This is a genomic window from Leucobacter sp. UT-8R-CII-1-4 (assembly GCF_030010235.1).
Taxonomy (GTDB): Bacteria; Actinomycetota; Actinomycetes; order Actinomycetales; family Microbacteriaceae; genus Leucobacter.
This window is the reverse complement of the sequence record NZ_JASCRS010000001.1, coordinates 1-113,589: the sequence shown is the minus strand read 5'-3', so window position 1 is coordinate 113,589 and position 113,589 is coordinate 1. Positions and strand designations below refer to the sequence as shown.

General features: G+C 58.7%; 107 protein-coding genes and 2 tRNA genes. 70 read left to right on the top strand and 39 right to left on the bottom strand.

Going from position 1 to position 113,589, the window contains the following annotated elements; genetic code table 11:
* Positions 1–18 precede the first annotated feature (18 nt).
* The 8 genes from QBL02_RS00545 (at position 19) to QBL02_RS00510 (ending at position 7,458) form a co-directional block, all read left to right on the top strand.
* The gene (locus tag QBL02_RS00545; RefSeq protein WP_282724399.1) at positions 19–570 is read left to right on the top strand and encodes a F0F1 ATP synthase subunit B; all 552 of its coding nucleotides are present in this window, start codon (positions 19–21) and stop codon (positions 568–570) included.
* Positions 570–1,346 (top strand): F0F1 ATP synthase subunit delta, encoded by a 777-nt coding sequence (locus QBL02_RS00540; RefSeq protein ID WP_282724398.1) that lies wholly within the window; start codon positions 570–572, stop codon positions 1,344–1,346. Before QBL02_RS00545 ends, QBL02_RS00540 begins: the two co-directional genes overlap by 1 nt.
* A 49-nt stretch (positions 1,347–1,395) precedes the next feature.
* A complete protein-coding gene (gene atpA, locus QBL02_RS00535) occupies positions 1,396–3,021 on the top strand; it encodes a F0F1 ATP synthase subunit alpha (protein WP_282724397.1) in 1,626 nt (541 codons plus the stop codon).
* Positions 3,022–3,100: 79 nt separating this feature from the next.
* Positions 3,101–3,991, top strand: coding sequence for a F0F1 ATP synthase subunit gamma (locus QBL02_RS00530; RefSeq protein WP_282724396.1), 891 nt, complete (start codon positions 3,101–3,103; stop codon positions 3,989–3,991).
* Positions 3,992–4,014: 23 nt separating this feature from the next.
* On the top strand, positions 4,015–5,463 hold the full coding sequence (gene atpD / locus QBL02_RS00525) for a F0F1 ATP synthase subunit beta (RefSeq protein ID WP_282724395.1): 1,449 nt from the start codon (positions 4,015–4,017) through the stop codon (positions 5,461–5,463).
* Between the two features lie 3 nt (positions 5,464–5,466).
* The gene (locus QBL02_RS00520) at positions 5,467–5,727 is read left to right on the top strand and encodes a F0F1 ATP synthase subunit epsilon (RefSeq protein WP_282724394.1); all 261 of its coding nucleotides are present in this window, start codon (positions 5,467–5,469) and stop codon (positions 5,725–5,727) included.
* Positions 5,728–5,769: 42 nt separating this feature from the next.
* Positions 5,770–6,549 (top strand): peroxide stress protein YaaA, encoded by a 780-nt coding sequence (gene yaaA / locus QBL02_RS00515; RefSeq protein ID WP_282724393.1) that lies wholly within the window; start codon positions 5,770–5,772, stop codon positions 6,547–6,549.
* A 90-nt stretch (positions 6,550–6,639) separates the two neighbouring features.
* Entirely contained in the window at positions 6,640–7,458 is an 819-nt protein-coding gene (locus QBL02_RS00510; RefSeq protein ID WP_282724392.1) for a protein phosphatase 2C domain-containing protein, read from the top strand.
* Between the two features lie 71 nt (positions 7,459–7,529).
* Here QBL02_RS00510 and gabT read toward each other — a convergent pair whose 3' ends face one another.
* The gene (gene gabT, locus QBL02_RS00505) at positions 7,530–8,879 is read right to left on the bottom strand and encodes a 4-aminobutyrate--2-oxoglutarate transaminase (protein ID WP_282724391.1); all 1,350 of its coding nucleotides are present in this window, start codon (positions 8,877–8,879) and stop codon (positions 7,530–7,532) included.
* A gap of 94 nt (positions 8,880–8,973) precedes the next feature.
* On the opposite strand from gabT, the gene QBL02_RS00500 reads away from it, so the two are divergent.
* From QBL02_RS00500 to rsmA, 4 genes are read left to right on the top strand one after another with little or no spacing between them, the layout of a single operon-like run.
* Positions 8,974–9,459, top strand: a complete 486-nt coding sequence (locus QBL02_RS00500; protein WP_282724390.1) for an OsmC family protein — start codon at positions 8,974–8,976, stop codon at positions 9,457–9,459.
* Between the two features lie 41 nt (positions 9,460–9,500).
* Complete coding sequence (gene metG, locus QBL02_RS00495) at positions 9,501–11,096, top strand: methionine--tRNA ligase (protein ID WP_282724389.1); 1,596 nt, start codon at positions 9,501–9,503, stop codon at positions 11,094–11,096.
* On the top strand, positions 11,097–12,023 hold the full coding sequence (locus QBL02_RS00490) for a TatD family hydrolase (protein WP_282724388.1): 927 nt from the start codon (positions 11,097–11,099) through the stop codon (positions 12,021–12,023). It begins immediately after the preceding gene.
* Between the two features lie 2 nt (positions 12,024–12,025).
* Positions 12,026–12,907: a 16S rRNA (adenine(1518)-N(6)/adenine(1519)-N(6))-dimethyltransferase RsmA gene (gene rsmA, locus QBL02_RS00485; RefSeq protein ID WP_282724387.1), complete on the top strand. Its 882-nt coding sequence runs from the start codon at positions 12,026–12,028 to the stop codon at positions 12,905–12,907.
* Between the two features lie 3 nt (positions 12,908–12,910).
* Here rsmA and QBL02_RS00480 read toward each other — a convergent pair whose 3' ends face one another.
* On the bottom strand, positions 12,911–14,746 hold the full coding sequence (locus tag QBL02_RS00480; RefSeq protein ID WP_282724386.1) for a lipase family protein: 1,836 nt from the start codon (positions 14,744–14,746) through the stop codon (positions 12,911–12,913).
* Between the two features lie 97 nt (positions 14,747–14,843).
* On the opposite strand from QBL02_RS00480, the gene QBL02_RS00475 reads away from it, so the two are divergent.
* The 5 genes from QBL02_RS00475 to QBL02_RS00455 all read left to right on the top strand — a co-directional run bounded on the left by QBL02_RS00475 (position 14,844) and on the right by QBL02_RS00455 (position 20,031).
* Positions 14,844–15,524, top strand: coding sequence for a DsbA family oxidoreductase (locus QBL02_RS00475; protein WP_282724385.1), 681 nt, complete (start codon positions 14,844–14,846; stop codon positions 15,522–15,524).
* A gap of 36 nt (positions 15,525–15,560) precedes the next feature.
* Complete coding sequence (locus QBL02_RS00470) at positions 15,561–15,698, top strand: hypothetical protein (RefSeq protein WP_282724384.1); 138 nt, start codon at positions 15,561–15,563, stop codon at positions 15,696–15,698.
* A gap of 81 nt (positions 15,699–15,779) precedes the next feature.
* Entirely contained in the window at positions 15,780–17,606 is a 1,827-nt protein-coding gene (locus tag QBL02_RS00465; protein WP_282724383.1) for an ABC-F family ATP-binding cassette domain-containing protein, read from the top strand.
* A 207-nt stretch (positions 17,607–17,813) separates the two neighbouring features.
* Positions 17,814–18,641 (top strand): tyrosine-protein phosphatase, encoded by an 828-nt coding sequence (locus QBL02_RS00460; protein WP_282724382.1) that lies wholly within the window; start codon positions 17,814–17,816, stop codon positions 18,639–18,641.
* A 118-nt stretch (positions 18,642–18,759) separates the two neighbouring features.
* A complete protein-coding gene (locus QBL02_RS00455) occupies positions 18,760–20,031 on the top strand; it encodes a GNAT family N-acetyltransferase (protein WP_282724381.1) in 1,272 nt (423 codons plus the stop codon).
* A 70-nt stretch (positions 20,032–20,101) separates the two neighbouring features.
* Here QBL02_RS00455 and QBL02_RS00450 read toward each other — a convergent pair whose 3' ends face one another.
* Positions 20,102–21,340 carry an alpha-hydroxy acid oxidase gene (locus QBL02_RS00450; protein WP_282724380.1) on the bottom strand — a complete coding sequence of 413 codons (1,239 nt, stop codon included), beginning with the start codon at positions 21,338–21,340 and terminating at the stop codon, positions 20,102–20,104.
* A 100-nt stretch (positions 21,341–21,440) separates the two neighbouring features.
* A complete protein-coding gene (locus tag QBL02_RS00445; RefSeq protein WP_282724379.1) occupies positions 21,441–22,115 on the bottom strand; it encodes a TetR/AcrR family transcriptional regulator in 675 nt (224 codons plus the stop codon).
* A 184-nt stretch (positions 22,116–22,299) separates the two neighbouring features.
* Here QBL02_RS00445 and QBL02_RS00440 point away from each other — a divergent pair, with 184 nt between their 5' ends.
* The 6 genes from QBL02_RS00440 to QBL02_RS00415 all read left to right on the top strand — a co-directional run bounded on the left by QBL02_RS00440 (position 22,300) and on the right by QBL02_RS00415 (position 30,800).
* Positions 22,300–24,054, top strand: coding sequence for an acyl-CoA dehydrogenase (locus tag QBL02_RS00440; protein ID WP_282724378.1), 1,755 nt, complete (start codon positions 22,300–22,302; stop codon positions 24,052–24,054).
* Positions 24,055–24,137: 83 nt separating this feature from the next.
* A complete protein-coding gene (locus QBL02_RS00435; protein ID WP_282724377.1) occupies positions 24,138–25,301 on the top strand; it encodes an acyl-CoA dehydrogenase family protein in 1,164 nt (387 codons plus the stop codon).
* A 147-nt stretch (positions 25,302–25,448) separates the two neighbouring features.
* Positions 25,449–26,225 (top strand): electron transfer flavoprotein subunit beta/FixA family protein, encoded by a 777-nt coding sequence (locus QBL02_RS00430; protein ID WP_282724376.1) that lies wholly within the window; start codon positions 25,449–25,451, stop codon positions 26,223–26,225.
* 29 nt (positions 26,226–26,254) lie between these two features.
* Positions 26,255–27,220 (top strand): electron transfer flavoprotein subunit alpha/FixB family protein, encoded by a 966-nt coding sequence (locus QBL02_RS00425; protein ID WP_282724375.1) that lies wholly within the window; start codon positions 26,255–26,257, stop codon positions 27,218–27,220.
* A 4-nt stretch (positions 27,221–27,224) separates the two neighbouring features.
* Positions 27,225–28,985 carry a cytochrome b/b6 domain-containing protein gene (locus tag QBL02_RS00420; RefSeq protein ID WP_282724374.1) on the top strand — a complete coding sequence of 587 codons (1,761 nt, stop codon included), beginning with the start codon at positions 27,225–27,227 and terminating at the stop codon, positions 28,983–28,985.
* Positions 28,986–29,099: 114 nt separating this feature from the next.
* The gene (locus QBL02_RS00415) at positions 29,100–30,800 is read left to right on the top strand and encodes an amidase (RefSeq protein ID WP_282724373.1); all 1,701 of its coding nucleotides are present in this window, start codon (positions 29,100–29,102) and stop codon (positions 30,798–30,800) included.
* Here QBL02_RS00415 and QBL02_RS00410 read toward each other — a convergent pair.
* Positions 30,797–31,312, bottom strand: coding sequence for a MarR family transcriptional regulator (locus tag QBL02_RS00410; RefSeq protein ID WP_282724369.1), 516 nt, complete (start codon positions 31,310–31,312; stop codon positions 30,797–30,799). The genes QBL02_RS00415 and QBL02_RS00410 overlap by 4 nt on opposite strands.
* Before the next feature lie 132 nt (positions 31,313–31,444).
* On the opposite strand from QBL02_RS00410, the gene QBL02_RS00405 reads away from it, so the two are divergent.
* From QBL02_RS00405 to QBL02_RS00375, 7 genes are all read left to right on the top strand, one after another.
* Positions 31,445–31,516 (top strand) — tRNA-Gln (locus QBL02_RS00405).
* 158 nt (positions 31,517–31,674) lie between these two features.
* A complete protein-coding gene (gene glmU / locus QBL02_RS00400) occupies positions 31,675–33,096 on the top strand; it encodes a bifunctional UDP-N-acetylglucosamine diphosphorylase/glucosamine-1-phosphate N-acetyltransferase GlmU (protein ID WP_282724367.1) in 1,422 nt (473 codons plus the stop codon).
* Between the two features lie 4 nt (positions 33,097–33,100).
* Entirely contained in the window at positions 33,101–34,078 is a 978-nt protein-coding gene (locus QBL02_RS00395; protein ID WP_282724365.1) for a ribose-phosphate diphosphokinase, read from the top strand.
* 78 nt (positions 34,079–34,156) lie between these two features.
* Positions 34,157–35,167 carry a hypothetical protein gene (locus QBL02_RS00390; protein WP_282724363.1) on the top strand — a complete coding sequence of 337 codons (1,011 nt, stop codon included), beginning with the start codon at positions 34,157–34,159 and terminating at the stop codon, positions 35,165–35,167.
* Between the two features lie 183 nt (positions 35,168–35,350).
* Positions 35,351–36,157, top strand: a complete 807-nt coding sequence (locus QBL02_RS00385) for an ABC transporter substrate-binding protein (protein WP_282724362.1) — start codon at positions 35,351–35,353, stop codon at positions 36,155–36,157.
* Positions 36,158–36,224: 67 nt separating this feature from the next.
* Positions 36,225–36,878 carry an amino acid ABC transporter permease gene (locus QBL02_RS00380; protein WP_282724361.1) on the top strand — a complete coding sequence of 218 codons (654 nt, stop codon included), beginning with the start codon at positions 36,225–36,227 and terminating at the stop codon, positions 36,876–36,878.
* A 40-nt stretch (positions 36,879–36,918) separates the two neighbouring features.
* The gene (locus tag QBL02_RS00375; RefSeq protein WP_349238630.1) at positions 36,919–37,746 is read left to right on the top strand and encodes an amino acid ABC transporter ATP-binding protein; all 828 of its coding nucleotides are present in this window, start codon (positions 36,919–36,921) and stop codon (positions 37,744–37,746) included.
* 59 nt (positions 37,747–37,805) lie between these two features.
* Here the strand turns inward: QBL02_RS00375 and QBL02_RS00370 are convergent, their stop codons facing one another.
* A complete protein-coding gene (locus QBL02_RS00370) occupies positions 37,806–38,783 on the bottom strand; it encodes a LysR family transcriptional regulator (protein WP_282724358.1) in 978 nt (325 codons plus the stop codon).
* Positions 38,784–38,854: 71 nt separating this feature from the next.
* Here QBL02_RS00370 and hisD point away from each other — a divergent pair, with 71 nt between their 5' ends.
* The 4 genes from hisD to mfd all read left to right on the top strand — a co-directional run bounded on the left by hisD (position 38,855) and on the right by mfd (position 45,605).
* Positions 38,855–40,171 carry a histidinol dehydrogenase gene (gene hisD, locus QBL02_RS00365; protein ID WP_282724357.1) on the top strand — a complete coding sequence of 439 codons (1,317 nt, stop codon included), beginning with the start codon at positions 38,855–38,857 and terminating at the stop codon, positions 40,169–40,171.
* A gap of 292 nt (positions 40,172–40,463) precedes the next feature.
* Positions 40,464–41,048, top strand: coding sequence for a 50S ribosomal protein L25/general stress protein Ctc (locus QBL02_RS00360; protein WP_282724356.1), 585 nt, complete (start codon positions 40,464–40,466; stop codon positions 41,046–41,048).
* A 226-nt stretch (positions 41,049–41,274) separates the two neighbouring features.
* The gene (gene pth, locus QBL02_RS00355; protein WP_282724355.1) at positions 41,275–41,862 is read left to right on the top strand and encodes an aminoacyl-tRNA hydrolase; all 588 of its coding nucleotides are present in this window, start codon (positions 41,275–41,277) and stop codon (positions 41,860–41,862) included.
* The gene (gene mfd, locus QBL02_RS00350) at positions 41,859–45,605 is read left to right on the top strand and encodes a transcription-repair coupling factor (RefSeq protein WP_282724354.1); all 3,747 of its coding nucleotides are present in this window, start codon (positions 41,859–41,861) and stop codon (positions 45,603–45,605) included. The genes pth and mfd overlap by 4 nt, the downstream gene beginning before the upstream one ends.
* A gap of 129 nt (positions 45,606–45,734) precedes the next feature.
* On the opposite strand, the gene QBL02_RS00345 is transcribed toward mfd, so the two are convergent.
* Positions 45,735–46,226: a hypothetical protein gene (locus QBL02_RS00345; protein ID WP_282724352.1), complete on the bottom strand. Its 492-nt coding sequence runs from the start codon at positions 46,224–46,226 to the stop codon at positions 45,735–45,737.
* A gap of 37 nt (positions 46,227–46,263) precedes the next feature.
* Here QBL02_RS00345 and QBL02_RS00340 point away from each other — a divergent pair, with 37 nt between their 5' ends.
* Positions 46,264–47,010, top strand: a complete 747-nt coding sequence (locus tag QBL02_RS00340; RefSeq protein WP_282724351.1) for a MazG nucleotide pyrophosphohydrolase domain-containing protein — start codon at positions 46,264–46,266, stop codon at positions 47,008–47,010.
* 116 nt (positions 47,011–47,126) lie between these two features.
* On the top strand, positions 47,127–48,431 hold the full coding sequence (gene hisS / locus QBL02_RS00335) for a histidine--tRNA ligase (protein ID WP_282724349.1): 1,305 nt from the start codon (positions 47,127–47,129) through the stop codon (positions 48,429–48,431).
* A 43-nt stretch (positions 48,432–48,474) separates the two neighbouring features.
* On the opposite strand, the gene QBL02_RS00330 is transcribed toward hisS, so the two are convergent.
* The gene (locus tag QBL02_RS00330) at positions 48,475–48,726 is read right to left on the bottom strand and encodes a hypothetical protein (protein ID WP_282724346.1); all 252 of its coding nucleotides are present in this window, start codon (positions 48,724–48,726) and stop codon (positions 48,475–48,477) included.
* Here QBL02_RS00330 and QBL02_RS00325 point away from each other — a divergent pair.
* The 5 genes from QBL02_RS00325 to QBL02_RS00305 all read left to right on the top strand — a co-directional run bounded on the left by QBL02_RS00325 (position 48,725) and on the right by QBL02_RS00305 (position 53,072).
* A complete protein-coding gene (locus QBL02_RS00325) occupies positions 48,725–49,153 on the top strand; it encodes a VOC family protein (RefSeq protein ID WP_282724345.1) in 429 nt (142 codons plus the stop codon). The genes QBL02_RS00330 and QBL02_RS00325 overlap by 2 nt on opposite strands.
* A 120-nt stretch (positions 49,154–49,273) precedes the next feature.
* Positions 49,274–50,554: a phosphopyruvate hydratase gene (gene eno, locus QBL02_RS00320; protein ID WP_282724344.1), complete on the top strand. Its 1,281-nt coding sequence runs from the start codon at positions 49,274–49,276 to the stop codon at positions 50,552–50,554.
* A 37-nt stretch (positions 50,555–50,591) separates the two neighbouring features.
* Entirely contained in the window at positions 50,592–51,050 is a 459-nt protein-coding gene (locus QBL02_RS00315; RefSeq protein WP_282724343.1) for a septum formation initiator family protein, read from the top strand.
* Complete coding sequence (locus QBL02_RS00310; RefSeq protein ID WP_282724342.1) at positions 51,050–51,538, top strand: DUF501 domain-containing protein; 489 nt, start codon at positions 51,050–51,052, stop codon at positions 51,536–51,538. The genes QBL02_RS00315 and QBL02_RS00310 overlap by 1 nt, the downstream gene beginning before the upstream one ends.
* 205 nt (positions 51,539–51,743) lie before the next feature.
* On the top strand, positions 51,744–53,072 hold the full coding sequence (locus QBL02_RS00305) for an FAD-dependent oxidoreductase (protein ID WP_282724340.1): 1,329 nt from the start codon (positions 51,744–51,746) through the stop codon (positions 53,070–53,072).
* Between the two features lie 93 nt (positions 53,073–53,165).
* Here the strand turns inward: QBL02_RS00305 and QBL02_RS00300 are convergent, their stop codons facing one another.
* Positions 53,166–53,660, bottom strand: coding sequence for a MarR family transcriptional regulator (locus QBL02_RS00300; RefSeq protein ID WP_282724339.1), 495 nt, complete (start codon positions 53,658–53,660; stop codon positions 53,166–53,168).
* Positions 53,661–53,671: 11 nt separating this feature from the next.
* Positions 53,672–55,402: an MDR family MFS transporter gene (locus tag QBL02_RS00295; protein ID WP_282724337.1), complete on the bottom strand. Its 1,731-nt coding sequence runs from the start codon at positions 55,400–55,402 to the stop codon at positions 53,672–53,674.
* Between the two features lie 265 nt (positions 55,403–55,667).
* On the opposite strand from QBL02_RS00295, the gene QBL02_RS00290 reads away from it, so the two are divergent.
* Positions 55,668–55,742 (top strand) — tRNA-Gln (locus QBL02_RS00290).
* A gap of 63 nt (positions 55,743–55,805) precedes the next feature.
* Here QBL02_RS00290 and QBL02_RS00285 read toward each other — a convergent pair.
* The 7 genes from QBL02_RS00285 to QBL02_RS00255 all read right to left on the bottom strand — a co-directional run bounded on the left by QBL02_RS00285 (position 55,806) and on the right by QBL02_RS00255 (position 65,095).
* Entirely contained in the window at positions 55,806–56,357 is a 552-nt protein-coding gene (locus QBL02_RS00285; protein ID WP_282724333.1) for a nitroreductase family protein, read from the bottom strand.
* 138 nt (positions 56,358–56,495) lie between these two features.
* Positions 56,496–57,731, bottom strand: coding sequence for an AI-2E family transporter (locus QBL02_RS00280; RefSeq protein ID WP_282724332.1), 1,236 nt, complete (start codon positions 57,729–57,731; stop codon positions 56,496–56,498).
* A gap of 62 nt (positions 57,732–57,793) precedes the next feature.
* Positions 57,794–58,525 (bottom strand): DUF981 family protein, encoded by a 732-nt coding sequence (locus tag QBL02_RS00275; protein ID WP_282724331.1) that lies wholly within the window; start codon positions 58,523–58,525, stop codon positions 57,794–57,796.
* Between the two features lie 140 nt (positions 58,526–58,665).
* Positions 58,666–59,337, bottom strand: coding sequence for a TetR/AcrR family transcriptional regulator (locus tag QBL02_RS00270; protein ID WP_282725252.1), 672 nt, complete (start codon positions 59,335–59,337; stop codon positions 58,666–58,668).
* Between the two features lie 5 nt (positions 59,338–59,342).
* Positions 59,343–61,526 carry a YhgE/Pip domain-containing protein gene (locus QBL02_RS00265; protein ID WP_282724329.1) on the bottom strand — a complete coding sequence of 728 codons (2,184 nt, stop codon included), beginning with the start codon at positions 61,524–61,526 and terminating at the stop codon, positions 59,343–59,345.
* Positions 61,523–64,228, bottom strand: a complete 2,706-nt coding sequence (locus QBL02_RS00260) for a YhgE/Pip domain-containing protein (RefSeq protein WP_282724328.1) — start codon at positions 64,226–64,228, stop codon at positions 61,523–61,525. The genes QBL02_RS00265 and QBL02_RS00260 overlap by 4 nt, the downstream gene beginning before the upstream one ends.
* Before the next feature lie 216 nt (positions 64,229–64,444).
* Positions 64,445–65,095, bottom strand: a complete 651-nt coding sequence (locus tag QBL02_RS00255; protein ID WP_282724327.1) for an XRE family transcriptional regulator — start codon at positions 65,093–65,095, stop codon at positions 64,445–64,447.
* Positions 65,096–65,266: 171 nt separating this feature from the next.
* On the opposite strand from QBL02_RS00255, the gene QBL02_RS00250 reads away from it, so the two are divergent.
* Positions 65,267–66,217 carry an NAD(P)/FAD-dependent oxidoreductase gene (locus QBL02_RS00250; protein WP_282724326.1) on the top strand — a complete coding sequence of 317 codons (951 nt, stop codon included), beginning with the start codon at positions 65,267–65,269 and terminating at the stop codon, positions 66,215–66,217.
* Between the two features lie 106 nt (positions 66,218–66,323).
* Here the strand turns inward: QBL02_RS00250 and QBL02_RS00245 are convergent, their stop codons facing one another.
* Positions 66,324–66,647 carry a thioredoxin family protein gene (locus tag QBL02_RS00245; RefSeq protein ID WP_282724325.1) on the bottom strand — a complete coding sequence of 108 codons (324 nt, stop codon included), beginning with the start codon at positions 66,645–66,647 and terminating at the stop codon, positions 66,324–66,326.
* Positions 66,648–66,762: 115 nt separating this feature from the next.
* Positions 66,763–67,335 carry a TetR/AcrR family transcriptional regulator gene (locus QBL02_RS00240; RefSeq protein WP_282724324.1) on the bottom strand — a complete coding sequence of 191 codons (573 nt, stop codon included), beginning with the start codon at positions 67,333–67,335 and terminating at the stop codon, positions 66,763–66,765.
* Between the two features lie 118 nt (positions 67,336–67,453).
* Between QBL02_RS00240 and QBL02_RS00235 the strand changes: the two genes are divergently transcribed.
* Entirely contained in the window at positions 67,454–68,680 is a 1,227-nt protein-coding gene (locus QBL02_RS00235; protein WP_282724323.1) for an MFS transporter, read from the top strand.
* Positions 68,681–68,704: 24 nt separating this feature from the next.
* Entirely contained in the window at positions 68,705–70,336 is a 1,632-nt protein-coding gene (locus QBL02_RS00230) for a GNAT family N-acetyltransferase (protein ID WP_282724322.1), read from the top strand.
* Between the two features lie 27 nt (positions 70,337–70,363).
* Here QBL02_RS00230 and QBL02_RS00225 read toward each other — a convergent pair whose 3' ends face one another.
* The gene (locus QBL02_RS00225; protein WP_282724321.1) at positions 70,364–70,918 is read right to left on the bottom strand and encodes a CGNR zinc finger domain-containing protein; all 555 of its coding nucleotides are present in this window, start codon (positions 70,916–70,918) and stop codon (positions 70,364–70,366) included.
* 47 nt (positions 70,919–70,965) lie between these two features.
* Here QBL02_RS00225 and QBL02_RS00220 point away from each other — a divergent pair, with 47 nt between their 5' ends.
* On the top strand, positions 70,966–72,519 hold the full coding sequence (locus tag QBL02_RS00220) for an FAD-dependent monooxygenase (protein ID WP_282724320.1): 1,554 nt from the start codon (positions 70,966–70,968) through the stop codon (positions 72,517–72,519).
* On the opposite strand, the gene QBL02_RS00215 is transcribed toward QBL02_RS00220, so the two are convergent.
* Both QBL02_RS00215 and soxR (QBL02_RS00210) read right to left on the bottom strand, forming a co-directional pair.
* Complete coding sequence (locus tag QBL02_RS00215) at positions 72,514–73,185, bottom strand: pentapeptide repeat-containing protein (RefSeq protein ID WP_282724319.1); 672 nt, start codon at positions 73,183–73,185, stop codon at positions 72,514–72,516. The genes QBL02_RS00220 and QBL02_RS00215 overlap by 6 nt on opposite strands.
* A gap of 141 nt (positions 73,186–73,326) precedes the next feature.
* A complete protein-coding gene (soxR, locus tag QBL02_RS00210; protein WP_282724318.1) occupies positions 73,327–73,791 on the bottom strand; it encodes a redox-sensitive transcriptional activator SoxR in 465 nt (154 codons plus the stop codon).
* Between the two features lie 124 nt (positions 73,792–73,915).
* On the opposite strand from soxR (QBL02_RS00210), the gene fdxA reads away from it, so the two are divergent.
* Together fdxA and QBL02_RS00200 are read left to right on the top strand one after the other, a co-directional pair.
* Positions 73,916–74,236: a ferredoxin gene (gene fdxA, locus QBL02_RS00205; RefSeq protein ID WP_282724317.1), complete on the top strand. Its 321-nt coding sequence runs from the start codon at positions 73,916–73,918 to the stop codon at positions 74,234–74,236.
* Positions 74,237–74,276: 40 nt separating this feature from the next.
* Positions 74,277–74,879 (top strand): superoxide dismutase, encoded by a 603-nt coding sequence (locus QBL02_RS00200; RefSeq protein WP_282724316.1) that lies wholly within the window; start codon positions 74,277–74,279, stop codon positions 74,877–74,879.
* Between the two features lie 69 nt (positions 74,880–74,948).
* On the opposite strand, the gene QBL02_RS00195 is transcribed toward QBL02_RS00200, so the two are convergent.
* The 7 genes from QBL02_RS00195 to QBL02_RS00165 form a co-directional block, all read right to left on the bottom strand.
* On the bottom strand, positions 74,949–75,761 hold the full coding sequence (locus tag QBL02_RS00195) for a hypothetical protein (RefSeq protein ID WP_282724315.1): 813 nt from the start codon (positions 75,759–75,761) through the stop codon (positions 74,949–74,951).
* On the bottom strand, positions 75,758–76,666 hold the full coding sequence (locus QBL02_RS00190; RefSeq protein WP_282724314.1) for an ABC transporter ATP-binding protein: 909 nt from the start codon (positions 76,664–76,666) through the stop codon (positions 75,758–75,760). The genes QBL02_RS00195 and QBL02_RS00190 overlap by 4 nt, the downstream gene beginning before the upstream one ends.
* Positions 76,663–76,905: a PLD nuclease N-terminal domain-containing protein gene (locus QBL02_RS00185; RefSeq protein WP_282724313.1), complete on the bottom strand. Its 243-nt coding sequence runs from the start codon at positions 76,903–76,905 to the stop codon at positions 76,663–76,665. Before QBL02_RS00185 ends, QBL02_RS00190 begins: the two co-directional genes overlap by 4 nt.
* On the bottom strand, positions 76,902–77,456 hold the full coding sequence (locus tag QBL02_RS00180) for a helix-turn-helix domain-containing protein (RefSeq protein WP_282724312.1): 555 nt from the start codon (positions 77,454–77,456) through the stop codon (positions 76,902–76,904). The genes QBL02_RS00185 and QBL02_RS00180 overlap by 4 nt, the downstream gene beginning before the upstream one ends.
* 172 nt (positions 77,457–77,628) lie before the next feature.
* Positions 77,629–80,097 (bottom strand): HAD-IC family P-type ATPase, encoded by a 2,469-nt coding sequence (locus QBL02_RS00175; RefSeq protein ID WP_282724311.1) that lies wholly within the window; start codon positions 80,095–80,097, stop codon positions 77,629–77,631.
* Between the two features lie 168 nt (positions 80,098–80,265).
* Entirely contained in the window at positions 80,266–81,867 is a 1,602-nt protein-coding gene (locus tag QBL02_RS00170) for an ABC-F family ATP-binding cassette domain-containing protein (protein WP_282724310.1), read from the bottom strand.
* Positions 81,868–82,187: 320 nt separating this feature from the next.
* Positions 82,188–83,678, bottom strand: coding sequence for an MFS transporter (locus QBL02_RS00165; protein ID WP_282724309.1), 1,491 nt, complete (start codon positions 83,676–83,678; stop codon positions 82,188–82,190).
* Here QBL02_RS00165 and soxR (QBL02_RS00160) point away from each other — a divergent pair.
* Genes soxR (QBL02_RS00160) through QBL02_RS00145 form a run of 4 tightly spaced genes read left to right on the top strand, consistent with a single transcriptional unit; the run spans position 83,677 to position 86,722 of the window.
* Positions 83,677–84,189, top strand: a complete 513-nt coding sequence (gene soxR, locus QBL02_RS00160; RefSeq protein ID WP_282724308.1) for a redox-sensitive transcriptional activator SoxR — start codon at positions 83,677–83,679, stop codon at positions 84,187–84,189. The genes QBL02_RS00165 and soxR (QBL02_RS00160) overlap by 2 nt on opposite strands.
* A gap of 39 nt (positions 84,190–84,228) precedes the next feature.
* Entirely contained in the window at positions 84,229–84,897 is a 669-nt protein-coding gene (locus tag QBL02_RS00155; protein WP_282724306.1) for a FadR/GntR family transcriptional regulator, read from the top strand.
* Entirely contained in the window at positions 84,894–85,700 is an 807-nt protein-coding gene (locus QBL02_RS00150) for an ATP-binding cassette domain-containing protein (RefSeq protein WP_282724305.1), read from the top strand. The genes QBL02_RS00155 and QBL02_RS00150 overlap by 4 nt, the downstream gene beginning before the upstream one ends.
* A 35-nt stretch (positions 85,701–85,735) precedes the next feature.
* A complete protein-coding gene (locus tag QBL02_RS00145) occupies positions 85,736–86,722 on the top strand; it encodes a pseudouridine synthase (protein ID WP_282724304.1) in 987 nt (328 codons plus the stop codon).
* 3 nt (positions 86,723–86,725) lie between these two features.
* Here the strand turns inward: QBL02_RS00145 and QBL02_RS00140 are convergent, their stop codons facing one another.
* The 5 genes from QBL02_RS00140 to QBL02_RS00120 form a co-directional block, all read right to left on the bottom strand.
* Positions 86,726–87,265, bottom strand: a complete 540-nt coding sequence (locus QBL02_RS00140; RefSeq protein ID WP_282724303.1) for a YaeQ family protein — start codon at positions 87,263–87,265, stop codon at positions 86,726–86,728.
* A 65-nt stretch (positions 87,266–87,330) separates the two neighbouring features.
* On the bottom strand, positions 87,331–88,671 hold the full coding sequence (locus QBL02_RS00135) for an LCP family protein (protein ID WP_282724302.1): 1,341 nt from the start codon (positions 88,669–88,671) through the stop codon (positions 87,331–87,333).
* Between the two features lie 148 nt (positions 88,672–88,819).
* Positions 88,820–89,254 carry a hypothetical protein gene (locus QBL02_RS00130; RefSeq protein ID WP_282724301.1) on the bottom strand — a complete coding sequence of 145 codons (435 nt, stop codon included), beginning with the start codon at positions 89,252–89,254 and terminating at the stop codon, positions 88,820–88,822.
* Positions 89,255–89,333: 79 nt separating this feature from the next.
* Positions 89,334–90,284 (bottom strand): DUF4031 domain-containing protein, encoded by a 951-nt coding sequence (locus QBL02_RS00125; protein ID WP_282724299.1) that lies wholly within the window; start codon positions 90,282–90,284, stop codon positions 89,334–89,336.
* A gap of 36 nt (positions 90,285–90,320) precedes the next feature.
* Positions 90,321–90,773, bottom strand: a complete 453-nt coding sequence (locus QBL02_RS00120) for an NAD(P)H-dependent oxidoreductase (RefSeq protein ID WP_282724298.1) — start codon at positions 90,771–90,773, stop codon at positions 90,321–90,323.
* 32 nt (positions 90,774–90,805) lie between these two features.
* On the opposite strand from QBL02_RS00120, the gene QBL02_RS00115 reads away from it, so the two are divergent.
* The 5 genes from QBL02_RS00115 to QBL02_RS00095 all read left to right on the top strand — a co-directional run bounded on the left by QBL02_RS00115 (position 90,806) and on the right by QBL02_RS00095 (position 93,951).
* Entirely contained in the window at positions 90,806–91,708 is a 903-nt protein-coding gene (locus QBL02_RS00115; RefSeq protein ID WP_282724297.1) for an SDR family oxidoreductase, read from the top strand.
* Between the two features lie 18 nt (positions 91,709–91,726).
* Positions 91,727–92,221 carry a hypothetical protein gene (locus QBL02_RS00110; protein WP_282724296.1) on the top strand — a complete coding sequence of 165 codons (495 nt, stop codon included), beginning with the start codon at positions 91,727–91,729 and terminating at the stop codon, positions 92,219–92,221.
* A gap of 91 nt (positions 92,222–92,312) precedes the next feature.
* The gene (locus QBL02_RS00105; RefSeq protein ID WP_282724294.1) at positions 92,313–92,798 is read left to right on the top strand and encodes a flavin reductase family protein; all 486 of its coding nucleotides are present in this window, start codon (positions 92,313–92,315) and stop codon (positions 92,796–92,798) included.
* A 95-nt stretch (positions 92,799–92,893) separates the two neighbouring features.
* Positions 92,894–93,283, top strand: a complete 390-nt coding sequence (locus QBL02_RS00100) for a DUF1304 domain-containing protein (protein WP_282724293.1) — start codon at positions 92,894–92,896, stop codon at positions 93,281–93,283.
* Positions 93,284–93,351: 68 nt separating this feature from the next.
* Positions 93,352–93,951 (top strand): HEAT repeat domain-containing protein, encoded by a 600-nt coding sequence (locus QBL02_RS00095; protein ID WP_282724292.1) that lies wholly within the window; start codon positions 93,352–93,354, stop codon positions 93,949–93,951.
* A gap of 204 nt (positions 93,952–94,155) precedes the next feature.
* Here the strand turns inward: QBL02_RS00095 and QBL02_RS00090 are convergent, their stop codons facing one another.
* Positions 94,156–95,997 carry an FAD-dependent oxidoreductase gene (locus QBL02_RS00090; RefSeq protein ID WP_282724291.1) on the bottom strand — a complete coding sequence of 614 codons (1,842 nt, stop codon included), beginning with the start codon at positions 95,995–95,997 and terminating at the stop codon, positions 94,156–94,158.
* A 24-nt stretch (positions 95,998–96,021) separates the two neighbouring features.
* On the opposite strand from QBL02_RS00090, the gene QBL02_RS00085 reads away from it, so the two are divergent.
* The 4 genes from QBL02_RS00085 (at position 96,022) to QBL02_RS00070 (ending at position 100,588) form a co-directional block, all read left to right on the top strand.
* On the top strand, positions 96,022–97,014 hold the full coding sequence (locus tag QBL02_RS00085; protein ID WP_282724290.1) for a LysR family transcriptional regulator: 993 nt from the start codon (positions 96,022–96,024) through the stop codon (positions 97,012–97,014).
* 37 nt (positions 97,015–97,051) lie between these two features.
* The gene (locus QBL02_RS00080; RefSeq protein ID WP_282724289.1) at positions 97,052–98,404 is read left to right on the top strand and encodes a deoxyribodipyrimidine photo-lyase; all 1,353 of its coding nucleotides are present in this window, start codon (positions 97,052–97,054) and stop codon (positions 98,402–98,404) included.
* A 165-nt stretch (positions 98,405–98,569) separates the two neighbouring features.
* A complete protein-coding gene (locus tag QBL02_RS00075; RefSeq protein ID WP_282724288.1) occupies positions 98,570–99,469 on the top strand; it encodes a TIGR01777 family oxidoreductase in 900 nt (299 codons plus the stop codon).
* 51 nt (positions 99,470–99,520) lie between these two features.
* Positions 99,521–100,588: a DUF998 domain-containing protein gene (locus tag QBL02_RS00070; protein WP_282724287.1), complete on the top strand. Its 1,068-nt coding sequence runs from the start codon at positions 99,521–99,523 to the stop codon at positions 100,586–100,588.
* A 56-nt stretch (positions 100,589–100,644) separates the two neighbouring features.
* Here the strand turns inward: QBL02_RS00070 and QBL02_RS00065 are convergent, their stop codons facing one another.
* The gene (locus QBL02_RS00065; protein WP_282724286.1) at positions 100,645–100,911 is read right to left on the bottom strand and encodes a GlsB/YeaQ/YmgE family stress response membrane protein; all 267 of its coding nucleotides are present in this window, start codon (positions 100,909–100,911) and stop codon (positions 100,645–100,647) included.
* A gap of 199 nt (positions 100,912–101,110) precedes the next feature.
* Here QBL02_RS00065 and QBL02_RS00060 point away from each other — a divergent pair, with 199 nt between their 5' ends.
* Positions 101,111–101,629: a DUF6328 family protein gene (locus QBL02_RS00060; protein ID WP_282724285.1), complete on the top strand. Its 519-nt coding sequence runs from the start codon at positions 101,111–101,113 to the stop codon at positions 101,627–101,629.
* Here QBL02_RS00060 and QBL02_RS00055 read toward each other — a convergent pair.
* The gene (locus QBL02_RS00055; protein WP_282724284.1) at positions 101,611–101,946 is read right to left on the bottom strand and encodes a hypothetical protein; all 336 of its coding nucleotides are present in this window, start codon (positions 101,944–101,946) and stop codon (positions 101,611–101,613) included. The genes QBL02_RS00060 and QBL02_RS00055 overlap by 19 nt on opposite strands.
* A 73-nt stretch (positions 101,947–102,019) precedes the next feature.
* The gene (locus QBL02_RS00050) at positions 102,020–102,439 is read right to left on the bottom strand and encodes an META domain-containing protein (protein WP_282724283.1); all 420 of its coding nucleotides are present in this window, start codon (positions 102,437–102,439) and stop codon (positions 102,020–102,022) included.
* Between the two features lie 203 nt (positions 102,440–102,642).
* Between QBL02_RS00050 and QBL02_RS00045 the strand changes: the two genes are divergently transcribed.
* From QBL02_RS00045 to QBL02_RS00010, 8 genes are all read left to right on the top strand, one after another.
* Complete coding sequence (locus QBL02_RS00045; protein WP_282724282.1) at positions 102,643–103,704, top strand: 3-isopropylmalate dehydrogenase; 1,062 nt, start codon at positions 102,643–102,645, stop codon at positions 103,702–103,704.
* A gap of 53 nt (positions 103,705–103,757) precedes the next feature.
* Positions 103,758–104,861, top strand: coding sequence for a branched-chain amino acid aminotransferase (locus tag QBL02_RS00040; protein ID WP_282724281.1), 1,104 nt, complete (start codon positions 103,758–103,760; stop codon positions 104,859–104,861).
* 12 nt (positions 104,862–104,873) lie between these two features.
* Entirely contained in the window at positions 104,874–105,671 is a 798-nt protein-coding gene (locus QBL02_RS00035; protein ID WP_282724280.1) for a fumarylacetoacetate hydrolase family protein, read from the top strand.
* Between the two features lie 119 nt (positions 105,672–105,790).
* Positions 105,791–107,053, top strand: a complete 1,263-nt coding sequence (rlmN, locus tag QBL02_RS00030) for a 23S rRNA (adenine(2503)-C(2))-methyltransferase RlmN (protein WP_282725251.1) — start codon at positions 105,791–105,793, stop codon at positions 107,051–107,053.
* A 178-nt stretch (positions 107,054–107,231) separates the two neighbouring features.
* On the top strand, positions 107,232–108,182 hold the full coding sequence (locus QBL02_RS00025) for a LysR family transcriptional regulator (protein ID WP_282724278.1): 951 nt from the start codon (positions 107,232–107,234) through the stop codon (positions 108,180–108,182).
* Positions 108,179–109,489: an MFS transporter gene (locus QBL02_RS00020; protein ID WP_282724277.1), complete on the top strand. Its 1,311-nt coding sequence runs from the start codon at positions 108,179–108,181 to the stop codon at positions 109,487–109,489. Before QBL02_RS00025 ends, QBL02_RS00020 begins: the two co-directional genes overlap by 4 nt.
* 46 nt (positions 109,490–109,535) lie before the next feature.
* Complete coding sequence (gene gltX, locus QBL02_RS00015) at positions 109,536–111,062, top strand: glutamate--tRNA ligase (RefSeq protein WP_282724276.1); 1,527 nt, start codon at positions 109,536–109,538, stop codon at positions 111,060–111,062.
* Positions 111,063–111,088: 26 nt separating this feature from the next.
* A complete protein-coding gene (locus tag QBL02_RS00010) occupies positions 111,089–111,811 on the top strand; it encodes a queuosine precursor transporter (RefSeq protein WP_282724274.1) in 723 nt (240 codons plus the stop codon).
* 74 nt (positions 111,812–111,885) lie between these two features.
* Here QBL02_RS00010 and tgt read toward each other — a convergent pair whose 3' ends face one another.
* Entirely contained in the window at positions 111,886–113,181 is a 1,296-nt protein-coding gene (tgt, locus tag QBL02_RS00005) for a tRNA guanosine(34) transglycosylase Tgt (RefSeq protein WP_282724273.1), read from the bottom strand.
* Between the last annotated feature and the right edge of the window lie 408 nt (positions 113,182–113,589).

Genomic DNA, 113,589 nt, shown 5'->3' with positions numbered 1-113,589 from the left:
ACTTGAGAGGAGGCAGCGATGATTAACCCCATCGTTGTCGCTGCTGCGGACGCGGCCGACAAAAACCCGCTGCTCCCAGAGACCTACGACATCGTTTGGTCGGCGGTAGTCTTCGCTATCCTTCTGATCGCGTTCTGGAAGGTCTTCTTGCCTAAGCTGCAGAAGATGCTTGACGAGCGAGCAGCTGCGATCGAAGGAAATATCGCCAAGGCAGACGAAGCTCAGGCTAAGGCCGAGGCTGCTCTGCAGGAGTACACTGCTCAGCTCGCAGGTGCACGCCAGGAAGCTGGCGAGATCCGCGATGCTGCTCGTAACGACGCTACCAAGATCGTTGCGAAGGCAAAGGACGATGCAACTGCAGAAGCAGCTCGTATCGCCCAGACCGCTCAGACCCAGATCGAGGCTGAGCGCCAGAGCGCTGTTGTTTCACTCCGCAAGGAGGTCGGCTCGCTCGCGATCGACCTGGCTTCGGGCGTGGTCGGCGAACAGCTCACAGACGATGCGAAGGCATCGGCTATGGTTGATCGCTTCCTCGCAGAGCTCGAAGCGTCAGAGAAGGCAGCAAACTAATGGGCAGTGCGTCACGCGAGGCGCTGGCAGTAGCTAAAGAAGCGCTCGGCGGCAGGCTCGGTAAGAGCGCTGGTGCCGAGCTGCTCGCTGCATCAGCACAGATCGACTCTTCGTCGGCTCTGCTTGCTGCTCTGGCGGATAGCTCAACCGAGAGCGCAGCTAAGGCACAGCTCGTTGACCGCCTCTTTGCATCAATCTCTGCGGGAGCACGTACCGTGCTCAATGCAGCTGTTGCACAGGCGTGGTCAAACCCAGCTGAGCTCGTGGAAGGCATCGAAGAACTCGGTTTGCGGGCTGAAGCCGCGACCGAGCCAACCCTTGCCGACGAGCTGCTTTCAGCCGCTGCCGCGATCGATAGCAGCCACGAGCTGGAACTGGTGCTTGGCAGCAAGCTCGGTGACACTCAGGCCAAGGTGCAGCTCGTAGAGCGCCTCTTCAAGGGCAAGCTCTCGGCAGCAGCTACTGGCGTGGTTCGTCATCTCGTTGCAAACCCACGCGGGCGTCGCGTTAGCGCTGCACTCCGTGAGAGCGCACGAGTGGCAGCCGATCAGGGTGGCACTGAACTCGCAACTGTAACCGTGGCTTCGCCTCTGAACGAGGCGCAGCAGGGCCGTATCTCGACCCTGCTCGAGAAGAACGCCGGGCGACCGGTGCGCGTGACCACTGTCGTCGACCCTTCACTGGTCGGCGGTGTTCGCATCCAAATCGGTGACGACGTGATCGACGGCAGCGTCCGCTCACGTCTCGACGATCTTCGCCTGCAGCTCGCAGGTTAGCGACTTTAGGCCCGGGGCGCTGCCTCGGACGAGAACAAGAGAGAACGAAATGGCAGAACTCACCATCAGCCCCGATGAGATTCGCGATGCGCTGAAGGACTTCGCGGCCTCTTACGAGCCCAAGAAGGCGGAGAAGACTGAGGTCGGCACTGTTGTCGACGCAGCAGACGGCATTGCGCACGTTGCTGGTCTTCCCGGCGTTATGGCAAACGAGCTCGTCCGCTTTGCTGACGGCACCCTGGGCCTCGCTCAGAACCTTGAAGAGAACGAGATCGGCGTCGTTGTGCTCGGTGAGTTCACCGGCATCGAAGAGGGCCAGCAGGTCACCCGCACTGGCGAGGTCCTGTCGGTTCCAGTGGGCGAGGGCTACCTCGGCCGCGTCGTTGATCCACTCGGCAACCCAATCGATGGTCTTGGCGAAATCACTGGCGTAGAGGGCCGTCGTGCACTCGAGCTCCAGGCGCCTGGCGTTATGCAGCGTAAGTCGGTTCACGAGCCGCTGCAGACCGGCATGAAGGCTATCGACGCGATGATCCCAGTTGGCCGTGGCCAGCGTCAGCTCATCATTGGCGACCGCCAGACCGGCAAGACCGCTATCGCGATCGACACCATCATCAACCAGAAGGCAAACTGGGAATCAGGCGACATCAGCAAGCAGGTGCGTTGCATCTACGTTGCTATCGGCCAGAAGGGCTCGACCATCGCTTCGGTGAAGGGTGCGCTCGAAGAGGCTGGAGCAATGGAGTACACCACCATTGTTGCTTCTCCTGCATCTGACCCAGCGGGCTTCAAGTACCTCGCACCGTACACCGGCTCGGCTATCGGCCAGCACTGGATGTACAACAGCAAGCACGTTCTGATCATTTTTGATGATCTGTCGAAGCAGGCTGAGGCTTACCGCGCCGTTTCGCTGCTGCTGCGTCGCCCACCAGGGCGCGAGGCATACCCAGGCGACGTCTTCTACTTGCACTCGCGTCTGCTCGAGCGTTGTGCAAAGCTGAGCGATGAGCTCGGTGCAGGTTCGATGACTGGTCTTCCAATCATTGAGACCAAGGCAAATGACGTCTCGGCATACATCCCGACCAACGTGATTTCGATCACCGACGGCCAGATCTTCCTCCAGTCGGACCTCTTCAACGCTAACCAGCGTCCAGCTGTTGACGTGGGCATCTCGGTGTCACGCGTTGGTGGCGACGCTCAGGTGAAGTCGATCAAGAAGGTCTCGGGTACCTTGAAGCTCGAGCTCGCTCAGTACCGTGCACTTGAGGCATTCGCGATGTTCGCATCGGACCTCGACGCAGCAAGCCGTAAGCAGCTTGAGCGTGGCGCACGCCTCACCGAGCTGCTGAAGCAGCCTCAGTACACTCCGTACCCGGTTGAGGATCAGACCGTATCGATCTGGGCTGGCACCAAGGGCCACCTCGACGAGGTTCCAGTTGAGGACATTCTCCGCTTCGAGCGCGAGTTCCTTGACTACGTAGCCAACAACACGTCGGCTCTCACCACTCTGCGTGAGACCAACGTGCTCGACGACGAGACCGTCGCAACCCTCGAGAAGAGCGTCGCTGACTTCAAGCTGGTATTCCGTACCGCTTCGGGTCAGGCTCTCTCCGAGCAGTTCGCGGCTCTCGACGAGGCCGAGATTCAGCAGGAGCAGCTGGTCGTAAAGAAGTAATTTCGGCGGGGAGGGAGCCCAGCGCTCCCTCCCACTGAAAACTTCTTCACTCAGCTAGCTCAACCGATACAGGAGAGACATGGGAGCGCAACTTCGGGTCTACCGGCAGAAAATTCGTTCTGCCCAGACGACCAAGAAGATCACCCGTGCGATGGAGCTGATCGCAGCGTCTCGCATTCAAAAGGCGAAGGCACGCGTCGAGGCATCGACCCCCTACGCGAATGCGATCACCCGCGCAGTTTCGGCCGTCGCCGTTCACTCGAAGACCGATCACCCGCTGCTCACCGAGGCCGAAAAGGTCGAGCGCGCAGCCGTAGTTATCTTCACCTCAGACCGTGGTCTCGCAGGTGCCTTCAACTCGCAGGTTCTGCGCGAGGCTGAAGAGCTCACCGAGCTGCTGCGCAGCGAGGGCAAGGAGATCTCTTACTACCTCATAGGCCGCAAGGCACAGGGTTACTTCTCGTTCCGCCGCCGCGCTTCAGAGCGCACATGGATGGGCGACACTGAAAACCCAGTGTTCGAAACTGCCAAGGAAGTAAGCGACTCGCTCATCGAAGCATTCGTGCGTCCGGTAGCTGAGGGCGGCGTACAAGAGATTCACCTCGTGTACAACCGCCTGATCAGCATGGTCAGCCAGGTGCCTCAGGTGACTCGTCTGCTGCCACTGCAGATCGTCGAGGGTGTTGCAGACGCCAGCGACCAAGCAGAGGCGCTGTACGAGTTCGAGCCTGAAGCCGAGGTTGTGCTTGACAAGTTGCTTCCCGACTACATTGAGTCACGCATTTTCAATGCGATGCTCGAGTCGGCAGCCGCAAAGCACGCTGCTACGCAGAAGGCGATGAAGTCGGCTAGCGACAACGCTGACGCCCTCATCCGCGACTACACCCGCCTTGCGAACAACGCGCGCCAGGCTGAGATCACCCAGCAGATTTCCGAGATTGTGGGCGGCGCCGACGCGCTGTCCGGCTAATCCCAGTACGAAGAGAGAGAAACATGACCGAAACCGCAGAGGTCACTCAGACGGTCGGGCGTATCGCCCGCGTCACTGGCCCAGTCGTCGACATTGAGTTCCCGCATGACGCGATTCCCGCAGTGTACAACGCACTCGAGACCCGCGTTGACTTTGGCGAGGAGTCAGAGGCATTCACCCTCGTGCTTGAGGTTGCTCAGCACCTCGGTGACAACCTGGTTCGTGCAATTGCCCTGAAGCCTACTGACGGTCTCGTCCGTGGCCAGGAAGTTACCGACACCGGCAACCCAATCATGGTGCCAGTTGGTGACGTCACCAAGGGTAAGGTGTTCGACGTTACTGGTAACGTGCTGAACCTGCCTGACGGCGGCACCTTCGAGGCAACCGAGCGTTGGAGCATCCACCGCACCCCACCAGCCTTCGATCAGCTTGAGTCGAAGACTCAGCTCTTCGAAACCGGCATCAAGGTCATCGACCTCCTGACTCCTTACGTTCAGGGTGGAAAGATTGGTCTGTTCGGTGGTGCTGGTGTTGGCAAGACCGTCCTCATCCAGGAGATGATCCAGCGTGTTGCGCAGGATCACGGTGGTGTGTCGGTGTTCGCCGGTGTTGGTGAGCGTACCCGTGAGGGTAATGACCTGATCCACGAGATGGAAGAAGCAGGCGTCTTCGACAAGACCGCCCTCGTCTTCGGCCAGATGGATGAGCCTCCAGGAACGCGTCTTCGCGTTGCGCTCTCGGCTCTGACCATGGCTGAGTACTTCCGTGACGTGCAGAAGCAGGACGTTCTGCTCTTCATCGACAACATCTTCCGCTTCACCCAGGCTGGTTCAGAGGTTTCGACCCTGCTCGGCCGTATGCCTTCAGCAGTGGGCTACCAGCCAAACCTGGCTGACGAGATGGGTGTGCTCCAGGAGCGCATTACCTCGACCCGCGGTCACTCGATCACCTCGCTGCAGGCGATCTACGTGCCAGCCGATGACTACACCGACCCCGCACCGGCAACCACGTTTGCCCACCTCGACGCGACCACCGAGCTTTCTCGTGAAATCGCTTCGAAGGGTCTGTACCCAGCTGTTGATCCGCTGACCTCGACCTCGCGTATTCTCGACCCACGTTACTTGGGTGCAGATCACTACCGCGTGGCGACCACCGTCAAGCAGATCCTGCAGAAGAACAAGGAACTCCAGGAAATCATCGCCATCCTCGGTGTCGACGAGCTCTCTGAAGAAGACAAGATCACTGTTGCACGCGCACGTCGCATCCAGCAGTTCCTCTCGCAGAACACCTACATGGCGAAGAAGTTCACCGGTGTTGAGGGTTCGACCGTTCCACTCAAGGACACGATCGAGTCATTCGACGCTATCGCCAAGGGCGAGTTCGACCACGTTGCAGAGCAGGCGTTCTTCAACGTCGGCGCGATCAGCGATGTCGAGGAGAACTGGGCCAAGATGCAGAAGGATCTGGCTTAATCCATGGCTCTCAAGGTCAGCGTCGTCTCGGCACACACGGAGATCTGGAGTGGCGAAGCCAACCAGGTCGTCGCGAAGACTGTCGAAGGCGAGATCGGTATTCTCGGCGGTCACGAGCCGCTGCTGGCCCTTTTGGCCAGCGGTGAGGTTCGCGTAACCGCCGCTGACGGTGGGAAGATCGTGGTTGATGCTGAGGACGGGTTCCTCTCGGTCGACCATGACACCGTTACCATCGTTGCAAGTAAGGCTGCGCTCGTCGCGTAGCTCGTAGCTGGTGCGGTTTCGCGCCGCTCCAGCACACTTATCATGCACATTCTGCTGCCGCCCTCGGAAACGAAACGTTCCGGGGGCGGCAGCATTTTTTCTGCGGTGGATCTGGCGCACAATGATGCGCTCGGTGAAACTCGGCAGGACATTCGTGAGGCGCTTGTGGCGCTCTCTACCGACACAGAAGCAGCCGTAAAGGCGCTCAAGCTTGGCGTGAAGAACCGCGACGAATTGCTGCACAATCTTGCCCTGGATTCCAGTGGTGCGATGCCTGCCATCGATCGTTATACCGGCGTGCTCTACGACGCGCTCGACGCGGCAAGCCTCGGTGAGAGTTCGCGCAAATGGCTCGCAGAACATGTCTCGGTGCAATCAGCTCTTTTCGGTTTGGTGCGTGCAGGAGACCTCATTCCCGCCTACCGGTTATCTGGGTCATCTCGCTTGCCGAGCCTTAGCCACCCACTAAAGCGCTCATGGTCGAGCGCGCATCAGGGGATCGACTGGGAATCTTTTGAATGGATTCTTGATCTGCGATCAAAGGACTATGTTGCCCTGGCGCCATTGCCTGCCGGAGCGGGGGCCTGGTTGCATGTTGCGCAGCGTAGCCCAGACGGTGAAGTGCGTGCTCTCAACCACTTCAATAAGGCAGCAAAGGGCGACCTCGTTCGCCGCCTCGCCGAGAGCGATGCTCAGATTTCTGGGCCGCAGGACCTGCTGTCTTGGGCCGCCAGCCAATCACTCGAGGCAAGCTTTTCGGAATCGGATCAGACGATCACACTGGTCACCGAGCTCGGCGCTCCAACGAAGACTGCCGGGTAGTCCGTCGATGACAGATCAATATTTCTATTGCGCTTGGTGTTTCCAGGCATGCAGCACGTTAGTCTTAAACCGTGAATCTAGGGGGTCCTTGTGACTGTGCGTGGTGAGAATGCAGTGCGGCGTCGTGTGCCCACTGGTGTGGGCTCCCACATCGAAGCTGAGCTCTCTTGGCATGGGATGACCGACGTTGGTCTGCGCCGCGAGGTGAACCAGGACAGCTACGTCGCGATCCCTCCGATCTTCGCGGTAGCTGACGGCATGGGCGGTCACGCTGCGGGTGAGATCGCTTCTGAAGCAGTAGTTCGTAGGCTCGCTGAACTCGGTGGACGAGACGCCGTGACTCACGACGATTTTGAGTCGGCTCTCGACGATGCGATCGACGACATCGAACTCAACGTCGGTGAAACCGACCAGGGCACCGGAACCACTGTGACTGGGTTGATCCTCGGTAGCGATATTGATGAGCCAAGCTGGACTGTCTTCAACATTGGTGACTCTCGGGTGTACCAGCTGTACAAAGGCGCATTGAGTCAGCTCACCGTCGACCACTCCGTTGTGCAGCACCTGGTGGATACTGGTCAGATTACCCCTGAAGAAGCCGAAGTACACCCACACGCGAACGTGATTACTCGCGCGGTGGGGCTCGGCGAAGATCCGGTGGCCGACTACGGCAGGCTCGCACTCATCCCAGGGCAGCGCCTTCTGGTGTGCTCGGACGGGCTCACCAAAGAACTCACTGACGTAGGAATCAAGCACTACCTCACTGAATCGAAGACTGCAAAAGACGCAGCAGAGAATCTTGTCTCTGCTTCACTTGGCAACCTGGGGCGGGATAACGTCACCGTACTGGTAATCGATGTGCACGCTGTTGGCGATGCTCGCGACACCGTTGAGGTGCAGACGATCTAGTTTTTGCGTTACTGCAACAAAAGAGGTGTCGCTCCAGTAATTCGGAGCGACACCTCTTCTGTGTTTGCGAATTAGGCTGCTTCGGCAGCGAAAGCCTCATCAAGCACGCGAACCACAAGCGCAATCAACTCGTCGGTGAACTGCAGCGAAGGCAAGAATCGAATTGCATTGCCGTAGGCGCCGGCACTCAGCAGCAGCACGCCCTGCTGCGCTGCGCGGTCGATTACGCGCTGCACGAGCGCGGCATCGTGATCGAGCGTGCCAGGCTTCACGATCTCGATCGCGAGCATTGCGCCGAGGCCACGCACGTCAGCAATCGCCTCGTGCTTGGCGGCGAGGTCGGTAAGCGCCCCCTTGAATACGTCTTCAATGTGCTTGGCGCGGGCGAGCAACTGATCGTTCTCGATCTGGTTGAAGACCGCGACGGCAGCAGCACATGAAACTGGGTTGCCACCGAATGTACCGCCGAGGCCGCCGGGCTGTGAGCTGTCCATGATCTCGGCACGGCCGGTGATCCCAGCTAGCGGCATGCCGCCAGCAATGCCCTTTGCGGTTAGAACGATGTCCGGCTGCACACCAAACTGTTCGATTGCAAACATGGTTCCAGTGCGAGCAAGGCCAGCCTGCACCTCATCCGAGATGAACACAATGCCGTTTGCGCGGCACCACTCAGCAAGCGCTGGGAGGTAGCCGTCTGCTGGCACGATGAAGCCACCCTCGCCCTGCACCGGCTCGACGACGAGGCAAGCAAGATCTTCTGCGCCTGCAGTCTTTTCAAGGTAGGCGATTGTGCGAGCCGCAGCCTCGAGGCCGCTCAGTCCATCACGCAGCGGGTATGAGTTTGGTGCCTTGTAGATGTCGCCGGCGCGGGGGCCGTATCCTGCGGCGTATGGTGCACCCTTGAAGTTCATGCTGCTGGTGAGCATGGTGCGGCCGTGATAGGCATGCTCAAGTACTGCGACGCCTGGGCGGCCTGTGAACTTGCGCGCAATCTTCACGCCGTTCTCGACGGCTTCAGCACCTGAGTTCATCAGCAGAGTTTTTGCCTGGCCCTCACCCGGGAAGTACTTGGCAAGCAGCTCTGCCACCTCAACGTACGACTCGTATGGTGTCATCGTGAACAGGGTGTGCGTGACTCGGCCCATCTGCTCGCGGGCGGCCGCGACAACAGCCTCGTCGGTGTGGCCAATAGTGGTGACACCGATGCCGCCGCAAACATCGACGATGCGGTTGCCATCAACATCAACCAGGATCGAGCCGTGTGCTCGCTCGATATAGAGCGGCATAACGCTGTGCACCCCGGGTGGCACAACAGCCTGTCGCCTGGCGTGCAACTCGCGGCTACGGGGGCCAGGAATCTCTGTCAGAAGAAGTGGTTCCTGGGGGATTTCGGACACGTCAATGTGGCTGTCTGTGCTCATAGGCTAAGCCTAGCCCCGAGCCGCGCACACGCGCACATTGCCGTCACGCCAAGTGAGGCTTTTTGCGATCGACTGAGCTTGTTAGGGTGAGGGTATGAGCGATGCGCACCACTACACAGTAGAAATCGAATGGCTTGGAAACCGGGGGAGCGGCACAAGCGGCTACCGAGAGTACGGGCGAGAACTTGTCGTGCGGGCAGAGGGCAAGGCTCATGAGATCGCGGCTTCGGCTGACAAGACTTTTCACGGGAACGCTGAACGCTGGAATCCTGAAGACATGCTGGTAGCTGCACTGTCGCAGTGCCATATGCTCTCGTACCTGCACATGGCAGTGCGCGCAGGCGTGGTTGTTACGGCGTACACCGATATCGCTGAGGGAACCATGGCGCAGCAGGGCATGGGAGGCCACTTCACCTCAGTTGTGCTTCGTCCGGTGGTGACCGTCGCTGATGAGTCAATGGTCGATGCGGCGCTCGCGGCGCACAAGGACGCCTATGAGAATTGCTTTATTGCAAACTCAGTGAATTTCCCGGTGACGCACGAGCCACGGATCGTGATTGCTTCCTCGCCTGGGGTGTAACAAGGTCACGTGTGTCGGTGCAACCTCGTAGAATGGTAATCATGCCCGAAAGCTCTGAGAACAAGTCGTTCTTCATTACCACCCCGATTTTCTACGTTAACGATGCCCCGCACATCGGCCACGCCTACACCGAGGTGGCCACAGATGTGCTCGCGCGTTGGCACCGCCAATCGGGCGATGACACTTGGTTCCTGACCGGTACCGATGAGCATGGTCAGAAGATCCTGCGTACCGCAACCGCAAATGGTGTTGCACCGAAAGAGTGGGCTGACCGCTTGGTAGAGAGCGCGTGGCGACCACTGCTCAACACCATCAACATCTCAAACGACGACTTCATTCGCACCACTGATGCTCGCCACGAAGAAGGCGTAGCAAAGTTCCTGCAGAAGCTTTATGACGACGGTCACGTTTACGCGGGCGAATTTGAGGCGCTGTACTGCGTGGGCTGCGAAGAGTTCAAGCCGAAGAGTGAAATCGTCGATGGCACCGGCGCCTTCGAAGGTGAAAAAGTTTGCGCGATCCACTCGAAACCGCTCGAACTGCTTCAAGAGAAGAACTACTTCTTCAAGATGAGCGCTTTCCAAGACCGCCTGCTGGCGCTCTACGAAGAGCGTCCAGATTTTGTGCAGCCAGCAAGCGCGCGCAACGAGGTTATTGCCTTTGTGCAGCAGGGGCTTGAAGATCTTTCTATTTCGCGCACCTCATTTGACTGGGGCATTCCGATCCCTTGGGATAGCTCGCATGTCACCTATGTTTGGTTCGATGCGCTGCTCAACTATGTCACCGCAACCGGATACGGCTCAAACGACGAGCAGTTCGCGCGACGTTGGCCAGCCACGCATATCGTTGGCAAAGACATTCTGCGGTTCCACGCAGTGATCTGGCCGGCAATGTTGATGGCTGCCGGTCTGCCAGTGCCTGAGCATGTGTTCGCACACGGCTGGCTGCTTGTTGGCGGCGAAAAAATGTCAAAGTCGAAGCTCACCGGAATCGCGCCAAACGAGATCACCGATACCTTTGGCAGCGACGCGTTCCGCTACTACTTCATGCGCGCAATTAGCTTCGGGCAAGACGGTTCGTTCAGTTGGGAAGACCTCGCCGCTCGATACCAGGCCGAACTTGCAAACGGTTTCGGTAACCTCGCCAGCCGCGTTCTCGCGATGAACGCGAAGTACTTTGGCAGTGTGCAGCCAGCGGCAGCAGAAGAGACTGCTGCAGATCAGGCGATCCGGGAGCTGGCACTTAAGGTGACTTCTGCTGCCGATACCCACATCGAACGCTTCGCAATTCACGAGGCGATCGCTGAGATTTGGCAGCTGGTTGACGCTCTCAACGGCTACATCACCGAGCAGGAGCCTTGGGTGCTCGCCAAGAGCGAAGAGCAGAAGCCGCGCCTTGGCACCGTGCTCGCGACAGCAACTGAGGGTCTGCGTGCCCTCGCCGAGCTGCTGCACCCGGTTGTGCCTGAGGCAACCGCAAAGCTCTGGGCAGCACTGGGCGCTGACGAGGCGATTGGCGCGCTCGATGAGCAGCCATTGCGCGACGCAGGAACCTGGGGCCGTCTGCCCGCTGGCACCCCACAGCAACCGCTCGCTGTGCTGTTCCCGCGTATTGAAACCGACGCAGAGAGCAAATAAATGTCTGCTGATTCACCAGCCGGTGGTCTACGCAAGCGTCCTTCTGCGAGCCAGGAGGGCGCTGCCAAGAGCTCACGGGACTTGACTAGGCCGCCGGTGCCAGAGCCGTTGCCAATTCCGGTCTACGACAACCACACCCATCTTGAGTTTGAAGATGGGCTAGAGGTGCTTGATCCGCTTGATTCGCTTGATCGTGCCGAACAAGTGGGCGTCGCCGGTGTCGTACAGGTAGGCACAGATCTTGAGACCAGCCGCTGGAGCGCCGAAATGGCTGCGAGTGATCCTCGCGTGCTGGCGGCAGTTGCGCTGCACCCGAATGAGGCTCCAAAGCTCTTTGCTCAGGGGCTTCTGACGGCACACCTCTCAGAGATTTCTCGACTGGCCTCACAGCCCAGAGTGCGCGCAGTCGGTGAAACCGGTCTCGACTTTTTCCGTACCGGAGAAGACGGGCGCGATGCCCAGATCGAATCGTTCGAAGCGCACATCGACATTGCCAAGGGCAATGGTCTTGCGCTTCAGATTCACGATCGAGACGCGCACGAGGCCGTTGTTGCCACGCTGAAACGAGTTGGCGCACCCGAACGAACAGTGTTTCACTGCTTTTCGGGTGATGCGGAACTCGCAGAAATCTGCAACGACAATGGATGGTACATGTCGTTCTCTGGCACCTCAACGTTCAAGAACGCGCAGAGCCTTCGCGATGCGCTGGCTGTGGCAAAGCCCGAACTTGTGCTCATCGAAACAGACGCGCCGTTTTTGACGCCCGAACCGTTCCGGGGCAGGCCAAACGCGCCGTATTTGATGCCACATACCGTTCGCCGCATGGCTGAGCACCTGGCAGTACCACTTGATGAATTGTGCGCGCGACTGAATGCAAACACTGAGCGAGTCTATGGTTCGTGGGCGCTGCCTGGTGAGGAGGCATAACCATGGCATTGCTCGGACCAAACGAGGTGCGTGAACTAGCCGAACGCCTCGACGTTACGCCGACGAAAAAACTCGGCCAGAACTTTGTGATCGACCCGAACACGGTGCGCAAGATCGTGCGCCTTGCCGGAGTCGAAGCTGGCGACCGCGTGGTGGAGGTGGGCCCGGGCTTAGGCTCGCTCACTTTTGGGCTCACCGAAGCGGGAGCGCAGGTCACCGCAGTCGAGATTGACCACCGACTTGCTGCTGAGTTGCCAAACACTCTCGCAGTGATGCAGCCTGACGCCGCCGCAGAAGGTCGGCTGCGCGTGGTGCGCTCTGATGCACTTGACGTCACTCTCGGTCAGCTGATGGACCCAGACACCTGGTTGATGCCGCAGGTGCTTGTGGCGAATCTGCCGTATAACGTGTCGGTGCCAATTCTGATGCATCTGCTTGAGCTGTTGCCTGGACTGCGTTCTGGTTTGGTGATGGTGCAGGCCGAGGTAGGTCACCGCATTGCCGCTGGTCCGGGGTCAAAAGAATATGGATCGCCTAGTGCCAAGGCTGCCTGGTACGGCGATTGGCATATCGCAGGCACTGTGAGCCGTAAGATTTTCTGGCCAGTGCCAGGCGTCGACTCGAATCTTGTTGCTTTCAAACGCAGAGAAGAATCACTCGGTACCGAGCCAGAGCGTATTGCCACCTTTGAACTTGTGAACGCTGCCTTCGCCGGTCGACGAAAAATGCTGCGTCAATCGTTGCAGGGCGTTTTGGGTATTCCGACGAGCGCTGAGGCCGCCAGCGAGGCCATTGCGGTAGCGGGCATCGATCCAACGTTGCGAGCAGAACAGCTCGATATTCACCAGTTCTTGGCCATTGCGCGCGCGGTGGTCAAAGACTAGTTCCTACTGTTCGGCCCCGGTACTCTTGGTGCTGGGGTAGCTTTTGCTGCTGCATTGCTTCGCTGCCGGGTCGCCCCGCCAACGGTCAAGTGTCCACTCAACGATTTGCGGGGTGAGTGGTGAATCTGCCGCGACAAGACTCACGTGGCTGAGTCCTTCGAAAGTGCGATAGTCGATCACTTCACCGGCATCGCAGCGTTCATTCACCCATTTCTGCTGCATCGAAGGCAGCACCAGCGGATCAGCGAGCCCCTGCGCAACCAGCACGGGAGCTGGGAACGGGCCCACCGGGGTCTGGTCTTTTAGTTTCTTGCCAAAGTCGCCTGCGAGCATGCTGTCGGGGAAGATCTGGTTCGGCACCTGAGTGCCGCGTAGAATCGCCGCGATTGCATCGCTGCCGTTGAAACAGAGCTGTGAAATGCGCTGCACTGGCCCCTGCGACCCAGGGGTGAGCTGTGCCTCAAGGTTGAGTTCAGGGTAGAGCTGATTCCAGGTGTAGGCGATGTAAGCCGAGACGGTTTTGCCGGCAGCATTGTTTTTGTCTGCGTCAGCTAGGCCGTAAAGGTCAGCGGCTGGGGCGAACGCAGCGGTGCCGAGAATCGTGAGTTCTGGCGCGTAGTCAGCGGAGCGTTGTGCTGTCCAGAGTGAGCCTTGACCGCCTTGAGAGTGCCCCCAAATGACGGTCGCGCTGCTGATGGAGAGTTCTTCGAACTGTCGGGCGGCACGTGACGCGTCGAGCACGTTGCGGGCTTCTGCTTCGCCGACGAGGTAGGCAGCGGTGCCGGTCGTTCCCATACCGCTGTAGTCCGAGGTGACGGCGACCCAACCGTGCTCAGTCACCATCTGCTGCATGGCCGTGCCCGCACCGTCGGCGAATGGTGTGGCGCTGAGCGAAGGCGCACAGCCATCGATCACCCCGGTGGTGCCGTGCGAGACCGTCAGCAACGGCAGCTCTTGACCATCACGATTGGCAGGGGCGAGGATCGTGCCGCTCGAAACTCCAGCCGAACCATCTGGCAGGGTCGTCGTGTACAGCATCTTCCATGCCTGCGCTCCGCTTGGTACGCCCGTGCTGAGCGGTTCCGTGCGAATGAGTTGTCCGGGAGAGGTTGGGAGTTGATCCGGCGCGAGATAAAAATCGTCGGGAGTTGGTAGGGGAGTGCCGCCGAGAATTTGTGCGCTGCCCCAGCTTGCGCCGACCGCGAGCACAAGCGCAAGTGCCGCGCCAATGGTGCGAGCCCAACGGCTGACGCGTGAAAGAGAAGTGTTCGTTGTGGCTGCTCGTTCCGATCGCTGGTTTCGCCAGAGCAAAAAAAGTGCGCGCAATCCGGTGAATATGAACCACGCGCCGACGGCCAGTTTGAATATGGCGATCGTGAGCACCGGCCAGGAAAACGCGAGGAAGCCGAGTGCAATACCGGCAAGCGCGATCAATAGCCCGGCCACCCGGTTGTCGGCGTCCCCGCGAAACGTGAGAATTGCGGAAGCTATACCGTGCAAGATCAGTGAGAGCGCCACCATTGCGGCGAGCCAGGGTGCGCCAGCGTCGGGCCAGAAAGTGAGCAGCAGGCCGAAAGCGACCATCGCGGCGCCAACTGCGCGACCGAATCTGGTGAGAATGAAGCTGCCGACACTGTGCACGTCGGGGTCATGTTGGCCCGGTTCTAGCACGAGCGTGAAACCAACGATGATCAGGCCAATACCGATGCACACGGTGGTTTGTTGTGTTGACAACGGCACCACAATGAGCGCAATACCGAGAGCTGCTGTGAATGTTGCGGCAAGAATCCTCAACGGTTTTTCCCATGTCGAGAACCGAGCGTCTGATTGCTGAGCCATAAACAATTCACCCCCGTGTGTGTGACTTTTCGTATCAACTCTGGCATAGCTGTGAATTTCAGGGAATATCTTCTCGGCGCGATACGCTGTAGCCAATATGAATGACACCCTCCGCGTCGACATTTGGAGCGACATTGCCTGCCCATGGTGCTACATCGGAAAGCGCCGCTTTGAGGCTGGCGTCGCCGAGTTCACCCGCCAGAACCCTGAGATTGACATCGAAGTAGAGAGCCACAGCTTCGAGCTGGCGCCCGATACCCCCGATAACTACGAGGGCAGCGAAATCGATTTTCTGACCAAGCACAAGGGCATGCCCCGCGAGCAGGTTGAGCAGATGCTCGAACAGATGACCAAGATGGCTGAGCTTGAGGGAATTGAGTTCAACTTCGATAAGCTGCGCCACGCCAACACCAGCCGAGCACACCGCGTGCTGCACCTTGCGAAGTCGCAGGGGCTGCAGGCCGAGATGCAAGACCGCCTGTTCCGGGCGTACTTCTCTGAGGGCCGTCAAGTTTCAGACGTCGAAACCCTTGCTGAGCTTGGTGAAGAAGTCGGTCTTGACGCAGACGAGGTGCGCGATGCGTACAACGACGAAACCTTTGAAGATGCGGTCGAGCGTGACATCACCCGTGCGCGTATGCTCGGCGTGAACGGGGTTCCCTATTTCCTTTTCGAAGAAAAGTACGCGGTTTCGGGCGCTCAGTCGGCCGAAACGTTTGCAAATGTGCTTGAGCAGGTACAGAGCTTTCGCAATGGCGAGAGCTCACCCGAAGACTAATTAAGACAATCAAAAACCAACCATCAAGGAGTACCGATGAGTGAGAACAACACCAAGCTGAACGACGAAGCTGGCATCGCTGCTGCTGCTTCGGCAGAGAGCGCAGAGATCCTGAACCTGCTCGACAATGAGCAGTCGGGCGGAAGCTGCTGCGGCGGAAGCTGCTGCGCTTAAGGCTCAACTAGTTTCGCCAACGAAGGCCGCTGGGCGTTGCTCGGCGGCCTTTATGCTGCCACCACCTAGACTCAAAGGGTTATGGCGCATCTGCTCGGGGCCGAAGGCCTGCATCTCGAAGTTCCCACCAAGGTAGTGTTCGATTCGGTGACCCTTGGCGTCGCCGAGGGCGATCGTATCGGCATCGTTGGGCGTAATGGCGACGGTAAGTCGAGCCTGCTGATGATGCTCGCTGGGCGCAGAGACCCCGATGGCGGCAAAGTCACGGTGCGCAGCGGCACGCGCATCGGCGTGCTCGATCAGGAAGACCGTTTCGACGACGGCGAAACAGTGGGGCACGCCATCGTCGGCGATGTGCCAGAGTACGAATGGGCTAGCGACGCCCGCGCCCGCGACGTTATCGCCGGTCTCGTTGCTGATCTTGATTGGGAAGCCCCGGTCGATTCACTTAGCGGCGGGCAGCGCCGCCGAGTTGCGCTCGCCCGGCTGCTGGTCGGCGACTGGGAGATTCTTGCGCTTGACGAGCCAACAAACCACCTCGACGTTGAGGCGATTGCTTGGTTGGCAGATCACTTAAAGCGGCGATGGCCAGCGAACTCAGGCGCGATGCTCGCAGTGACGCACGATCGCTGGTTTCTTGATGAAGTCGCAAACGCCACGTGGGAGGTGCACGACCGAATTGTTGAACCTTTCGAGGGCGGCTACGCAGCCTATATTTTGCAGCGCGTCGAGCGGGACCGCCAGGCTGCGACGATTGAACAGAAGCGGCAGAATCTTGCTCGTAAAGAGTTGGCCTGGCTGCGCCGAGGCGCACCGGCTCGCACTTCGAAGCCAAAGTTTCGTATTGATGCCGCCAATGCGTTGATCGCTGATGTGCCAGAGATTCGCAATGCGACCGAGCTGAAATCACTCGCGGTTTCCCGACTGGGCAAAGAGGTTGTGAACCTGGTTGAAGCGGGGGTGCAATACGGCGACCGCTTAGTGCTCGAAGACGTTGATTGGCTGCTTGCGCCGGGGGAGCGCACCGGTATTCTCGGCGTGAACGGGGCCGGAAAATCAACTTTGCTTGGACTGATTTCTGGTGCTGTCGAACCCACCAGCGGCCGTGTGAAACGCGGCAAAACGGTGAAGGTGGCAACACTCACCCAGCGGCTCGATGAACTCGAAGAGCACCTGAACGAGCCGGTACGTGTGGTGATTGGTCGCCTGCGTACGAGTTTTACTGTTGGTACTGGCTCAAAGGCTCAAGATCTCACTCCCGGTCAGATGCTTGAGCAAATGGGTTTTTCTAGTGCGCAGCTTTCGACCCCGGTGAAAGATCTTTCGGGCGGACAGAAGCGCCGGTTGCAATTGCTATTGATCCTTCTGGATCAACCAAATGTGCTGATTCTTGACGAGCCGACCAACGACCTCGACACCGACATTCTTGCAGCGATCGAAGACTTGCTTGATTCGTGGCCGGGCACGCTCATCGTTGTGTCGCACGACCGGTACTTTATTGAGCGAGTGACCGATCAGCAGTATGCGATCCTTGACCGTAAACTGCGGCATCTGCCCGGTGGTATTGACGAGTACCTTGAACGTAGGGCAGCGCAAGAAGGCGCGAAGGCTGCTGGCACCTCTCAGGGCGCTGCGAAGGCCACCTCGAGCGCAGCTAGTCAGACTGTGGATACGGCTTCGGCGCTTTCTGGAGCTGAGCTGCGCGCGGCAGAAAAAGAGCTTTCTGCGGTTGAACGCAAGATGGAAAAGTTGCAAAAAGATATCGTGAAATCGCGCGATGGTCTTGCTGAACTTGATCAGAGCGACTACCAGTTGCTTGGGGTCGAGATGGCAAAGATTACCGCGTTTGAAGACGAGGTTGCAGCCCTTGAGGAGCGGTGGCTTGAACTCTCTGAGCTTCTTGGATAGCTTCGCCCCACTTGGCTGAAATGTCACGTGCGGGCTCTTCCTTAGTTCACCTCTCTCTGCCAAGATAGCGAGCACGGGTGCGTTCGACGCATGCGTGCGATCTGGCTTCCCGCTCCGCGCCAGGCGCACCATCCGCGCCAAGCGCACTGTCTGCACAAGGCGCACTGTCCGCACGAAGCGCACCATACGCGAAGCCAGGAGGATCAGATGACAGAATCGACAACTCTCTCGACCGATTCCGAAGATCGTTACGCGCGTCGCGTCGGTATCGTTAGCGCGCCCAATCTGCGCGATCTGGGCGGTATTCCCACAGCAGCCGGCGAAGTCACCCGCGGTGCAATCTATCGTTCTGCAACGCTCAGTGAGGTCGCAGAGGCAGATATGCCGGCATTCGCGGCTCTTGGTGTGCACACCGTCTTCGATCTGCGCACGGCTGATGAGATTGCTGCAGCGCCTGACCGTCTGCCTGAGGGCACCGATCACCGTTCGCTTGATGTGCTCGCCGACAGCAAGACAAGTGTTGCCGCGAGTCTTACTCAATTTGGCGAGAACCCGAAGGCTTTTGCCGCCATGCTTGCCGGGGGCCAAGCGATTGCGCTGTTCGAAGAGACATATCGAGATTTTCTTCGCCTGCCATCCGCGAATCAGTCGTATCGGGAGTTCTTTTTGCGTTTGGGTGACCCGAAACGTGAGGGCGCGGCACTCTTCCACTGCACCACTGGCAAAGACCGCACTGGCTGGGCGGCAGCATCTCTGCTCGCGATCCTTGGCGCCAGCGACGACGATATCTATGCCGATTATCTGCAGACGAATACCGATCTTCTGCCCGCGCTTGAGCCAATGATCCAGTCGGCACAAGCGCGTGGCGTTGACCGCGAGTTGCTCTTGCCAGTGCTGGGAGTACAAGAGCAATACCTCGCGGCAGCTCTGGATCAGATGCGTACGCAATACGGTACCGCTCACAACTATGCCGTTTCTGGTCTCGGGCTCAGCGAGGCTGAGGTCGAGTTGCTGCACGAGCGTTTCACTGATTAGGGGCATCATTTTTCGCTGGATCGTCCGCCCGCAACGATCCCAATGCGTGGGGCTTGCGATCCAGCGGCCCTTCTTTTTGGGCTTATGGGGGAAACAGCTCTTCTCGTAGGATGAGTGCATGTCTTTCCAAGCCCCATATCGCCTGCGTCAACTGAACGAAGAAGATCGCCGCGAAATGCTTGAGCTTGACGTTTGGGCATTCCCGACTGAGCACTCGGTCGATGAACTGATGGGCGTGCCCTCACCGCTCGACTGGTCTCGTACCTTCGCAGTTGAGCGCAGCGACCAGGTCAGCGGATTTCAGGGCATGTTTTGCGCGTACCCTCTGAAATCGTTTGGCGTGCCGGGCGCGCAAGTGGAATGCGGATTTTTGTCTTGGGTGGGCGTGCACCCGAGTCATCGCCGCCGCGGTCTGCTCAGCAATATGATTGACGCACATTTTGCCGATGATCTTGCGCACGGCGAATCAGTTTCGGCGCTCACCGCGAGCGAGCCAGGTATCTATGGTCGGTTCGGCTACGGCGCAGCAGCTGCCGAGGTCTCGTTGCGCATTGAACGCAAAGCAGAATTGCGCGAGGTTGCCGGGGCTGCCGATTTGCAGCTTGAATTTGTGCCGTGGTCTGCGGCCCAGCACGGTGACCTTATTGCTGATCTGCACCTGGCTTACGGTCGCCTTCCCGAGGGTCTTGGGCGACCTGGATGGGCAAGCTGGGAGACCCCGGGCCTTCGCGCGGCCCGTGATGCCGATCTGCCAATGTTTCGCGACGGAAAAGAAGCGAATCGTTTGCTCATTGTGCGTGATACTGCCGGCGCGGCCCTCGGCTACGCGATATTTCGGCGAACATTCGACGAGGATCGCCTAGGCCCCAACGGGGTTGTGCACGTGCGCGAAGCGGTCGCGCACACACCGGCGGCTGCGAGGCGACTCTGGGAGGCGCTGCTTGATATCGATCTCACGACGGCCGTGGAAATCGCACACCTGCCCGTCGATGACCCAATTCTTTCGCTGCTGCTAGACACCCGTCGGGCTCGCGCGAACTATCGCGACAATCTCTGGCTGCGAATTCTCGATCTACAGGCAGCACTTAGTGAGCGTCGCTATGCCGCAGATGTTGATGTGGTGATTGACGTGACTGACACGAGGCTGCCAGCCAACGCCGGCCGCTGGCGGGTGCGGGCCAAAGCCTGGGGGCACGCAGAGGTTTCTCGCAGCGACGCAGAGCCCGACCTCCGCCTAGACATTCGTGAGCTGGGTGCTGCGCATCTCGGCAGCGTTTCACTTGCCGCGCTTGCTCAGGCAGGTCTGGTCTCGGGATCAGCTCAAGCGCTCGCCGCAGCTTCGGCGGCGTGGGGCTGGCCCATTGCTGCCGGGGCGAATTGGGTGTTCTAGACCAAGATATGCGTTGAGCGCCTGCAGCCGTGTGGCTTGCAGACGCTCAACGCATCAGAGCTGTGAGCGGCTAGTCGCGTGCGATCGGGGTGAGCCGCTGCAATTGGGTGATGTGCCGCGGTTCAAGCTCGTCGAGCGATGAAACACCGAGCAGCGTCATGGTGCGTTCGATTTCGCTACGCAGGATCGCGATCGCCCGGTCAACGCCCTCGCGGCCACCGGCCATGAGACCGTAGAGGTAGGCGCGCCCGATCAGGGTGAACTTGGCGCCGAGCGCAACTGAAGCAACGATATCGGCACCGTTCATAATGCCGGTGTCGATCATTACGGTCGCATCTTTACCTACTTCGCGCACTACCTGGGGTAGCAGGTGGAAGGCGATGGGTGCACGGTCGAGTTGTCGGCCTCCGTGGTTCGAGAGCACAATGCCGTCAACGCCCCGGTCGATGAGGTCCACCGCTTGGGGGAGATTTTGCACGCCCTTTACGACAAGCTTGCCCGGCCACATTTCCCGAATAATCTCGAGATCTTCGAATGAGATGGTGGGATCCATCGCAGCGTCTACGAGGTCGCCCACGGTGCCACCGGTGGTTTTGAGTGAGGCGAATTCAAGTTTTGGAGTGGTTAGGAAGTCGTACCACCACCAGGGCCGAGGTATCGCGTTCGCGATGGTGCTAGCCGAGAGCTGTGGCGGAATCGAGAAGCCATTGCGTTTGTCGCGTAGACGCGCCCCAGCGATGGGCGTGTCAACGGTGAAGAGCAGGGTGTCGTAGCCGGCCTTGGCTGCGCGCTCGACCAGGCCGTACGAGATGCTTCGATCGCGCATGACATACAACTGGAACCAGTTTCTTCCGCGCGGGTTTGCGTGTTTCACGTCTTCGATCGATGATGTGCCGAGTGTCGAGAGGCTGAACGGAATGCCTGCTGCGGCCGCGGCGCTTGCGCCAGCGATTTCGCCTTCGGTTTGCATGAGCCGGGTGAAACCGGTTGGGGCGATGCCGAATGGCATGGCCGAGGACCCGCCAAGAATCTCTGTGCTGGTGTCTACGTTGGCGGCAGGCTTCAAAATATCTGGGTGGAACTCGATGTCGGCGAACGCTTGCCGTGCGCGTGTGAGTGAGAGTTCTGCTTCGGCCGCGCCGTCGGTGTAGTCGAAGGCGGCTTTGGGGGTGCGTCGTTTTGCGATGGTGCGCAGGTCTGCGATGGTGAGGGCAGCGTCAAGGCGGCGCTTTTTCGCGTTCAACTCCGGCTTTTTGAACTGCATGAGTTCAAAGATCTCTGAGGGGCGGGGGAGTTGGCGCTGCACCATGTTGAGGTGTCCTTTCACAAGAACTGCGGGGGATCAGAAACACACGAGTGTGGTCTGACCACATAAGAGTAAACGAAAGCAGCGACAGCGTCAACGATCACTAATCGAGCTGTGCGGCAATCGCGCGCAACACTTCGCTCGGCGAAGCATCGGCGTCAAAGGCAGCGACAACAACTTTTGAAGCGCGCTGCTCGCCACCAAACCACGGACGAAAACGCTCAGAAAGCTCACCAAGATCGCGCTCAAGTTCGCTAAACACCCTGGCATCGTCATTGCGAAGCCACCGTCGAAGCGCTGCGTTGTGCACGGCAACGGTGGCTGCCGCGAGTGCAATGGGCGCCCAATCGGGGCATCCCGGAATGGCTTTTCGTTGCAAAAAATCCGCAAAAAGTCGCTCATAGCGATGCGTGATCACTAGCTCGCGTTCGCGCAGGGCTGGCGTGCTGCGCAGAACCTCGGACCGAAGCCTGGCGCCGGCAGGATCCCGCGTGAGGAGCCTGGTTACTTCAAGCGCACCAAGCACAATCTCGTCATAGCCAATCTCGTCTGAGGATTCGAGCTGACGCTGCAAGCTAGCGAGCGCCAGATCGTGGTCGGCGAACACCACATCTTCTTTGCTGCCGTAGCGCCGAAAAAAAGTACTTCGACTCATGCCGATGGCATCGGCCAGTGCGCTAGCGGTCGTCTGCTCGTAGCCGTGCTCGGCGAGATAGCGCACAGCAGCCGCCTGGGGAGCTTGGGCAGCCCAGTCGTCTAGCGGTGCACTTGCGGTCATGTGCCGAAGTTATCACAGAATTGAGACTGAGTTTCATTGAATCTTCACTTAACGCACTTGTCGGCAAACAAATCACTTAAAACACAGGGGTCTTGAAGTGAGACTGAGTGCCAGATATAGTGAGAGCCATACGCGGACGCACTCGCGACTCCGCTGATCAGAACCCTGACCGATGGAGATCACAATGGCGATCGATACTCTTGCCGCACACGCGTCGGCAGAGCCAGGCAGCTATGTTCCGCCGACCGACGAATATCGCTTTCTGCTGGGCGAAGCATTCGGCACAGACCTGGTAGCTCGCGCCTCAGGCGGGGCGCTCACCGCTGAAGATGCAGCAGACGCCATTGATGCGGCCGGCGAGTTCGCTGCAGAAGTATTCGCGCCGCTCGATCGAGTTGGCGATCTGCAGGGAGCACAGCTTGTTCACGGCGAAGTGCGCACTCCTGACGGATTCAAAGAGGCGTACAGATCCTTCGCCGAAGCCGGTTGGGTATCGGCCGCAGTATCTGAGGCCGCCGGTGGAGACGGCCTGCCGGGATCAGTAGTAGCCGCCCTGACCGAGTTTTGGAACTCGGCCAACGCAGCCTTTGCGCTCTGCCCCGCGCTCAGCCTTGGCGCAATCCGAGCACTCCAAGCAAACGCCTCGCAAGAACTGCGCGACACCTACCTGCCCAACATGGTGAGCGGTAAGTGGACCGGCACCATGAACCTGACCGAACCTGAAGCGGGCAGCGATCTTGGGGCAGTACGAACCATGGCTCGCGATAACGGTGATGGCAGCTGGGCCATCAGTGGTCAGAAGATTTTTATCACCTGGGGTGACCACGACGTCGCCGAGAACATCATTCACCTGGTGCTCGCGCGCACAGAAAACGCACCTGCAGGTCACCGCGGAATCTCGCTCTTCGTCGCGCCAAAGTATTTGCTCAACGAAGATGGGACCCCCGGCGCCCGCAACCCGATCACCACTGTCGGTCTTGAACACAAACTTGGTATCCACGCCAGCCCAACCTGTGTGCTGCAATTCGAAGAAGCAACCGGATACCTGGTTGGCGAATTGCATCAGGGTCTCATGGGCATGTTCGTGATGATGAACGAAGCACGTGTCGGCATTGGCGTGCAGGGGCTTGGCATCTCTCAGCGCGCTTACCAGCGCGCCCAAGACTACGCATACACCCGATTGCAGGGCGCTGTGATCGGGATGCCTGCTGGCACCCCGATCGCAGGCCACCCAGATGTGCGCCGATTGCTGCTGTCGATGTCGAGCCGTATCTCGGCAATGCGCGCCTTCTCGGTCCTGGTAGGAGATGTGCACGATCGCGCGGACGAAGGAAACAACGCGGCCCTCGCCGAGTTCTTTGTGCCGATTCTTAAGTCCTGGTTCACCGAGCAAGCCGTGCTGATCGCCTCTGACGCAGTTCAGGTGCACGGCGGCATGGGCTTCATCGAGGAGACCGGTATCGCCCAGCAGTACCGCGACGCTCGAATCCTGCCGATTTACGAGGGCACGACTGCGATTCAGTCAAATGACCTGGTTGGTCGTAAAGTTCTTCGCGACAGCGGTGCGACGGCAGCGAACGTCTTCGCAGAGATTCGGGCACAGCTTGAAACGCTCGCTGGATCGACACATCCGGTCGCAGCACGACTCGTTGAGCGCGTAAGTCGGGCCACGGAATCTGCCGAACGCGCTACCGCCGCGATCCTCGGATTCGTTGATTCGCCACGCGATGCCTACGCAGTGTCCGTGCCCTATCAGGAAATGCTTGCAACGCTCATTGGCGGCTGGATGCACGTCACTATTGCGAACGCGGTGCTCGGCCACGAATCAATTTCTGACGAAGACCAGCGTCGCCTCAGCGAAGCAGACTTTTATGGAGCGCACCACCTCTCGAAGGTGCACTCACTCGCAGAGACTGTCTCTGCTGGTGAGATTTTCTGATCAAACAATTATTCAAAATTCACTCAGTTCCACACACAGACCGGGCGACCTGGCAGGCCGATCGATCAAGAAAGGTAAGCATCATGCAGCGCGATATTTATGAAGAAGACCACGAGGCGTTCCGCGAGGTAGTGAAGGAATTCCTGCGTCGCTACGCGACACCAGAAAAAGCACAGCAGTGGGACGCTGACGGCGAAATCGATCGTGCCACCATGCTTGCCGCCGGCGAGCAGGGCATTATTGGCCTCTCTGTTCCAGAAGAATTCGGTGGCGCAGGTATGCTGCAGGATTACCGTTTCCGTGCGGTTGTAAACGAAGAGGTCATCGGCTCGGGCAACGGCTCACTCGCCGGCGCATTTGGAATTCAAGACGACCTCGCCGTGCCATACCTCGTACACATGGGCACGCAGGCGCAGAAAGAAAAGTGGTTGCCACGAATGGCGACCGGCGAGATCCTTGGCGCGCTGGCGATGACCGACCCGGGAGCCGGTAGCGACCTGCGCGGTGTAACCACCAACGCAAAAAAGGTTGAGGGCGGCTACATCCTCAACGGAGCAAAAACTTTCATCTCATCGGGGAAAACCGCTGATATCGTCGTCACCTTTGTGAAGACCGGCGAGGGAAACCGTCCCGATGCGTTCAGCTTGCTCATCGTTGAGAGCGGCATGGAGGGCTTCGACCACGGAAAGAAGCTCAGCAAGATGGGCTTCCACGGCTGGGACACCGCAGAACTCTCCTTCACCGACGTGTTCATTCCAGAAGAGAACCTGATCGGTGGCAAAGAAGGCATGGGCTTCATCCAACTGATGATGAACCTGCCACTTGAGCGCCTGTCAATTGGCGTCGCAGCAGCGGCAGCATCAGAAGCCGGCCTCAAGTGGACGCTCGAGTACACGAGCAACCGTGAAGCCTTCGGTCAGCCAGTTGCCGACTTCCAGAACACCCGTTTCAAGCTGGCAGACATGGCCACCACCGTAGACGTGCTCTGGGCGTATGTGGACCGAGCGATGGACCTCTACCGCCAGGGCAAGCTCAGCGCAGACGAAGCCGCAAAGGTGAAATTCTGGAGCACCGAGCGCGAGTGGGAAATTCTCGACCAGGGTGTTCAGCTGCACGGTGGCTACGGTTACATCACCGAGTACCCAATTGCGCGCGCCTTCCTCGACGCACGTGTGCACCGCATCTACGGTGGAACTAACGAGGTCATGCGCGAAATCGTGGCCCGCGCTGTTACCGGCCGGAAATAACGCAAAAGTTCTGGTCGGGGGAGAACCCTTCCCCGACCAGAAACTGCGGTAGATTTGCGCTATAGCGCACTCACGTGAATTACGCGCGGAATCGTACAGGCAAACACCCCGTGCATTCCGCGCGACAACCGAGGAAAACTGAGGAACATGAAGATTGTCGTATTGCTCAAGGAAGTGCCGGACACCTACGGTGATCGGACGCTGAGTCTCGAAACCGGCCTTGCCGAGCGAAGCACCTCAGAGAACGTGCTCGACGAAATCGGTGAGCGTGCACTCGAAGTAGCACTCGCATACGCAGACGCCAATGAAGGCACCGAGGTGACCGCACTCTCGATGGCTCCAGAGGGCGCGACAACTTCAGTCCGAAAGGCACTCGCAATGGGTGCGGCGTCGGCCGTTCACATCGCCGACGAGGCACTCGCCGGTGCCGACCTTGGCCTCACCGCAGAAGCTCTCGCGGCAGAACTGCGCGCCGCTGGTTTCGACCTCGTCATCACCGGCAACCAGTCAACAGACGGCTCTGCAGGCATGCTGCCAGTCATGCTCTCAGAAATGCTTGAGGTGCCCGCGCTTACAAACCTCTCAGCAGTAACCATTGCAGCAGACAGTGTCTCAGGCACCCGTGCATCAGACGACGCAACCATGCAAGCAAGCGTCACACTGCCTGCAGTGATCTCAATCACTGAAGCCCTGCCAGACGCACGATTCCCAAACTTCAAGGGAATTATGGCGGCTAAGAAAAAACCACTTGAGGTGAAAAGTGCAGGCGACCTCGGCATCAACGTTGACGATATGACCGCATCACGCGGCATCATGATCCAGATCGCAGAACGCCCAGCCCGAGCCGCGGGCGTCAAGATCACCGACGAAGGCGATGCCGCTCAGCAGCTGGCAGCCTTCCTCGCCGAAAACCGCTTGGTCTGAGCTAGAACCTGAAGAGAGAACGAACGATTATGGAATTCGCCACAGATTCGATTCTGGTACTGCTCGACACGACGCCAGAAGGACAGCTCGCAAAATCATCGGCAGGCCTGATCGGTGCAGCCGCCACAGTAGGCACCCCAGTTGCCCTGGTCATCAGCGACGACACAGCAATCGCCGCACAAGCAGCAGAACTCGGCGCAGCCGCAGTGCTGCGCGCACCTGCCGCAGATGAACTTGGCCGCGGTGCCGCAAACGCGCTCGCAGCAGCTGCAGCGCTGGTACACCCAGACGCTGTACTCGCTTCGCACTCGGTCGAAGGCCGCGAAGCCGCAGCTCGCTACGCGGCACGCAGCCGCAGTGGCGTGATCGTCGATGCCATCGGCGTTGCGCGCGACTCAGAAGGCGTCACCGCAACAACCTCGGTATACGGCGGCGCCTACACCGTCGGCGCAGCCGTGACCCACGGTGCGCCAGTCATCACCGTGCGTCAGGGCGCCGTTGAAGCCCGAGCAGCCGCGCAGCCGCTCGCAGAACAAACCATCGAGGTTCCCGCAGGCGCAGCACGCGCAGCAACAGTCTCATCAGTTGAAGCTGCCGAGGTCGGCGGGAGCCGACCCGAGCTGCGAGGGGCAAAGAACGTAGTGTCTGGCGGTCGCGGCCTTGCCTCGAAGGAACAGTTTGTGCTGGTGGAGCAGCTCGCCGACGCGCTGGGTGCGGCGGTGGGAGCTTCGCGCGCCGCTGTTGATGCGGGCTGGGTGCCTCATTCCTACCAGGTCGGTCAGACCGGCGTCTCGGTGTCACCAGAGCTCTACATTGCGCTCGGCATCTCAGGCGCAATTCAGCACAAGGCAGGCATGCAGACCTCGAAGTTCATTGTTGCCATCAACAAAGACGCAGACGCGCCAATCTTTGATGTTGCAGACTTCGGAGTTGTCGGAGATGTATTCACCGTGGTTCCAGCGCTGATCGCTGAAATTGAGAAGTTGAAGGCATAGCCCATTGGCGACTTACTCATCTAATCGAATCCGTCAGGGGCTGCCACGCACCCCGGGCGGTCCGGCATGGCCCGATGTCGCAGGTGCGGTACTTGCCACAGCAGGTGCAGTTGCACCGGCTGAGGCTGCAGCACCTATCGCGCCTGCCGCGCCTGCAGTTGGCGCTGCTGTAGCTGCACCCGCAGCGGAGACAGCCACTGCCTCAACGGCAGAATCTGCCGCAGCTGCGCCAGTTGCACAGGCTGAGCCAGCCGCTGCCCCCGCAGCAAGCGGTGCCGGCACAGCGCTCACCGAGGTGTCGCTGCGCCGCGGGCTGCCCCGCACCCCGGGCGGTGAGCCCTGGCCGCCAGCAGGCAGTGCCACAGTTGCCGCGGTTGTCTCGGCTCCGGCAAGCGCTGCTATTCCTGCCTCTCCCGTCGTTGAAGCTGCTGCTGCGCCCGCTGCAGCTGCGCCCGCTGCAGCTGCGCCCGCTGCTGCTGCGCCCGCCGATGCTGCGCCGTCTGGCGCTGCGTCAGATACTGCCGCTGCGTCAGCAGCCTTCGATACTGTGAGCGAAGAAGTGTCGCTGCGCCAGGGGCTGCCACGAGTAGCAGGTGGCGATCCATGGCCACCCGCTGCAACTGTCACCGTTCAGCGCGCTGTTGCCGGCGCTGCTGCTGCTCCACAAGATGCTGCAGCAGCTGTTGCCGCTCCTGAGACCCCAGCTGTAGCTGTCGCTCAAGAAACAGTGGCTCCAGCTGCGCCCGCGGCAGTCGCAACCCCGGCAGCAAAGATCTCTGCACCATCCGCTGCCGAGACCGCAGCGCCAGCGGCGAATGCACAGGCACCCGCCGTAGCACCCGCAAAGCCAAAGCGCGAAGCCATCACCATTGGCAGCCGCACACTCGGCCAGTGGGTCAAACTCGCGGTGCTCTGGGGAGGCGGCGCGATCTTCGCTGCTGCAATCATTGTGCTCGCAGCGCGCGGTCTCACCACGCTCCCGGGTGTACCAGAATTTTTGAAGCGCTACCCAGGCGAATACCACCTGCCGGAGTTTGTTGATCCGGGCTTCCCTGTGTGGGCACGCTGGTCACACTTCTTGAACTTCTTCCTCATGGTGCTGATTATTCGTTCGGGTCTGCTCGTGCGAAAGCAACAGAAGCCCGACGCTTTCTTCACACCGAAGAAGGGCGGCACCAAGGTTTCGATCTACCTCTGGCTGCACACTTCGCTCGACATTCTTTGGCTCGCAAACGGTGTCGTCTTTGTCGTGTTGCTCTTCGTGAGCGGCCACTGGGCTCGCATCGTGCCAACCAGTTGGGAAGTGTTCCCGAACGCATTGAGCGCGATGATTCAGTACCTCACGCTCGATTGGCCGGTCGAAAACGGCTGGGTGAACTACAACTCGCTGCAACAGCTGATGTACTTTACCGTCGTGTTCATCGCAGCCCCGCTCGCGGCAATCACGGGTGTGCGCATGAGCGAGTGGTGGCCGAAGAACGCCGAGAAGTTGAACAAGTTCTACCCGGCACCGGTCGCTCGCGCGATTCACTTCCCGGTAATGCTCTTCTTCGTGCTGTTCATTCTGATCCACGTGTTCCTGGTTCTCTCGACCGGTGCACTGCGCAATCTGAACCACATGTTTGCGGGCACCGATGTGATCAACTGGGTCGGTTTCGCTTGGTTTGCCGGTGGCCTGCTGCTCACGGCTGCGGTTACTTGGGCGGCTCGCCCGCTCGTGCTCGCGCCGATCGCGGGGGCCTTTGGCCGCGTGAGCGAACGATAAGGCTCACGCACAAACATTTGACGCCGCTTTGCCCAGCAAGGCGGCCTCAAATGTTTGTGCCGCCAAGCTCTTCTTGTGAAGCTTTTCTAGCCGTGTGAACGCTAGGCTGGCACCATGAGCACCGAAGCTTTTGACCCAATTGAAGCCAGCATCGCTGAAACTCTCGGCGCGCTCGAGGCCGGGCAGATCACCGCCGTCGAGCTAGTTGAGTGGTGTTATGACCGGGCCAGCAAGATCGATCAGGCCGGCCCGAAGCTGAACGCAATAGTCGTGCCAAACCCCAACGCGCTTGCTGAAGCCCAAGCAAGTGACGCCCGCAGAGCTGCTGGACAGGCTGGCCCGCTTGAGGGTGTGCCGTTCACCGTCAAAGACTCGTATATGGTTCGCGGCCTCACTGTCGCTTCGGGATCACCAGCCTTTAAAGATCTGATTGCACAGTGGGATGCGTTTAGCGTGGAAAAGCTGCGCGAAGCAGGCGCCGTGCTCATCGGCAAAACCAATATGCCGCCTATGGCAGACGGCGGTATGCAGCGCGGCGTATATGGCCGTGCAGAGAGCCCCTACAACCCCGCCTATCTTGCCGCGGCTTACGCTTCGGGTTCCTCGAATGGTTCAGGCGTCGCTACGGCGAGCAGCTTGGGCGTCTTCGGAATGGGTGAAGAAACCGTGTCGAGTGGTCGTAGCCCAGCCTCGAACAACGGCCTCTGCGCCTATACGCCAAGCTGGGGAGTGCTGAGCATTCGAGGCAACTGGCCACTCTTTCCTGCCCGCGACGTAGTGGTTCCGCACACTCGCTCAATGCCCGACATGCTGCGCCTGCTTGATGTGCTGGTACAGGACGATCCGATCACGCGAGGCGATTTCTGGCGGAATCAGTCAATCGTGTCGCTGCCAAAACCAAGCGACCACCGGCCGGCCTCATATTTGCAGCTCGAAGAAAACGCTTCTCTGGCAGGCAAACGCTTTGCGGTGCCTCGCATGTACCTCGGTAAGGATCCCGCGTTTCCGATCAAGGTACGCCCCTCGGTGCTTGAGCTCTGGCGCTCCGCAGTCGAACGCATTGAATCGCTTGGCGCGGAAGTTATCGAAACTGACTTCCCTCTGATTGAGCAATACGAGGGGGATCGGCCCGGCCAAGAGAACGTGGCGGCGCTCGGTGTACTGCCAGAGGGTTGGATGGATACCGAATTTACAGATTTTCTCGCCTTCGGTTGGGACGATTTTTTGCGAGCCAACTTTGAACGACGGGACGAGGATCTTCCAGCGCCGAGCTACGCTTCGCTTGCCGAAGTTGATCCAGACCAAATCTTCCCAACGCCGCCGGGAACGCTGCCAGATCGCTACGAGGAAGTTGAAGACTACCCGAACCGCTACCGCGCCACAGTCGCCTACGCTGCGAAGGGTATTCCAGACCCGCGCCTACGCAGCGACTTCGCTGCGGGCCTCAACGCACTGGTGAAGTTGCGCCACGATCTTTTTGAAAGCTGGCTCGATACTCAGGCTTTCGACGGCGTAATCTTCCCGGCAAACGGAGACGTAGGTGCTGAAAACGCCGAGCGCGATCAGGTCGCTGCAGACCAAGCCTGGTCGAATGGTGTGTTTTTCTCGAATGGAAACTACGCTTTGCGGCACCTTGGAATTCCGACCGTGACGGTCGCAATGGGGGTCATGTCTGACATCGGTATGCCAGTGGGGCTCACTATTGCTGGGCGTGCGTACGACGATGCTGCCCTGCTCGGGTACGCCACCGCGTTTGAGGCCGGCGCAGAAGGAGAAACGGGCTCGTTGCGGCCGGTGCCGAAACTCCGCGCCTAGTCTTCTTCGATCGGGCTGAAGCGGTCTACGCTGAGCGCGAGTTTGCGCAGCAGCGCTGCAAGACGCTCGCGCTCAACACGGGGCATTCCACCGATGAGCCGCTCTTCGGCGTCGGCGAGTCGGGTCATCGCTGCATCAACGAGTGTCTGCCCTTGCTCGGTCATTTCGACGAGCACTCCGCGACCGTCATTTGGGTCGGTGAGCCGGCGAACCAGGTCGCGATCAACCATGCGGTCGATGCGATTGGTCATCGTGCCGCTTGACACCATGGTTTGCTGCACCAGAATCTTTGGGCTGAGCCGATAGGGCGATCCGTTTCGCCGAAGCACTGCGAGTACATCAAACTCCCAAGCCGCAAGGCCGCTGCGCTCGAACGCATGAACGCGCGCGCGATCGAGGTGCTTGGTGATGCGGGTCATTCTCGAAAAGACCGCGAGGGGCGCGATATCTAGGTCAGGGCGGGCAGCAGCCCACTCGGCCAGGATGCGGTCGACCTCGTCTTGTTCATTCACACACCTATTATCTCGGGTCAAATTGTGTTCAAGATGTAAGCAGAATCGCCATCTTTTTCAAAGCAATTCGCGAAGCGGTCAACGACACGAATAATTTCTGCCACAATGGAACGGTGCCGCGCTGCGGCATGGTCCGCCTTGGTGTAATGGCAGCACGACAGCCTTTGGAGCTGTTAGGTCCAGGTTCGAGTCCTGGGGGCGGAGCGATAAAACAAAGCACAGCTTTGTTTTATCGCTCCGAGATGCGCTCACCAGCGCATCGAATATGCAGTGAAACGTAGTTTCTCGGTGTGTTGGGAGTGTGAACGAAGCACAGCTTTGTCTTATCGCTCCGTGATGCGAAGGATCTTGAAGGAAACTCGATGACTCAGAAGCTCGCAGTTGTGATTCTCGCAGCGGGTCAGGGCACCCGCATGAAGTCGACGACGCCGAAGGTGCTGCACCGTATCGGCGGCAAGGCTCTGATTTCTCACGTGCTTGACACTGCAGCTGGCCTGCAGCCTGAGACCGTGATCGCAGTCGTTCGTCACGAGCGTGAGCGTGTTGCCCAGGCCATTCTTGACCACGCGCCGCACACTGTCATTGTTGATCAGGACGAGGTGCCGGGTACTGGTCGTGCGGTCGAGCAGGCTATTGCGGCATTGCCGGCTGACTTTGATGGCTCGATTGTGGTGCTCAGCGGCGATGCTCCACTGATTGATGTGCCAACTCTTGAGCGTCTGGTTGCCGGACACGTCGAGGGTCAGCGCGGTATGACGCTGCTTTCTGCAATCTTTGATAATCCCACTGGGCTTGGTCGTATTTTGCGTGAGTCTTCCGGTGCGATGGTCGGCATTGTCGAAGAAAAAGACGCGAGCGATGCGCAGCGTAAGATCACCGAGATCAACGGCGGCATTTATGTCTTCGCAAAGGCTGCCCTGAGCCGCGCGCTCGACGAAATCGACACCAACAACGCGCAGGCCGAAAAGTATCTCACTGATGCTGCCGCGCGTATTCTCGCCGTTGGTGGAATCGTTGACGCAGTGGCGACCGACGACCCTTGGCTTATTGCAGGTGTCAACGATCGCACTCAGCTTGCTGAGGCTGGTCGTGAACTGAACCACCGAATTGTGCTTGCACACCAGCGTGCCGGTGTCACGATCGTTGACCCGAGCAGCACCTGGATCGATGCTGATGTCAGCATCGAGTCTGATGTCGAGATTCTTCCTGGCACGTACCTGCGCGGTGCCACCTCGATTGCGACTGGCGCGATTGTCGGCCCAGACACCACTCTGGTCGACTGCGAGGTTGGCGAGAACGCGCACATTCGCCGTAGCGAAGCCACGCTTGCGGTGTTTGGCGCTGGTGCCGAGGTTGGTCCATTTAGCTTTATTCGTCCGGGTACTGAGCTTGGTGCCGCCGGCAAGATTGGCGCTTTCGTTGAGGCGAAGAACGCAAAGATCGGCGATTCGAGCAAGGTTCCTCATCTGAGCTATGTTGGCGATGTCACGATCGGCGAGGGCAGCAATATTGGTGCCGGCACGATTGTCGCCAACTATGACGGTGTGAACAAGCACCACAGCACGGTCGGCGATGCGGTGCGCATTGGCTCGAAGAATGTGCTGATTTCTCCGGTTACCATTGAAGACGGCGCGTACACCGCGGCCGGAACAGTGGTTCGAAAAGATGTTCCTTCAGGATCGCTTGCGATGAACGTCGCGCCACAGCGTAACCTGGAGGGGTGGGTGGCCGAAAACCGGCCTGGAACAAGCAGTGCACAAGCTGCAGAACAGGGCAGAGAATAGCGACATGAGCGCGATCGAAATGGCAGGCCAGAAGAAACTGGTACTGATCACAGGCCGGGCCTATCCGGCCCTTGCCGAGCGAGTAGCCGAAGAACTGGGTGCTGAGTTGGTGCCCACTGATGCTCGTACCTTCGCCAATGGCGAGCTCTATGCCCGTTTTGATGAGAGTGTTCGTGGTTGCGACGCCTTCGTGATTCAGAGCCACACGCACCCAATCAATGAGTGGCTGATGGAACAGCTGATCATGGTTGACGCGTTGAAGCGTGCCTCGGCTAAGCGCATCACTGTCGTTGCGCCGTTCTACCCATATTCACGCCAAGACAAGAAGGGCCGTGGCCGCGAGCCAATCTCGGCTCGTCTGGTTGCAGACTTGTTCAAGGCTGCTGGTGCTGACCGCATCATGTCGGTTGACCTGCACGCATCGCAGATCCAGGGCTTCTTCGACGGCCCCGTTGATCACCTTTTCGCTATGCCTGTGCTGCTTGAGCACTTCAAGAAAACCATTGACCGTGACGATCTCTGTGTCGTCTCACCAGACATGGGCCGCGTTCGCGTGGCGGACGTCTGGAGTGACAAGTTGGGCGCGCCACTGGCGATTATTCATAAGCGGCGCGATCCGCTTGTTCCAAACCAGGTGTCAGTTCATGACATCGTTGGTGACGTGAAAGATAAGTGGTGTGTTGTTGTCGATGACATGATCGACACCGGCGGCACTATTGCCAAGGCAGCTGAGGCGCTGAAGAAGAATGGCGCTCGCGGCGTCACTATTGCGTGCACGCACGCAATCTTCTCGGGTCGTGCAACTGAGTACCTTTCGCAGGATTTCATCGACCAGGTTGTTGTCACCGACACTTTGCCGATTACCCCAGAGAAGCAGTTCGAGAAGTTGACTGTGCTGTCAATTGCTCCGTTGCTCGCTCAGGCGATTCACGAGGTGTTCGAAGATGGTTCGGTCACCAGCATGTTTGAGGGCGCTGCGTAAGCATTGCTTTATCGTGTAGCCGTCCTCGGGGCGGCTACACGTGTTTTAGGGGTATTGGGCGACAGGAAGCTTGAGCACATGACTCGCGAAATCAGAGTGGCAATTGCGGGTGCTGGCGGTGTCGGCAGAGCGCTTGCTAACACGCTATTGCGGCGACGTGCCGAGTATCGTGATCGTCTGGGCATAGATGTGCTCATTGCGGGCTTTTGTTCGAGCTCTGCCGGTCTTGCTGATCCGCGTGGCATCGCTCAAGATGCTCTGTTCGATCGTGCTGTGTGGCGGCAGGGTCTCACGGGCGCCGCATGGCTCGATGAGGTGCAGGCAGACGTGCTTTTTGAGGCGGGCCCGAGCGACTATGTCTCGGGGCAGCCTGGGCTCGGGTATTTCGAGGGCGCGCTGGATCGCAAGATGCACTGCATTGCGATCGCAAAGGGCGCGCTCGTGTGCGCCGGTGATCGTCTCACTGCGCGCGCTGCCGAGCAGGGTGTGCGTGTGTTCGCGAGTGCAGCGGGCGCTGCGGCGCTGCCGGTGATTGACTTTGTGAGTCACGATTTGGCTGGTGCTGGTGTTGAGCGGGTTGAGGCGGTGCTCACTGGGACTGCGGCGTTTGTGCTTGATGAGATGTGGCGCAACAACCAGAACCTTGAGGATGCGCTTGCTGTTGCGCGTGAACTTGGGATCGCTGAGGCTGATCCAACGTTTGATCTTGACGGTTTTGATACCGCAGCAAAACTTGTGATCATTGCGGGTTTCGCTTTTGGTGAGTGGTTGTCGTTGGCTGATGTGCCGCGGCAGAGCGTGCGCGAGATCACTGAGGCTCAGATGCAGGCTTGGCGATCCAGCGCAGAAAAACCCGCGCTTGTCGGGGTGATTGAGCGTTCAGATAATTCGCTCAGCGCCCGCGTATCATTGCAAGCGTATAAAAAGGATCACCCTTATTCGCGTACCAGTGGCAGCACCAAGGGTGTATTTGTTGTCACGAGGGATCTGGGGGAGTACTCCATTCTTGGAGGCGCTTCTAGCCCCGCTGCTACCGTTGCGGCGGCGCTGAAAGATTTCGAACATTTGGTGCGCGAAATTCAGCGTTGAATCGTCGGGCATGCCGCTAGGTCTGAGAGTGTCTGCTGAGACACCATGACTCATAGCCTTGTTCTATGGCGAATATAGAAGGCAGGCACATTGTGCAATGCTTTCTGCCAGCCGAGACTTGAAAAGGTAGTGTCGGCGACGTTGCAGTCACTCGGTATTGAAACAAGGAAGAGTCACATACTTATGGCTATCAAGAAGAACCTTGCCCTGCTGGCTGCTGTGGCAGCCGGAGCTCTCGCGCTTAGCGCGTGCTCGGCATCGAGCGCTCCAAGCGAAGAATCGGCCGACGGAGCTCGCACCGTCACCATCGTTACCTCGAACGACGCACCATTCTCGTACCTCGACGACTCGACCAACGAACTGACCGGTATCGACGGTGAGATTCTGAACGCGATCGCCGAAGATCTGAACTGGAACGTTGAGGTCATCGTGACCGACTTCGCAACCATGCCACAGACAGTGCTTTCAAAGAAGGCCGACTTCATCGCAGACGGCCTCTACGTAACCGACAAGCGCAAGGAAACACTCGCCTTCTCAGACACCTGGTACTACCAGGGTGAGGGTATGCTCGTGCCAGCAAACTCGACGCTGAAGAACCGCGACGAGGCCAAGGGTATGAATATCGGCGTGATGACCGGCACCACCCACCTCGAAATTGCGCAGAGCCTCAGCGATGACGCCCAGATCAAGCAGTACGACTCGCAGGCGAATCTGCTGCAGGCCGTCGCAAATGGCCAGGTAGACGCTGCGTTTACCGACCAGGCAGTTGTCGCGTGGAGCCTCGTACAGAACCCGAACGACAAGGTAAAGCTCGTTACCCCATACGATCCTTACTTCCCGGGCACCATTGCCGCCGCATTCCGTCAGGATGCCGAAAGCGATGAACTGCGTGAGCAGCTTAACGAAGCGCTCGCAAAGCTGAAGTCGACTCCGAAGTACCTCGAAATCCTTGAGAAGTACGGACTCGGCCAGGACAACGTCGCCGAATAATGTGAGCGAGCAGCAGTGGGGCGTCTTTGGGCGCCTCACTGCTGACTCATTTGAGGAGTAAGAAGCTTTGGAGTTCATCGAAAACGTGATCGGGGTCATCCCGAGTCTGCTCAAGGCGGTGCCGGTTGTCGCCCAGCTCGCCGTTGGTGCGATGCTGCTCGCGCTGGTGCTTGGTTTGCTGGTTGCGCTCGCGCGTCTCTCAAATAGCAAGATCCTGCGCGCAATCGCGACCATCTATGTCGAGATCCTGCGCGGCACCCCGCTGCTGGTGCAGCTGGTCTACATCTACTTTGTGCTTCCGGTTATCGGGATTCAGCTTGAGCCCATCACGGCTGGCATCATCGCGCTTGGCCTGAACTATGCGGCCTATCTGTCGGAGGTCTACCGAACCTCAATTCTCGCGATCGACACCGGTCAGACCGAGGCAGCCCTTTCCCTCGGATACACGCCAACGAAGGCGCTTTGGAAGATTGTGATTCCGCAGTCGTTCAAGGTGGCGCTCGGGCCCATCGGCAACTATTTCATCGCTATGGTGAAAGACACCGCGCTCACCTCGGTGATCGCTGTTTCTGAGATTCTGAAAACCGCAAACACGCTGAACTCGCAGACGTTCCAGACAGTCGAGATTTACACGGCCGCTGCGTTGCTGTACCTCGCGCTATCGTTGCCGCTGTCTCGCCTTGTAATCGTGCTCGAAAGAAAGGTGCGTGCTCGTGCCTAACCCAGTCATCAGTATTCAAGACGTTCACAAGAGCTTTTTGATCGGCGACAAGCCAACTTTCTGGCAGCGTATCTTCGGAAAGAAAGACCAACGCCGCACCCTTGAAGTATTGAAGGGCGTCGACCTTGACGTGATCTCGGGCGAAGTTGTTGTGCTGATTGGTTCGAGCGGTTCGGGAAAATCAACCCTGCTGCGCTGCATCAACAAACTTGAGGTGATCGATTCCGGTCGCATTCTCGTGAACGACCACCTGGTGGGGTACCGAGAACGTGACGGCCGATTGATCGCAGAGTCTGCGGCTTCGACCGCGCGAAAACGCACCGATATCGGCATGGTGTTTCAGCACTTCAATCTTTTTATGAACAAAACCGCGCTCGGTAACGTGATGGCGCCGCTTCGTGACGTGAAAAAGATGTCGAAGAATGATGCTCAAGCGCTCGCCGAACCGGCGCTCAAGATGGTTGGCCTGGCCGACCGTATGGAAAACTACCCCTCACGACTCTCCGGCGGCCAAAAGCAGCGTGTAGCCATTGCGCGCGCACTCGCTATGGAGCCGAATGTGATGCTCTTCGACGAGCCGACGTCGGCGCTCGACCCTGAGCTCGTCGGTGAAGTGCTCGCGGTAATCAAGAAAATCGCCGCGACCGGCACCACCATGATGATCGTGACCCACGAGATGCAGTTCGCTCGTGAAATTGCCGACCGTATCGTAGTGATGGATGGCGGTCAGATTGTCGAGCAGGGTCACCCCGATGAGGTGTTCTCAAACCCGCAACACAGCAAGACTCGCGCACTGCTTCGTCGATCTGGCATTCTGGACACCCCTGAAACCGAGGTCGTCACAGTGCTGCCTGAGGAACTCGACTAGGCATTCCCGTCACAGAGTTTGCCGTTCGCGGTGCAGGCTGAGCGCCCCGACTGACACCACTAGCTTTCGCTGGTGGTGGCTACGGGGCGCTCAGCCGTTGTCGGCAAACGTAATTCCGAAGTGCCAGGCAACTCGGCAGAGTTCGCGCGCTTTTTCAGCAGAGCGCTTACCAGGTCGATCAATTCGATAATTGCGGGGGAGTAGATGCTGTTGCGGCGGCGCACCACGGCAATCGTGTCGTAAAGCGGTTCGGCGAACGGGGCACAGTGCAACTGCTTGGGGAAGTTCTTGCCCTGGGCCGCAGCGCGCGAAATCATTGTGTCGCCGATGCCGCGCGTCACCAGATCGAGAGCGGTTTCAAGATACTCCACCTCAACCAGTGGTTCGAGCCGAAGCCCTCGCTCTTGGGCGCGCTCGCTGAGCTGTCGCCGGGTCGGGTCGTTCCAGCTGTGGCTCGCGTCATAGAGCACGATCGGGTTTGAAGTGATCTGTTCGATGGTGACCGGTGCAGCTACTCGCGCTGGATCGGCCGAAGCCCAAAGCACCTCGTCTTGAATGAGCGGAAACACTTCGAGTTCTTGGTCGGGCACCGGCAGCGCCACGATTCCTGCCTCAAGACGACCATCGCGTACACCTTCGACGACTTCGAAGGAGTTCTGCCCAAAGAGGCGAAGTCGCACGTTGGGGCGCTTGCGATGAAACTGCTCTACCAGATCTGACAGGAAGTAGAAGTTGGCGTTGCGTAGCACGCCGAGCGAAATTGAGCCGCGCTGAATGCCACGCAGTTCGATGAGTGCATCGTCTGCGCGATCTGAAGTGTCGACTATCTGGCGAGCCCAGATCAGCAATTCTTGGCCAGCTGCTGTCAGGTTGAGTTTGCGACCGGCGCGAATGAAGAGTGAAAGTTCGTGATGTTCTTCGAGTTTTCGAATCAGCGCCGAGATGGTCGGTTGTGAAACCCCAAGCATTGTGGCTGCCGCCGTGAACGATCCTTGATCGGCCGCGTATACAAATGCGCGCAGCTGCGTAATTGTCATAGATAAATCCTATGGCATATAGAAGGTACTGGCCCATTGTGCGTGATGAGTGGGCTTCTTAGCATCAGATTATGAAGTTCACGACTCCAATTCTTTCCAAGTACGAAGGCAGCTACACCCGCCTGAAGACACCACTCGACGTTCCCGCAGCGCAGCGCGACCCGAAGGTCGTAGAGACCGTTTCGGCAATGCTGCTCGACATTGAAAAGCGTGGCCTTGACGCCGTGCGCGACTACGCAAAGAAGCTCGACAACTGGGAAGGGGACGACTTCGAAATTTCGGCGAAGACCATTGCCTCAAGCGGTGATCGGATTGACGCAGAGCTGCGCCAGGCGATCGAGCTGGGCGCCGAGCGCACACAGGCATTCGCCCGCCGCCAGCGTGAGGGACACGTCGATTTTGACTTTGAACTCGCTCCTGGCCTGCACACCGGTGTGCGCTATGTTCCGGTGGGGCGCGTCGGTGCGTACATGCCAGCTGGTCGATTCCCGCTCACCGCGAGCGCATTTATGACAGTCGGCGTTGCCAAAGCGGCAGGCGTGCCACACGTCGTAGCGTGCACCCCGCCACAGCCAAACGGTCTCGCAAACGACGCTGTGCTGTACACCGCACACGTCTCGGGCGCAGATCGAGTGTTCTTGCTCGGTGGCGTACAGGCGCTTGCTGCGATGGCCTACGGCCTGATCGACGAACTGCCAGTAGACATGCTCGTTGGCGCAGGCAACGCCTTCGTCGCAGAAGCGAAGCGTCAGCTCTTTGGCCGCGCTGCAATCGATCTCTTGGCCGGCCCATCAGAAGTCGCTGTGATTTCTGACGAGACCGCAGATCCAGAACTCGTAGCTGCTGATCTGCTCGGCCAGGCAGAACACGGACCGAACTCACCCGCAGCCCTCGTTACTACCGATGAGGCGCACGGACGAGCAGTGATGGCCGCCGTTGAACGTCAGCTCGAAACTCTCGCAACCGCTTCAATCTGCGGGCCAGCTTGGCGCGACTATGGTTCAGTCACTGTTGCTGACTCGCGCGAGGTTGCGGTAGCGCTGATGGACGATCTGGCTCCAGAGCACCTCGAAGTGATCACCGCAGACGACAAGTGGTACCACGAGAACCTCACCAACTACGGCTCAGTGTTCCTCGGTGAGTGGAGTACCGTCGCCTACTCTGACAAGGGCATGGCAGGCACGAACCACACCCTGCCAACCGCGGGCGGCGCAAAGCACAGCGCTGGACTCTCGGTCTCGCGCTACCTCAAGCCGCTGACTTACCAGCACATTGAGAAGCAGGCGACGCCACTTTTGGCGCCGGCGACCATCACCATCTCGGCATCCGAGGGTATGGCTGCACACGAGGCGACCGCGCAGATGCGCCTGGATCGTTTCAACGCCTAACAAAAACCGTATTTGGTGCAGATCTGGTTGATCGCCGAGGGGGGTGGGTTGCGAAGCAATTCCACCCCCTTCCGGTTTTTCGCTGCTTCATTGCGAACCGGACTGTCCAATTGTGCGTGGTGCCGTTGAATGGGGTAAACTCTTTTCTTGTACTTCGGCGAGGGGCGCTTGCGCCCGTGATCGACGCGGTGGAGCCTTTAGCGGGCCCTATCTGACGCGCCACACGGCGAGGCAATTCAGACTGGCGGCCCAGGCCGCCCAGATGGGCGCAAGCCCGCTACAGGAGATTATTATGAGCAGCCAGGCATCACCGCTTGTCGCAACCCCACGTGAGGCATTCGGCAAGGGCGTAGCCCGCAAGCTTCGTGCAATCGGCAAGACCCCAGTGGTCGTATACGGCCACGGCGAGGCACCACTGCACCTCTCGGTTGAGACCCACCCACTGGGACTGATCGTTCGTCACGCTAACGCACTGATTGAACTCGACATTGAGGGCAAGAAGCAGCTCGTTCTCGTCAAGGACGTACAGAAGAACCCTGTGCTCCAGATGATCGAGCACGTTGACCTGATCATCGTGAAGAAGGGCGAGACCGTTGAGGTTGAGGTTCCACTCGTAATCGTTGGCACCCCATTCTCGGGCACCAACGCACTGCAGGAGCTCAACACCATCCGCCTGAGCGTTCCAGCAACGAACATCCCAGAGCACGTTGAGGTCAGCATCGAGGGCTTCGAAGCTGGTTCGCGTGTGCTCGCTGGCGATGTCAAGCTTGCAAGCGACGAGACCCTGCTCGACGCAGCAGACCAGCTCGTTGTGCAGGTCGTTGAGCCACGCGGCTCGAAGGCTGACGAAGAGGGCGAAGAGGCAGCAGCCGAGTAAGTCTTCTTACACTTCAAACAAACCCCGCCGAGCGATTGGCGGGGTTTGTTTTCTGTTTAGGCGGCCCTGCTGCACGGGTCGCTGGATCGCCAGGTGGGCGGCAATCGGTACCCTGCTAGCGAAACCGGCGACGAAACAACACTGTTTTGCGGGCATTTGCACTGCAGTGTGGTTCGATAGTTCGGTGGCATTTTTCTGGCGCAAAAAGAAGACGGAGGGCGAGCCCGTGGGCGACGCATGGCTGATTGTTGGTTTGGGAAATCCCGGAGCCAAGTATGAAGCGACCAGACACAATGTTGGACAGATGGCACTCGACGTGCTGGCTGACCGCATCGGCGCCAAATTCACGGCGCACAAAACAAACTCGCGTGTGGCAGAGGGGTTTCTGCGCCCCGGTGGCCCGAAAATGGTGCTTGCAAAGTCAAACGGCTACATGAATACCTCCGGTGGGCCAGTGTCGGCCCTCGCCAAGTATTTCGATGTACCCGCAGAACGAATCATTGTGTTGCACGACGAACTTGACCTTCCCTTTGACTCGCTGAAAGTAAAACAGGGAGGCGGCCATGGAGGGCACAACGGTCTGCGCGATATTGCGAAGGCCCTCGGCACTCCCGACTTCCTGCGTGTGCGGATCGGTATTGGTCGCCCGCCCGGGCAGCAAGACCCTGCCGACTTCGTACTGAAGCCATTTGCGAGCGCCGAGAAAGATACCCTCGCAGTACTTCTTGAAGACGCCGCAGACGCGAGCGAAGCTCTCACTACCGACGGCCTTCTCGCCACCCAACAGCGATTCCACGGACGAGCGACACGATGAGCCTGAACGGACTAGACCAACTACTTACCCGCGCTGACTCGTTCGCCGATGCGCTCGATGCCGCAACAGAGAACGCAGACTTTGCGGTAGCTGAACCACTTCGGCCTGCCCTAATCGCTGGTCTACTGCGGCGACGAATGCAGCAGGGCGAACGCGGTGCGGTGCTGGTGATTGCCGCGACGAGCCGTGAAGCAGAGGCCATGCGATCCTCGCTCGCCTCGCTCGTGCCAGAAGCCGTAACGGCGGAGTTTCCGGCCTGGGAAACCCTGCCACATGAACGGCTGAGCCCGAGCGCCGAAACCGTTGGTCGACGTGCGGCGGCGCTCAGACTGCTTCGTGATTTTGGGCACGAAGACTCTTCGAAACCGCTTGTACTCGTCGCCTCAGTGCGGGCTGCGCTGCAACCAGTTTCGCCACACGCAGCATCCGCCGAGCCGATCGTGTTGAAAGCGGGCGCCGACAGCCTCGGGCTTGAGCAGATTGCGGCAAGGCTCGTGCAAACCGCATATTCGCGGGTCGATATGGTGACCAGGCGTGGTGAGTTCGCGGTGCGCGGCGGCATTCTTGATGTCTTTCCGCCAACGGCTGAGCAAGCCGTACGCGTGGACTTTTTTGGCGATGAAGTAGATCAGATTCGCCGATTTGCGGTGAGCGACCAGCGCAGTGCTGGCGATCCGCTGCCCCTGATTGAACTGTGGCCGGCACGGGAGCTCTTGCTCACTGACGATGTGCGCGCGCGTGCCGAAGAGCTTTTGCCAAAGTATCCGGCGCTCAGCACTCTGCTCGAAAAGATCGCGCAAGGTATCGCGGTCGAGGGTATGGAAAGTCTGCTGCCGCAACTTCTACCCGGCCTGCAGCCGCTCACCGCACTGCTGCCAGAACAGACCGCGGTGATGGTGCTCTCGCCAGAACGAGTGGCCGGTCGCGCTGTGAGCCTCGCCGATACCAACCGGGAGTTCTTGGAGGCAGCCTGGACCGCCGCAACAGCTGGCGCAGACGCACCTGTGCCGACCGACGATCACGGAATGCTCTCCATGCGAGAGCTGAAAGCCGCCGCAGGTCGTCGCCCTTGGCAGACCATCTCCGGTTTCGTGAACGATGCGGGCGAAGAGCTGCCAGGCGCTGAATCGCTTATGGCCGAAGCCGTAGGCGCGGAGACAGCTGCCGCACTTGATGAAGACGAAGCAGAAGACTTCGTCGCAAAACTCTCGCAGGCATCTGGGCAGGTAGTCGTGCGTGGTCGTGCGCTGCCACGACCGACCCCCGGGGCCGACGCCGGGGCCGCTACGATTGAGGCGCTCAAGGCACGAGTGAAGATTGGTTGGCAGATCGTGGTGACCGCTCAGGGCGTCGGCCTTGTTGAGCGTGCTCGCGACGTGCTTGCTGACGCTGGATTTGCTGCTCGAATGGTGGACCAGCTACCGACAGAACTCGAAGACGGCGTGATTTATCTGACGCCCGGTACCGCCTGGCTTGGTTTCGAGAGCGACGAAGCGAAACTGATGCTCGTGAGCGAAGCCGAGTTCTTCGGCCGAACAGTGAGCCAGCACTCTGCGCCAAGCAAACTTGCCAAGCGTCGCGGCAAAAACGTGGTCGATCCACTGCAATTGCAACCAGGCGACTATGTGGTGCATGAGACGCACGGTATCGGTCAGTTCGTTGAATTGACTCAGCGAATGGTGCCCACTGGTGGGCGTGATCCTCGCGGTGGAGCGGCCAAGGCGCTGCGCGAATACTTGGTACTTGAATACGCCTCAACCAAGCGCGGCATGCCTAAGGACAAACTTTACGTGCCAACTGATCAGCTTGATCAACTCTCACGGTACGTTGGTGGCGAAGCACCAGCTCTTTCAAAAATGGGTGGTAGCGACTGGGCAACCGCGAAGAAGAAGGCGCGCAAGGCGGTTCGCGATATTGCCGTTGAGCTAGTGAAGCTCTACTCGGCCCGAGTCGCCTCGAAGGGCCACGCATTTAGCCCAGACACTCCCTGGCAACACGAACTCGAAGAAGCGTTCCCATACGCCGAGACCCGCGACCAGCTCACCACAATCGACGAGATTAAGCGTGACATGGAACGCTCGATTCCGATGGATCGTCTGGTCTCTGGCGATGTTGGCTTTGGTAAGACCGAGGTCGCAGTGCGCGCGGCATTTAAGGCAGTGCAAGACGGCAAGCAGGTAGCCGTTCTGGTGCCGACGACTCTTTTGGTGAAGCAGCATCTCGAAACGTTCCAGGATCGTATGGCTGGATTCCCGGTTCGACTTCGAGCGCTCAGCCGTTTTCAGACCGAGAAAGAGTCTAAGGACACCCTCGACGGCCTCGCAGCTGGCACCGTCGATATCGTAATTGGTACCCACCGACTGCTGACAGATCAGGTGAAGTACAAAGATATTGGCCTCGTCATTATCGATGAGGAGCAGCGTTTTGGTGTCGAACACAAAGATCAGCTCAAGAAGCTGAAAACCAATGTTGACATTCTTGCCATGAGCGCCACCCCGATTCCGCGCACCCTCGAAATGGCGGTCACCGGAATTCGAGAGATGTCGACCCTGGCAACGGCACCCGAGGATCGCCATCCGATTCTTACCTTTGTCGGCCCAAGAAGCGACAAGCAGATCATTGCGGCGGTGCGCCGCGAGCTGCTGCGCGAGGGCCAGGTGTTCTTCGTGCACAACCGCGTACAGTCAATCAACCGTGTTGCCGCGCAAATCGCAGAACTTGTGCCAGAGGCTCGCGTTGCGGTCGCCCACGGAAAGCTGAACGAGCACCAACTCGAACAGGTAGTTGTGGATTTCTGGGAGCGCAAATACGACGTGCTGGTCTCAACCACAATCATTGAGACCGGTCTCGATATTGCTAACGCCAACACCATCATTATTGATGCGGCCGATAAGTACGGTCTGAGTCAGCTGCACCAGTTGCGCGGTCGTGTTGGCCGCAGCCGTGAGCGCGCCTACGCGTACTTCTTGTACGACCCTGACAAGCCGCTCACTGAGCACGCACACGAACGCCTCGACACCATCGCTGCCAATAACGAACTCGGTTCGGGCATGCAAGTGGCTCTGAAAGACCTCGAGCTGCGTGGCGCGGGCAATCTGCTTGGTGGCGAACAGTCGGGCCATATCGCCGGTGTCGGCTTTGACCTCTATCTGCGCATGATCGGCGAAGCCGTCTCGACGTTTAAGGGCGAAGAAGTAGCTGGCACGAACGAGCTCTCGCTTGAACTGCCGCTCGACGCGCACATTCCTGAAGACTATGTCGAGAGTGAGCGACTGCGTCTTGAGGCGTACCAAAAGTTCTCGGCCGCATCCCACCCGCAAGCTCCCGAAGATCATGTTGCCCTTGTGCTCGAGGAACTCACCGATCGCTATGGTGAGCCGCCGCTTGAGGTGCAGCGTCTCGCCGCGATTTCGAGCCTGCGTAGGCGAGCCTCGCTGCTTGGCCTCTCGAAGGTGGTCGCGAGTGGAAATACCCTGCGAATTGAACCGGTTGTGCTGCCTGGTTCACGTCAGATGCGCATGAATCGCCTGTACCGTGGCGCACGTTATACCGAAGCGACCAAGTCGCTGCAGATTCCGTTGCCTGAAAGCGGACCGACCTCGCGCAGCCCTCTCTCAGGAGTGGGTCGTGGCGGAGCGGCACCATTTGACGGCGACATCATTGCCTGGGCGGGTGCGGTATTCACCGCGCTGCTTGAGCCAGAACCGGTTGCCGGTCAGACGCAGCCTGATCCAGCGAAATAAAGCGGGCCTCACTGAGGTTGCGGGCCGTGGCCGTGGGCGGCCCGCTACACCTAGGCAAAGAAAAGGACGAGAACAGTTGATATGTTCTCGTCCTTTTGCTGTGCGCAGCTAGCTAGCTAGCTAGCCCTGCTAGCCCGCGTTGCAGAGCGACTGCAAGTTCTTAGCGGCATCAGCCAATTGCCCGGACTGCTTAACCAGCGAGGTGACGTAACCTGCCGCACCAAACAGTGAGTCGGGCGCCTGAATATCACCAAAACCCTGGGCTGCCAGACGCACCTCTTCTATCGCGCCGACCACTTCATAATTACTGATCTGGGCTTCGAGCTCGGCGAGCGTGCTGTCGAAGGTTTCAGAAAACAGTTCGATTCTCGGGAGTTTGCCGCTAGCAAGATCGGCGCCAGCCTGATCGATGCCATCACGAATCTGCTGTTCCGCTTCGGCGGTGAGCTGATTGATCTGATCGCCCGAAATCGCGCAGGCCTCTATTACTGACTGCTCGGGTGCCATTGTGGGGGGAGCGAAGCTGAGTTCTGGTTCGGCTGCGCAGGCGGTGACGCTGCATGCGAGCGCGGTGATCGCGAGGATCCCGCCGGCACGCGCGGCGAAAAGCGAGTTGGGCATGAGTCGATGGTAGCCCTCGCAAGATAGGGTTCCCTGTATGGTTACCAGCGAATCAGGTCTGCCAGAGCAACACGGCGTCGAAGCGGCACTTGCCACCGTCAGACGCATGGTGTTTCCCGATGGTTGCGCATGGCATGCAGTGCAAACTCACGAGACCCTGGTGCCGTACCTCATTGAAGAATCGGCAGAGTTTGTTGATGCGATTGAGCGAAATCTTCCGGCAGAGGAGGTTTCGGGTGAACTTGGCGATGTGCTTTACCAGGTGCTTTTTCACGCTGTGCTGGCTGAACGAGACGGCGAGGGCTACGACCTGAACTCGATTGGCCACGCACTCTCAGAAAAGTTGCAGGCCCGGCACCCGCACGTGTTTGGTGACCGAGGCTATCTGAGTGTTGACGAGTTGAACGCTGAATGGGAGCGCTTAAAAGAAGACGCCGCGGGGGAGCGGCGCGGTTCGCGCGGTGCCCTTGAGGGGATTCCCGCTGGAATGCCAACGCTTGCGCGTTCAGCCAAAGTGGTGGAACGTCTGAAACGTGCCCAATTGCTTGACCCCGCGGCTGAGACGGAGGACAAGACGTCTGCTGGATCTGGTGTGGCTGCTGCTGCTGAATCGTCGCCTGAGCCGGTTGCCGGAGCTGTGGCCGATTCGTCGCCCATGCTTGGTGAGCAAGAGCTTGGTGATGCGATCCTCGCGCTAATTATGCAAGCAAACGCGGCGGGGCTCGACCCAGACCGCGCGCTGCGTCTGGCCACCAACCGGCTTGCTGATCGGCTCGACCCCTAGCCCGGTTATTGGAATTTCCAATAACCGGTGAGTGGGCTGCTCCGCCACCTTCGCGGCTCGAACTTCTTTGTACCGGGTCGTAAGAACTTGCCAACAGATGGAAGAATGGAAGCACTATGGCTAATCCGGTAAATCCACCGCGCGGAATGCGCGATTTTCTCCCCGCTGACAAGGCTCGCCGCGAACACGCGCTGGGCATCATCAAGGGTGTCTATCGTTCGCACGGTTTCGACGAGATCGAGACCCCAGTTGTCGAAGATTATTCGCGACTGCATGCCGGTTTGGGTGGCGACAACGAGAAGCTTTCGTTCTCGATTTTAAAGCGGGGGATCAGCGCTGACGCGCTCGCCGCAGCCGCCGAGAGCGGAAACGCGGAGCAACTCGCCGATCTAGGCTTGCGCTTCGACCTCACGGTTCCGCTCACTCGTTTTTATGCCAGCCACCGGGCAGAATTGCCGCCGGTGTTCCGTTCGCTGCAGATCGGACCGGTCTGGCGTGCAGAGCGCCCACAGAAGGGGCGCTACCGTCAGTTTGTGCAGGCCGATATCGACATTATTGGCGAGTCGGGGTTGCTGGCTGAAATTGAATTGATCACCGCGACCTCGCAGGCGCTTGCGGCACTTGGGCTTGAGGATTGCGTCATTCGTGTGAATGATCGTCGAGTGCTTTTTGGGCTGCTTGCTGCTTGTGGCTTTGACGCTGCGGTGCACGAGCGCGCGCTTATCACCATCGACAAGCTCGACAAGATCGGTGCCTCGGGTGTGGTCGAGGAGCTGCGCGGAATCGACGCGAGCGCCGCCGAGAAGGTCGGCGAGGTACTTGCCTCGGTTGAGCCGTTGCTGCAAGACGGCATCGAGCTCACCGGTAATGCCATTTCCTCCTCGGTTATTGGAATTTCCAATAACGAGCTGGCCGCGGCAGGAATTGCGAGCCTTGCTGAACTTGGTGCGGCACTTCATGGCTCATTGCCTCAGGGCGTCACCGTGCAATTTGATCCAACGCTTGTGCGAGGCATGGGGTACTACACCGGCACCATCTTTGAAATCGCGCACCCCGGGTCGGGCAGCTCGGTTGGCGGTGGCGGCCGCTACGACGGGATGGTCGGAAGGTTCCTCGGCCAAGATGTGCCTGCGGTCGGTTTCTCGATCGGCTTCGAGCGTGTGGTTGACCTGATTGAATTGCCAGCGGGCGAGGGGCCAGAAGCTGTCGCGCTGGTTTTCGATCGCGATGCTGAGGCCAACGATCTGACCGCCCTCAAGAACGAGCTGGTTGCTCGCGGGCATCGGGTTCGTCTTGAGCGCCGCCAGAAGAACATGAAGGCGCTGCTCGATCGGGTTTCGGCAGAGGGTTTCACCAGTTTCGCGAACGTTGCTGCTGGTGTGCGCGACGTCGACAAGCTTGAGCTGCGCTCGCTGAGCTAGCCGCTTTTTCGCTCACTGGATACGTTGTTGCCCAGTGGATACCTTAGGGAGTTTTCCCGCGTATCCACTGGGCAGTTTCGTATCCACTCGGCGCTTTCACGCCACTGGCGTTTGTGTTTGAAAGCAGGCACGTTGGATCGCCCGCACCCAAAGAGCTGAGCGATTGCTGCATGATCGCACCAAGTTCAGTGAACAAGCATTGACCAGAAATGTTGTAGATGTCAGGCTGAAAAAGCGGCCCCGGCAGCATGTCGGTTCCGTAAGGCAACGTCAGCCAGAGAAGGGCATCCGCCATGAGCACCATGATTTTCGTCAACCTTCCCACCGATGATCTTGAGCGCGCAAAGGCGTTTTACACGGCTCTCGGCTGTGAGATTAATCCGCTTTTCACTGACGAAAACGCGGCCTCAATCGTCTGGAACGAGCAAATCTATTTCATGATCTTGACCAGGTCATTCTTCGCAACCTTTACCGATAAGAAGGTTGCAAACACGCGTGAAACCGCTGCGGCAATTATTGCCTTCACCAGGGATTCTCGTGAAGAAGTCGATCAGGTGCTAGCGCTCGGTATCGCAGCCGGCGGTGCAGAACCAAGACCCGCGCAGGATCACGGATTTATGTATTCGCGTACCCTCGAAGATCCAGATGGCAACATCCTTGAATTTCTGTTCATGGAGCCTGCTGCGGCCGAGCAAGGGCCGGATGCATACACCGAATCGTAAACAGACCGACGCCCTGGAGAGGCGCAGCTATTCATGAGCTGTGCAGCTCCGGGGCGCGCACAGCTGCCAAGCCCGGCTAAACTGTTTCTGTTCCCACTCCCTGAACCCTAGGAGCGCACGTTGGCATTTGTAGACGCAGTGATTGCACGCGAAATTCTTGATTCGCGGGGCAACCCCACAGTCGAGGTAGAGGTTGGACTGACAGACGGCTCGGTTGGCCGCGCAGCTGTTCCCTCGGGAGCTTCGACCGGTGCGTTCGAGGCTTACGAGCTCCGTGATGGCGACAAGGACCGCTACCTTGGCAAAGGCGTGCTGAAGGCCGTCGACGCTGTGTTCGACGACCTTGGCCCTGCAATCGATGACTTCTCGGCTGACGATCAGCGCCTGATCGACTCCGCGCTGATGGCAGTTGACGGCACCGAAAACAAGTCGCGCGTCGGCGCAAACGCAATTCTTGGTGTCAGCCTCGCAGTTGCTCACGCTGCAGCCTCAAGCGCAGGCCTGCCTCTGTACCGCTACCTCGGTGGCCCAACGGCTTGCACCCTGCCAGTGCCGATGATGAACATCATCAACGGTGGCGCACACGCTGATACCGGTGTTGACATTCAGGAGTTCATGGCTGTGCCACTTGGCGCAGAGAGCTTCAGCGAGGGTCTGCGTTGGGGCGTTGAGGTGTACCACTCGCTCAAGGCGCTGCTGAAGGAAAAGGGCCTCACCACGGCTCTTGGCGATGAGGGCGGCTTCGCCCCAGACCTGCCGAGCAACGCAGATGCACTTGACCTGATCGTTGAGGCAATTAAGCGCGCCGGTTTCGAACCAGGCACCGACATTGCCCTCGCGCTCGATGTTGCTTCAACCGAGTTCTTCGAAAATGGCGTGTACAACTTCGAAGGCAAGCAGCGCACCGCGGCAGAGATGTCGGCATACTATGCAGACCTCGCAGATCGCTACCCGCTCGTCTCGATCGAAGATCCACTCGCTGAAGATGATTGGGAGGGTTGGAAGACCCTGACCGATGAGCTCGGAGACCGCTTGCAGCTCGTTGGCGATGACCTCTTCGTGACGAACCCAGCGCGCCTGGCTGACGGCATCGAAAAGGGTACCGCGAATTCGATCCTCGTGAAGGTCAACCAGATCGGCACTCTCACCGAAACCTTCGACGCTGTGCAGATGGCGCAGCGTGCGGGGTACACCGCTGTTATGTCGCACCGTTCGGGCGAGACCGAAGACGTCACCATCGCTGACCTCGCGGTTGCAACCGACTGTGGCCAGATCAAGACCGGTGCTCCTGCTCGTTCGGACCGTGTCGCAAAGTACAATCAGCTGCTTCGTATCGAAGAAGAGCTCGGTGACGCAGCACGTTACGCCGGTCGCAGCGCTTTCCCGCGCTTCAACGGCTAATTTAGCCCTGCAAAACTAGACACTAGGAACGATCAGCGTGGCGAAGCGACGGGTGAACGAGGAGCTTGGGGACTGGTTCTCAAGCCTTCGCTTCAGCGGCTTCACCGCGCTGATCGTTGCTCTTGTGGTGGTCGGCGGTCTGATCATTAGTCCAACGCTGAGCACCTATATTCAGCAGCAGCGCGAACTCTCCGAATTGCGTGAGAGCGTTCGCCTGCAAAATGAACAGGTAACGAAGGCAGACGAAGAGCGAGCCAAGTGGCTCGATCCGACGTATGTGCGCTCACAAGCGCGCGGCCGCCTGTTCTATGTGATGCCCGGCGAAATTCAGCTGAGCGTAATCGATGACGTCGTGATTCCTCCAGAGTCAGACGAAAAGACAAACGAGAAGCTCACCGCATCAGAAAGTAATTGGGCCCGCAGTCTCGCCGTTTCGACGTTGACTGCCGGCACCACAAACGCGAGCCCAGAAGAACTGGGCGGAGAGACCAAATAATGCCAAGACCTCCGTATGAGACCCCCACCGAAGCAGATATCGCTGCGGTGAGCGAGCAACTCGGCCGTGAGGCCAGGGGAGTGATTGGCATTGCAGCGCGCGCCTCCGACGGGTCGCCAGCTGTGGTTGCCACCGCGCCGCGGCTGCCAGACGGCAGCCCTTTTCCAACTTTCTACTACCTCTGCCATCCAGAGGCGGTAGCTGCTGCATCTCGCCTCGAAGCTGTCGGCATGATGGTTGAGTTCAATGAGATGCTTGCCGAAGATGAAGAAATGCGTGCCCAGTATGAGCGCGCACATCTTGAGTACATCGCCGATCGTGACAGCGTCGGCGAGGTGCCTGAGGTTGCAGGTATTAGCGCCGGCGGCATGCCTACTCGCGTGAAATGCTTGCACGCGCTGCTCGGTCACGCACTCGCTGCGGGCCCCGGTGTGAACCCGATTGGTGACCTGGTCATTGAGCGCAGCGGGTGGGACGCCCGCGCTTAGTGGGCGTTGCCCGGCCCCGGCCAGCAGCAGGGTGATCGTTTAATTCGGTTACGAGTGGATCTCGCCGAAGAATCTTCCGTTTCCGCCCCGTGGTCCGCTGCGAGCGTACTAGGATAATAAGCGGTCGGGCTGTAGAGCTCGGTTTTTTGTGCGCCCGGAACATGGCCGGGCGCGTTGCTCATTCGCTCTCTAAGGAGACTGCTTCGTGGCGAAGAAGATTCTGATCGTCGGCGGCGGCTACGCCGGGTTCTACACCGCATGGAAGCTCGAGAAGCTGCTCCGTGCCGGTGAAGCAGAGGTCACGATCGTTGACCCGCTTCCATACATGGCTTACCTGCCATTCCTGCCAGAGGTGGCATCGGGCTCGATCGAGCCACGTCACGCGGTTGTTGCGCGTCGTCGCCACCTGAACCGCACCGCAAACATTGCGGGCAAGGTGACCGGCATCTCGCACGCAACTAAGACTGCAACCATCACTCCGAACGAGGGTGCGGCATTCGATTTCGAATACGACCACATCGTTGTGACGACCGGTTCGGTTTCGCGTACCTTCCCAATCGCTGGTATCGCAGACAATGCAATCGGCATGAAGACCATCGAAGAAGCTGTCGCAGTGCGCGACCGTCTGGTCGATAACTTTGAGCGCGCAGCATCGCTGCCTGCTGGTTCGCCAGAGCGCGCGCGTCTGCTCACCGTCACCGTTGTTGGTGGCGGCTTCGCAGGTATTGAGAGCATCAGCGAGCTGCGTTCATTCGCAACTTCACTGCTGCGCCGCTACCCAGAGATCACCTTTGATGAGACGAAGTTCCACCTGATCGAGGCTATGGGCCGCATCATGCCAGAGGTTTCGCTTGAGACTTCACTCTGGGTGATCAAGGATCAGACCCGCCGTGGTGTGAACATTCACCTCGACACGCAGCTTTCGTCTGCAGTCGACGGCAAGATCGAGCTGTCAACCGGCGAGACCTTCGAGAGCGATCTCATCGTCTGGACCGCAGGCGTCATGCCTCGTCCGTTCCTACGCGGAACTGACCTGCCAATCGGCCCGCGCGGTCACGTTGTAGCTCTGCCTACGCTGCGTATCGCGACCGAAGAAGGCGAAGCACTTGAGGGTGCATGGACCGCAGGCGACACCTCGCAGGTTCCTGACATCTCGGCAACTCCTGGCCCAGGCGGCTTCTGCGTTCCAAACGCACAGCACGCTGTTCGCCAGGGTCGCCTGCTCGCGCGTAACATTGCAGCCGACATTCGCGGCGAGGGTGTTGCAGAGTACAACCACAAGAACGCTGGAGCGGTAGCAGGTCTCGGCCTGAACACTGGTGTCTTCCAGTCGGGCAAGTTCGCAATGCGCGGTTACTTCGCATGGCTCGCACACCGTTTCTACCACGGCCTCGCTATCCCAACTTGGGAGCGCAAGTGGCGTGTATTCGGTGGCTGGGTTGGTCACTTCTTCCTGGGCCGTGACGTCGTCAACCTGCCAGAGCTTGAGCGCCCACGCGCCATTTTCGAAGAGTTTGCTTCACGCCCCAAGTAAGGCCTGAAGACACTTCGTGTGAGCACTGTGCCCGCCCCGCTTTTCGCGGGGCGGGCACAGTGCATTTCAGGGGCGTTGGATCGCTTCGCCTGACTACTCGCGAGCGTGCTGCGCAGCGCGATCCAGCGCGACCAAGATGTCGTCGGCGAGATTGAGCCGTTGCAGGTACCCAAAGAGTTCTTGCAGTTCGGCTCGGCTGAACACGTCGAATCGCTCGCGGTAGGCGCGCAGCGCGAGCGAATTGGCCAGCTGCAGGGCTTCCCGTGCCCGTTCGCTGGCCTCTATTAGCACGACGCGACCATCAAGTGTCGAAGGCGTGCAGATGACCAGGTTGTGCCGTCGAAGTTCGGCAATGTGTCTGCTGACAAGGGATTTGTCCATCATGAGCTTTTGAGCAAGCTGGGCCGCGGTGAATTCACCGTGCTGCTGAATGATCTGCAAGATGACGAACCCTGCGCCGGTGAGCGCAGGGTGTACCGAGGCGGCGACCCGATGCAGGCGAGTTCGCTCGACAGCCAGTGTTTGCGAGAGTTCCCGCAAGATTCCGGTGACGAGCGACTCGCTCGCGTCGTGCTGCTCTGAGGTCATGATCAATTCCGCTAAAGGCTCGCGGGGTCTATTTGCTCAGCTGCCTGCTGAGCGGCGAGCTTTTCTGCGTTGCTCATGCGGCCGAGCGGAATGTTTGGCAGGAAGATAATCGCGATGATGGCGACAATTGCGATGGGTGAAGCATAGAGAAAGATGTCACCGATTGCGTGGCCGTAGGCCTCTTCAATGACGGTGCGTACCGGCTCGCAGATTTCAGCAAGTTTCGGAATCTGGCCACTCTCAAGCGCGGGAATCGCCATACCGCCATCGTTGACTTGGATTGTGCCGTCTTCGATGCACGCGGCGATGCCGTGTGGATCAACACCTTGATTCTGGAAGAACGCCTGGATCTTTTCGCCGAGCGTGCTCATACCGGTTTTCATAAAATCGCCGAGCTGGAACACCAGGATCGCTGTCATTGCTGACATGCCAGCGGTGCCACCAATCGTGCGGAAGAAATTCACCGAAGAGCTCGCTGCACCGAGTTCGCGAGGATCCACCGTATTCTGCACGACCAACACAAGATTTTGCATACAAGCACCAACGCCAGCCCCGAGCACGAACATTGAAACGCCGACATACCAGAACGAGGTGTCGTAGCGCAGTTGTCCCATCATGAAGAGGCCGAGTGCGAGCACAAACGAGCCGACAACCATATAGCGCTTCCACTTGCCGGTTCGGCTGATCACTTGACCGAGCACGGTTGAAGTGATCAGGAGTCCAGCCATCATCGGGATCGTAAGCAGGCCCGACTCTGTTGGAGTTTTGCCGCGCGCGAGCTGCATGTACTGGCCGAGAAAGACGGAGGTGCCCATCATGCCAAGGCCCACCGCGATTGAGGCGATCACAGCCATGGTGAAGGTGCGGTTTTTGAACAGTGTCATTGGGATGAGGGGTTCCTCAACCCGCAACTCGACGATGACGGCGAGCACGAGCGCGAGCAGGCCGCCACCGACCATCGCACCGGTTTGCCATGAAGCCCAGGCGAAGGGGGAGCGGCCAGCCTCGACTGCAGCTTCGGTGCCGGCGAGGGTGACCCAGATCAGAATCGACGAGAACCCGATAGAGATGAGGAGGGCGCCCCAGTAGTCGATTTTTACTTTGCGTTTTTCGGTGTGCAGGTGGAGCGTGAGCTGCAGCATCACGATCGCTGCGATTGCGATGGGCACTGCGACGTAGAAGTTCCAGCGCCAGCCGAAGGCGTCGGTGATCCAGCCGCCGAGCAGCGGCCCACCAACGGTGCCGACGGCCATGATGGCGCCCATGATGCCCATGAGCTTGCCTCGTTCGAGTGGGCTCACAATATCTGCAATCACGATCTGAATGAGCGCTCCGAGGCCGCCCGCGCCTAGACCCTGAATGACGCGGAAGAGGATCAGCTCATTTGGTTCTTGTGAGATGCCGGCGAGCATCGAGCCGACGGTGAAGATCACAAGGGAAAGCTGCACCAGGAGCTTTTTGTTGGTGAGGTCGGCAAGTTTGCCCCAGATCGGGGTTGAGATTGCTGAGGCGAGCATTGTGGCGGTGACGACCCAGGTGAGCTGAGTTTGGGTTGCGCCAAGATCTGCAGTGATGATTGGCATCGAGGTGCCGACCACGGTCATCGCGATCATCGAAACTGCCATGGCCATAAACAGGCCGGTGAGTGCGAGTTTTCGCGATCCACCGTGCAGTTCGTCTTCTGCGTGGTGACTCGTTGCGCGAGCTTTGGCTGGCACGTTTTGTGTTTCTGTGCGTGACATGCGCTCTTTCTGCCTTTGTGATTTTGGGCACCGGGGGAGCCGTGTCAGAAGATGTGACATGGTTCAGGGCAAGAGCCGGCGCCAGGATTAGTTGACCGGAGACAACTATATGTCGATAGTTGTCTGGAGTCAACTAACTCCGTGCGTCGCGCACTCGACTCGCCCGGGAGTCGAGGATTTCTCGCACGAATTTGGGAATCGGAAAGCGCTTTGCTAAAGTTAATTCTTGGTGCTGCTGCTGAGAAATCAGTTCGCGGACTACCATTGGGATATGGTGTAATTGGCAACACTACGGTTTCTGGTACCGTCATTCTAGGTTCGAGTCCTGGTATCCCAGCCAAGAAAAACCCCGGTCTTCACGCGAAGCCGGGGTTTTGTGTTTCTTGCGTTCTTGGCTGCAAACCTAACGGCTGAGATCGCCGGCAAACACCAACGAATCAAGCTCACGCCTGGTGCGATCGGTGCCCGACCCCACTACTTCGCCACGCAAGTGATCGGCCAAACCAATAGCCGTCATGGTGACGATTTCGAGATGTTCTGGTAGCTGAAACGCTTCGGTCAGTGCTTGCTTCTTGAACGCACGAAATTGGTGAGACGCAAGGCCAAGCGAGTGAGCTTGCACAGTCATATATGCCACCGCTTGGCCCAAGTCATAACGACCAAACTCGGAGTACTCCAGTTCACTACCCTCGATAAAGCGCTGCCTCACGTTCGCAATGAGGTAACTTGCGCTCGGCGCCCACACGGTTGAGCTTCTCGCTAGATGCGCGCTCAGTCGCGTGTGCGTGTCCTCGCCGCGCATTCCGACGATGAAGCTCCACGGCTGCGAGTTTCCAGCCGAAGGAGCGCTTTGCGCGGCCTCAAGAATCACCCTCAGCTCACGCTGGCTGGGTTCGTGCGCTGTTGAAAAGCGCATCGGGCTGAAACGTTCCGCGAAAAAAGTGTTGGGGTGCACAGATAACTGAACCACAGCGGTCGTGCGGCTATTCCCAATCTTGCTGGTCTGGCGGGCCCGCGCTCTCTGATCATTGCGCTGGATCGGCCCTGCGCGAGGCGTGCTTGCCTGGGCGGGGCCGATCCAGCGTAGGCGCTTCTAGCCGCGGCGCGCGAGCTTTGCGACGTTGCGGGCGCGATGCTTCGCGATCTGATGGGTCTTCTGCTGTTTGTGGTAGTCGGCCACCGGGTCTTGACCAGCCACCCAGTTGCGTTCCGTGATGACATTCACCATTGAACTGAGCGCCGCTGCGATCGGCACGGCAAAGAGTGCGCCGGCGATGCCGCCGACCATGAGGCCGGTTGCCACTGCGAGCACCACGGCGAGCGGGTGCACGCTCACGGCGTGGCCAATAATGAGTGGTTGCAGCACGTGGCTTTCGATCTGGTGCACCAGAATGACAACGATCAACATGATCACCGCGTTTACTGGGCCGTTGTAGATCAGTGAAATAAACACCGCGACTGCGCCGGTGGCAATGGCGCCTACGAACGGCAAGAAAGATCCGAAAAAGACAAGCACGGCGATTGCGAACGGTAACGGTACGCCAAGTACGAGCGCGCCCAGGCCGATGCCGACCGCGTTGATCATGGCGACAAAAAAGATCTGAACGCGAACAAATTGGCCGACAGATACCCAGCCAGCGCGTCCAGCGGCGTCTACCGCCGCGTGCGCCCTGCTCGGCAGGAAGCCAAGTACCCAGAACCATACCCGTTTGCCGTCGAGCAGCAAAAAGATCAGCGAGAAGAGCACGAGAAGCGTACCGGTAATGAAGTGGCCGGCGGTTGAGGTGAATTGCAGGGCTCCGGTCAGCAACTCGCTCTGGTGATTGCTGATGGTGGCACTAATCTGCTGCACAAATTGATCAATCTGATCGCTATTCAGGCTGAGTGGCGGCTGTTCGATCCAGTGCAGAAATTGTTGCCAGGACGTTTGCGAGCGGGAGGCAACATCGTCGAGACCTGTGCGCAATTGACTTGCAATGAGGTAGACCAGCAGGCTGATCGCCGCAAAAAGTGTCAGCACTGCTGCGGCTACGCCGAGGCCACGGGGCATGCCGTGTCGCTCAAAAAACGTGACGATCGGGGAGAGGAGTGCGGTGAGGAGGATCGCCACGACCAGGGGCACAACCACGTTGTGCAGCATGGCGATCAACCAAACTGCGCCTGCCACCGCGAGCCCAATCACAATCAGGCGCCAGCACCAAGCGGCGGCGACCCGAATGCCGAGCGGAAGCTCGGTTGAAGCATTTGCGGTGGCAGGTGAGCTATCTTGAGGCAACGCCTCGGAGCCTGGCGTTTGCTGAGGGCTCTGCCCGGGGCTTTGCTCGATCATGGGAACATTGTATTTGCCCAGATCAGCTCAAGCTGAACGTCAGGATTCGCAGGTTTCGCGAACTAGCCCATCGTGTTTACGATGAGGCCGATGTGGGTGTAGAAATTCAGCGCGCCGAAGAGCAAGAACGCGACGCCGGCGATGGTCCAGACCACGCCCATCGTTTTGGTCACACCCGAGATGGCTTTCTGCTGTGAGAAATCCTTGATTGCGAACGGGAAAAGTACCGAACCGACACCGATCAAGGCGAAGAGACCTGACATGAACGTTGCTTCAAGCCAAGGCCACTGAGCGAATGCGCCAGAAATTGGTTCTTCAACAGGGGCTGCGAAGAGCTGGAAGATGATGCCGGCTGCAGCGATGCCGAAGAGTGCGAGACCCAGACCAAGAATGAAGATGCCAAGCGGTTTCGCGGTAGCGGCAACCTCAGCAGCGCGGTCTTCTGCCTCAGCGAGCATTGCGCTGCGCTTCCAAAGGTAGAACGCTGCAGCGAGCAGCAGTACGCCGAAGCCAAGGCTGGTCTCGCCGAAGATGATGTTGTCGAACGGGAAGTACTTCGCAAATGGCCAGGTGAGGGTCATGTGCGCACCGGTCAGCGTCAGAATGAAGCCGAGTACACCCGCGCTCAAGGCCCAGCCTTCTGCGCGGAACTTCTTGTCGCGGTGCAGTGCCTTGCCGAGAGCAACAAGAAGCAGCAGGCCAGCGCCGGCCGCGATTGACATGATCGTGTTGTAGGTCGGCATTGCAGTCCAGTCGATCACTAGACCGCCGTCACCGCCGTAAATGAAATCCATGAGTCTTCTCTTTTCTCTCTCAATTTAAGACGCACATGGAAACGGAGGAGCTGCTGCGCCGGCGAACTATATGCGTCTGCATCTAATACAACGCACACTACTCCCAGAACCTTCCCAGAGTCCAGAACCCGGGCGCGGCGTTAGCTCTCGCTACCCATCCCAAGCTCCCCACTCAACACCTCAGGATGGGCTGAAATCAGTTCGCTTTGCTCGACCCAGGAGAGGCCGACAATACTCAGCACGACGCGCACGACAGTAGCGTCGTTCACCTCTGGCGAAAGCGTCGGCTGGCGCAGAGTCGCACGTGCGGTTGACTCAATCAAAAAAGCAAGCAGCTCAGGGGAGAGATCGGAGCGAAACGCGCCAGAATTCGCGCCAGAACGGGTGAGCTCTAGAAGTCGCTCACGCAGCGGGGCGAGCGCGTTTGCGGTGTCGGCCAGGTGCTCATCATCCATTGCAATGTTGGCAGAAGCCCGCACCGCAGAAGCCTCGCGCCAGAGCCGCGCAGCGAGCCAGGCGAGTGCGATCCTCGGGTCCTCATGCTCTGCCGACACCGCAATGTCGTTGAACTGATGCGCCCCGACGGCGATTACCTCACGCAACAAACTGTCGCGATCGGGAAAATGGCCGTAGAGCGCACGCCTTGAGAGACCTGCCGCCTGAGCGATCGCGTCAAGCGAGGCATTCGGGTGATCGGCGAGCACAGTTTGAGCTGCCTGCAAAAGGGCCTGCCTGTTCGCCGCCGCATCTTTTCTGCGAACTCTCGCCGCGATGCTCGTCTGAGGTACTGGATCTTGGTTGGGCACAGTCATCTCGCTCACATCAGCTTCGTTGATTCGAGGGCGTCCATCAGCTTCCGGTTAAACGGAATCATCGGGCGTCGAAGTACCAGCCCGAGCAGCAGCGTCGGCACGATAAACAGCAGCAGCATGCCAATTGCTACCCAGAAGTCACCACGATAGACGCCAGCAACAGCTGCCCGCATTGCATCAATCGCATAGGTCGCTGGCAGGAACGGGCTCACACCCTGGAACCAAGGCGGCAACAACTGCAGCGGGTAGGCGCCGCCAGATCCAGAAATCTGAATCACAAGCAACAGCACCGCGAGGGCCTTGCCAGCGTTACCAAAAGCAACCACAAAGGTATAAATAATCAGGGTGAAAACGAGTGATATCACCCAGCCAGCAAGCACCATAAGTAGCGGATGCGCCGGTTCGATCTGCACAAAGAGAATCAAACCGAGCGTGAGCAGCGTGCTCTGAGCCAGTCCAACCAGGGCGAAGACGCCGTAGCGGCCAAAATACTTCTTAGTTGGTGAGAGTTCTTCGCGATCAGGCAGCGTCTCGCTATTGACATCAACACGAATGGTGACAGTCATCAGCAACGCACCCACCCAGAGCGCCAGGATCGTGTAGAGCGGCGCCATACCAGCGCCAAAAACAGCAACCGGGAACACAGCTGTGCGATCCACTCGAACCGGCTCTGCAAGAGAGGTAGCGAGCACACCAGGGTCAGAACCGATGGCCTCGGAAAGCTTACTGAGATCGCCGCTACCCGCCGCATCAGCTAGAACGCTCTGCAGCTTTGTGAACTTGTCTGCTGCTTCATTGAGCGAAGTCGCGATTTTCTGAGTGACGTCGGCTGATTTGGTGAGTGCGGCACGTGCAGAATCACCGGATCCGCTCAGCCCCGAATTGATCGAAGAAAGATCTCCGCGGATCGCCTGCACATCGGCGCTCACAGCTTCGAGGGCGGCAGCGAGTTTGTCGAGTTGCGGCTGCAAATCTTTCACGTATGCCTGTTTTGCGTCGGTGATTGCCTGCTTTGCCTCTGCAATCGCGGCTTTGATCGATTCGTGCGACTGCTGTGCCTGGGCATTGCCATTACGAACTGCAGTTGCTGATTCGTACAGCCGATCGCGCACAACTTCTTGTCTCGCGATGGAATCATCGAGTCTTGCGAGCACCCGAATCGCGGCTTCCTTCTCTGGCCCGGTCAAACCAGCGGTCTCCTGCTCAATCGCTGCCCGCAATGCCGCGGTGCCTGCGATTTGCTGATCCACCGCGTCGCCAAGCGAATCGAGAACTGCCGCCTGTGCCTCGCCGACCTCGTTGCCGTTCGCGAACAGCTCGTCGATCTTGACGCCGACAGCGTCATAGGCGTTGGCCGATTCTTGCAGCGCAGTGCCAAGCGCGCCGCTCGCTTCTCCCAGTGCAGATTTCAAATCTTTCACCGCGCTCGCGCCGCCGCCAAGCGCGTTTGAAGTGTCGCTGAAGGCGGTGCGGGCTGAACGCACCAGAGCATCGGTGCTGTCGACAAGAGGCACACTGCCTTGCACGAGTGCCGTGAGAGTGTCAGCGGTGTGCGCGCCAGAGCGCAGCTGGTCTGAGATTGAGCCGACCCGCGCTTCAAGACGAGTGAGCGCCGCTTGCGTGTCGGCATCGGTGAGATAGTCGGAAACCGACGATAAGAGTGTCAGCCCCACGTCACTCAGAGTGCGCGTGAACGATTCGTTGATCTGGGCTGAGACACCTTCGGCACCCTGCTCGGTGATTTTCGGCGCGAGTGCGTTCTTCTTCTCGTTTGTATAGAAATCAATGCTGGTGCGCTCTGAACCGTTCGCGTAGAACGTCATCATGTCGGCGCTAAACGACGGCGGCAGCACGATGGCCGCGTAATATTTGCCCGACTTCGTGCCGTCAAGTGCGTCTTCTTTTGAGGTGATGATCCAGTCGAGACCGTCGTTTGCGCGCAACTCAGAGAGCACCTGTTCGCCGACATTCACTCGAATCGGCATGAGGTCACTCTGATATCCGGTGTCGGTGCTTGCAACCGCGACTTTCAGGTTGCTGGTGTTGGCAAAAGGATCCCAACTGGCGATCACGTTGAACCAGGTGAAAAGCGAGGGGATGATCACCAGGCCAAACACCACGATTGACGCCATGACATTGCGCGTAATGTGGCGCAAGTCGCGGCGAATCAGATGCAGGATGTCGCTCATGCCTGGTCGCCTCCCTTCGGAGTTTCTGGTCTGGATGAAGTGGAACTCTCGCCGTGCAGGTCGCCGTGAGGCTCGCCAAACTGTGTGCCGCGCGAACCCACGTTCGGCTCAGCGTTCGTGTGCGCTTCGTGCGGCGCGGCGAGCGCCGATACGAGTTCGTGCTGTAGACCGCCACCATCAGCGAACATCGCTTCGCGCAAATCGTCGTCTTGCATCTGTGCCACTTCTTGGGCCTGAGCAAAGCTCTGTTTGATGTATTCGAGTACCACCAAGAAGCCCATTACGAGCAGGCACCAGACCACCCAAAGCCCAAGCATCAGTGCTTTTCCGCCGGGCAGAAGCCAGGCGATCACACCGAGGGTGACCATGCCGATCGCACCGATAAAGAGTGTGCCTTTGAGCAGTGTGGGGTAGTGCTGGGTGAACGGTTTCGCGCGTCTGGCCAGATCGTCGCGATATTCATCGCGATTTTGTAGCGCATGAATCACATCGCTCAGGCGGTAGCCCGTACCTACAACCTGCACTTTTTCGCCGATCAACAAATCGGTCGAAGCGATTTGCCGGTTGAAGAGCAGGTTGAAGTTCGCCAGGCGGCGACGCAGTACGAGGCCGAGAATAAAGGCCAACACCATCATCAGAGTGAGCACTCCGATGAACTTCCAGTAGTGGCCACCGTAGAACCCGGCGATAGTTTCGCGCATCGCATCAATTCCGTATGAGAACGGCAGTAGCGGGTAGATCGTGCGGAAGAAGCCAGGCATGAGTTCGATCGGGTAGAGCCCCGATGCGCCCGGGATCTGCATGATTACGAGCAGAATACACAGGCCTCGGCCGATATGCCCGAACGAGACTGAGAGTGCATAGATGATGCTCAGATAAACAATCGCGGTAAACACACCGGTGCCCACAAACGCGAGGGCGCTTTCGGTTTGCACCCCGATAATGAGGTTGCCGATGCACACAATGAGCGCCTGCAATGCGGCGAGTGTGCCGAGCAGCATGAATCGCCCGAAGTACGCCTGCCGTACGGTGATCCCGCGCAGACCCTCAGTGTCTACCTCAATCTTGAAGATCACCATGAGCACAAACGCGCCGATCCAGAGCGAGAGGTTGGTGAAGAGCGCCGCCATCGCAGAGCCGTATGAGGCGACCGGAAACACTACCTTTTCTTCGACGGTTACGGGTGAGGCCACAAATTTCGCGATGTGATCTGGATCGAGGCCGGTGATCGTGGCGAGCGCGCCCCACTCAGAGGCGGCGCTGAGGGTCAGCACATCAGATTTCGCAGTGGCCACACCGTTGATCATGCCGGCGAGATTCTTGTCGAAGGAGCTGAGCGCTTCGCCCATGTTGAAGAGTTGAGTGTCGATGCCGGCAAGTAGGTTGTCGGCTTGTTTGAGCGTTTCTTGCTGTGCGGTGAGCGCGGCCGAGAAACCACCTGCGCTAGCTGAAAGTTTGGAGACAGCCGAGTTGATTTTTGGAATCGTCTGCGTGATCACTCCGCGCAGTTTTACCGCCGAAGCGTTTGAGTCTTTCATTGCTTGTGCGAGAGCATCGACAGTGTCTTGCACTGATTGCACGGCTTGTGCGGTGCTGTCGTTGAGCTGTTGCAGCTGGGCCAGAACCTGCTGGTGTGCTTGGTTTTGTGCTTCAAGCTGGTCGATAATCGATTGCAGATTCGCTTGGGTCGCTGGATCAAGCGTTCCGCCGTCGATAAGCGAACGCAGTTCGGCGATCGAATCGTTGTTCGCGTCGATCACCTTCTGAACCTCGGTGATTGAGGCGCCGATCCGAGCGTTGGCCTGTTTGAGTTCTTGGGTGAGTGCGGTGATGTTTACTTGGGCTTGAGCCGCGGATTCTGCAAGGATCGTGGTGCCTTTGAGATAGGCGTTTGATGCAGCGTCAGTGAAGTTGGCCAGTTGCTGCTGGGTTTCGTTCAATGTCTGTGTTGCGGCGTCGATTGAGACTTTTACGTCGTCGAGCGCGTGGTTGACGTCGCCGAGTGTTGCGCGCGCTGACGCAATGGTGCCGCGGGAATCAGCAAGCCCTGCGCTTGCTTCGTTCACGCTGGTACGAGCTGAACCAAGTGATTTCACCGTCTGATCGAAGGTGTTGATCATGTCAGTTTTTGCGTTGAACAAACGCAGCTCAACCGAATCGCCGGAGTCTTTGACCGCGGTGGTCGCCGCGAAGGCGACCTGCTCTTTGAATGCCTCAGTGATTTGTTTGTCGAGTTGTGAGGCAGCTACGTCGGTGATTTTTGGCGCAATCGCGCTGGTTTTCTCGTTTACGAAGTATTCGAGTGCCGGCTGTGTGAAGGTGCCGGTGGTGAGGCTGAGTAGGTCTTTGCTGAAGTTCTTCGGAATGACAATCGCGGCATAAACATCACCGCTTTTTACTGCTTCGTGCGCTTCGTCTTCGTCGAGGAATTGCCAGCCGAGTTGATCGTTGTCGCGTAGTTGGTCGACGACCTGGTCGCCGATATTTACCTTGCCAGTGAGCTCTGAGTTTGCGCCAGAATCAAGGTTTGCTACGGCAACTTTGATGTTTGCGGTGTTCGCGTAGGGCTCCCAGAACGCGTTGATGTTGAACCAGGCATAGAGGGCGGGTGTTACGAGCACACCAATCACAATCACCCAGGCTTTGCGCACCCGAATGAGCCGATTGACGTCCCGTTTAAATACTTGCCAGCTCTGCTTCACACGTCGATATTACACGTAGTCTGCACAGCGTTGTGCAACTTCGTGCACTTTGTCAGCGTTTCTTGGGCACTTGAAGTTGAGGAGCGGGTGCGCTGAGGTGCGGATTGGGTGCGGTTCGGACGAACCTCGGGCGACGTTCGGCTGAGGTGTGGCCGACGCTTGACCGACCTGGGGCGGTGCAAGCAGCTGCCAAGGCGGAGTGCGAGTGGCCTGCCGCTATTCCGTCGCCATCGAGAGCGAAGCTTCTCGCCCGGCGAACTCAACGCAGTCCTGTGCGGTGATGTCACTTCTTCGGGTGTGTGCCCGGACATGCATCATTTCACCCTGGGTGCCAAACAGGCTCAAGAGTTCGACCTGGCCGCGACCGGTCGAACCGAACCAGTGAGGTTGTTCGGTTGGAAATTCGGCCACTTCGCCTGGACCCAACTCGATATCGTGCGGCCCGAGTCGCAGTCGCAGCGTGCCGGAGAGGACATAGAGCCACTCGTAGCCCGCGTGCGTGCGCAACACTGATTCGGTTTCGCTCGCTGGAATAACCAGCTTGTAAGCTTTCGGCTCTGTGGTTTGTCTTGTGAGCGGCAGTACTGTTCGGCCAAGTGTGCGGGGACGGGGGAGTTGCACTCGCGGATCCTGCACGCTCGGGGCTGCAACCAAATCGGCTAGCGGCACTTCGAGCTCCATTGCTATTTGCATGACGAGCTTCATGGTTGTGCGGCGCTGACCTGATTCAAGGCGCGACAGGGTGCTGCTTGAGATGCCGGTTCGTGTTGAGAGCTCGGTTAAGGTCATGTTGCGCTTTTCTCGGGCTCGGCGCAATCTGGCAGGCAGCTTTTCAAGTGCCGCATCAACCACGTGTTCAATCGTCATGCTTCCATCGTTTGCCGTGCGCACAGCCCCAGCAATCTTTTGTGCTGTTTTGGCAAGACTTTTTCGCTCTGCAACGTGGTTCTGGAGACCATCGAGTTCGAAGAGCGATTCGCTCCGAGGCCAGAACGGCCTTCGGCTGCGATCAACTCTCAAAACGGAGGAGAGGCATCAATGAATTGGGACGCAATCGTATTAGGCGGTGGCGCCGCTGGGCTAAGCGCAGCGGTGGTGCTCGCTCGCACGGGAGTGCGCGTTGTAGTGGTTGAGGATCGTAGCCCGCGCAATGCCCCGGCTGGCCACATGCACGGCTTTATTTCACGAGATGGCATGAGCCCAGCTGAACTATTGCAGGTGTCGCGTGAAGAAATCATTCGCTATGGAGGTCGTTTGCTTGCGGCAAAGGCGGTAGAGGTGACTGGGATCGCACCAGATGACTTTAAAGTCGAGCTTGCTGACGGCAGTGTGCTGAACGCTCCTGCGCTGCTTCTGGCTACTGGGTTACGCGACCAGCTGCCCGAGATTCCTGGGATCGAAGCGCTCTGGGGCACGCTTGTGCACCATTGCCCGCACTGCCACGGTAGGGAGGTCGCGGGCGAGCGAATCGCGGTCATTGGCGGCGCAAATGCGCCTATGTCGATTCATCAGGCAGGCCTGATGCGTCGCTATAGCGACAAGGTCACCTTCTACCTTGGCGGTATCACGCTGGATCCACAGCACCGTGCCTCGCTTGAAGCGGTGGGTGTGGTGGTCAGTGAGGCGAGCGTGACTTCGGTTGCTGCTGACGTCGACAACTCTGCTGGGCTGGTGCTCACGTTGAATGACGGCTCAATTGTGCAGCACGATGCGGCTTTTGTCGCGCCGATCATGCAGCCGCGCGATGAGATGTTTGCTGGCCTTGAGCTTGCACGAGTGCCCGGTACTCGCTGGCTTCAGACTGATGCGAGCGGCAGGACCTCTCGATTTGGTGTTTGGGCTGCGGGGAACATTGCAAATCCCAGAGCTCAGGTCATCACGGCTGCTGGCGAAGGCTCTGCCGCTGCTATTGACCTTTCAGGCTATCTATTGGAGCGCGATTTAGGTCTTGCCGGGGAGGGTGTAATCGCTTCTTGGTACCAGCGATAGTGGCTCGTGTCGCGGGCCCTTTGTGCTCTGTGTGGCGTTAAGTAAGTAGGGGCGGTCCGGCAGCTGTGCTGCCGGACCGCCCCTCTTTTTGAGTGCGCGTGTTTGATTAGGCCGTGATGAACCTGCTTACCTGCTCGGCAAAGTTTCGCGGTGGCATCGCGCCGGTGAAGCTGCCCAGGATGTTGTCGCCAGAGGCGACGACGAAGGTCGGTACCGCGGTGACTCGGTATTTGATCGAGAGTGCGGTCTGTGCGTCGATGTCGACGCGTGCAACGGTTACTTCGCTGTCGTGCTCGTTGGCGTATTGCTCGACGATGGGGATCATTGCTCGGCAGGGGGCACACCATTCTGCCCAGAACTGAATGACCACGGGTTTTTCTTGGTCGAGCGCTGCTTGTAGTGTCTGCTCGTTGGCTTCAAATGCTGACATGAACTCTCTCGCTTTCTGATGGTGAGAGTTCAACAATCGAGCATGGTGAGCGAAAGTCGCGAAGAATCTTGCTGCTCTGGCAAGGCCCTGTTGTGTGCGAAGTCGTTTAGATCGCTTACTCTGCGAGAAATCGCTCAGTCATGAGCTCAATCTCTGCGCTGCTCGGTGCTTTTTTCCCTGTGAGAACACGGTAGGTGAGTGGGCCGACCAGTTCGGCAATGTGAAGCTCATCACTCACGGATGTGGTGAGGTGGCCGTTTATGCGCACGCTGTCAATTACGGGGCGGGCAGCATTTCCGAGAATGTCATTCTGGCTGAGTAGCTCGGCGACCTTTGTGTCGTGCTGGGCTTCGCCGAGCAGGGCGCGATAGGCAAGGCCCGCGTCGGAGGTGGTGAGAAACTTTGCGAGCGCCCGTAGGAAGCTCGAGATCTCTTTGCGTGGGTCGCTGTCGTTGGTCACGGCGAGCTCTTGTGCTGAGTCGAAGGCGCTCGCTTCGAGCAGAATCTCTGCCTTGGATGACCACCAGCGGTAGAGGGTTTGACGGCCAACTCCCGCACGCTCTGCAATGCCTTTCATGGTCATTGCGGCGTAGCCCTCTGAGACGAGCAGGTCGTCTGCTGCGTGAAGTACCGCAAGTCTCGCGTCTTCGCTGCGGGGGCGGCCAAGGGTGTGTGGGCTCTCTGCCATGGCCAAACCCTACCATTGCGTTTCCCGGGTGAAGGCGAGCATTTTCGAGAAACGAGACATGGTGTCTCGAATGGTGTTACTATTCAGAGACACAGTGACTCGTAATTAAGGAAATGTGATGACTTCTCCGGTACCAATTGACCACGCACCAACGCGGCCACCTCGGCTCGCGGTGCTTGTCACCTCATTCGCGTTCATGGTGACAATGATGGGCACCACGCTGCCAACGCCGCTCTACTCCATCTATTCGGCAGACCTCGCCTTCTCGCCACTCACCGTGACCGTGCTATTCGCGGTATATGCGCTCGGCGTGGTTGCAGCTCTCTCGCTATTTGGTCGCCTCTCCGACGATCTCGGCCGGCGCCCCGTGCTCATGCTCGCCGTGGTGTTTGCGATCCTCAGTGCAATGCTGTTTTTGCTGCCACCTTCGCTGCCAACGCTTATCGCGGCTCGTGTGGTCTCGGGACTGGGCGCAGGCTTCATGAGCGGCACCGGAACGGCCGCAGTCATTGATTTGTTCCCGGCTGAAAAGAAAGGTGCTGCTGGCGCACTCGCCATCGCGGCAAACACCGGAGGCTTGGCCATCGGGACCCTGCTCGCGGGCGTACTCGCAGACAGCGCGACTGATCCGCTCGTATTACCTTTTGTGGTGCACCTCGCGCTAGGTGTTCTGGCGCTCGTGGGCATCTTTGTTGCGACACCAGCCCCCGCCGCAAAGAAAGCAGATTTTCGAATTCGCCCTCGCCGGCTGCGCGTACCGAGTGAAATTCGCGGAGCATTTACGCGCGCCGTACTCGCCGCCGGCGCGGGATTCTCGGTCACCGGTGTGCTCACCGCAGTGACAGCAGTGTTTCTGGCCAAAGATCTGCATTTACCCAGCCACACTCTCGCCGGTTTTGTGGTCTTTCTCGCCTTTGCGTTCATGGCCGTTGGGCAGCTCATTGCGCGCCGCATTCGGCCCCACACTGCTCTTGTGGCGGGTTGTGTCGGTCTGGTAATTGCCGCTGGCCTGCTTGCCGCTTCGCTTGGTTTCGCCGAACTCGAACCGTTCATCGCCTCAGCCGTTGTGCTCGGCGTTTCTGGCGGAATGTGTATGAACGCGGGAATCGCCACCACAGTCGAGCAGGTCCCTCCTGCGCAGCGCGGAGAGGTATCGTCTTCGTTTTTCGCAGGTCTCTATCTCATGCTCGCGGTGCCAGCGATTGGTGTCGGTCTGCTCGCTAGTCAGATCTCTCTGCGCCCAGCCGGACTCGTGTTTTGCGCTGTTGTTGCTGTCCTGGCAACGACTGTCGCAATTATTGAGATACTTGCGTTTCGGCGAAGCGGCAGTATTGCTAGGCTCTAATTTCCGTCAACCGATCGAGGACTGATGAGCAGTAAGCTTCCCCCAGCAATCGCAGACTTTCGCGACAGTATTGAAATCGCGAATCCCTGGGTTGATGGGCCTCCACCCGCAGAAGATCTGCGTGTGGTGCCCTATCGAACGCAGTGGGTGGACAGCTTTGCTGAAAGCGCGGCTCAACTTCGAGCCGCGCTCGGTGACCGAGTGATTGCGTTAGAGCACGTTGGTTCAACTGCAGTGCCTGGACTTGCCGCGAAGGACGTCATTGACATCGACTTGATCATCGCAGATCCCTCCGACGAGCAGGCCTATCTCTCCGACCTGCTGGGGATCGGCTACAAGCACACCGTGCGAGAGCCCGAATTCGAAGAGCACCGGATGCTCCGAGGCAATGATCCGCGGGTAAACCTCCATGTGTATGGACCGAATTCTGCTGAGGCGACCCGTCACCTGCTGTTTCGCGATTGGTTGCGCAACACTCCAAGTGACGCGCAGCTATATGCCGATGCCAAGCAGCAAGCCGCATCGCTCGGGGTGCAAGAGGTGATGCAGTACAACGCAAGAAAAGCGGTAGTGGTTCGAGAGATTTACTCCCGGATCTTTTCCGCGCACAAGATCTCGCTCGCCGATCGGGCGAACGCTTCCGCAGTGCTGCCTGAATTGCCTGTTGAAGTCGCCGGGCAGACACTGAGTTGGCGCCCCGTGACCCCCGCAGATTTTGACCTGATTTTTGAACTGAGAGTTGAGACCGACCGGGTCGATTACCCGAGAGAGGCTCCGTCACGAGAATCAATCGACCTTTCGTTCAAGGGCGATAGGTTCGCAATTGGTAGCGATTCGATTCTCGCGCAAACGCTGGACGGCCAAATCGTTGCCTACGGTCTTGTCGCGTTGAACGACCGCGCCGTAACGCAGGAGCGTGTGCATCTCGACGGAGTTGTGCACCCAGCTTGGCGGCGAAAGGGAATCGGCGCGGCGCTGCTTGCTTGGCAAGAGGCGCGTGCCCGTCAGAAGCTCGCCGAACAGCTGGAGCCGCTGCCTGCCATGCTGGCAGTTGGCGCGAGCGTTGAGAGTGCTGCCCGGCTTGCGCTCTTTGAATCGGTGGGTTTTGGTCCGGTGCGCTGGTGGGATCAACTCTGGCGCTCGCTTGAGGAAGCACCGACTGAGCGCACCGTGCCCGAGGGTACGCGCCTTATTGGCTATTCAAGCGAATACTCGGAAGCTACGCGCATCGCCATGAATGACGCGTTTCGAGACCACTGGGGTTCGCAACCCAAAACCGCTGCCGAGTGGAACGAGTACCGGGCCCTGCCCGAGTTTTCTGCTGAGCTTTCGCGCCTGGTGGTCACCGGTTCGGGTGCTGGTGATGACCCGATACGCGTGCTCGGCGCGGTGCTTGCTGACGTCAACGAATCTGAGTGGGAAAAGAACGGCGGTCCCTTCGCCTACATTTCGCTTGTTGGTGTGATTCGGGAGTGGCGAGGCAGGGGTCTTGCCCCCGCGATGCTCACGGCTGCGCTCTCCGCCTATCGTGATGCCGGTATGAAGAATGCGTCACTTGATGTTGATTCGTCGAACCCGAGTGGCGCGCATGGCATTTATACGAGATTGGGTTTTGCTCCGCAGGAGCGTTTCGTCACCTACGCCAAGTATTTGTAGCGATGGATCGCCCGGCCAGATTGCTACTTACGCCTCGGCTGCGGTGCGTCGTTGCCTGAGTGCGCTCACTCTGGTTCGTGATGAGCAGGTCGTGGAGCAGAACTTTTGCGCCTGCCGTCGTCCCTCGTCGATGAACACTCGCTCGCAGTTCGTGGCCTCGCAGATTCCCCATGAGCATCGGCCGCGTTCTGCCAGCCACTCGGCGAGCGCAAAAGCGCCGAGTGCGGTGAGCGCTTCTGCGGCGCTGGCTGCATCTGCAATGTCGGGCCTCAGTGCCCAGCGCCCGTCGGGTAGCTGGTGAAGTTTGCTGTGTGTTGTCGCGGTGTTGAGAAGTTCGTTGATCTGGAGCGCAGCGATTTTGTCGTCATGGCTTGCGAATATTGCGCGTAGCGAGCCGACGGCGTGGGCCATTTTGTCGCTGCTGAATTTGCGGGCGAGAAATAGGGTGTCGCCGTGGCTGGCCGCGAGTTTTTGCCAAGCGCCTGGTGACTCTTGTGGCTCAAGGTTGATTGCGTCGACAAGAAAGCGCAGGCCGCGGGGTCTTAGGTTTTCTGCGGAATGGATGGATTCTGAAGAGCTCACAACACAAGTGTAACGCCTAAAACTAATATTGGTGTTACGCTCTTGGTATGTTTACTGCACAGCGATACGACACCGAAGCGCTCATTGTTGGGGCGGGTCCAATCGGTCTTACTCTTGCTGCGCTCCTTGCCGCACGTGGGATCGAAACGCTGGTTGTGGAATCTCACCCCGGCTTATCGCGTCACCCAAAGGCGCGAGGCGTCTCCGCTCGTTCAATGGAGACATTCCGAACAATGGGCATTGAAGAGCAGGTTCGCGCGGCCTCGCTGCCAAGCGAACATGTGCGTTTTTTCCGAGGTGAAACTCTGAATGACCCAAACTTTGAGCTTTCAGCCCCGCCCGGTGTTGAAGAGCCGGGGGCTGTGGCATACACCCCTGCGCCCGGCGTGCTTTGCTCGCAGGATCAGCTTGAACCCGTGTTGCTCGACGCAGCGCGCTCGGCAGGCGCGCGCGTTTGGTTCTCGCATCGAGTTGTTGAAGTGGGCGAAGAGGTCGACGAGGAAGAGCCCCTGGTGCGAGTGAAACTCCTGCCGAGGGATGGAAACTCGGGTACTCCCGTGAGCGAATCAAAAGAGTTGCGAGCCCGCTACTTGATCGCCTGTGATGGCGCGAAGAGTACGGTGCGTGAATCGATGGGAATCTCCTCTACTGGCGAAATCGGTCTTGCCACTTTTCTCTCGATCCGGTTTACGGCTCAGCTGGGTGAAGTGGTGCGTGGCCGTGAAGCGACCTCGTACTTTTTGAGCGGAGGGAAAGGCGGTTTTCTGGCGGTGGACAATGACACCGAGTGGATCTACCAGTACCCGATCGGCACAGAGGCTGAGGCGGAAAAGCTTGCCAATCGGCACGATGAACTTCTTGAGTTGGTGCGAGTGGCGGCCGGAATCCCCGACCTAGAAATTGTTGTTGCCGACACGATGATTTGGCGCATGGATGCGCGAATAGCGGACCATTACCGTAAGGGCCGGGTGATTCTTGCGGGAGACGCTGCACACCAAACCCCGCCCACCGGTGGGCACGGCATGAATGTGGGAATCGGCGACGCCGAGACACTCGCTTGGCAGCTTGCCGCTGTGCTTCGCGGCAGTGCTGGAAGCGACTTGCTCGACGACTATGAAAGGGACCGCAGGCCTGTCGGAGCGGCTGTCATCGCTCGTTCGCTCGACAACGCCTCACGCGCGTACGGGATTGATGATGAATTGCTCCTTGGCACTGCATATCTCACTGACACCCCGATTCCGCAGGGAGAGTACCGCCCCTCAATCGAACAGGGCCGTCGCCTACCGCACGTCCCGCTCCGCTCGGGAGAGCGGATAATCTCGAGCCTCGATGTGATCGGGCCGGAACTTACACTCGTGAGCGCGAGCCCAAGCCCGGTCTGGTTAGAGGCCTGTGCCGGATTGGTGGAGTATGCGGCCCTGATCGGCGCTGGGCGAAGCGAACAGGTGCCGGGAACACTCGCAAAGCGAGTACCGCTCAACGAGGGTGAAGCTTTGCTTGTGCGCCCAGATGGTCACATCGCTGCTCGGCTGCACGCAACCTCTGCATGCCAGGCCCGTGAACGATTGCAACTTGCCAGGGCTCAGGTGCTCGCGCTATGAAGCGCTGATCTGAATACCGAGGTGAGAGGCGAAGAGTCCGGCCATTTCGACAGCCTGTTGCTCGGTGATTCGTGATCCACGCAAACCTTCGAGGCCATCGATCCGAGAGAATTCGATGCCTCGGAGGTCGAGGTGCTGTGCTTTTGTGCCGTTCAGTGTGAGGGTGTCGACTGTGCATTCTTCGAACGAAACCCGATTGAGTTTCGCGTCGGTGAGATCGAGTTCGTCGATGCGGCAGCTGCGAAAGACCACGTCTTGCAGCTGTGACGAGCGAAAGTTGAGCCAGCCAAGTTTTGACCCCTCGAAGACCACCTGGCTCAATTCAGCATCATAGGCTTCGACGGCGCCAAGCCTCGAAGAGGTAAGTTCTACACCCTTCCATGTGCTGCGCCGGGCCCGCATTTTTGGTGCGATGAGTTGGGTGAGTTTTGTGTCAATAAATCGGGTGCCCTGCAACTGGGTGTCGTTGGCTGTCAATCCATCGAACTCGCACTCGGTGAAGGTGTAACCGGTGAGGTCTTGTTCGGAGATGTCAGCCCCTTCGAAGCGGGCGCCCTCGTGATGCTTCTCAGCGAAGAGAGAGGCCTCGTCTTTGCTCTCGAGTGAGTGCAGGTCAATCGGAGAGATAAGGGGAGTCTGGAAGCGGTCTGAGCGGCGGGTACGCATGCTGGCATCCTGTCGAGAAGGGGGTTTCGAAGAGGTTGCTGCAGAGTCTAATTCGCGCCTCCGACAAAGTTGGCTGCCCGTTCACCGGTTAATCTGATACCCGGTTTTGGGGGTTGCTGAGGGAAGCGAAGTAGTCGCAGATCACACCGGAATTCGGCGCGCTCCTGAGCCGGAATCGCCGAGCGTGTCATCGGGGTTCAAGAGCGCGCATGCCTTCATTGAAAGGCAGCCGCAGCCGATGCATCCGGTGAGTTCGCGTTCAAGTCGTTCAATTCCTTGACGGCGCTGTTCAAGCGCGCGCTTCCACTCGCGTGAAGCCCGTTGCCAGTCTTCGTGCGTTGGTGTGCTCGAGAGCGGCACATTCACAAACGCCTGCTTCACATCATCTAGTGGAATGCCGAGCCTCTTTGCTATAGACACGAGAGCCACTCGGCGAAGCATGTAACGGGGGTATCGGCGTTGGTTGCCCGCGGTGCGCTGGGACGCGATGAGTCCTATCTCTTCGTAGTAGTGAAGCGCTGATACTGCGACACCGGTACGTTTGCTCATTTCGCCAACGCTGAGTAATTCTTCTGGACTGTGCCCAGGGTCGTTCGCTGCCGGCATATTGTCTCCCTCAAAGAAGCTTGACCTCAAGTGTACTTGAGGTTCTAGTCTGGGGAGCAGTGGCAGTCACAATGTAGCTCCAAGCGTCAGCTAGCGACAGCAGTCATCTCGAGAGGGGGATCACATGACCTACGTCATCGCCCTACCGTGCGTTGACCTCAAAGACCGGGCCTGCATCGACGAGTGCCCCGTTGACTGTATCTACGAGGGCGAGCGAATGCTCTACATTCACCCCGACGAGTGTGTTGACTGCGGTGCTTGTGAACCCGTTTGCCCGGTTGAGGCAATTTACTACGAAGACGATCTGCCCGATGAATGGTCTGCGTATTACACCGCAAACGTTGAGTTCTTCGACAGCATCGGCGCTCCAGGAAGCGCCTCAAGAGTCGGCCCCATAGCCCGAGACCACCCCATCATCGCCGCGCTGCCCCCGCAGCTGCACTGATGATCCAGCGTAAAAATAAACTCTCGAAAGGAAACTGACAATGTCTGTTTACACCCTGCCCGATCTGCCATACGACTACAGCGCGCTCGCGCCACATATCTCGGGCCGCATCATGGAGTTGCACCACTCAAAGCATCACCAGGCGTACGTGACCGGCGCGAACACGGCGCTTGAACAGCTCGCAGAAGCGCGCGAGAGTGGCAACCTCGCAAACATCAACAAGCTCGAAAAAGACTTGGCGTTCAACCTCGGTGGACACGTGAACCACAGCGTGTTCTGGCAGAACATGTCGCCAAACGGTGGCGGAGAACCAGAGGGTGACCTGGCCGAGGCGCTCGGTTCACACTTCGGTTCGATTGATCAGTTCCGCGCACACTTCACCGCAACGGCGATGGGTGTGCAGGGTTCAGGCTGGTCGGTGCTCGCGTGGGATCAGCTCGGCGCTCGCCCGGTGATCTTCCAGCTCTTCGATCAGCAGGGCAACGCGCCACTCGGCGTGACCCCGCTCTTGCAGCTTGACGTGTGGGAGCACGCGTACTACCTCGACTACGAGAACGTCCGCGCCGACTACGTAAAGGCGTTTTGGAACGTTGTGAATTGGGAAGACGTAGCGCAGCGATTCGCGGCGGCCTCAGCAGCTTAGGTGGCGAAGTAAGACAAGACGAGGGCGGTCGGCCTCGGGGGATGCCTTGACCGCCCTCGTTTTTACTTGTTATGCGTCACGGCGTAGTGATCGGGTCGATGCAATTCTTACCGCCCCGACCAGACACAGTGCGGTGACTGCGACGGCAACAATTGCTGGCACCAGAAGTGCTGCCCAGTCGAGTGACGCGCCATTCACCAGCACGCTCGGCACGTGGGCGGCTGCCCCTGGCAGGAAACCCGCGAGTGGCAGGACCAATACCAGCACAGTCGACAGTGCAATCGCGGCAGCAGTGCGTCGGCTCGCACTCATAATCAGCAGGCCGATGCTCATGCACATCACGAGGTACAGTGCAGCGGCGAGCGTCATACGCAACACGTGATCCGCCGGAATTCTACCGATCGTAAATGCGCTGAGGACCGCGGTGCACAGTGCGCCGACCGCGTACGCAGCAACCACCGCGACGGCATCCAGCGCCAAGCGCGGCAGCAGCACAATCGCGAGGCTCTTGTTTCTTGTGCGGTAAAAGATCGACGAGCCCGGCCTGGCATCCCAGTTCATCGAGGTTACTGCGATTGCGACAGCGAAAATCAGGCCGAGTTGCATCGCGCTTTGCGAGAACATCATCAGCGCCGAGTCGGGGGTCGGGGTAGCGGCTTCAATCGTGAGCTGGCCGTTCTCGTTCGCAGCTCCAAGGATCTGCGGCATAAAAAGCGCGAGCACCGGCCCAGATAACCCAAAAAACGCAAAGCTTGCAATCAGCGCAAGCAGGAGACCAGAACGTTTCAAGCGCCGAGCTTCGACCTTCATCGAGACTAGGGCCATTGAGGTGCCGCCGCTCGGGTGCGCTGAGCCTTGCAAATCTTTTGTGCGCTGGATCATGCCACTGCCTGCCGTTCGATCATGCGGGCAAATGCGGCATCGAGGTCTCGACCAACAAGAGTGACTTCAACAATCGGTGCGTGCAGTGCCGAGATGAGTCGCGGCAATTCTTCACTGCCCGATTCAAAGCTGTCGAACTCGACCGTGCAGCTCAGCGGATGTGTTTGCTGCACCGTGACGCCGGGAACCGCGGCACTGAGTGCTGCGGTGTTCACTTCTGTGCGCTGCGCAAAACGTATTGCCCAGGCCGGGGGGAGGCCCTGGCGCAACAGTTCGTTGGTGCTGCCAGACGCGATCAGGCGGCCATCGCTTATGACGTGCACCACATCTGCCAGTTGTTCCACTTCGCTCAGCATGTGGCTTGAAAGAATAATGCAGCGTTGCTGTCGTTGCTCGGCAATGAGTGTGCGTATGTCAGCGCGACCGATCGGGTCGAGGGCGCTATTCGGCTCGTCGAGGACCAAAATTTCAGGGTCGAGAGTGAGGGCTGCGGCAATGCCGAGTCGCTGCAGCATGCCGCGAGAAAAGTCGGCCACGCGACGCTTTCGAACTTTGGTGAGCCCGCACAAAGCAAGCGCTTCGTCGGCGGCGATCCCACCACTTACTCCAGCAATCACCCGAGACATTTCTACCACTTCGCTGGCGCTCAGCCAGGGTTCAAATTGGGGCACATCTGGGCAATAGGCGATGCGAGCGTCGGGTGCGACTTCAATCTCGCCTGAATCGGGTGCCATGAGTTTGGTGATGAGGCTGAAAAGTACTGTCTTACCCGCCCCATTGGGGCCAATGACCGCGGTGACTTGGCGATCCAGCGCATCAAATGAAATATCGCGAATACCCGCCCCGTTTGCAAACTCTCGAGTGACTTTGCGCGTGCTCAGCACTGGCTTCGATGCAGGGCTCACGCGAGATCCCGATCGCTCAGTTTGCTCTTGCTGCCGCGGCCGATAAGCAAGTAGATCACCGCTCCAAAAGGCATGACGAGGATCGCGAGTAGTGCCCAGACGGCTTTTGGTAGATGGGCAGTTTGGGGTCTGCGCACGATGTCGAAGAGGGCCCAGAGCACGAGTGTGAATACGAGTGCGGCCACGGGGATCAGTGCCAGGAGGAGTGTGTCGTCGACTTGGGGGAGTGCGGTGTTCAAGATGCGCCTTCCGGGTTTACCGATTCCTGCTGTGGCAAAAAGACGGTAGCTAGCGAGTGCTGACGGCGCCCTTCGCCGGGTGTGTTCGACAGCAGCGGTTGAATCGCTTGCATAAAGGTGTTGAAGAATGCGTCGATTTCTTCGGTGGTTGCCCAGAAGTCTGCTTGCGCGAATGAGACTCGATCCTCGGTCAAATCAACACTGTCTCCGTGTACATAGTTGTCAAAGTCTTGGATGAGGCCCGTGCTAAAAACGCTGAAAACAGAGAGGAGCTCGTCTGGGGTGGCTGCGCGCAGCTCTTCCGGGGTGGGGTTTGCGAGCGCTGCCGAGACGCGGTAGCTTTTTTCGTTTGCGCCCCGAATCTGCTGAGTTTCGGCGACTTCAATGACACCGAGTTCGGCGAGATGGGCAAGCTGTCGATAGAGCGTGGCGATCGCGATTTCAGGCATGCGCTCGTGTAGCTGAGCCGTGGTCAGGCCATCGCTCGCGCGGAGGAGCGCGCGAATGACCCTGAGTCGCACAGGGTGCAAAAATGCAGATGAGTTCTTCATGCTCCAAACATTATCATTATCAAGAATGATAATAAAGTTTGACTAGTGAAACATCCTTCGTGAAACGCGGTCAGCGAAGCGCCGCCAACACACCGAAGTGGCAAACACGCATGCCACAAAAGAAAAGCGCGCCGCAAACCCCGTTGATCTACAGCGCGCTCTACAAACGCGATTAGTTCGTCGGCGGTGGCACAAAACGGCGCATCACACGCCACACAATAGAACGCACAGCAATGCCACCGATACCAAAGCACACTGCAATCAACACCGCGCGCCAATCGTGAAGATCAACGTCAAAGACTCTGCTGCCCAGCGGCGTGATCATGACGGTCAGCATGCAGCCCGCCATAGTAGCCACCAGTGCGATCTTCCAGCCGCGATACGGCCTTGCCACCATTGCGAGCACAAAGAACGACACAATCACGAGCCCGAGAAAGGCCGTGGACGAGTTCAACACCCGCATCGAGTCATCAGTGCCAAACACCGCTCGCGCCGTGAGATACGCGCCAAACGACGAGAGCGCTGCACCTATTCCACCAGGCACAGCTTCACCGAGCACACGTCGCACAAAACCATCTTGCGCTCTTGCCGCGTTTGGCGCGAGCGCCAAGAAGAACGACGGAATGCCAATCGTAAACCAAGCGATCAACGTGACATGGCGAGGCAAAAACGGGTAAGGAATGGTGGTCACCACAACCAAAAACGCGAGCAGCGCCGAATAGAGCGTCTTCGTCAAAAACAGCGTGGCAACACGTTCAATATTGCCGATCACACGGCGACCCTCAGCAACCACGTGAGGCAGAGTGGCAAAGGAATTATCTAGCAACACAATACGCGAGACCGCTCGAGCAGCCGGCGAACCAGAACCCATCGCGACACCAACATCTGAGTCTTTAAGCGCAAGCACATCATTGACACCGTCTCCAGTCATCGCCACCACGTGACCTTCGCCCTGCAACGCGTGCACCATAGCGCGCTTCTGCGTCGGAGTTACCCGACCAAAGGCAGCGTGTTCTGCCACCGAATCAGAGAACTCACTCGACTCCGGATCGAGCGTGCGCGCATCAATCGCATCGCGACCGCGAGGCACGCCGGCCTGCGAAGCGATCGCGCCAACAGCGGCAGCGTTATCGCCCGAGATGACCTTGATGCCAACCTGCTGCTCAGTGAAGTATTGAATGGCACCGGGGGCCTCAGCACGCAGCCTCTGGTCGAGCACGACGAGCGCAACCGGGCTGAGAGCGCCCGGCAGAGTATCGGCGGGCAAAGCCTCAGGCGATCCAGCGAGTGCCAACACGCGCATGCCCTTTTGCGCGAGAGCCTCTGCTCGATCGCTCGCGATATTTCCAGCGGGCAAGAGCACGTCTGGAGCGCCAAACACCCAACTCAAGGTTCCTTCATGTGCGCTGTCAAGCTGCACCGCAGCCCACTTGCGGGCCGAAGAGAACGCGACGTTTCTTGCCGTCGGGAGCTGTTCCGCGCTCTCCAAATACTCAAGAATTGCAACCATACTGCTATTCGGGTTGCCCTCGGCGAAGCCGATTGTGCTGAGCGCCGAGGCGAGTGCGGGCGGAACCTCCCGCGCAGATTCTTCGGCATGAGCCTCAAGCTGGCTCAGCTCGACACCGGCTGAATCGAGTTCTGAAACGAGCTCTATTCGGCTCACCCGCATGCCGTCTTCGGTGAGAGTTCCAGTTTTATCAGTGCACACCACATCGACACGGGCAAGTTGCTCAATTGCGGGCAGATCTTGCACCAGACAGTTGCGGCGGCCAAGGCGCACCACGCCGACGGCCATGGCGATGCTGGTCATCAGCACCAAACCCTCGGGCACCATAGGTACGAGTGCCGCCACCAAGCCGCGCACGGCATCACGCCACTCCTGGCCACCGGCAAGCTGGTTCCACACAGTGGCCGCACCAACCGGAATGAGCACCCAAGTGACGTACTTCAGAATCTTGTCGATACCCGCGCGTAGCTGAGAAGGAGGTTTCCTGAAAGCACCGGCCTCACGGGCGATCTTTTCGGCGTAAGCATTTGCCCCAACGGCAGTCGCCACAAAACTGCCCGATCCAGCGACAACAAAACTGCCCGAAAGCACCTGTGCGCCGCGGTGCGCGAGCACCGGATCCGATTCGCCGGTGAGCAGCGATTCATCGATTTCAAGCGCAACCTCGTCGACCACAATGCCATCAACTGGAATCTGATCACCGGCGGCAATCACAACAATGTCATCGAGCACAATTTCTTCTGATTGCACCTCGATCACGCCCTGCTCGCGGCGCACTTTCGTGGGAGTGCGATTGAGCAGAGCGAGTCGGTCAAGGGTCTGTTTCGCGCGGATCTCTTGCACCATGCCAACCACGCTGTTCACGATGATGAGCAGGCCAAACATGCCGTCGATGAAATACCCGGTGCCGAGCACCAAAGCAAACAGCACCGAATAGATCAGGTTGACGCGGGTGAACACATTCGCGAAGATAATCTCGCCAAAACTGCGACTCGTGCGAGCCTCAACTGCATTGCTTTCGCCCCGCGCCACGCGCTCGCGCACCTGGGCGTCGCTCAGCGGTGTGTTCTCGGCAATGCTCACGAGTTCTGGTGAGGCGTCTGGCGACTGATCTGGCGCAGATGGGGGCATACTTCATCTTCCCAGATCAGCCTGAAAAGTCTGCGGTTTTTTTCGTATGGCAGCCGGTGAGAGAGCTGCCTTTGGTGGGACAAAATTGGCAAAATTGCCTCACCAAAGGCAGAACTCTCAAACTTGGCAACCGCGGGAGGCCGTGCGAAAGCCTGCGCGCGAGGAGAGCTACTTGGGAAGTTCACCCAAGCGGCGCATGCCCCCATCGAGTTCAACCACCGTGTCAATGCCGATCCTCGACAAAAACGCAAAATCGTGGCTCACCACAATGAGGGCGCCCTTGTAAGCGTCAAGGGCCTGTGCCAGCTGTTCGATACTCGACATGTCAAGGTTGTTCGTCGGCTCATCAAGCAGCAACACTTGGGGCGTTGGATCGGCCAGCAGCAGTTTCGCGATAGACACCCGGAAGCGTTCGCCGCCCGAGAGGGTGTTGACTGCCCGGTCGGCACTATTGCCACGAAGCAGCAGCCTGGCCAATTGATTCCGAATGGTTCCCTCCGGCGTGCCAGAGGCCACCGCCTGCACATTCTTTACCGCGCTTGCCGCCTCATCGAGACCGTCGAGGCGCTGCGGCAGGTAGCCGATGTGTTCTGCGAGCAACCGACCCTGGGGCTTGCCTGGCTCTGGCTCAGTGCCGCGAAGCATCTGCGTGAGCAGCGTTGACTTGCCGCTACCATTGGCGCCGATGAGCGCCACCCGCTCTGGCCCCTGCACGATGATTTGCTGGTCGCCGTCACGCAGCTCGGCAATCTTTCGACTGCGCGGCACTCCCGGGTCAGGCAGCGTCAGGTTGATTTTGCTCTCATCTCGCACCCGTGAGTCTGCTTCATCAAGCGCTGCCTGAGCGGCTTGTACTTTGCCTTCCATTGTGCTGCGTAGCGAGCCTGCCGCAACCTGAGCGCTATTGGCGCGCATGCCCGCGATAATCTTCGGAATACCGCCGTCACGCTGCGTCTTCTTCGCGGTGCGTTCGCGCCGGGCGAGCTTCACTTCGGCTTCAGCGCGTTGACGCTTCTCGGCTTTCAGGGCTTGCTTAGCTGTGGTTGCCGCCTGTTCGGCTGCGGCTTGCTCGGCCTCGCGGTGAATCTTCCACTCACTGTAGGGCCCGCCAAAGCTTTCGAGTCGGCCAGCGTGTAGTTCAGCTGTCTGCTGCATGCGGTCAAGTAGTTCAATGTCGTGGCTCACAATAATGAGGGTGCCCGGCCACTCGGCAATGAACTGCGCGAGTTTAGCTCTGGTGGCGCGATCAAGGTTGTTCGTTGGCTCATCGAGCAGGGTGATCGCTGTGCGCCGAATCTTGAGCCCGACAATCGCAATCAGCATGCTTTCGCCTCCTGAAAGCTCGGCCACACTTCGATCAAGATCCTCAGCCGAGAATCCAATCTGGTGCAGAGCTTCATCTGCGCGCGACTCGATATCCCAGTCGTCACCAATCTGATCAAAGTGTGCCTGATCGACATCGCCCGATTCGATTGCCCGAATCGCTTCGAGCGTTTGGTGAATGCCGAGCAATTCGGCAACTGTGGTGTCGCGGCCGAGCGTTAGGGTTTGCGGTAGATACCCCACCTCGCCATTGCTATCAATGCGGCCAGATGTTGGCTGCAAGATTCCTGCGATGAGTTTGAGCAGAGTCGACTTGCCGGCGCCGTTGTTGCCGATCAGTCCGGTAGTGCCACTACCGAATGCGCCGTCGATTGACTGCAGCGCAATACTGCCGTCGGGCCATTCGAAGCTGAGCTGATGCAAAGAAACAGTTGAAGTATGAGACATGGTTACCTCCTTGTGCACAGCGATCGAAACTACGCGGGCTCTAAAACGCTGGATCGCGAAAAGATTCGGCGATCTAGCGTGAGGGCGCACTGAAAAAGAGGTGCGTCGATAGCTGTGCTGTGTGGTTGCCGTCGAATGCGGCGGTGAACAGAAACCGTGTGCGGCAAAAGGAGCCGAGGTTTCGACTACGAAACGCTGTAAAACCCTGAACTGCATTGCCCTCTGGGGCAGCAGCGGGTGCCACGCGTAGTGGCTAAGCGCCGTCTATTTCAATCATCTCCACGAAACAAGGGTAACACGGCTGCTGGAGCTGCGCTTAGCTAGCTGGACTTGCTGCTGTCCTGGGTCGCAGCGCGCGTCGCCAAAGGTGCCGCGAATAGTGCAATCAGTGAGAGTCCCGCAACGCCGAGAATCACCCAGCGAGCCTCTGCGACCGGAACACCGTTGCCGAGGGTCATCAGGTTTCCGGCGATTGCCGAGGTGAGCGTGAACGCGATCAGCTGGGTGGTGCTCATCGCTGCAGAGGCTTTTACGCCTTCAATGGGGTCAGCTGAACTGCGCATGGCGGCGGACGAGAGGTGCGGAAATGCTAGGCCAACGCCTGCACCAGCGACAATAAGCAAGATTGCCCAGAGCACCACCATGCCGGTGCCTACCCCTGCGGTTTGTAGCGCACCGTAGGCGATCAGAGCCACGCTGAGCAGCCAGGGCGCGAAGCGAACGATTCGATCGGCGGTTACTCCCGAGTAGTTCACGCTGATCAGTTGCGCGCTGGTCCAACCCACTGAGAGTACAGCGCCAATGATTCCAGCGATGAGTGGCGTCACTCCAGCAAGCTGTTGCGTGTAGAGCGGAATGAAGTTTTCGACGGTTACTCCGGCGCAAAGAGCAGCGACAGTGAGGTATATCCATTTGAGTGAGTTGCCGCGCTGGTAGGTCGCACGGGGCAAAACGCCGTGTGGGGTGCGTCGGTCAAGCCAGAAGAAGGTGACTAGCGCGAGCACGCTAGCTGCGAGCAGTAGCGGCACCGCGATGCCGGTACTGGTTGACGCGAAGCTCAGCAGGGCCGCTACTGCGGTGAGCAGCAGCATGGAAAGCAGGGGCAACGGGGGCTGCGCGATTCGTTCGGGGGCTGCGAAGCCGAGAGCTTTGAGGGAGACGAGGATCAGCACAAGCGATACGGCGCAGAGTAGCCAGAGTGCACTTCGCCAGAATCCAAGCTGTGCTGAGAGACCCCCGATTGCTGGGCCGATGAGTGTGCCTACCCCGAACATGCCAGAGATGAGGCCAGTGCTTCGGGTCCAGAGTTCCGCGGGCAGGGTGGTGCGTATGACGGCGTAGCCGAGGCCAGTGAGTGCGCCTGCGCCGAGGCCCTGCACTGCCCGCCCGGTGACAAACAGTTCCATGGTCGGTGCGAGTGCGCTCGCCGCAGTGCCGAACGTGAATAGCGCGAGGGCGAGTGTGTATGAGCGACCTGCGCCGATGGTGCCTAGTAGTCGGCCAACTATCAGGGTCGCGATCACGGCGGTGATGAGGTAGGCGGTTGATGCCCAGGCGTAGAGGTGTGCTCCGCCGATTTCGGCCACGATAGATGGCATCAGTGAAGCAATGAAGTACAGGTTCATTGCGTACAGGCCAACACCACTAGCGAGAACGACGACGACCGTGCGGTGTTCACCGCTGAAGAGGTGGGCCCAGCTTCCTGTTTTGTAAGGGGTGGGTTTTGCCCGCGTTTTTGGCGCGGAGGCTTGTTCTGATTCGGGTGTTGGTGGCAGGTCTATGGTGCCAGTATTCGGCGAAGTTTCAGTCATGAGAGTTAATCTAGAACTTCAAGTTAACTTGAAGTCAAGCTGGGAGGGTGCCGTGCAAGAACGCAGAACGCCACAGGATCTCCTCACGGTCGGTGAGGTGGCAAAACGGGCCGGTATCGCTACGAGCGCCGTACGCTTTTATGAGGAGCAGGGACTCATCACTGCCGAGCGCACTGCGGGCAATCAGCGCCGTTACCCGAGGTATGTTTTGCGTCGCATCGGAGTGATCCTAGCTGCGAGACGTTTTGGCATTCCGCTGGCTGAACTTACCGAGGTCTTCGCGAAGTTGCCAGATGATCGCATGCCGAGCAAGAGTGATTGGCGGCGCATCTCGAATTCTTGGCGCGAGCGACTTGAAGAACGCAGGCGGGAGTTGCAGCAGTTAGAGGATGAACTTGTCGGATGTATTGGCTGCGGTTGCCTGTCGCTCAATACCTGCAATGTTTTGAATCCGGGGGATCAGCTGGGCGAAGAGGGGGTGGGGCCGGTTCGCCTCGGTGGCGTTCGCTAGGGTAGACTCAACTCCTCAGACAAGTAGATGGGTTTTGTGATGGAGCAGGTAAAAAGAACTCCCCTCGCTGACCAAGCGGCAACACTCTTGCTCGCGCGCATTCGAAGCGGCGAGTGGACGCTCGGATCAAAGCTGCCGGGCGAGACGACACTTGGCCCGCAACTTGGCGTCGGTCGTTCGACTGTGCGTGAAGCAATACGTCAACTGGCAGGGCAAGGCGTGCTCGAATCGCGCCAAGGTGCAGGCGTCTTCGTCATCGCACTCGATATCGCCGAAGACTGGGACCTTGTACTTAAGCGCGTCGATATTGTCTCAGCACTAGAAGCCCGCAGCGCCATCGAGACTGAAGCAGCCTCGCTCGCTGCGACCAGGCGCACCCCGGCTGATCTGCGACACATGCGCAAAGCGCTGCAGCTCAGAGAACAAACACAAGAGAGCATTGAATCGCATGTTGACGCAGACATGGCGCTGCACCGCGCGATTGTCGCTGCCTCGCACAACGAACTACTGCTCGAACTCTTTGACGGCTTCGTGCCGCGAATTCGCAAAGTCATGATCGAGATGCTGCGCTTGCACCCGGTTCCTTCTGAAGAAGCGGATCAGGATGCCCATGCACAGATCATCGAAGCTATTGCTGATCGAAACGCGCAACTCGCCGCTCGAACAAGCCGTGCCCACCTTGACGCACTGAAAGGAATGTTTGCATGAGCGCAGGCGCAGCAACCACTCCCGTTGTCGAACTCAACCAGGTGACCTTTAGGCGTGACGGTCGTGAGATTCTCGACGCTGTCTCGTTTTCAATTCATGCTGGTGAACACTGGGTGATGCTCGGACCAAACGGAGCTGGCAAAAGTACCATTCTGGGTTTTTGTGGGGCGCAAACATTTCCGACGACCGGCACCGTCGATCTGCTCGGCCATCGCCTTGGCAGAGTCGAGTTGCAGGCACTTCGCCGCGAGATAGGGCACGTGAATCCGCGACACCCACTGCAATCACCACTCACCATCACCGAGGTTGTGCTGACAGGACTCACTGGCAGCATCGAACTGATGATGCGTTGGCAGCCCAGCGAAGCAGAACTCGTCAAAGCGCGCGAACTGGTAGATCTGCTTGGTCTTGGCGGCAAATCAGAGCACCGTTGGACAAACCTCTCACAGGGCGAACGCGGGCGCGCCTTGATTGCGCGCGCTCTCATTTCTGAGCCAAAACTGCTGCTCCTCGATGAACCATCAACGGGACTCGATGTCGCTGCACGAGAGCAGTTGCTCGAAACCATTGATCTGCTCGACAGCACCCATCCAGGCCTCGCCTCAGTGCTGGTAACGCATCACCTCGAAGAGATTCCCGAGACCACCAGTCACGCTGTGCTGCTCTCACACGGTGCTGTTGTCGCTGCCGGCCCGGTGACCGAGGTGCTGCGTACCGAGCTTGTGACACAGGCTTTCGAACATCCGATCAGCGTCGAGCACGCCAATGGCCGATGGAGCGCCCGCACACTCAGACCCTCCTGAACCAGCGGCCCGGCAGCGCGCGGTAGCATCGTCTGGTGCCTCCCAAGTCTCCGCTACCGCAACGTAATGGCCTCGATCCAGCGTGGTTGCGAACTGACAACGCGATTCGCGGAGTGCCGCACGCTTGGGCCACCATGCGTGACTGGCTGCACGAACGCTTGCACAAGCACATTGACGTTGATCAAGCGATCGCAAACGGCACTTTCGTGCTTGAAGACGGCAGCCAGATTACGGCGCACGAGGTCTACCGTCCGCACACATTTATCTGGTTCCATCGTGAACTGCGCGAAGAAGCGCCCGTTCCGGGCATGATCCAGGTTGTCTACCGTGACGAACGAATTCTTGTCGTCGATAAACCACCATTCCTGTCATCGATTCCGCGGGGCCGCCATGTCACCCAGAGCGTTGTGGTGCGGTTGCGAGCTGAGCTCGGGCTGCCTGAGCTTACGCCGATGCACCGCCTCGACCGAGTCACCTCGGGCCTGCTATTGCTTGCCACCGAGCAGCGCTGGCGCGGCGCGTACCAGTCGATGTTTCAAGATGGCGCGATTCACAAGCGCTACCGGGCGATTGCGCCATTGCGCGATGACCTCGATTATCCGGTAACGGTGCGCAGTCATCTCGCGAAACAGCACGGAGTTATGCGCGCCGAAGAAGTGCCTGGCCTCGCCCCAAATTCTGAATCAATTGTTGAGCTGATTGGTGAAGTTCCGGCGTCAGAAGTTCCCGCTGCCTTCGCGCCTACTGACTGGCCCGGCAAAAAGGGCGACGAGGATCGCCTCGCCGAGTACAGACTCACTCCGGTCACAGGCAAAACCCATCAATTGCGATTGCATTTGGCGAGCCTTGGCATTCCAATCGTGGGCGATCCGCTCTATCCAGTCGAACGAGACGTTGCGATTGACGATTTCAACATTCCGCTGCAGTTGCTTGCTAACGAGCTCCGCTTCACCGACCCGATAGACGGCAGCGAGCGAGCATTTACAAGCGCAAGAACGCTTCCGCTCGCGAGTGAGACGTGACAACTACACCAAGTCGTGCGTTCGCACGGAGGACTCAAATGATTCGCCGTTGAGCTCCACGTAAAGCGTGCCCTCGGTCGCTGAGACGGAGAGCTGGTTTCGGCGATCCAACGCACCCGTTGCTGCCTCAATAAATTTTGAATCAAAGCTGCGCAACACTACCTCGCTTGCACGGTGAATAGTTTTGCCCTCCCAAGCCGCCAACAATTTCGCTGGATCCCGGTGGGTGTATACCGCGGCGTGGTCGGCAAGTTTGCTGCCGGCGTGCACTCGGGCTGCGTCGGGAGAACCGACCTCGATCCAAGCGGTCACCTTGCCGGTGAGGTCTTTGACGAGCACAGCGGGGTCTTCAGCGGTTGACACACCGCCACCAAACTCAATGCCGTCTTGGTATTCGAGGCAGTAGGCGAGAATGCGGGTGATCATAAACGCCTCAGTCTCTGAGGGGTGCTTGGCGACGCGCAGGGTGAAATCTTCGTAGACACCACGATCAACGTCGGCCAATTGCACACTGAACACAAGCATCGTTGAACCAATAGCCACGTAGCAATTCTAGCTGTGGGGTGTGGTGTGCGCAGCACTCCGCGCCCACCACACCCCCTGGCTGGCTAGTTCACGCAGGGAACCCCACCCGTGCGGATCGGCTGATCCCACGAATCGTAAACTGCGTTGCCAGCGTCGTTGCGCGCCGGTTCGCTCGGTGCCGCGGGTGCTTCGCCCGCTTCGCCGTCGCTTTCTTCGGCAGTGCCATCTGCTGGGGCGGAATCTTCCGCGGGTTGATCCCAGTAGCTGCCGTCAAAGATTGACGCAACGATGGACTGAATCTCATCAACATCAACGACGTTCACGGCTTTGCCATCGATTTCATCAAATTCAACAATTGGCAGGGTGATAAAACCAGCACCGTGGTTTGCCGCGTCCTTTGCGATCCGCAAGAACGTGATCGCGTCGAAACCCGAATCGAGGGCAACATAGTTTTTGGTGGCATCCATCAAAGACGCGACGGTGATCGGATTCATAAAGGTGCTTGAGCTCTTCAGCTTCTCAGCGAGAGCGACCATAAATGCCTGCTGGCGGCGTGACCGGTCAAGATCGGTGAGGTAAGGGCCGTCTTCGCTGGTATCTCGGCGCTGACGTACAAAGCTCATGGCCTGTTGAGCATCAATTTCTTGCTCGCCAGCCGCAAAATACGCGCCAGAGAAGCTATCTTCGGTGGCCTGGTTGAGGCACACATTGATGGGGGCGACGGCCTTCGTGACCTCGTAGAAACCACCCATGGTCATTTCCACAAAGTGGTCGATTCTGACGTCGCCAAGGAAGTGTGAAACTGTTTCGATTTGTGCCTGGCGGCCAGCTGCGCGGGCCTCCTGATAGATCTCGTCCTCTGAGAGACCCTCATTGTCGTCGTTGAGTTCGCCTAGTCGCTCCGACATGCGCAGGCCGTAGGCTTCTTTGATTTTGGAGTGGCTTACGCCGAGTGGGGCACCTACGATTTCGACGTAATCATCACGGGGGATCGATATTCCCACGGTTTTTGAGCGATCTGCTGGCATGTGCAAGAGCATCAGCACATTGGCGTTGTATCCGCCGTCGTCGGAGCCGCCGGCGTGAAGTGCATCGTAGATTTCCTGGGGCAGTTCGTTGCCGTTCTGATCGACTCGACTATCCATGCCCATAATGAGAATGTTTTGCTCGCCGGGGTCGACAAAGGTGTCTTCGACCATTGGCAGCTGGAATTCTGAGCGCACCACACTTCTATTGAGGTCTGCGAGCGCGAAGGCGATCGCGCCCACTGATGCCAAGAGGGCGACTGAGAGTGTGGTCGCAATGGTGATGAATAGGCGCTTGCGCCGGCGACGTTTCGCGGCGTAGTGGCGCTGTGCGACGTGCTGGGGCGAATCCGAGTAACTGAATTCAGATCGTGAGGAGGGCGATTTGGGGGTCGTCATATGCGGAGAGTCCGTTTCTGCGAAGTCTATGTTGGCGCAGTGTTTTCACACAAGAATGCGCGAGGCTGCCACGGGGCAGCGCGAAGCTAAGGGAGAGCGCCGTGAAAACAACGGCACGGTGTGCCACCGGCTGAGGTAGCTAGGGGCCCTAGGCTGCGACTAACGGAGGGGAGGTGGGAACCTCTTTGACCGGTGATAGCGGTAGCAATAGTCGTGAAATGCGTTGACGCTCGAGACCGCTGAGCGCTGGTGCCGGGATAAACGACTCGCGCACAACTGCGGCGGTCGGGTGCGTGAGGGCTGCGTGAACCAGCCCCTCGGTGTCGCTTCCCTGAGCGTCCAGACCCGGGCTGCCTTCTGGCTTATCGTCTGAAACGACCTCGAGCGTTTCTTGCTCGCTACGGGACTCATCAAATCGCAGTGTCTGTTGCGACGAGTGTGAAGTCTGTGGCGAGTTCGCGTTTTGGGCAGCCTGCATGACGTCGATCATCCAGAAAGTCGGCATGCTGAGTGTCAGCACGGTGAGCAGCGTCAGCAGGCGTGCAAAAGCACGCGGTACGCGTGGCTGCGCGACTGCCTGCATCGTCTACTCCTGAAAAGTTCGTCTCACCGAAGTTGCGATCGTAGCAGGATCTGCTGAAGGTGCGGTGGAAAAACTCCCGTTAGTACTTCGAAAGTTCGGCAAACTCGCTTCGCAGATTCTCGCGCGCTCGATCTTCCCACAGCGCTTTCGCGGCATCGCTGCGGTAAATCTTCGGCATCAAAAGGTAGCTCTCAAGAATCTGAGCGCGACCGTTCGCGAATGCGCTGTCAGATACGTGCGCGTACTCTCGGCGAACCGAAGAAGCATAATCGGCATAGCGTGTGGGCGAGGCTGCAAAAATGGAAAGGTCAGCATCGAGAAGATGAGCGAGTGAGGCCGGTGGATCCGCTACCTCCCTTGCTGGAATGGTGGCAAGTACGTGGTCGCCCACGCTAGCCACCAGTGCACCATCGAGTGCGAATTCTGCATCGGTAAGCGAACGCAGCGCCAGCTCAGCTGAAGCTGCCTCGTCCTCTCCGGCGGAGCCTTCATAGACAGCATCGTGGAACCATGCAGCGAGCAGCGTTTCGGGCGCAATCATTTCGCCGCGCACCTGCAAATGATTCAGGGCGAGCAGCACGTCTTCCAGGTGGCGCTCATCGTGATAACTGCGATGTGGCTCGTTCCAGCGGGTCAACAGATTTGCGCCGAGAGCGTGCCAATTGTTTCGTTCATCTGGGTCGAGAGCCGAAGAAACCTCAAGTCGGGTTCCCAGCGCGAGCCATTCGTTTTGTAGATAGTGGCGGCGGCGCAATGGACGCACAGCTTCACGGTCAACTCCGCGCACACGCAGCCCAGATCCGCGTAGCCGATGAACCACATCTTTTGCGGTCACAGCTTGGGCCCCGAGCAAGACAGCCCGCTCGTACAACGAGGCAGGCACGTCGTAGTGATCCAAATCAAAGCCGCGACGCGGTGCACCGAGCTTCGCGGCGAAAAGGTGAAGCTCGTCGTAATCACTGTCAGAGATCAGGTGACTCCAAAGTGTGCCGTGAGCTGGCCAAGCCGGGGGATCAATCAGAATTGCCATGGGCTCTTATTCTCGCGCAGTGGGTCGCCCATGCGGTTACGCCATAAGCGAGGCCGCAACATTCGCACCGAGTTCAGCTGCAAGTTGAGTTTGCTGCTCGTCGACCTCGCCGGTGAATACGAGCGGTTCCGCGACAAGCTGCCAGCCGTAACCGGTGGTGATCGACTTCATCGCGATTTCGGCGCCTGTGGTGTCGTATCCACCGTGGATCCAATATGAGAACGGGCGCTTACGGGTGGCCTCGTGGGTCGCATGAAACGTGGTATCAAAAAAGTGCTTGAGTGCCCCCGACAAATACCCAAAGTTGGCGGTGGTTCCGAGCAAATAGCCATCAGCGCTCAGCACGTCTTCGACAGTTGCCTGAAGTGCCTCGCGCTCAACCACCTCAACCCCCGTGATTTCCGGCAAACGCGCGCCAGCAAGTACCGCGTCAGCGAGCCCCCTCGTCGACAGCGACGGAGAATGATGAACCACAAGCAACCTGGCCATAACTGCAGTGTACGCCCAGCTACGCTGGTTGCATGAGTCAGTCGAATGCGAACACAAACGTTTTGGGGCAAACCGAAGCCACGGCGGCGATTGTTACCGGGGCATCACGTGGGATCGGGCGTGCTATCGCACTCGCCCTCGCAAGGTCCGGCGTGAACGTTGGGCTGATCGCACGCAATTCAGAGCTACTTGAAGAGGTTGCCGCCGAGATTGCCGAGGCCGGTGGTACGGCCCTTTTCAGCGCGGTCGACATTACTGATTCGGCTGAGGTAGGCATCGCCGCCGAACAGCTCGCGCGAGATCTTGAAATAGCGGGTGCCCCGGTGAGTCTGCTCGTCAACGCCGCGGGTCGGATCGATCGTGAAGTAGCGCTTTGGGAAGCAGACCCGGCAGAGTGGCGCGAGATTATCGAAACCAACTTGATTGGGTCATTCAACGTGTCGAACGCAGTGATTCCGAGAATGCTTCCTCATGTTGACGGTGTGCATCATCGCTATTGCCGGGTGGTTGAGCTGGCTTCTGGCGCAGGCGCAAAGGACTGGGCGAAAGCTTCGGCCTACACGGCAAGCAAGGCCGGCGTGATCCGTTTGACCGGGCACATGCATGAGGCTGGCTTCGCGCAGGGTCTACGGGCTTTCGCAGTTGCCCCGGGTACGGTACGCACCGATATGACGCAGAGCATGGAACTGCACGCGGGTCGCACAGAGTTCACGCCCGTCTCGGCTACGACAGATTTGGTGTTGGCGATCCACCGTGGGGAAATCGATGAGTGGTCAGGCAAATACTTGCGGGTCACCCATGACACTCCGGCTTCGCTTGCCGATGTGGTGCGCGAACATGGCGCACCGGCCGAGAGCGCTCGCCGCCTTGCGGTGACGCCGTGGGGCGATGACGATCCTCAGCTTGTTGAAGCTATGGTGCCTAAGCGCGGCTGACGGTGGCAGAATTTCACCATGAACACTTCGCTTACTCGTTTTGATCGCATCACTGGCGTCGCGCTCATTGTGCTGCCGCTTGTGGCACTCGGCTTCAAGATGTGGTCGTTCGGTTGGTACACCGTGTTTATGCTGTTTGGCCCAATCTTTGTGATGGCCGGTGCGTACGTGATGCAAGTGATCCTTGCGGTGCAGTGTTACCTGGTGAAGTCAGATCTGCTTGGTGCTGCTCGCAAACGCGCAACGTTCGCAGCATGGCTCAGTAGCGTCGGTTTTTTGATGCTGGGGATCACCATGCCTGACGGCGGTGACACCGGTTACGGTTCAACTCTGCAGGTGTGGTTGGGGTCTTATGGCGCAAACGCAGACGCGATTCATGCGGCTACCGATACGCTCACGTACGTGCTCGCGGTGGTCTCAGCGATTGCATGGGTTGGTGGGTTTGTTTGGCTCATGATTGAGTGGATCGGCGCACATGCTCGCCGCCGCAAAATTCAGCTTGGAATGGCCTAACGTCTCGATGCCGATGGCATAGTTCGTAACATTCGTGAAGCTTCAAGCGAACGTCTGACATTGCGACTCGCCGAAGCGATAGCGTGGACGGGTGAGCCAAGTTGATGAAGTTGCAGATCGTTTCAAAACCGCGTTCCGAGAGCACCCAGCGGGTATCGCTCTCATTACGGCAAACACTTCGGAAGGGCCGGCTGGCCTGACCGCTTCAAGTGTTGCTTCGGTTGGCCTTGACCCGGTTTCACTGACGTTCTCGGTGACCCGCGCCACAGGTAGCGCTGGGGCGCTGCTAGATGCAGATACCTTTATCGTGCACCTGCTCGATGCTCGACACATTCAGATTGCGAAGGAATTCGCTGTCTCAGGTGGCGAGCGTTTTACCGAGGAACAGGGCTGGGAAACGCTCGAGACCGGTGAACCCTATCTGCCGGGTGTGCGCGCTGCGCTGCGTTGCCGAGCACTGCAAGTGACTCCTGTTGGCGCATCGTCAGCGGTGATCGCTGAGGTGCTCGACGTGATCCCTGGTGAGTCAGACGAGGCTCTGGTTTACATTGATCGCACATTCCGTGTGCTGAACTGAGTTTTCGCCCAATTGGAACTTGTGAGTGTGCTGCGAGACGACCGAGTTTCGTAACTTTCTCGCGTGCGGTAGCGCGACGGGTGCAAAATTGATTCATGACAATAGTCGGAATCGTTTTAGTTGCACTCGCCGCGCTGCTGCATGTTTACATCTTCTACATGGAGTCGCTTGCCTGGACGTCACCTCGCGTGCGCGCAACCTTCGGCACAACCGAAGAGGGTGCGATTGCGACGAAAGAGTTGGCTTTCAACCAGGGTTTCTATAACCTTTTCCTCGCGCTTACCGCGCTCCTCGGTATTGTTCTGTATCTGGCAGGGCAGCCGGTGGTGGGCCTTACTCTGATGTTTGTCGGTGCTGGCTCGATGTTTGCGGCCGCGCTGGTGCTATTTCTAAGCAGCCCAGAGAAGCGACGCGCTGCGCTCACACAGGGCACCCTGCCGCTGCTTGGACTTGTGACGCTCGGTCTTGGAACTCTGATCGTCTGAATACGACAGCTTCTCCGGAGCGGCAAAACCCGAATCGCTCAGAAAGAAAGCGCTGAGGTATCTCACTCATGACAGCCCATGCTCTTGCTCAAGCACTCACCGCAGCAGAACCGTCAGATCGACTGCAAGCGGCCCTTACCGCTGGCACTCACCCAGACGAGAGCTACCTTGATCCGCTGCTTGAACGCTGCGCGATTGAGCCCGACTTTTATGTGCGTGACATGCTGACCTGGGCAATCGCTCGGCTGCCCCACGAACTGGTGCTACCTCGCGTAATCGGTGAAACCCAGTCAGAGACCGCGCAGGCGCGCAGCCAGGCATTGCACACGCTTTCAAAGCTGGCCGATCCGCGAAGCTTCAGCGTGATCACCAGCGCGCATCTGCACGATGCCGATGATGAGGTTGCCCGTGCCGCCTGGCGCACTGCAGCGGGATTGGTGCCCTATGAGGGGCGTGAAGCTCTTGCGCGTGAGTTCGCTATCGAACTTGGACGCGGTGATCTCACTGTGATGCGCAGCTTGAGCCGAGCATTTGTTGAGCTAGATGAGGCTGGGGTGCCGGCCCTGAGCGCTGCGACGATCGGTGAAGACGGTCTCGCTGCACGGCATGCCCGGGCCACGCTGCGACTCATTGAAGACCCTGGAGCGACCTTCGTTCTCCTCGATTGACACTTTTGTCGTCCTGAGCTGAGCTCTCCGTCGAGGCTGACCTCACCGTCGAGGCTGACCTCACCGTCGTGGCTGACCTCACCGTCGCTCCGTTGTGCCGGATCCGCCCTCGGTCGGGCCTGAGTTCTCCGCGTGAAAACCCACTCACCCCAAAGGTTTCTACCTTTGGGGTGAGTGAGATCCAGCGCTTTGAACTATCTCAAATTATTCAACGAGCTTGCCCTCGACCGAATCATCGAGGTGAGCATGCGCGAGCGCGCGGAACGACTCTGGTGCCTCAGCGGCTGGTTCAAAGGTGACTCCCTCGCCCGGGGTCCAGATGAAGTTGCCACGCAACTCGTCGCTCTGTTCGGTGAAATCGGAGCGGTTGTGGCAGCCTCGAGTCTCGCGGCGTTCACGAGCGCACTCAAGAGTGGCTCGTGCTGCCAACATTGATCCGTAGAGGTCGAAGGCGTGTGCCAGATCGTCGAAGCCCGAAATGTCGGGGTGAGCGCTGACCCTGGACACCCGTTCCTCAAGCGCGTCGAGCTTGGCGAGTCCCTCGGTCAGGCCGGCTTCGCTTCGCACCACACCAGCGTGCTCGGTCATAATTTCGCGGAGTGCGCGCTGCAGCAGGCGCGGGCTTTCGCTCGTCGCCGCGGTGCTGTCTGCGCCACCCCTGGTGAGGAGCGCCTGCATCTCATTGCGGGCAACCGCGACGGATTCTGCCGAGCGGTGCACGGTCTCGATGCCCGAGACGTATTCCGCCGCGTCTGCGCCGGTGATGCGACCGTAGACGAGCAACTCGATGAGCGAGTTGCCACCAAGGCGGTTCGCGCCGTGCAGGCCAGAGGAGGCCTCGCCGATGGCGTAAAGCCCCTCAACTCCGGTGCCGTGATCTTCTGGGCGCACCCACACTCCACCCATTGAGTAGTGTGCGGTTGGTGCGATTTCGATTGGGGTTTGTGTAATGTCGAGCATTTGCAGGTCGATCATGTTGCGGTAGACACGAGGCAGCTTCTCGAAGATGGTTTCGCGTGGCAGGTGCGATACGTCGAGGTAGACGCCGCCGTTGGTGGTGCCTCGGCCCTCAACGATCTCGGTGTAGCTCGCCAGCGCGACGCGGTCGCGAGTTGAGAGTTCCATGCGCTCCGGGTCGTACTTCTCCATGTAGCGTTCGCCGAGTGCGTTGCGAAGTATGCCGCCCTCGCCTCGCGCTGCTTCTGAAATCAGTAGTCCTGCCGCATCGGCTGGCTCAAGAATTCCCGATGGGTGGAACTGCACCAGTTCGGCGTCACGAATCTTTCCGCCTGCGAGCGCCGCTAGACGGAACGAGTCGCCGGTGTTTTCGTCGCGTCGTGATGAGGTGTTTCGCCAGATCCGAGTGTGTCCGCCGGCTGCAAGAATGACCGCGTCGGCGTGAATAATGATCGGCGTGCCATCGACGATGTCGAACCCGTATGCGCCGAAGATTCGGCCATCGCTTTCGAGTAGGCGTGTGATGTAGATCGTGTCGACAATTGGTACTTCTAGTTCGCGTGCGCGACGAAGTAGGGTGCGCTGGATCTCCAGGCCTGTGTAGTCGCCAGCGTAGGCGGTGCGACGGTAGGTGTGTGCGCCGAAGAAGCGCTGGCTGATGCGGCCGTCTTCTTCGCGCGCGAATGGCATGCCCCAGCGTTCAAGGTCTTCGATACCTTGAGCGGCGCCCTTGGTGACTACTTCGACGATGGCGGGGTCTGCCAGGAAGTATGACTCGCGCAGAGTGTCTGCGGCGTGCTGCTGCCAGCTGTCTTCTGGGTCCATCGTGCCGAGGGCTGCGTTGATGCCTCCGGCCGCGAGGGTGGTGTGCGCGTCGTGCTTGCGGCGTTTGCCGACTGCGAGCACCTGCACGCCGCGTTCGGCGAGTTCGATTGAGGCGCGCAGTCCGGCACCTCCGGTGCCAATGACGAGCACCGAGGTCGAGAGCAGTCGTTCGTTACGGGGGGATGCCTGTGAGGGGGTTGTTGTGTTCACGTTGACCAGGCTAGATTTTTGCTGACGATTACTCCAATGAATAGATTCGATCATTATGATGCGTTTAGGCTATTGATTATGAATCTTGAGCAACTCACTGGGTTTGTGGAAATTGCCGCGCTCGGTCATTTCACCAGAGCGGCTGAGCGTCTACATCTCGCACAACCATCGTTGAGTCGGCAGATTTCGTCGCTCGAGCGTGAACTCGGAGTTGAGCTTTTTCATCGTGCAAGAGGAAATGTTTCGCTCACGGCAGCGGGGGAGCGGCTCTTGCCGATCGCGCGCAGAATGCTGGCCGATGCCGAGAGTGCACGCGGCGAGATGGCCGAGCTTGCCGGGCTTCGTCGCGGCCGCATTCGGCTTGGCGCGACGCCAACGCTTTGCACCAGCCTGGTAGTAGACGTGCTCGCTGAGTTTCGTGAGCGCTATCCCGGCATCGATATTGAGATTCTTGAACGAGGATCACGCAGCCTCATTGCCGCGCTGGTCGAGGGAACGCTTGACCTTGCCCTGATCGTGACGAGTGTTTCCTCTGGCGGTGCGCGTGCGGTGCTTGAGCGCGAACCCATTTTGAGCGAGCGCTTAGTCGCCGTGTCTTCTGCAGCGGCTCCTGACCCGTTCACTGCAGGGCCCTTCACAGCCGACCAGCCTGCCACGGACCCAATCGATTCGCGCGAAAAACCCAGTCAGGTGCGCGCCATCTCACTCGCCGAACTCGCCGCGATTGAGCAGGTCTCGTTCCCTGAAAACTATGATTTGCGAGCCGCTATGGACGCGGCTTTCAGCGCCGAAGGCTTGAGCCCCACGATCGCTGTCGAGGGAGCCGAAATGGATGCCGCCTTAAGCTTCGCCGAACGAGGCATCGGGGTAGCGGTGGTGCCAGCAATGGTGGCGGTAAACAGGCCAGCTCTTCGAGCCACACCGTTTGCTTCCACGAACCTCACCCGAACCATCAGCATGGCACGTCGCTCAGACATGGCACCGACGCATGCCGCATCTGCCATGCAGGCTCTCATCCGCGAGGTTGCTGATCGTCTTGCTGAGGCCTCAACCCTGGTCACCCGCGTATAGTTGCCGCGACTGCCTGCGCGATCGCTACGATGGCTTCGTGGCAGCAATTGTGTGGTTTCGTGATGACCTGCGTCTGGCAGATCACGCTGCGCTCAGCGAAGCGGCCAAGGATCAGGGCGGGCTGATCGCGCTCTTTCTGCTTGACGAGGTTTCTGAAGAGGCTCGCCCGCTCGGTGCGGCCACGAAATGGTGGTTGCATCATTCACTTCACTCGCTAAGCGAATCACTGAAGCAGCACGGTGTTTCGCTTGTGCTGCGCCGCGGGTCGGCCGAAGAAGTGCTGCCTGCGATCCTCGCAGAAACTGGGGCGGCAAGCGTGTTCTGGAACCGTCGTTACGGCCCAGAACGTGCCATCGATGCGCGGCTCAAACTCACGCTGCGAAAGCGGGGGATCAACGCCCGATCGTTCGCGGGTTCGCTGCTATTTGAGCCGCACACAATCGCTACGGGTGAGGGCACTCCGTACCGGGTGTATTCAGCCTTTTGGCGAGCTTGCCTGCGTGAGGCAGCGCCTGCGCAGCCGCTGCCAGTGCCTGTAGCTTTGCGGGCCGCAAACAAGCAACCTCGGAGCGAGACAATCGAAAGTCTTGTGCCGTTACCAACACAACCAAACTGGGCCGCAGAGTTCTCGGAGCATTGGCAGCCTGGCGAGGCCTCAGCGAATGCGAGACTGCAAGACTTTCTTGATGATCAGGTGAATCGTTACCAGGCTGAGCGTGACGTGCCAAGTGAAACTGCAACTTCACGACTTTCGCCGCACCTGCGCTGGGGTGAAATTAGCCCGCGTGCCGTCTGGTACAGCGCGGTAGCTTCACAGCTTGACGTAGGCATGTTTCTTTCTGAGATTGGGTGGCGAGAATTTGCTTGGCACACCCTGTTTCACCGCGGGGTGCAACCGCACAACTCACTCGAGTGCGCGCCACTTGATCATCGTTTTGAAGCTTTTCCTTGGCGCAGCGTGGAGGATGCGGAATTAACCCTTTGGCAACAGGGCAAGACTGGGTTTGAACTGGTTGACGCGGGCATGAGAGAGCTGTGGCGCAGTGGAACCATGCACAACAGAGTGCGAATGGTTGCGGCCTCATTTCTGGTGAAAAATATGCTCGTCGACTGGCGCGTCGGTGAATCCTGGTTTTGGGACACTCTGCTCGATGCTGATCGGGCGAGTAATCCATTCAACTGGCAGTGGATTGCAGGCTGCGGTGCCGATGCGGCTCCCTACTTTCGCGTGTTTAATCCAACAACGCAGCTGAAGAAGTTTGATGCCGACCGGAGGTACTCGCAACGATGGGCACCCGAAAGTGTGTTGAATCCGCCGATACTAGACCTTGGCGATACTAGATTGCGAGCGCTCGAAGCATTTGATTCAATCAAACGACCGCTTCGCTAGTTTGTAGGCGCGCGAAACACGGGGTGCGAATGCCGGCGCGTAGCATCGCCGGTGCATTGCTGCGCCAACTCGCAAACCAGTCGCTTCATCATCCCGTGGCCGCTGGCGTTGAGTTCGTGCGCACAAACCCGTGCAATCGCACAAAAAACTTGGCACACTCATTACATGACCAAGCGAATTGTGCTCACCGGGGCATCTGGGCTGATCGGCACTGAGCTCGTTCGGGTGTTGCACGAGCGCGGTGATGACGTTCACGTCCTGGTACGTCGCGAACCAAACGGCCACAACGAGCACTATTGGAATCCCGAGAAAATGCAGCTCGACCAGGGACTGCTTGCGAAAGCTGACGCACTCATCTCGCTGAACGGAACCAGCGTGGGGCGGGTACCCTGGACAGCAGCTCGCAAGGCTCAACTTTGGGAATCGAGGATAGGCCCCACCCGGATGCTCAGCCACGCGATTCGCGCACTCGACAGTGAGGCCCCACTGCACTGGCTCTCGGCATCGGCCACTGGCTACTACGGTTCACAGCCCGGCGTGACCCTACGCGAAGATTCTTCACCCGGTGACAGTTTTCTCGCAAAGCTCACTGTCGCTTGGGAGGCAGAAGCCAGTACTGCGGGTTCCCACACCCGGCTGGCCCTGCTTCGCACCGCTCCGGTTCTGCATCCGCGCGGGGTATTGAAGCCCATGATGCCGCTCACCAAATTTGGCTTAGCCGGTCCGCTCGCACAGGGCACCCAATACTGGCCCTGGATATCGCTCGACGATGAGGTTCGCGCGATCCTGTTTGTGCTTGATCAGGGGCTTCAGGGGCCGGTAAATCTGGCCGCGCCCGAAGCTGCGACAGCGAATGACATTGGCAGAGCGCTTGCGGCAGAACTGCGCAGGCCGTTCTGGCTGCCTGCGCCAGAGTTCGCCTTGAAACTTGCGCTCAGCGCCGATGCAAGCGAGTCATTGCTTACTTCGAATGCTCGGGTAGTACCCGAACGTTTGCTGCAGAGCGGATTCGAATTTTTGCATGCCTCACCAAGAGCGGCGATTCACGCAAGTCTCACTGATTAATGCCACCGCTATGCTCGCAATGAAATGTATATGCGCAGCGAGGAATCAAGCATGATTGAGGCACCCCACGGTAGTACCCCGCAACGGCTTGAATCGCGGGCAACCACGGCTGCAATTCTGGTGTTTTTTGCAACTGGAGTGAGCACGATTTTCGCCCACCCCGGTGGGCACATTCCGCTTGCAGGTGAAGGTTCAATTGGCAATATTGCGGCCTGGTTTGCGGCAGGCTTTGGGGCCTTTGCCTTTGGAGCTTCGTTTGTGGTTGAGACAAGACACGGTCACGCCGATTGGCGGGATCGGCTGCCTCTGGCCAAGCGATTGGTTGACATCGCGGCAATGTCGCTCGCGATGGGCATGCTCGGTTATCTGATTGTGGTCGCTGTTGCGCAACTCTTTCAGCTGGGCTTCTTTGGTATGACGGTTGATCCGTATGGTGGTGGCGTGTTGGCTGGGGCCGCGGCCGCTGCGGTCACTTACGCCGCCTCACTCGCGGGCGCTCGAGTCACTTCCGAGGGGCTTGCAATGTTGGCCACACTCGTACTGTTTATGGGCACGATGGCCTCGATGCTTAGCTCGCCAGATGAGTCGTGGTGGCAATTGCATTTTTCGCAGCTTGGCAACACCGAAGGTATTGCGGCGAACCGATTTAATCTTGCATTGATTACTACGGGCCTCGTCATTACCGTTCTTGCCAACTACATCGGGCGAGACCTTGAACTTGGCATGATTGAGCGCGGCAAAAACCCGCGCAAGCTTGCGCCTACGTTGAGCTGGCTTTTTGCGGGCATCGGCCTACTGCTTGCGGTAGCTGGCATGGTGCCCGACGCTGTGAACATCGTTGTGCACGTGAGTGCGGCTTCTGGCATGGTGGTGCTTTTTGCTGTGTTCGCCTACGTCGCGTTGCGGTATCTGCCTCAAGTGCCGCGGGACTTTATGGCGTTCACGATCGCCGTGATCATCGGCATCGTTGTTTCGGTACTGCTCTGGGTGCCTATCGGCTACTACAACCTGACCGGCATGGAGTTTATTGCCGCCGGTCTGCTCTTTGCCTGGCTCATTGTCTTTGTACGTATGGCACGTGTGTACAGTGGCGAGATTACCGAGGCAGAGTACGCGTAGGATCGCCAGGCCCGTGTGCACGTGGCCTGGCGATCGCAGTGTGAAATTCGGGCGGGCTATGCCTCGCGCTTCTTGCTAGTGACGAGGCCGTAGATCAAGAGCACAATTACCGATCCGCCGATGGCCAATAGCCACGATGAGAGTGACCAGAACTCGTCGACATTTGCGCCAAAAATCATTGAGCCAAGCCAGCCGCCAAGCATTGCGCCGACGACACCGAGGAGCAGGGTCGCGATCCATCCGCCGCCCTGACGACCGGGCAGGATCGCCTTTGCGATTGCACCTGCGATTAGTCCGAGTAGTAGAAAAGCCAAGAAACTCATGATGCTCCTTTCAGCGACGAGTCTCGCCGCTACTTTCGACGCTATGCATCAATAGAGGGTTCTCGAAAGGGGCTTGCAAATCTTCGCACTTTTTGTATGGCGAGAATATTTTTGCGCTATTCGGAAAGTGGGCCGTTCCTAAAAAACTGGGCGTACTATTGCTCCATCTCAGTGACACCGTTGTCGAGGAGGAAGCAAGATGAGCGCTTCAGAACTGAATGATTCAGTCGAACTTAATGTTCTTTCTGGTGAGACTCCGTATCTCCGGGCGTTGCGGAATTGGAACGAGATTCTTCAGGAAGCGCGTGTGATCCAGGCTTGCACGCAAATCATTGGAGGTTTTCTGCTTGCTGTGGCCTTTCAGCAGAGATTTCATGATCTGGACGCTTACCAGCTCGACCTTTACCTTGTCTTGGTATCGTGCGCTGGCATTGCGACCGCACTGGGCATTGGCCTTGTGGTGATGCACCGGATGCATTTTGGTAGTCACCAAAAAATTCGTATTGTGCGCACGGGAAATAGATTGCTGATCTGCAATCTATTTGTCGTTTCACTGCTTGGGCTTCTAGTAACCAGCTTCATCTTTGACGTTGTTGTTGGCCGTGTTGCCGGGTTCATTGCGCTCGCTGCTGGTCTGCTCCTGACAACCCTGCTCTGGGGGATTGTTTCGCGGAACGGGTCAGCAGAGCGAGCTCGTGACTATTCGGCGGTGGGCTGATCGTTTTGTCGCGCGGCGCCGACGCCATGTTCTGGCACCAGGGTGAGTCCCTGGGCCGTATTTGAAAGCTCGCAGAGTACTTCGAGCCACTCTTTATTGAGCTGAGGTGGTCGACTGCCCGAGAAACGAAAAGTCAATGGAATGCTGGGATTCAACCAAATTGAAGTGCGCCCGCCGCCACGTTCTGGGGGACTGTTCCAACTCAAGAGGAAGCTCTCCTGCCGCCGCAATTTCATAGTAATTGCAACTTTTAGATGTGCCAGGGTGCGATCTTCGAATTCATACTCTTGGCTGCCGCCGTATGTGAGATATCCCATTGCATAATGTTGCCTGCTTTCGAGGTAAAAGAATAGAGGCAAGGTACAAAACCTTGCCTCTATTACTCACTGTTTAGGCGCGATCGAGCGTGCCAATCTCTTTGCCCTTGCTGTCGCTTACGGTCAGCACATCGCCCTTGACCGTGGCGCTTGCTGGATCAATGAGCCAGGTCTCCACGCCCTCGCAGGCCATCTTGGTTGATGCCATTGGGCCGAAGACAACTACTTCGCCCTCAGCGGTCCAGGTACCGGTGATCCGGTTGCACCCGTCGGAGCCGCTCAAGGTGCCATCGGCGGTGAATTCGAGAGAAGGCTTATCGGTGGATTTGGGGTCTCCCCACTTGCCGACGACGTTGTCGCGAGTTGCTTGATTCGTTTCACCGCTGTTTACGGTGCTGGCGTCATTGTTATTCGTGCTTGAACAGGCCGCAAGACCAAGAGTGGCCAGGGCGACGGATGCGGTGGCAATGGTGATACGTGTTTTGAGGTTCATGTGTTCAGCGTAAAAGTGGTGTCTATGAATGCGCCGAAGAATTTCTGAATCTTGGTCGCATGTATCTAATCTCTCCTTGAGATTTCACCCAGCTTGTGTCTCCGCAACGGGAACACCACGTGGGTTTCGTGCCGGAAGACAACGCAGCGGGTGCGCACAGCTGTAGTCTGGTCACTGGCGGTATCAATTTCAAAGGAGCACACGTGTCTCGGACCATCAAACTCGCAGTCATTCCTGGTGATGGCATTGGCCCAGAAGTCATTCGCGAGGCGAATCGTGTGCTTGACGCGGTTCTCGATGGCAGCGATGTGCAACTTGAGCGTACCGAGTTCAAACTCGGCGCTGACCGTTTTCTTGAGACCGGCGATACACTCCTGCCTGAAGAAGAGCAGGCTCTAGCCGAGCATGACGCCATTCTTTTTGGTGCAGTCGGTGGCGTGCCTGGCGATCCTCGCCTCAAGAATGCAAATATTGAGCGCGGCCTGTTGCTGAAGCTCCGATTCGATTTTGACCACTACGCGAATGTTCGCCCCTGCAAACTTTACCCAGGGGTAACTAGCACCCTCGCGAACCCGGGTGAAGTCGATTTTGTGGTTGTCCGAGAGGGGACTGAGGGTCCGTACGCGGGCAACGGCGGTCGCCTCCGCGAGAACACCCCAGCCGAGGTGGCCACTGAGGTTTCAGTCAACACGGCTTTCGGCGTCGAGCGAGTGGTGCGTTACGCGTTCGAAACCGCTGCAAAACGACCACGCAAGAAACTCACCTGGGTCCACAAAACCAACGTGCTCGTTCATGCCGGTGCGATCTGGCAGCGAGTGGTTGCTGCGGTATCGGCTGAGTACCCAGACATTGCGGTCGATTACATGCACGTAGACGCCGCGACGATCTTTATGGTTCAGGATCCGGCGCGATTTGACGTCATTGTTACTGATAATCTTTTCGGTGATATCCTCACAGACCTCGCCGGAGCAATCGGCGGGGGTATCGGACTCGCAGCCAGCGGAAACATCAACCCAAGCGGCGACTTCCCGAGCATGTTCGAACCAGTACACGGTTCGGCGCCCGACATTGCGGGCAAACAGATTGCAGATCCAACCGCAGCTATCCTCTCGGCAGCGATCATGCTCGATCACCTCGCGTTGCACGTAGAAGCCGACCGCGTTCGTGCGGCAGTTGCTGCTGACCTCGCGACGCGCGGTTCAGCAGCCCGTGCAACGGCATCGGTCGCAGACGCAATCATCGCTGGCCTAAGCACCAGCCTCTAACTCCTTCCCTCACTATCAGTGCCGCGCCAGTTCGTGGCAGAAAGCAGCCAAGAATGATCGAGTTCAGCTACCAACCAGCCACACGACTTTCCGATGCAGAGCGCGAAGCTGCGCTTGTAGACCCAGGCTTCGGCAAGGTATTCACCGACCACATGGTTTCGATTTCGTGGAGCCGCGAAGAGGGCTGGCACGATGCAAAGGTCATGCCATACGGCCCGATCAGCATGGATCCAGCGGCGTCGGTGCTGCACTATGGTCAAGAGATCTTCGAGGGGATCAAGGCATACCGTCACCCGAACGGTGACATTGTGACTTTCCGCCCCGAAGCAAACGCTCGGCGTCTGAACGAGAGCGCTGCGCGTCTGGCCTTGCCAGAGCTGCCAGAAGAGCTTTTCGTTCGTGCGATTGAAGAACTCGTGCGTGTTGATGAGCAGTGGGTGCCAAAGAATGAGGATCAGAGCCTCTACCTGCGACCGTTCATGATTTCCGACGAGAGCTTCCTCGGTGTGCGCGCCGCAGAGAAGGCTCGCTTCCTGGTGATTGCAAGCCCTGCTGGCCCGTACTTCACCGGTGGAGTAAAGCCTGTATCGATCTGGCTGTCAACCGATCTTGCTCGTGCAGGCCGCGGTGGCACCGGTGCCGCAAAGTGCGGCGGCAACTACGCCGCATCACTCTTGCCAACCCGCGTCGCTCAGCAGAACGGTTGCGCGCAGGTACTCTTTACCGACACCGCTACCGAAGACCAGATTGATGAGCTCGGTGGCATGAACCTCTTCCTGGTTCGCAACGACGGATCGCTGATCACCCCGGCACTCAACGGCAACATTCTTGACGGCATCACTCGCCGCAGCTTGATCCAGCTGGCGAAGGATCGCGGTCTCACCGTGGACGAGCGCGAGGTCACCGTGAGCGAGTGGCGTGAGGGTGCTGCAAACGGCACGATCACTGAGTCGTTCGCCTGCGGTACTGCAGCGGTCATCACACCAATCGGTGCGCTGAAGAGCGAAGCTGGCACGATTGTTGACTTCGGCGACGCGGCGCCGGGTGCGCTCACGATGTCGCTGCGCGAAGAACTTACCGGCATCCAGTTCGGTACCGTGGCCGATCCGCACAACTGGGTTCACCAGATCGTGGCCGCCAACGGCGCGACTGCATAACGGTAGTTTTCGATGAAGGTTGCGCGCTTCAGCTACGAAGGTGAAATTGGCTTTGGCATTCTTGACCGGGCTGAAAACGGCGACGGTGTTGAAATCGTCGAGCTATTGGGCGATCCAATGGCGAGCGGTTTCGACACCACAGGTAGGCGAATCGCCTTTGGTGATGTGCGCCTGCTTGCGCCGGTGATCCCGCGCTCAAAAATTGTGTGCGTTGGCAAGAATTACCTCGATCATGTTGAAGAGATGAAAGACGTCACAGGCGGCGGCGCGGTAAACGTGCCAGCCGAACCACTGCTCTTTTTGAAGCCCAATACCTCGATTATTGGCCCAGGCGAGACAATCGTGCGCCCCGCGATCTCTGATCGTGTGGAACACGAAGGCGAACTTGCGGTGGTGATCGGTGCGGTTGCGAAACAGGTGCCCGTCGAGCGCGCGCTCGAAGTGGTGTTTGGCTTCACCTGCGCTAACGACGTGAGCGCCCGCGATCTGCAGATTAAAGACGGCCAATGGTCTCGGGCGAAGGGGTTTGACACGTTCTGCCCGCTCGGGCCTGTTATCGAGACTGATCTTGATATTGCTGACGCAAAGATCGAGACCCGGGTAAATGGTGAGGTGCGTCAGCAGAGCTCAACCGCTCACCTGATTCACTCGATCGCGAGCATCGTTTCGTATGCGTCCGAGGCGTTTACCCTCTTGCCTGGCGACGTAATTTTGACCGGAACCCCAGCAGGGGTTGGCTTGCTTGAAGCAGGCGAAACGGTCGAGGTTGAGGTCGACGGTATCGGGATTTTGCGCAATACCGTGGCTTAGCACGGAGCAGGTCGGCGCCTTTTGGCGTCGACCTGGCAGCGGTGTCCAGAAATTGCTGCGAGAATGGTTCGGTGGATCCCAATAAGCTCAACCATGAGAATCAGCCCGAACAGGGCAAACTGATTCGCACCCGCCCCCGTAGCGCTGAATCGCGACCTCAAACTCGCCCGCGCACCGAGGGCTGGACTCAGCTCACCGGCCCTGACGGTCGGCCAACCCTGCAATTCGCCTCACCTCGTGTGAAGCAGCCGCCGGCCCACCTTGCCGATATGACTCTCGCCGAGCGGGAGGCGAAGATCATGGAGCTTGGTCTGCCGAAGTTTCGCGCGAAGCAGCTTTCAAAGCACTACTTCGAGCATTACACCAGCGATCCGGCGCAGATGACTGACCTGCCAAAGGACCGTCGAGAAGAACTAGCTGAAACGTTCTTTCCGCCGCTGTTGACCGAGGTCAAGCGCCTTGTCACTGACGATGGATCGACTGTGAAGTTTCTCTGGCGTCTCTTTGACGGTGCATTGGTCGAGTCGGTGCTGATGCGCTATCCGGGCCGAATCACGCTCTGTGTTTCGAGTCAGTGTGGCTGCGGTATGAACTGTCCGTTCTGTGCGACCGGTCAGGCTGGTCTCACTCGAAATATGTCGACAGCTGAAATCTTGGATCAGATCGTGCAGGCGAACCGCGTGATCGCTGAGGGCGGTCTCGGTCGTGCTCGTGAAGAGGGCAACGGTGCTGAGGCCGAGCGTGTGAACAACATTGTGTTCATGGGTATGGGCGAACCACTCGCTAACTACAAGCGCGTGATGAATGCTGTGCGCCGCATGGTTGCAGATTCACCTGAGGGCCTTGGCATGAGTGCGCGCGGAATCACGGTGTCGACTGTTGGTCTTGCTCCTGCGATTCGCAAGTTGGCCGATGAAGACATCCCGGTGACTTTTGCGCTTTCGTTGCATGCTCCAGACGACAAGCTCCGTGACGAGCTGATTCCGGTCAATAGTCGTTGGAAGGTCGATGAGGTGCTTGATGCTGCTCGTGGTTACTTCGAGCGCACCGGTCGACGCGTCTCTATCGAGTACGCGTTGATCAAAGACATGAATGATCATGCTTGGCGTGCTGAGCTGTTGGCCGAGAAGTTGAACGCTCGCGGCCGAGGTTGGGTGCACGTGAATCCGATTCCTTTGAACCCGACTCCGGGTTCGGTGTGGACGAGGAGCGAGCCGAGTGTTACTCGCGAGTTTGTTGATCGTTTGAATGCTGCGGGCATTCCGACGACTCTGCGTGACACTCGCGGCAAAGAAATCGATGGCGCATGCGGTCAGCTGGTTGCTTCCGAGCAAGACAAGGCAGATGCTGCGCGGTATGTCGCCGAAGCAAACGCCGTCTAACGGTCGCTAAAGCCCCACTCTTTGATTCGAGAGTGGGGCTTTTTGCTGCGCGGGATCATTCTCGGGCGAACGCCTGGCGCCCCGAGTTAGCCTGCGGAGCGTGGCTGCGATCCAGCACCCCAAATAAGCAATATGAATGAATTATCAATATTCCATTCTGTAGGCTTATGCTGGAACTATGAGCACCACTCGAACAACAGATCCGCTTGGCGCGATTGATTCGACCGAGATGCGAATTCTGCATGCGCTAGCCACGACCGGTTCACTGACCTCAGCTGCTGCCAGCCTCGGGCTGAGCCAGCCTGCGGTGAGTCAGCGGATCAAACGCGTTGAGACCCGTCTCGCGGTGCCGCTGATCGAGCGTCAAGGGCGTGGCATTCGGCTCACCACCGCCGGCAATATTCTCGCCGAGCATGCGCGCACAGTCGTCGCTGAAATCGACGCCGCGCTTGCTGCAATTGATGACTTGCGCGGTGAGCGCGGTGGCACACTTCGTCTCGTGGCGTTCCCAAGCGCGAGCGCGACGATTGTGCCAACCATCATGCGGCTGCTCGCCGTCGAAGCGCCAAATGTATCACTGCAGTACCGCGAAGCCGAACCTCCGGGCGCTGTAGAAATGCTGCGTGACGGTGAGGTTGATTGCGCCCTGATCTTTGACTATGAGGGTGCCGCAGAACTTCCGGCAGGCAGCACCTTCACACCGCTCTGGTGCGAAACCATGAGTCTCGTGGTGAACAAAGACCGCGTAAACGGCGCGACCTCGGCAAAACTTGGCGACTACGCGGGAGAGCACTGGATTGCAGGTTGCACCAAGTGCCGAGGCCATCTGCTCGCAGCCGCCGAAGAATGCGGCTTTGAACCCGAAATCATTCAGGAAACCGACAACTCTCCGGCAATGCTTGCAATGGTGGCTGCCGGCGGCGCTGTTGCGATGGTGCCGGGTCTCGCCCTGGCGGCAGCGCGCACGCTGCCCGATGACGCGGTCGCCCTACCTCTTGACCCACCCCGATACCGAACGATTGGTTTGATCTCAATGAGTACCGCGAACGAGAGCCCCCAGGTTCGCCTCTGTAAACGACTGCTTTCCAACGTTGACGGCAGCGTTTGGGGACTCGAGGCAGCGGAGTGAGCGCGGCGGAGACAAACGCTGAAACCGAGCTGCACGAAGCGCGAATTCGCGCCGTACAGCGCCGCACACTGTGGACGCTCTCGATCGCCACGATTCTTGGTGGTCTAGGCGTCGGAGCGGCGCTCTCTGTTGGCGCGCTGCTGCTGGCAGAGGTGAGCGGGAATGACGCAATCTCAGGGCTCGCCTCTGCAACCTTTAACGGTGGCGCGGCCCTTGCTGGTATTCCGCTGGCGCGAATTGCTGCTCGCCACGGTCGCCGCCGCGCACTCGTGACTGGCAGCCTGGTTGCAATGGCTGGAGCCTTTGTCGCGATCCTCGGATCGGCGATAGGGCAGTGGTGGGTGCTTGCTGTTGGCCTCGCCATGCTTGGTGTCGCTAGCGCGGTGCAATTGCTTTCGCGCTTTGCAGCTGCCGATCTTGCTCAGCCTAAAAACCGTGCCCGTGACCTCTCACTTGTGGTCTGGGCGATCACCATTGGTGCCGTGGTTGGCCCGAACCTGCTCGGCCCTGGCGCGGTCGTTGGCGATATGCTCGGGCTCACACCACTCGCAGGCGTATTTGTGTTCCCGATCATTGCGCAGGGGCTTGCCGCCCTGCTGACCTGGCTGATGCTGCGACCCGATCCGCTATTGCTTTCGCGCACGCTGCCTGATCCAACTGCTGAGCAGATGGCCGCTGCCGCATCAGATTCGAAGAAAGCCGCACCCGCCAAGGCACTGCTTGGAAATCGACGCGCACAAGTACTCACTATCTTTGCTATTGCGATGGCGCAGGCGATCATGGTGGCGTTGATGGCGATGACTCCACTGCACCTCATGCATCATGAGGGCACACCGCAATTGGTCGGTTTCACCCTTTCGCTGCATATTGCCGGAATGTATGGCCTATCGCCGTTGATTGGCTTTATGGCCGGTCGAATCGGCAGCCTGCAGACGATGGCTATTGGCTGGGTTGTGTTGCTGAGTTCAGTGGTGTTTTCCTACATTTCGGGTGCCTCGCACTTCACTGTTCAGCTAGCGATGGTCTTGCTCGGCGTTGGTTGGGGCCTTGTGACCGTGGCTGGTGCGGCGTTGCTGACCGAAATCACCCCGGCGATGGAGCGCACCAAGTGGCAGGGCCGCTCTGACACGTTCATGAGTGCCGCAGGCGCCGTTGCGGGAGTACTGTCTGGCGTGATTTTTGCCATGTCAGATTTCTCGTTCTTGGCCGTTGTCTCTAGTGGCCTGCTAGCACTCGGGGCAGTGGCATCACTGCTCATTGCAGGGCACCAGCGTAAGGCTGCAAAATCGGCACCAGAACTCGCCTAGCCGAGCGAAACCCACCGTTCACGCGCAAGGACTAAACTAGAGGGCGATGTCTACAGTCAGCGAACCCCAATTTTCGACCGCAACCGGTAGCGACGTACGAGTACGTTTCTGCCCGTCTCCAACCGGAACCCCGCACGTGGGTATGGTGCGTACCGCGCTCTTCAACTGGGCCTACGCGCGACATACCGGCGGCACCTTTGTGTTCCGTATTGAAGACACCGATGCTGCCCGCGATAGCGAAGAAAGCTACGGCCAGATTCTCGACTCTCTTCGTTGGCTCGGCCTCGACTGGGATGAGGGCATTGACGCCGGTGGACCACACGGACCATACCGTCAGTCAGAGCGTGGCGAAATCTATCGTGATATCGCTGACCGACTGCTCGCAGCCGGTTACCTCTACGAAAGCTTCTCGACGGCCGAAGAGATTGACGCGCGCAACGAAGCTGCCGGCCGCCCAAAACAGCTCGGTTACGACAACTACGATCGCAACCTGAGCGACGAGCAGAAGGCAGCATTCCGCGCAGAGGGCCGCGAACCGGCACTGCGCTTCCGCGTGCCAGAGATCGATCTCGGGTTCGATGACCTCGTTCGAGGTGAAATCAACTTCCCAGTTGGCAGCACCATCGATTACGTTGTGGTTCGACCAAATGGTGCTCCGCTCTACACTCTCACCAACCCGGTTGACGACGCGCTGATGGGTATCACCCACGTGCTGCGCGGCGAAGATCTGCTTTCGTCGACACCGCGCCAGGTTGCAATGCATCGCGCTCTGGTAGACCTTGGTATTGAGTCGGCGATCCCACGCTTCGGACACTTGCCTTACGTGTTGGGCGAGGGCAACAAGAAGCTTTCAAAGCGTGACCCTGAATCGAACCTGCTGCATCATCGAGACCGCGGTTTCATTCCCGAGGGTCTGCTGAACTACCTCTCGCTCCTCGGCTGGTCAATTGCTGCCGACCGTGACGTATTCACGAGCGACGAGATGATCGAAGCGTTCGACGTCGTCGACGTGAACCCAAACCCGGCCCGCTTCGACCAGAAAAAGGCCGACTCGATCAACGCGGACCACATTCGACTGCTCAGCGAAGAAGATTTTGGTCAGCGAATTCTGCCGTATCTCATCGCGGGCGGCGCACTGAATCCAGAGCCGAGCGAGGCTCAGCTCGAGACAATTCGCGCAGCTGTTCCGCTGGTGCAGAGCCGCGTAACGGTGCTTAGCGAAGTAGTGAACATGATGGGTTTCCTGTTCACAAATGCTGAGTCGCTCGAATACCAGGAAGACGCGCTCAAATCACTCGGTGCTGACGCGATTCAGGTACTTGAAGCCGGAATCGCCGCGCTTGAGCCAATCGCTGAGACTGAATGGCAAACTGAAGCAATTCAAACTGCCCTGCAGAACGCGCTGATTGATGGTCTTGGCCTCAAGCCACGCGTTGCCTTCGGTGCGTTGCGAGTTGCGGCTTCGGGTCGCCGTGTTTCACCTCCGCTCTTTGAATCGTTCGAGCTGCTCGGACGCGATGAGACCCTGGCGCGCCTTCGCAAGCTCGCCGCGTTTCTTGCCGACCGCGCGTGAGTAACGTAGAACGCATGGAGACCGTGGTGAGTGAGCCAGCTGTGAACGGCGCCGAAGACTCGGCGAAGTACATGACGCCCGGCGCGCGCGCTGCCGCTACCGGTGCTCGCTACACCACGATCTCGGCCATTTTTGTTGGCATTCTGCTGATCTCGAATGTCGTCGCAGTGAAGCCAATCGCTTTTGGTGCGGTAACTCTCTTCGGTGCTGAACTGCCGCTCGTATTCGATGGGGGAGTGTTTCTCTTCCCGCTCGCTTACGTGCTCGGTGATGTGCTCGCTGAGGTTTACGGTCTGAAAGCTTCTCGGCGTGCTATCTTCACCGCCTTCGGGCTCGCGATGCTGGCTTCGCTCACTATTTTTGTGGTGCAGATTTCACCGCCGGCAGCTGGTTGGGAAAACCAAGAAGCGTTCGCGGCAGTGCTTGGTTTTGTGCCGAGGATCGTGGCAGCCAGTTTGATCGCCTTCCTAGTCGGGCAGTTGATGAACGCCTGGGTGCTTGACCGTATGCGCAAGCGCACTTCGGGTCGTTTTTTGCGCACCCGACTTATCGGCTCAACCGTGGTCGGTCAGCTCTTCGACACACTGATCTTCTGTACTGTTGCTTTTGCTGGTGTCATCACTGGTACTGACTTCATCATGTACGTCGTTCTTGGCTATGTGGTCAAGGTGCTCGCCGAGGTCGTGTTGCTGCCGGTCACGACTCGCGTGATCAAAATGGTGCGCAACGCCGAGACTGCGACTGCCTAGTTTCAGAGCTGCACACTGTATAGCTACAGAAAAGGCCCGCTCGACAATTGTCGGCGGGCCTTTTTGGTGTCGGGCTAGAGCTTCCCTTGCCTGCCAAGCACGTCTTCGCGCAACTCAACAAAGGTGCCATCAATCATGCTTTCGCGAATCTGGTCAACCAGGCGCACAATAAAACGTTCATTGTGAATCGTCGCAAGTGTTGAGGCGAGCATCTCGTTGGCCTTGAATAGGTGATGCAGGTACGCGGCCGTGTAGTTTGCGCAGGTGTAGCAATCGCACTCGGGATCAAGTGGCTCAAACTTGCGGCGCTGCTTGGCGGCTTTCGCGTTGATGCGGCCGCTTGATGAGTACATGGTTCCGCCACGTGCTTGGCGGGAAGGTGCCACGCAATCGAATGTATCGGCGCCCGCTGCGATTGCAGCAAAGAGGTCATCTGGCTCAGAGATACCCAGAAGATGGCGGGGCTTGTTCTCTGGCAACTCCTCATTCACCCAGCCAACTATTGTGCCGAGCATGCTCTTTTCAAGTGCGCCACCAATACCGAAGCCATCGAACATTTGCTCGGTTTCAGTTTCGCCTCTGAGGTTTGCGAGTCCGCTTGCCGCCTTGCGTCGAAGGTCCTCATATTGAGCGCCCTGAACCACGCCGAAGAGTGCTTGATACGGCCGATGCTGGCGAGCCGCCGTCTGGCGAGCGTGCTCATCAAGGCATCGAACTGCCCAGCGTTCGGTGCGATCCACCGAATCTTCTTGGTACTCGCGGGTGTTCAATAGGGTGGTGCACTCGTCGAAAGCAAAGATGATGTCAGCGCCGAGCTGATGTTGAATGCCCATCGATACTTCCGGGGTGAAGCGGTGAGTGTCGCCGTTAATGAATGACTTAAATGTCACACCATCTTCATCGACGTGCGCGAGACGCTCTTTGTTTTTCGCGATCACATCGGCCTCGGCGTGCGCTGTCTCGGTCATTGAGATGACCTTTTTGAAGCCGACCCCGAGCGACATCACTTGGAATCCGCCGGAGTCGGTAAAGGTTGGGCCGTGCCAGTTCATGAACTTGCCAAAGCCGCCGGCCTCATCAACGATGTCGCTGCCCGGCTGCAAGAACAGATGGTAAGCATTTGCGAGGACCGCCTGGCCTCCGAGTTCGGCAACTGTTTCGGGCAACATTGCCTTCACGGTGGCTTTCGTGCCGACCGGAATAAATGCCGGCGTCTGAATATCGCCGTGGGGAGTGTGAATCACGCCGACTCTGCCGAGGGGGCGCCCGTCTGCCGCTTCTACGGTTCCGGCGCCTTGGCGGTGCGTGAGATCAAAACTGAAGTCGGCGGGTGTTGGGGCCGACTGTTGGGGTTCTACTCGAGATGACACTCAACTATTCAAGCATTAGGTAGCTGCGAACTGTGGTCGCTTCCGCTTCTTATCTCTTGCCCTATTGATCATTACTTCTTCTCAGTCTCCCTTTTCTCTCCCGTTCCCAATTGAGGCGTGCCGAATCTGTCGAGGCGTATCGATCACAATCTTGGTTTTGCTTGGCCTGGTCGGTTTCGGCGCTTTCGGTGTTTGCTGTTTTGTCTGAGTTGTCCGCGTTGGATCACCATTGCGGCTTACGACACGCACGCAGCCGCACGGGGAAGCATCGCTGTGCGCAGCGTTTGTGTGGTGGTGGTTGGTCGTGGGTGTGGTGGGTTGCGACACGCCGTCTGGTTTTTGGGTTTTGGGGTGACACGCCGTGGGGTTGGTTGGGGTGTGGTGTTGGGGGTGGGTGTGGGGTGTGTG

Bases quoted from the DNA above. Each gene is read 5' to 3' on its own strand.
- QBL02_RS00545 (WP_282724399.1), top strand. From the start codon at position 19: ATGATTAACCCCATCGTTGTCGCTGCTGCGGACGCGGCCGACAAAAAC.
- QBL02_RS00540 (WP_282724398.1), top strand. From the start codon at position 570: ATGGGCAGTGCGTCACGCGAGGCGCTGGCAGTAGCTAAAGAAGCGCTC.
- atpA (WP_282724397.1), top strand. From the start codon at position 1,396: ATGGCAGAACTCACCATCAGCCCCGATGAGATTCGCGATGCGCTGAAG.
- QBL02_RS00530 (WP_282724396.1), top strand. From the start codon at position 3,101: ATGGGAGCGCAACTTCGGGTCTACCGGCAGAAAATTCGTTCTGCCCAG.
- atpD (WP_282724395.1), top strand. From the start codon at position 4,015: ATGACCGAAACCGCAGAGGTCACTCAGACGGTCGGGCGTATCGCCCGC.
- QBL02_RS00520 (WP_282724394.1), top strand. From the start codon at position 5,467: ATGGCTCTCAAGGTCAGCGTCGTCTCGGCACACACGGAGATCTGGAGT.
- yaaA (WP_282724393.1), top strand. From the start codon at position 5,770: ATGCACATTCTGCTGCCGCCCTCGGAAACGAAACGTTCCGGGGGCGGC.
- gabT (WP_282724391.1), bottom strand. From the start codon at position 8,879: ATGAGCACAGACAGCCACATTGACGTGTCCGAAATCCCCCAGGAACCA.
- QBL02_RS00500 (WP_282724390.1), top strand. From the start codon at position 8,974: ATGAGCGATGCGCACCACTACACAGTAGAAATCGAATGGCTTGGAAAC.
- metG (WP_282724389.1), top strand. From the start codon at position 9,501: ATGCCCGAAAGCTCTGAGAACAAGTCGTTCTTCATTACCACCCCGATT.
- QBL02_RS00490 (WP_282724388.1), top strand. From the start codon at position 11,097: ATGTCTGCTGATTCACCAGCCGGTGGTCTACGCAAGCGTCCTTCTGCG.
- rsmA (WP_282724387.1), top strand. From the start codon at position 12,026: ATGGCATTGCTCGGACCAAACGAGGTGCGTGAACTAGCCGAACGCCTC.
- QBL02_RS00480 (WP_282724386.1), bottom strand. From the start codon at position 14,746: ATGGCTCAGCAATCAGACGCTCGGTTCTCGACATGGGAAAAACCGTTG.
- QBL02_RS00475 (WP_282724385.1), top strand. From the start codon at position 14,844: ATGAATGACACCCTCCGCGTCGACATTTGGAGCGACATTGCCTGCCCA.
- QBL02_RS00470 (WP_282724384.1), top strand. From the start codon at position 15,561: ATGAGTGAGAACAACACCAAGCTGAACGACGAAGCTGGCATCGCTGCT.
- QBL02_RS00465 (WP_282724383.1), top strand. From the start codon at position 15,780: ATGGCGCATCTGCTCGGGGCCGAAGGCCTGCATCTCGAAGTTCCCACC.
- QBL02_RS00460 (WP_282724382.1), top strand. From the start codon at position 17,814: ATGACAGAATCGACAACTCTCTCGACCGATTCCGAAGATCGTTACGCG.
- QBL02_RS00455 (WP_282724381.1), top strand. From the start codon at position 18,760: ATGTCTTTCCAAGCCCCATATCGCCTGCGTCAACTGAACGAAGAAGAT.
- QBL02_RS00450 (WP_282724380.1), bottom strand. From the start codon at position 21,340: ATGGTGCAGCGCCAACTCCCCCGCCCCTCAGAGATCTTTGAACTCATG.
- QBL02_RS00445 (WP_282724379.1), bottom strand. From the start codon at position 22,115: ATGACCGCAAGTGCACCGCTAGACGACTGGGCTGCCCAAGCTCCCCAG.
- QBL02_RS00440 (WP_282724378.1), top strand. From the start codon at position 22,300: ATGGCGATCGATACTCTTGCCGCACACGCGTCGGCAGAGCCAGGCAGC.
- QBL02_RS00435 (WP_282724377.1), top strand. From the start codon at position 24,138: ATGCAGCGCGATATTTATGAAGAAGACCACGAGGCGTTCCGCGAGGTA.
- QBL02_RS00430 (WP_282724376.1), top strand. From the start codon at position 25,449: ATGAAGATTGTCGTATTGCTCAAGGAAGTGCCGGACACCTACGGTGAT.
- QBL02_RS00425 (WP_282724375.1), top strand. From the start codon at position 26,255: ATGGAATTCGCCACAGATTCGATTCTGGTACTGCTCGACACGACGCCA.
- QBL02_RS00415 (WP_282724373.1), top strand. From the start codon at position 29,100: ATGAGCACCGAAGCTTTTGACCCAATTGAAGCCAGCATCGCTGAAACT.
- glmU (WP_282724367.1), top strand. From the start codon at position 31,675: ATGACTCAGAAGCTCGCAGTTGTGATTCTCGCAGCGGGTCAGGGCACC.
- QBL02_RS00395 (WP_282724365.1), top strand. From the start codon at position 33,101: ATGAGCGCGATCGAAATGGCAGGCCAGAAGAAACTGGTACTGATCACA.
- QBL02_RS00390 (WP_282724363.1), top strand. From the start codon at position 34,157: ATGACTCGCGAAATCAGAGTGGCAATTGCGGGTGCTGGCGGTGTCGGC.
- QBL02_RS00385 (WP_282724362.1), top strand. From the start codon at position 35,351: ATGGCTATCAAGAAGAACCTTGCCCTGCTGGCTGCTGTGGCAGCCGGA.
- QBL02_RS00370 (WP_282724358.1), bottom strand. From the start codon at position 38,783: ATGACAATTACGCAGCTGCGCGCATTTGTATACGCGGCCGATCAAGGA.
- hisD (WP_282724357.1), top strand. From the start codon at position 38,855: ATGAAGTTCACGACTCCAATTCTTTCCAAGTACGAAGGCAGCTACACC.
- QBL02_RS00360 (WP_282724356.1), top strand. From the start codon at position 40,464: ATGAGCAGCCAGGCATCACCGCTTGTCGCAACCCCACGTGAGGCATTC.
- mfd (WP_282724354.1), top strand. From the start codon at position 41,859: ATGAGCCTGAACGGACTAGACCAACTACTTACCCGCGCTGACTCGTTC.
- QBL02_RS00345 (WP_282724352.1), bottom strand. From the start codon at position 46,226: ATGCCCAACTCGCTTTTCGCCGCGCGTGCCGGCGGGATCCTCGCGATC.
- QBL02_RS00340 (WP_282724351.1), top strand. From the start codon at position 46,264: ATGGTTACCAGCGAATCAGGTCTGCCAGAGCAACACGGCGTCGAAGCG.
- hisS (WP_282724349.1), top strand. From the start codon at position 47,127: ATGGCTAATCCGGTAAATCCACCGCGCGGAATGCGCGATTTTCTCCCC.
- QBL02_RS00325 (WP_282724345.1), top strand. From the start codon at position 48,725: ATGAGCACCATGATTTTCGTCAACCTTCCCACCGATGATCTTGAGCGC.
- QBL02_RS00330 (WP_282724346.1), bottom strand. From the start codon at position 48,726: ATGGCGGATGCCCTTCTCTGGCTGACGTTGCCTTACGGAACCGACATG.
- QBL02_RS00310 (WP_282724342.1), top strand. From the start codon at position 51,050: ATGCCAAGACCTCCGTATGAGACCCCCACCGAAGCAGATATCGCTGCG.
- QBL02_RS00300 (WP_282724339.1), bottom strand. From the start codon at position 53,660: ATGACCTCAGAGCAGCACGACGCGAGCGAGTCGCTCGTCACCGGAATC.
- QBL02_RS00295 (WP_282724337.1), bottom strand. From the start codon at position 55,402: ATGTCACGCACAGAAACACAAAACGTGCCAGCCAAAGCTCGCGCAACG.
- QBL02_RS00280 (WP_282724332.1), bottom strand. From the start codon at position 57,731: ATGATCGAGCAAAGCCCCGGGCAGAGCCCTCAGCAAACGCCAGGCTCC.
- QBL02_RS00275 (WP_282724331.1), bottom strand. From the start codon at position 58,525: ATGGATTTCATTTACGGCGGTGACGGCGGTCTAGTGATCGACTGGACT.
- QBL02_RS00270 (WP_282725252.1), bottom strand. From the start codon at position 59,337: ATGACTGTGCCCAACCAAGATCCAGTACCTCAGACGAGCATCGCGGCG.
- QBL02_RS00265 (WP_282724329.1), bottom strand. From the start codon at position 61,526: ATGAGCGACATCCTGCATCTGATTCGCCGCGACTTGCGCCACATTACG.
- QBL02_RS00255 (WP_282724327.1), bottom strand. From the start codon at position 65,095: ATGACGATTGAACACGTGGTTGATGCGGCACTTGAAAAGCTGCCTGCC.
- QBL02_RS00250 (WP_282724326.1), top strand. From the start codon at position 65,267: ATGAATTGGGACGCAATCGTATTAGGCGGTGGCGCCGCTGGGCTAAGC.
- QBL02_RS00245 (WP_282724325.1), bottom strand. From the start codon at position 66,647: ATGTCAGCATTTGAAGCCAACGAGCAGACACTACAAGCAGCGCTCGAC.
- QBL02_RS00240 (WP_282724324.1), bottom strand. From the start codon at position 67,335: ATGGCAGAGAGCCCACACACCCTTGGCCGCCCCCGCAGCGAAGACGCG.
- QBL02_RS00235 (WP_282724323.1), top strand. From the start codon at position 67,454: ATGACTTCTCCGGTACCAATTGACCACGCACCAACGCGGCCACCTCGG.
- QBL02_RS00230 (WP_282724322.1), top strand. From the start codon at position 68,705: ATGAGCAGTAAGCTTCCCCCAGCAATCGCAGACTTTCGCGACAGTATT.
- QBL02_RS00220 (WP_282724320.1), top strand. From the start codon at position 70,966: ATGTTTACTGCACAGCGATACGACACCGAAGCGCTCATTGTTGGGGCG.
- QBL02_RS00215 (WP_282724319.1), bottom strand. From the start codon at position 73,185: ATGCGTACCCGCCGCTCAGACCGCTTCCAGACTCCCCTTATCTCTCCG.
- soxR (WP_282724318.1), bottom strand. From the start codon at position 73,791: ATGCCGGCAGCGAACGACCCTGGGCACAGTCCAGAAGAATTACTCAGC.
- fdxA (WP_282724317.1), top strand. From the start codon at position 73,916: ATGACCTACGTCATCGCCCTACCGTGCGTTGACCTCAAAGACCGGGCC.
- QBL02_RS00200 (WP_282724316.1), top strand. From the start codon at position 74,277: ATGTCTGTTTACACCCTGCCCGATCTGCCATACGACTACAGCGCGCTC.
- QBL02_RS00195 (WP_282724315.1), bottom strand. From the start codon at position 75,761: ATGATCCAGCGCACAAAAGATTTGCAAGGCTCAGCGCACCCGAGCGGC.
- QBL02_RS00180 (WP_282724312.1), bottom strand. From the start codon at position 77,456: ATGAAGAACTCATCTGCATTTTTGCACCCTGTGCGACTCAGGGTCATT.
- QBL02_RS00175 (WP_282724311.1), bottom strand. From the start codon at position 80,097: ATGCCCCCATCTGCGCCAGATCAGTCGCCAGACGCCTCACCAGAACTC.
- QBL02_RS00170 (WP_282724310.1), bottom strand. From the start codon at position 81,867: ATGTCTCATACTTCAACTGTTTCTTTGCATCAGCTCAGCTTCGAATGG.
- soxR (WP_282724308.1), top strand. From the start codon at position 83,677: ATGAGAGTTAATCTAGAACTTCAAGTTAACTTGAAGTCAAGCTGGGAG.
- QBL02_RS00165 (WP_282724309.1), bottom strand. From the start codon at position 83,678: ATGACTGAAACTTCGCCGAATACTGGCACCATAGACCTGCCACCAACA.
- QBL02_RS00155 (WP_282724306.1), top strand. From the start codon at position 84,229: ATGGAGCAGGTAAAAAGAACTCCCCTCGCTGACCAAGCGGCAACACTC.
- QBL02_RS00150 (WP_282724305.1), top strand. From the start codon at position 84,894: ATGAGCGCAGGCGCAGCAACCACTCCCGTTGTCGAACTCAACCAGGTG.
- QBL02_RS00135 (WP_282724302.1), bottom strand. From the start codon at position 88,671: ATGACGACCCCCAAATCGCCCTCCTCACGATCTGAATTCAGTTACTCG.
- QBL02_RS00130 (WP_282724301.1), bottom strand. From the start codon at position 89,254: ATGCAGGCAGTCGCGCAGCCACGCGTACCGCGTGCTTTTGCACGCCTG.
- QBL02_RS00125 (WP_282724299.1), bottom strand. From the start codon at position 90,284: ATGGCAATTCTGATTGATCCCCCGGCTTGGCCAGCTCACGGCACACTT.
- QBL02_RS00120 (WP_282724298.1), bottom strand. From the start codon at position 90,773: ATGGCCAGGTTGCTTGTGGTTCATCATTCTCCGTCGCTGTCGACGAGG.
- QBL02_RS00115 (WP_282724297.1), top strand. From the start codon at position 90,806: ATGAGTCAGTCGAATGCGAACACAAACGTTTTGGGGCAAACCGAAGCC.
- QBL02_RS00110 (WP_282724296.1), top strand. From the start codon at position 91,727: ATGAACACTTCGCTTACTCGTTTTGATCGCATCACTGGCGTCGCGCTC.
- QBL02_RS00100 (WP_282724293.1), top strand. From the start codon at position 92,894: ATGACAATAGTCGGAATCGTTTTAGTTGCACTCGCCGCGCTGCTGCAT.
- QBL02_RS00095 (WP_282724292.1), top strand. From the start codon at position 93,352: ATGACAGCCCATGCTCTTGCTCAAGCACTCACCGCAGCAGAACCGTCA.
- QBL02_RS00090 (WP_282724291.1), bottom strand. From the start codon at position 95,997: ATGATCGAATCTATTCATTGGAGTAATCGTCAGCAAAAATCTAGCCTG.
- QBL02_RS00085 (WP_282724290.1), top strand. From the start codon at position 96,022: ATGAATCTTGAGCAACTCACTGGGTTTGTGGAAATTGCCGCGCTCGGT.
- QBL02_RS00075 (WP_282724288.1), top strand. From the start codon at position 98,570: ATGACCAAGCGAATTGTGCTCACCGGGGCATCTGGGCTGATCGGCACT.
- QBL02_RS00070 (WP_282724287.1), top strand. From the start codon at position 99,521: ATGATTGAGGCACCCCACGGTAGTACCCCGCAACGGCTTGAATCGCGG.
- QBL02_RS00065 (WP_282724286.1), bottom strand. From the start codon at position 100,911: ATGAGTTTCTTGGCTTTTCTACTACTCGGACTAATCGCAGGTGCAATC.
- QBL02_RS00060 (WP_282724285.1), top strand. From the start codon at position 101,111: ATGAGCGCTTCAGAACTGAATGATTCAGTCGAACTTAATGTTCTTTCT.
- QBL02_RS00055 (WP_282724284.1), bottom strand. From the start codon at position 101,946: ATGGGATATCTCACATACGGCGGCAGCCAAGAGTATGAATTCGAAGAT.
- QBL02_RS00050 (WP_282724283.1), bottom strand. From the start codon at position 102,439: ATGAACCTCAAAACACGTATCACCATTGCCACCGCATCCGTCGCCCTG.
- QBL02_RS00040 (WP_282724281.1), top strand. From the start codon at position 103,758: ATGATCGAGTTCAGCTACCAACCAGCCACACGACTTTCCGATGCAGAG.
- QBL02_RS00035 (WP_282724280.1), top strand. From the start codon at position 104,874: ATGAAGGTTGCGCGCTTCAGCTACGAAGGTGAAATTGGCTTTGGCATT.
- QBL02_RS00025 (WP_282724278.1), top strand. From the start codon at position 107,232: ATGAGCACCACTCGAACAACAGATCCGCTTGGCGCGATTGATTCGACC.
- gltX (WP_282724276.1), top strand. From the start codon at position 109,536: ATGTCTACAGTCAGCGAACCCCAATTTTCGACCGCAACCGGTAGCGAC.